Below are 115,343 nucleotides of genomic sequence, written 5' to 3'. Positions count from 1 at the left end.
GGACTGCTGATAACAGTTATTGATATAGTCGGGCTCATTCATGTATGGGCCGACGGTAATCGGATTGTCCCGATCCAGCGTATGCGGAAATCCTGCCGGCGGCTGCTCGCCGACGAACTTCAATACATCCTCGCGGTTCGCGAACGTATGCACCCGGCGCTTCTGGTGCGAAGTAAAATAACCGTCTGAAGCAACGAGTACAGGCAGCCGTACTTCTGGATCCTCCGCCAGCTTGATCGCCATAATGTTCATGTCGTAAACCGCCTGCGGATCACGGCACATAAGTATCGGCCAACCCGTATTCAGGGCAAAATACAGATCGGAATGGTCGCCGTGAATATCCAGCGGACCGGATACCGATCGGCATACCAAGTTCATGACCATCGGAAAACGAGTTCCCGACTGAACCGGCATCTGCTCCAGCATATACATGTATCCGTTCGCACTCGTAGCATTAAATACCCTGCCTCCGGCCGTCGAGGCCCCGTAGCAAATTCCGGCGGAGCTATGCTCTCCGTCGGAAGGAATCAATTTAATGTCATGCTGGCCGTTGGCCTTCATCAAATCGAGGAATTGAGCGACCTCCGTTGAAGGAGATATCGGAAAATAACCCATGATATGATAGTTGATTTGGTGGGCAGCATATGCTGCCATTTCATTGCCTGACTCATATACTACCCGCTGCTGCACTTTGGCTGTGCCTTGCTCTTTTGCAATATCCATCGCCATGACGCTTCCGCCTTTCTAATTTATATTAGACTTCAACCATAGCCTCTTTGCCGACATTCCCCGCTTATTGCAGCGCCAGATCAAATATGTGCGGAACACGATTAGCCTCCGCGTATCCGTCTTCCTCACGTTCCCCTGACAACGCATCCGTCGGGCAAGCGTGAATGCATTTCAAACAGCCCTTGCAATACTGATAATCAATTCCCTGCAAGAACATCTGTAAACGGCCCTTCTTATCCGGCAATTCCTCCCACACGAAGCAGTTGTCCGGACAGACGTTATCGCATTGGGCGCAGTGAATGCAAGCATCCGGTTTGAAATGCGGCATCATTCCGGAGCGTGAAATGCTTAAATCCTTCAAAATACTGTTGCCGGGATTCGTCACGAGCCCGCCAATCGGTTGTGTTTCGTACCCCAGAACCGGTGTATCCGCACGGGTAAAAGCGGGCATGCTCATTCCCGCCGGCAGTGGAAAAGACTCGATGGTTACCTCTTGATAGCCCCGCTCAAACGTGGCCAGCGCAGGAGCAACCGACTGGGGATATTTTTTTTCCAGAGATTTTCGGATCACGTCCTTCATCGTCTGCGGATCCAAAAATGGACATAGCCGGAACATCGCCCCAAGCATAGCCATATTGACCCGGTTCTTCTCTTCCAGAGCGATACGGGTAGCATCGACAACGGCAATCGTTCCGCCGAGCAGCTTCATTTGCTCCTTCAGCTCAGCCGGAGATTTGCGAGAGTTCACAAGCACCGTGCTGTCTTCATAAATACCGCTGACCACATTTACGGTCTTAGCAAGCGCTTCCTGAAAAATACCGACGATATGCGGCCGCTCCACGGGCGACGTGTCCCGGATCGGCGTCTTCAGATCACAGAAACGGATATGAGCCTTCACGGGCGAACCCTTCTTCTCCGATCCATACGAAGAGAAGCTGACGCCGTTCAGTCCGGCTCCCTCAACCCCTGCTTCAGCCAGCATCTTTCCGGCTAAGTTCGCGCCAAGTCCGCCAATCGATTCCAGCCGAATTTCAAAAAATCCTAACTCGTTCAATTTTGGTAATTGGATCATGCGTCTGGACTCCCTTCTTTCGCCAATGTGAGTTCATCGAAACGATTTTTAATCAAACAAAAAAACTATAAAAATGCCCTTCAACTGCGTCTCGTTGTACCGAGTCAAAAAACCCTCGATTAATTTTTCAATTTATCATATATGGGGTGTGACGGATGTAACAAATGTCATATGGACAGTTTTGGAGCCGATGTCGAATGAAGCAAGCAACGACGCTAAATATAGCGGTTTTTGCGCTTTCCCGAGAAATAAAAAAAGACCGTTTCTTCAGCCTTAGCTTAGAAACAGTCTTAAAATGTACAAATTCCATTAATCATCTTGATGGCTCATGTATTCCTCAATCAGCTTTTGCTTCAATTCCCATGCCTCTTGGCTTAAGTTAATGCGATATATTTCCGGATTAAGCTTCCGCAAATATTCCGGCCAGAACATATGCAGCTGCTCTTTATGATATTGCCGAATATCATCCAGGGAAGGAAGCTCGTAAACAAGCTCTCCATCCGCATAAATTTGCTGCAGCATCGAGATGGCTTTATAGTTTTTCACGGATTTTTTTAAGTAGGGGTGAACCGGATCAAATAAACGCAATTTACCTCCGGATCTGGCTTGCTGTTCATGAGGAAAGCAAATATAGTCGGCAATGGCCTTGCCGCTCTCCGCATCGACGATCCGCAAAATATCCTTCTTGCCCGGTGTCGTCACTTTTTCCGGATTGCCGGATATTTTGATCGTCGGCTCCATCACTCCGTTCCGTTCCCGTTCAACCAGCTTGTACACTCCGCCTAAGGCCGGCTGATCCGCTGCCGTAATTAACTGTGTTCCGACTCCCCAAATATCGATCCTCGCTCCCTGTGCCTTCAGATTAAAGATCGTATTCTCGTCAAGATCATTCGACGCCACGATTTTGACATAAGAAAGACCGGCATCATCGAGCATCTTACGGGCCTGGACGGACAGGTAGGCAAGGTCGCCGCTGTCAAGGCGAATGCTGCTCAGCTTCTTGCCCTTGCTTTCCAGCAGTTTGGCTGTTTTAATCGCATTCGGCACACCGCTGCTAAGTGTATCGAACGTATCGACGAGCAGGGAAACCTGATCGGGAAGAGCTACAGCAAAGCGTTCGAACGCCTCCAGCTCCGAGTCGAAGCTCTGAACCCAGGAGTGTGCATGCGTTCCTTTCGTCGGGATCCCGAAGATTTCCCCGGCAAGCAAATTTGATGTCGCATCAAAGCCCGACAAGTAGGCGGCACGCGCCCCCCAAATCGCCGCATCCGCCTCCTGCGCACGGCGTGAGCCGAACTCGAGCAGCACTTCTTTCTCGGCAACTCTTTTGATGCGGGATGCCTTGGTGGCAATCAAGGTCTGAAAATTCATGAAGTTCAGCAGCGCCGTTTCAATGAGCTGAGCCTCCATGATTGTCCCGTCAACACGAACTAAGGGCTCATTGGGAAATACCAATGCCCCTTCCGGTATGGCGTGAAGATTGCCCCTAAATCTGAAATTACGGAGCAGCTCCAAAAAAGCAGGGTCATAGTTTTCTTCCTGCTTCGCCAGAAACTCGATATCACTGTCCGAAAACTGCAGATGGGATATGTATTGCACTATTCGCTCGAGGCCTGCAAACACAGCATAGCCATTGCCGAAGGGCAGCTTGCGAAAATAAGCCTCGAATACAGCCTTGCGTTCATGTGTACCGTTCACCCAATGGGCATAAATCATATTGATCTGATATTTATCCGTATGTAACGCCAAACTTGCGCTTTGCATGTGTCTTTCATCCTCTCTGGTGTCGCAACTGCACAAATGCACAGGCACTGAAGTTTATCGGCTGATTGTCACATTTGCACCCAAAGTAGCACGGAAATGTCCGAGTGCCCATGCATGGCCTTCCGGATTGAAGCTGGCTACGCCATCCTCATAAATGATCATGCTGTACCCTTTATTATAGGCATCCACAGCCGTATGCAATACACAAATATCCGTACAAACGCCGATGATCGCTATTTCGGTAACTCCCCGTTCACGCAATTTTTGATCGAGATCCGTCCCGCAAAAAGCGCTGTATCTCGTCTTGTCCATCCAATAAATTTGATCCTGGTAACGCTCATAGACCTCCGCTAATTTACCGTATCCGTATCGCGGATGTTATGCGGAGGGAACAGCTTGGATTCCGGATGCAGCGTATCCCCCTCTTCATGCAAATCCACCGCCATGACAACGAAATCGCCGCGCTGCGCATATTGCTCCGTGATTTGGCAAATGGCCGATTCCAGCTTGATCGCCGGCTCGCCTACAGGCAGCTTTCCATCTACAAAATCCTTCGTATAATCCACAACAAGCAGTGCTTTCATCCAGCTTCACCCAGCCCTTCTTTTTTAATCTTTAAGCCACTATGAACATGGAATCAACAATGAAACGAATTCAGTCAGACTAATAGTTAACCGTGTTAACAAAAAACTGAAAGCGGCAGTTTAGAAATAATTGAAGTTTAAGTATAAATGGACAATCTCGGGGTGTAATCCGTGAAACGATACAGTTGAGCAGGACGCTGCGAATATTGATTGGACAGCATAGGTATGCCGTTCTCATCATGTACTTCTTCCAGAATTCCTTGCCTGCTGCGAGTAGACGTTATTTTTCGGATGAAATTCAACTCGGCAAAATCCGGTACAACCGTCTGAATGACCTGATACAGCTCGCCGAGGGTAAAATGAGGCGGCAAAAACTGCTTCGCAATCGTAGTATGAAGCATCTGCTGCTGAATTCTTTTGTATGCATCCTCTAAAATTTCACGATGGTCAAACGCCAAATGCAATTCCTCCAGCGCCTCCTTCACCGTAAACAATCCAACCTCCTGAGCGTCATCAGCGGATTGGCGTTTCTCGAGCACCCATTCCTCGACAAGCGCAAAGAAAGCGTGTGATATGATCCAGCCGCGCGGATCGCGTCCCGGTTTACTGTACACGCCAAGATACTCTAAATGGTGACCGTCTACTCCGGTCTCTTCCTTCAGCTCTCTGCGCGCCGTCTCATATAAGGATTCATCCTCTTGCGAGAACCCCCCCGGGAGTGCCCAAGCCCCGGCGAACGGCCAGCTTCTACGGCGAATGAGCATCACTTTCAAATCAAACCTCGGAAGCGACTTCGTTGCTGCCTTTCGCTCCTGCTTGGCTAGTGTAAACATGACTATATCTGCAGGAATTCCGTCCGGTGTTCGGTATTTCTTAGCATTGTATTGATGCTGTCCCTGATCCTGTTCTTGTTCCATACTCATCATGAATCACCACATTAATCATATGATAACGTTACGCAGCGGATCACTGTGCAACATTCCCTTGTATTCCATTATAGCGTTCTAGCCTTCATGCGCATCGCCATTCCTCTTATCCTTCGGCAGACGAAATGTGGCTGTCGAGATACATCCCAGTATTCCATCACTATTGCGCACTTCGGATCGTAAAGTCATTGTACGGTATGTTTCATGCAGCGGATAAGCTGTCGCGATCAATTCGCCCATGGACATCGGACTAAGAAAGTTGATGTTCAAATGGGTGGTTACCCCTTCCCGGCCGCCCTTCGCAGCCGTTACGAGCGTTCCCATCGCCTGATCCATCATCGAGGACAGTACGCCTCCGTGGACAATGCCCATCGAGTTGAGATGCGACTCTATTGCGGTGAGGCCGATTTCCACACGCTGGCTGTCGGCCGATAACAGCCGGAGACCAAGCAGTCCCCAAAAAGAATTCTCGCTGCGGGACATGATATCCGCCCAATCCATTATCGTTCCCCCCTCTTCCGTACGGGTTATATCATGCCGACCCTTCTAGAAGTATTATTCCTAAGATGTCCTCATTCAAACAAATGGTTAAAGCAGATATTTCATATTATTAATCAAAATGATTACCTTTTACTTCTCTCATATTATCGTCAAAAAAAGTGCGAAGGGGAAGCCTCCGCACAGATTTACAACAATCTTACTCGCCGTACCCCGAGGTCGGAGCGGGCTCGCTTCCGGACTCGACGTTTACCTTCTCCGAAACCGTATCCCGAATAACCGAGATAACGAGCTGCAGCAAATAATTGATGTCGCTTTGGCTTTGCTGAAACTCGGTTACGACCGGAATTTCATCCAGCTCATCCTGAAGCTCCTCAATCTCCTGCTCAATCTTGTCCACCATCGCTTGATTCTGGAAGCTCTGGAAGGCAACGATCTCCTTCTGCTTCTTCTTAATGGCGCTGATTAGCGTCTGCACTCTCTCATGCTTTTGAATCAGACGCTCAGCCTTCTGGAAATGCTGAACCTCATCGCTTGTACCAATCAACTCTGCGAGCTCTTTTGCTTTTGACATAATATCTTCTCGAATGACGAGATCACGGGAATCGAATTTCGGAATTCCGCAATCAGTCATATGGTTATGCTCTTGTCCCAAGGCTCTATCCTCCCCACCATAATCAAACCATGTACGCCTAATCCTATAGTTAATCCTATGAATTAAGCGGAAGTAATCGCTTCTGGCACGATATTTCCTTTAATATACCATGTCATCGGATCGGTAATTTCCACTTGAACGAAGCTGCCGATCAAATCCTTGCTGCCATCAAAATGCACCAGCTTGTTGCTGCGCGTCCGTCCGGACAGCACCTCGGTATTATTCTTGCTCTCGCCTTCTACGAGGACTTCGACGATCTTGCCCTCCATCAGGTCATTACTCATCCGGCAATGCTCATTAACAACGTCGTTCAAACGCTGCAGGCGCTCCTTCTTAACCTCCATCGGAACGTTGTCCTCCATGACTGCAGCCGGTGTTCCTTCACGAGGTGAATAAATGAACGTATAAGCAAAGTCATAGCCCACTTCACGAACCAAAGACAGCGTATCTTGGAATTGCTCCTCTGTCTCGCCGGGAAAACCTACGATAATATCCGTAGTCAATACGACATTTGGAATGGCCGTCTTGATCTTCTTCACGAGCTCCAGGTAGTGCTCTCTGGAATATTTACGGCTCATCCGCTTCAGCACTTCGGTATTGCCGGATTGAACGGGAAGATGAATATGCTCAACCAAGTTGCCGCCTTTAGCCAGCACTTCAATCAAAGCATCATCAAAATCGCGTGGATGCGAGGTCGTAAAGCGAACGCGCGGAATATCGATCTGCCGGATGTCATCCATCAAGTTGGCAAACGTATAATCGATATCGGTGAAATCTTTGCCGTAGGCGTTAACGTTTTGCCCGAGCAGTGTAATTTCCTTGAATCCCTTGCGCGCTAAATCGCGAACCTCCGCGATGACATCCTCCGGACGGCGGCTGCGCTCCTTGCCCCGTGTGAACGGAACGATGCAATATGTGCAAAATTTATCGCAGCCGTACATAATGTTAACCCAGGCACGCATGCCTTCCCGCTTCTTCGGCAAATTCTCGATGATGTCGCCTTCTTTGGACCACACCTCAACGACCATCTCTTTGCTGAATAATGCTTCCTGAATCAAATAAGGCAAACGGTGAATGTTATGTGTTCCAAAAATCATGTCGACAAACCCGTGCTTCTGTAAAATACGGTTTACGACACCTTCCTCCTGTGACATACAGCCGCAAACGCCAAGCAGCAAATCCGGATTTTCCGTCTTTAGCCCCTTGAGGTGACCAAGCTCCCCGAATACTTTATCCTCGGCATTCTCCCGAATGGCACAGGTATTCAGTAATATAATATTTGCTTCCTTGCGCTCCTCCGTAGGAGTATACCCCATTTCCTCCAGCAGGCCCTTCATCGTCTCGGTATCATGCTCATTCATCTGGCAGCCGTACGTATAAATAATGTATTTCTTACCGGTTCCGAGACCTCTCAGCTCCTCAGGCACGGCGGTATCGTACAGCACTTGAATATCCTCTTTCCCGCGCTGCTTCTCTTTGCGGTGATCCGGTTCCGAAAGAATTTGAATATCCCGTCCGCGAATTCTGATCTTCTTCCCGCGCTCGTCCTCGGAAATGACCTTGGCGTCCGAAAAATCAAAATACTTGGAGTAATCCTTCGTTTCCTTAGCCATGATGTCGGCCCACTCCTTTAATCAATCTATCGCTAAAAATTAAACGTCCTCATGAAAACTTGAAAAAAGCATTACACTAAATTATAACATGCTTCTAAAGTGATATCTAGACGATAGTACCTTATGCGACATTCGGCAGGGTGAAAAAATGCAAATTAAAAAGCCCGTTCTGATGAACGGGCTTTTCTGACCTCATTTTCCAAAAAATAAGGTGCAATTAGAAGCCTTTGTACTGCGGCTCTTCATTTTCCAACTGTTGAACTCTCGTTTGCACCTGATCCACGATTTGCTGAGTTTGCTGAGCTGCGGTAGTAAACAAGTTTTTAGCATCCTGGTTTTGCGTGTTCAAGGCGAATTGCTCCAGGTTAGCTTGAGCGCTTTTTAAAGATGCCAGTGTTGTTTTCACTTGAGCTGCTACGGTCATTTTCCACTCACCACCTTAGTCAATAGCTTTACTTTTCGCCATCATAATTTCACCAATTCCCCACAAAAGATTCTCCTGCAGCCGTACCAAATTTTGTGTTAGTAAAAAAACTGGTTCTGCGCATAATTTGGTTATTGAGTTTGTTCATGAGCAGTGAAAGGAGCAGCGATAATGCCGTTATGGTTAGAGGTTATTGTACGTACTTTGGTATCCGTTGTCGTGCTGTTTTTTCTGACCCGGATGCTTGGCAAAAGGCAGGTTTCCCAATTATCCCTATTTGAGTATATTACCGGGATCACGATCGGGAGCATCACCGCCTATATTTCTCTAGATGTCGATACGGACTGGTATTTAGGGATTGTTGCACTAGTCGTATGGGTACTAGTTTCCTTCGGGATTGAAGTACTGCAAGTAAAAAGCAAGCGCTCGAGAAACTGGATTGAAGGCAAGTCTACCGTACTCATTAAAGATGGAAAAATAATGGAAGACAATCTGAAGAAAGAGAAGCTGACGAATGAAGAACTACTGGAGCAGCTTCGTAAAAAAAATGTATTCAAGGCGGCCGAAGTCGAATTTGCCACCATTGAACCGAGCGGAGAGGTTAATGTACTGCTCAAGAGCGAATATCAGCCCATTACCCCCTCCCATCTTGGAATCAAAGTAGCTCCCGAGCCCGAGTCTCAAGCCGTCATCCTCGATGGCCGAGTAATGGACGAACCGCTTTCAACGCTCGGATTAAACCGGGCATGGCTGGATACCGAGCTGGAAAAGCTGGGGGTATCGATTGATAACGTATTTTTAGGGCAAGTCGATGGTTATGGTCAGTTATACGTCGACCTTTACGATGATCAGCTGCAGGTACCTGAGCCACAGGAAAAGGCATCTCTGCTCGCCCAACTGAAAAAGTGTGAAGCGGATTTGGAAATGTTCGCGCTCTCTACGGATAATGCCGAGGCTAAGCAAATGTATACCGACTGCTCAAGTCAACTAATTCAGGTCATTCAAGACGTAAAGCCGATATTGTCTCAATAGGGAGGAGATCAGAAGATGAGCAGTCAAAATAAAAAAATGACCCCGGTGCAGCAAAAATATCAGAAGCTGGCCCAAACGAAAGAGCCCAAGCGGCCTGTATGGAGCAACTGCCTGCGAGCCTTTGTGATCGGCGGGGGAATCTGTCTGCTCGGCGAAAGCATAAGGCAGGCTTTTATGAAATATGGAGGCTTCGATGAAAAGTCGGCCTCTAACCCGACGGTAGCCGTTCTGATTTTGATCGCCGTCATTCTCACCTCATTCGGCGTATATGACAAAATCGCCCAATGGGCCGGAGCCGGCACCGCGGTTCCCGTTACCGGATTTGCCAATTCGATGGCCTCCTCGGCGATAGAGCATCGAAGCGAAGGTCTCGTGCTCGGGGTAGGCGCTGGAATGTTCCAATTGGCGGGCTCCGTTGTCGTGTTTGGAACCGTAGCTGCATTTATCATCGGTATCATTTATGCCCTGTTTGTACCAGGCTATGTAGGAGGAGGAGGTTCGTGAGATGCTCAAAGGCCACCAAAGCTGGATATTCGAGAATCAACCGAAAATTATTAGCAAGGCGACCATCGTCGGTCCGTTTGAAGGTCAAGGGCCATTGGCCAAAGACTTTGATATTGTTCATGCAGACCTCTATTTGGGACAGGAAACCTGGGAGAAGGCCGAGAAAACGCTCATTGAGGAATCAGCCAGTTTAGCAATCGAAAAGGCTGGCCTTACGAAGGATCAGGTGCAATTTTATTTCGGCGGAGATCTGATGAATCAAATTATTAGCAGCAGCTTTGCCGCCAGAACGCTTAGCATTCCGTATTTGGGGTTGTTCGGGGCTTGCTCCACATCCATGGAGAGCCTCGCTCTCGCCGCATTCATCGTCAATCACGGCGGCGCTAAGTACGCGCTTGCTGGTACCTGCAGCCATAATGCCACCGTAGAGAAGCAGTTCAGGTACCCAACGGAGTACGGCTCGCAGAAGCCGCCAACCGCCCAGTACACCGTAACCGGCTCGGGTTCGGTCATTATATCCCCGGAGGGCGACGGCCCAGCCGTTACTTCCGCCACGATAGGCCGTGTCATTGATATGGGCATCAGCGATCCGTTCAATATGGGGGCGGCCATGGCTCCGGCGGCCGTCGATACGATGCAGGCTCATTTTCGCGACATGGGCATCGAGCCTTCGTATTACGACCTGATCGTTACAGGCGATCTCTCTAAAGTAGGCTATGAAATCGCCAAAGAACTGCTCAGAGAGCACCGCATCCCGATGGAGGGCACAATCTATAAGGACTGCGGGATGATGATTTATGATTACAGCAAGCAGCAGGTTCAAGCCGGAGCCAGCGGCTGTGGCTGCTCGGCCGTCGTAACCTATGGACATTTGCTCAATCAGATGCAGCGTCGCGAGTTAAACAAAATTCTGGTCGTAGCGACCGGAGCCCTTCTCTCCCCATTATCCTATCAGCAGGGAGAGACAATTCCTTGTATCGCTCATGCGGTATCGATTGAAAATATTTAAGCACCGTTAAAGCGAACCTGCGCCAAATTAAAACGAGCGATCCTGAGAATAATATCTTCAAGGGATCGCCCGTTATTTGTCATTTTACGAAATTAGTCAATGATCTCAGCTGTATCGCCGTTATTTGCTCCGGCTGCGTTTGCTTCGTCCGTATCAATATGCATGTCCAGTGCAAAAGTATCAGATACGCGCGCAATGACGTTCTCCAGCACTAAACCGCGCTCGCCGCCTAAACGAACCTTCAGCATTTGCTTGTCTTGAATGCCCCATTTCTCGGCATCCGAGGTATGGAAGTGAATATGACGGGCAGCAACGATAACCCCTTCATTCAGTTCCACTTCGCCGGCTGGTCCCTTAATTTTAATGCCTGGTGTACCTTCGATATGTCCAGATTCTCTAACCGGCGCCTTTACGCCGATCGCAAACGAATCAGTACGGGAAATTTCAAGCTGTGAAGCAGGACGTGCAGGTCCAAGTATACGCACTTTGTCGAATTGACCTTTCGAACCGATGACAGCAACGGTTTCATTCGCTGCGAATTGTCCTGGCTGGGACAGCGGCTTGAACTCGGTAAGCTGATAGCCTTGTCCAAACAAAGCCTCGATATGCTCTTGGGTCAAATGAATATGACGCGCTGATACGCCGACTGGCACTGTTTTGCTCATTTTGCAAACACTCCTCAGTTTTTTCTCTATGTCGATGATGTCTAACATCGTTACCCATTATACACCTATTTCAAACAAAAAGAAAAAGATGTCCTCCCAAAAAGGACATCTTTCACTGTATTATCTAAATTCTGCAACAAGATTGTCAAAGTCCGCCTGGGATAGAGCCAGCGATTGATGCGCCAGCGGCTCCTCGGAGAAACCATGTACGAGATTCTCATAGCTCTTCTTCTGCTTGTTCTGATAGATCAAGCCGGTAATCATGCTTCCCGTTTCCATCAGCTTCGTCATTGCAGCCAGACGATTCGTATGATCATAGCCTTCAACCGTATCCAGATTGATGATGTTCTCCTTGAACCAGTCGTACGTGTTCACTTTGTTGAATGTCACGCACGGGCTGAATACGTTGATCAATGAGAAGCCTTCGTGCTGAATGCCTTGTTCAATCAAGGAGGTCAGCTGCTTCAGATCGCTGGAGAAGGATTGCGCTACGAAAGTAGCTCCCGCTGCAATCGCCACCTCAAGTGGAGACAATGTCGATTCGATGGAGCCTTCAGGCGTACTCTTGGTCTTGAAGCCTTCGCCGCTTCGCGGAGAAGTTTGGCCTTTGGTCAGTCCATAAATCTGATTATCCATAACGATATAAGTGATATTGATGTTCCGGCGAATCGCATGAACGGTATGACCCATTCCAATTGCGAAGCCGTCGCCGTCCCCACCGGAAGCGATGACGGTCAAATCACGGTTCGCCAGCTTCACGCCTTGGGCAATCGGCAGCGCACGGCCATGGATGCCATGCAGTCCGTAAGCGTTTATATATCCGGAAATCCGGCCGGAACAACCGATTCCGGAAATAACAGCCAGACCCTCAGGCTCCAGTCCTACATTCGCCGCAGCGCGTTGAATGGCAGCTTGTACGGAGAAGTCTCCGCAGCCTGGACACCAGTTCGGTTTGATTTTATTGCGAAACTCTTTGAAAGTTGCCATTTTACACCAACTCCTCCTGCGGTTTATTCCCGGCTACATTTTTGCATTCGTTGTAAACTTCCGAAGGAAGGAACGGATTACCGTCATATTTGAGCACATTGACTATTTTATCGTGGTAACCGATGTTTTGCTTGATCAGGTTGGCCAGCTGGCCTGTTGCGTTATTTTCCAGTACGAGTACTTTCTTCGCTTTTTTAATTTGCGGAAGCACTTCTTCGACCGGGAACGGATGCAGCAAGCGAACGGTCATATGGTTCGTCTTGATGCCTTCGCCATCCAGACGAGTGCGAGCCTGGTCGATGGTACCGCCCGTTGAACCCATGCCGATGACTAGAATATCCGGTTCAGCATGTGGAGCCTGCAAACGGATCGGATTCGTCACTTGCAGTTTGTTCAGCTTGCGCAGACGCTTATCCATCATTTTCTTCCGATTGATCGGGCTCTCCGATGGACGGCCAGCCTCATCATGCTCTACGCCGGTCACGTGGTGGATGCCGTTCTTCTCGCCCGGCAGAACCCGAGGCGATATGCCATTCTCCGTAAACGCGTAGCGGTTGAACATGCTTCCGTCCTCGCGATCAGGAATATCCTTCACCACGTATCCGCGGTCAATGACGATTTTGTTGTAATCGAGCATCTCGCAAGACTGCTTCCCTAGCGAAAGCTGTAAGTCCGTCGCTAAAATAACGGGCACTTGGTATTTATCAGCAAGGTTGAACGCTTCAATCGTATCGTAGAAGCACTCCTCGATCGAGCTCGGTGCAATAACGATCTTCGGAATCTCACCGTGCGTACCGTAGATCAGAGCGTTTATATCACTTTGCTCCTGCTTCGTCGGAAGACCTGTACTCGGGCCTCCGCGCTGCGTATCTACAATAACGACAGGCGTCTCCGTCATACCGGCTAGTCCGATCGCTTCCATCATCAGGGCCAAGCCAGGGCCCGCTGATGCGGTCATCGTCCGGACGCCTGCGTAGTTCGAGCCGATTGCCATCGTAATCGCCGCAATCTCATCCTCGGTTTGAATCACTGTTCCGCCAAATTTCGGCAGCTTCTTAATTAAATATTCCATAATTTCGGAAGCCGGCGTAATCGGGTACGCGCTCATAATGCGGCATCCTGCAGCAACCGCCCCTAAGCCGATTGCATCGTTACCGATCATGAACAGCTTTTCCTTGCCGTCTGCCGGGCCTAATTTGAAGCTGTCAATCGGGCCTCCGGCAAGCTCCAGCACGAAATCCGCACCGCGTTTCACCGCTTCGATATTCTTCTCAACAATCGCCGACCCTTTACGGCCGAACTCTTCTTCCACGGCTTTGTTAAACACTTCTAACGGTAGACCAAGCAACGCCCAAGAAGCTCCGGACGCCACCATATTCTTCATCAGTGAAGTACCCAGCTCTTCCGCAATCGCCGTAATTGGAACTGCAAACAGAGTCGCGTCAACACCATCAGGAACAGTAGGATCGAATTTAGCATCCGCTACGATGACGCCACCGCTGCGAAGCTCATGTGCATTCAAATCGATACTTTCTTGGTCAAAAGCGACTAAAATGTCCAAATCGTCGGAAATCGCACGAATCGGCATTGTACTGATCCGAATTTTATTATTCGTATGGCCGCCTTTAATACGGGAAGAGAAATGCCGATACCCGTATAAATAATATCCAAGTCTGTTTAAGGCCGTCGAAAAAATTCGATCTGTACTTTCAACGCCTTCACCCTGCTGTCCACCGATCTTCCAAGACAATTGACTAATCAAGATCGCCCACCCCTTTAATCGTATCGCTATAGCACTATTAGTATATTTATAGTGCAGCTAGAATGTTGACTTGGAAACAGTATTCATTGTCTCCAGAATTGTGAACATTCTGTTTCAGAGTCATGTCAATTTTATGTCGCAAACAAATAAAAAGCAAGCGTTTTCGAGCCTTTTATTATATAGTTGTTTTCGATCATATCAATCTCACGATTGGATTAATTAAAGCGCTTACGGGCTTTTTGGTAGCCACGTGCGCAAAAAAGAGACTGCATTATCGTACAACCACCCTCGTACAAGCCGCTCTGGGTAATGCTTCAGCAGCGTTTCTACCCATTCGGAATACCGTCCGCAATGATCTAAATCACTAAGATGATCATCGATTCCATCAAAGTCTGAGCCGAACATAATGCTGTTTTCACCGCCCAAAGCACATATATGCTCAAGATGAGGAAGCAGTTGTTTACTGGACGGTGCGCCGCCCTTATGAACAAACCATGGGACAAATGTCACACCTATTCGGCCATTCATTCGTATAATAGCTTGAATTTGATCATCGTGCAAATTTCTTACATGGTCGCAAATCTCGTAAGCATTGGAATGGGAGGCTATGAAGGGACGCTCCGCCTCCTCAGCGAGCTCTACAAGCTCCCAGAAGCCTTTCTGCGACAAATGAGAGACATCCAGCATCATTCCCAGCTGATGGCATAAATGAACGAGCTGGACACCTTTAACTGTAAATCCCCCGTCACGCGGCTCCAGTATGCCGTCCGCTGCCCAGTTGGCATGATTCCAGGTTATCCCGAGAAATCGTACGCCTAAATCGAAGCAGATTTGCAAATAATGCAAATTGCCCTCCAGACCGTCAGCCCCTTCCAACGAAAGCAAGCCGCCCAAACCGCCATTTGACTCCCACTGCTCTACCTCCTCCGCGAAGCGAATGGGATATATTCCACTTGGAACGACTCGGGCATTGTAAATATCTATTTGATCCAGAATATGCGCCATATTCGGAGAGCCAAACTGCTTGGATAAAAAGATAGCAAAGCATTGCAGCATCACATTCCCTTGTTTCATGCGTTCTGCCGTTACATCCAGCCGGTCGTCTGTATTGAAGTCCATCCCCGGATAGAGCCGCATTTTGCTCAGCGCATCACAATGGAAATCGACGACTTTGAAGTTCAACCTCGTCACCCCGCTTTTCATTAGCTGATTACACCTTTCTACCGTAAAATGAAACGACGATTCTACAATCCGTTCCCTCAAATGCAAAAAACCTGTCTACGGCAGCATACTCGTAAACAGGTATCTAATTATTCAGACGATGTATTATTTTATCTAGGCTCAACGATCAGTTTAATCGCTGTGCGATCTTCACCATCAATCACAATGTCAGTAAACGCCGGAATACAAATCAAGTCGACGCCGCTTGGCGCGACGAATCCCCGGGCAATCGCTACCGCTTTAATGGCTTGGTTCAGAGCACCGGCTCCTATAGCCTGAAGTTCAGCAGCGCCACGCTCTCTAAGAACTCCAGCAAGCGCACCGGCAACGGAGTTGGGATTGGATTTTGCTGAAACTTTTAATACTTCCATGGTAAGTACCTCCCTGGGAATAATGGTTTGATTCCACTATTAGAAGATATTCGTTAGAAGTGAAAAAATTCCTGCTTTTTACCAATCACTCGTCCTCCGTAGACCGTATCCTGACGATGTCAGCGAGTTACTCCATCACCCATTCATCTTCCAATAAACGAATTTTCTGAATTTGTTTGGCGCGGCCTGTAGATTCATCAATATCCACGACTACGGCGTGAAAATGCCATTTTCCTTCACATACTTGAAAACGCACAGGGAGCTGTGTCGTGAATTTCCGCAATACCGCTTCCCTCTCCATGCCCAGAATGCCTTCCCGCGAGCCTACCATGCCTACGTCGGTCAAATATGCGGTTCCTTGGGGCAATATAATATCATCGTTGCTTTGCACATGCGTATGCGTGCCTACGACGAGGGACGCCCGGCCATCCAAATGCCAGCCCATCGCAATTTTCTCCGAAGTCGCCTCGGCATGAAAATCCACGAGGATGCATTTGTGCTTCTTTGCCAATTTTCCAATAATTTCGTCGGCCGCTCTAAATGGGTCATCAATCGCCGGCAGAAAGGTTCGCCCCATTAAATTGACGATCGCCAGCTCCTTGCCATTCGCTTTAATGACGGTATGGCCAAGTCCAGGCGTACCTGGCGGAAAATTGGCAGGACGAACCATTCGCGGCTCGTCATCGATGAAATCGAAAATCTCTTTATTATCCCACGTGTGATTACCCATCGTAAGGCCGTGCACGCCGAGTTCGAAAAAATCCTTGGCGATCGCTGCCGTGATCCCTCGCCCCCCGGCAGCATTTTCACCATTGGCAATGATGATATGCGGATTGTATTTGGATTTCAAATGCGGAAGCGTTCCTTTCAACGCTTTACGGCCCGTACTCCCAACGATATCTCCGATAAATAAGACCTTAATGACAGGTTCCTCCCTAAAATCAATGATTTTATTTCATAAGCAATGAGAAAAAGCGGCCCCGGAGGGCCACTTTCTCAGCATTGGCTTTACTTTGCGTATTCAACCGCCCGCGTCTCGCGAATGACAGTAACCTTGATATGTCCCGGATAATCCAGTTCATTCTCAATCGTCTTCGTGATATCTCTAGCCAGACGGAATGCTTCTGCGTCGTCGATTTTATCAGGCTGTACCATGACACGAACTTCACGGCCAGCTTGAATGGCATAGGATTTCTCCACGCCCTCGAACGATTCCGAAATTTCTTCGAGCTTCTCGAGGCGGCGGATATACGTCTCCAGCGTTTCTCGACGAGCGCCTGGTCTTGCTGCTGACAAGGCATCAGCCGCACCTACCAGCATCGCAATCACCGATGTGGCCTCACAGTCGCCATGGTGAGATGCAATACTATTGATAACCACCGGATGCTCTTTGTACTTCTTAGCCAGTTCCACGCCGATCTCGACATGAGATCCTTCCACTTCATGATCCAGCGCTTTACCGATATCATGCAGCAGCCCTGCTCGCTTCGCCAGTACGATGTCTTCGCCTAATTCGCCAGCCATAAGGCCAGCCAAATAAGCAACTTCCATCGAATGCTTCAGCACGTTCTGACCGTAGCTTGTCCGGAATTTTAGACGTCCCAAAATTTTGATCAGATCCGGATGCAGCGCATGAACCCCGACCTCGAAGGTCGCTTGCTCACCATACTCACGAATCCGTTCATCCACCTCGCGACGAGATTTCTCAACCATTTCCTCGATCCGCGCCGGGTGAATCCGTCCATCTGCCACAAGCTTCTCTAGCGCAGTACGGGCAATTTCGCGACGAATCGGATCAAAGCCTGACAAGATGACCGCTTCCGGCGTATCGTCAATAATGAGATCGATTCCGGTCAGTGTCTCAAGCGCACGGATATTTCGGCCTTCCCGGCCAATAATCCGTCCCTTCATCTCTTCATTAGGCAATGCTACGACGGAAACCGTCGTTTCCGCAACATGATCGGCCGCACACCGTTGAATAGCCAGCGTAATGATTTCGCGCGATTTCTTATCGGCTTCCTCTTTCGCCTGCTGTTCGATGTCTTTAATCAGCTGCGCCGTTTCATGGCGTACTTCCTGCTCAACATTGTTCAGGATAATGACTCTTGCGTCCTCCATCGTTAAGTTGGAGATACGCTCCAATTCCTGAACTTGATTTTTATAAATCTGATCAATTTGCTGCTGAGTTTCTTCAATTCGCTTCTCTTTGCCTGCCACCTGCTCTTCTTTTCGTTCGAGCGATTCTAATTTTTTATCCAGCGACTCTTCCTTTTGCAACAATCGTCTTTCTTGCCGTTGAACTTCATTCCGACGTTCACGAATGTCTTTATCAGCTTCAGTCCGGATTTTATGGACTTCGTCCTTAGCTTCCAGAACTGTTTCTTTCTTCAGTGCTTCTGCGTCTTTCTTAGCGCTTTCCAAGATTTGACTTGCAGCGTGTTCCGCACTGGAAATTTTAGCTTCTGCAAGAGATTTGCGAATAAAATATCCGATCACGAACCCAAAGAATAAAGCGGCTGCAACGAGAGCGACCCAGATTCCAGCGTTCATCTGTTCACCTCCCCGTTGATTCCTCCAAGGCATTCCTTGGGATACTTGCAGTTGTAGTTAACTTTCTCAATTCATCATCATTACTAAGAATCGAATACAGGCCGATTCAGGTAGGCTGCTCATCGTAACCTTGAGCTGAAAAGTTATAAGCCTTCATGATTGGCGAATAGAATGTGTACAGAGTCATGATTTTGGAAGGAAAAAAGGACTCTGTGCATATAGACATTTTATTATTTGACGAAAGATATTGTCAAGCAAATGACAGCATCCCCTCCAACGGGCCTATTCCTCTTCCCAATCCTCGGCATTTTCCTGACCTTCCTGCCGCCCCAGCTCACGGACAACTTTCGAGACGAGTCCCCCCGAGTAGCCTCTACGCATAAGAAAAGCTCCAGTTTTTCGTTTTCTTTCCATAAATTCACCTTTTGTGGAGTTCCATTTCTTTAACCCCAGCTGGAAGGCACTGTCATATTCATCCTCTTCGCTGACTTCTCCCAGCGCCTCTTCAATTAAAGGCTTAGCAATGCCTTTCTGACGCAGTTCATGGCGAACCCATAGTTTCCCCTTCCCGCGACTTCCTACACGCTGTCTGGCCCATTCCTGAGCGTATGCGGCATCATCCACAAGACCCTCTTGCGTAAGCCTGCGAATCACATCGCCTATCGTATCCTCGCTCCAGCCCTTCTCTCCAAGGCGCAGAGCGATTTCATAAGTCGTGCGCGGCTTGCGGCTTAAGTACAAAAGAGCATCCCCGTAACTTCTCTGCCGCTCATCTGCAGCAATAATTTCCTCCAAGTCCGACTTGGCGAATGCAGCTCCTTTGATCATCCGATATTTAATCATGACATCTTCATGAACTTCAATGGGGTAGGAACCGAAATGAATCCGATAACGGAACTTAGGCCGCTTTAGAGCTTCTACCATCGTAATGATTAATTCCCCATCCTCTGGGAAATCCGCAAATCTTGGCTTTTCGTCAAGGGATTCCTCTTTAGTATTTCCCCAAAAGCGCTCTTCAGAAATATCAACTATTCCCTGTGCTTCCTTCAAACGCCTCTCGGCCTTTCCAGAAGGCCCCTGATTCTCTCGATTGCCGAATCGACCATTCATCGACTAGTCCTCCTTGCCGCAGTTCTCCTTTTCGTTCCAGAAGTTTAACAGTGCACCTTTGCAAAATAAAAGCGCTCTGTCCTGGCTTTCGCCAGGCCACAGAGCGCATATCATTCCTAGATTATTATTCGTCGAAAAGCGCCTGCTCTTCTTTCGCTTCTTCCTCCAACTCATTTGCCGAAGTCTGAGGAACGACCGTTGTCAAATTGCTAGCTTCACGAATTTTCTGTTCAATCCCATCTGCGATTTGTGGATTTTCCTTCAAAAACTGCTTAGCATTCTCGCGTCCTTGGCCTAGACGCTCGCCAGAATAAGAATACCAGGCTCCGCTCTTATCCACGATGTCATGCTCTACGCCGATATCAATAATGCTGCCTTCTCTGGAAATACCTTCTCCATACATGATATCAATCTCCGCCTGCTTGAAGGGAGGGGCTACCTTATTCTTGACAACCTTGACTCGCGTACGGTTACCCACCATGTCATTACCCATCTTGATCGTTTCTATGCGACGCACATCAAGCCGAATTGTAGAGTAGAATTTCAGGGCCCGTCCACCAGGCGTAGTCTCCGGGTTACCAAACATAACGCCGACCTTCTCGCGCAATTGGTTAATAAAGATCGCAATCGTCTTCGATTTGCTGATTGCTCCCGAAAGTTTACGTAGCGCTTGCGACATCAATCTTGCCTGCAAGCCCACGTGCGAATCTCCCATCTCGCCTTCAATTTCCGCTTTCGGAACCAATGCTGCAACAGAGTCGATAACAATAATATCTACAGCACCGCTTCTTACAAGTGCTTCTGCAATTTCAAGAGCCTGCTCCCCAGTATCCGGCTGGGAAAGCAGCAATTCGTCGATATTCACGCCGAGCTTGCTGGCATAAGAAGGATCAAGCGCATGCTCCGCATCGATGAATGCAGCTTGTCCGCCAATTTTCTGAACTTCTGCAATGGCATGCAATGCCACTGTCGTCTTACCTGAGGATTCCGGTCCATATACTTCAATAATCCGGCCACGCGGCAACCCGCCTGTGCCAAGAGCTATATCTAATGCTATTGAACCACTGGGTACAATTTCCACCTGCATATGAGTGGACTCACCCAGCTTCATAATCGAACCTTTACCGAATTGCTTTTCTATTTGACGAAGCGCCATATCCAGCGCTGCACGACGATCTGACAATTAGCTCACATCCTTATCAAATTGATTAATCGTAGGACTTCACATTAGTAATTGTACCTTGTTTTGGAACGTTTGCCAAGCATTTTTTCGAACATACATTCGGGGGTCTCAACCCTCCCAAACCCTCCCTTACTGTAAGGGAGGGCCCCCGCAGGGCTTGCAGCCCTCGGGACTCCCGCAAATTAAGGGAACGTGGGAGGCACAGAGGCGCTCCTGCCCGCTGTCCCCTTCGGGGAGGCGCTCTGCTTTGGGTGCATGGAACGCTTTTCCCCCTTCGGGTACGTCTACTTGAGGTTCACCCGAGCTACCTAAAAACACGCTGCTCAAGGAGTAAAGGTAGAGCACCCGAGGCACTTAGCTGCAAAGAACCGCTTGTCGCCTCGGGCACGCTCTTGGTTGGCGCTCCTGCTTGGTAGTGATGGGAGATACGCTGGTGCGCCTTGCTTCGACTTCCTGCTTGGAGGGCGCTCTCCCTGTGGGATTCGCTTGCATACGGTGCAGGGATTAAATCTTTGGATGGTGAACTCTTGGGTGTCTAGGCTAAGGAGTTACGCTCCTGCGTCTTGCTTCGATTTCCTGCTTAGAGAGCGCTCTCCCTACGGGATTCGCTTCCGTCTGTTCAGATCTAAACACAGTGTTAGATAAATAAGAGCTGCTGCAGTACTCCAAAGTACAATTGGGTCGTCACCCTATCAACAAAAAAAGAACCGCAGCGCAACGAATCAGTTAGGCTACGGTTCTTCCGTGAATTCATTATACCTCGAAGCATGGATACTTGCAAATGCAGCTACGCACCATTAGCTATCTCTTTAAGCTGTTTCCAAAGATGATAGAGAATCGTCTTGGTGGAGCGAATCCGGATCGTCTCGCGGTTCCCCTTCAGGTTCAATTCTAGAACAAGGGTATCCTGTCCGCGACGCGAGATAGCGATATATACGAGTCCGACGGGCTTGCGCTCGGAATAGCCGGGACCAGCCACACCGGTAATCGACAAGCCGAAATCCGTATCCACAATCATGCGTACCTGCTCGGCAAGCACCTTTGCTGTCTCGGCGCTGACGGCGCCGGGGGCATTCTCACCCTCAAGCATATCATGGGGAACATGAAGCAGCTTTTCCTTCATCTCGTTGGAATAGCAGACGATTCCGCCATGAAACACCGCGGCGCTGCCGGGAATGGAGGTGATGGTCTCCATAAGCAATCCGCCGGTACAGCTTTCGGCGCAGCTAATCGTCAGATTCAGCTCAGTCAGCATATCGACAATCGTTTTCTCAATCGGCACATCCCCGTTAGCGTATAAATGATCTCCGAGCCGAGAGCTGATTTCCTTCTCCAGCGTTTCCAGCTTGGCCATCGCTTCGCTTTCGCTATCGGCCTTCGTCGTAATGCGGAGGGCAACCTCGCTTTCCTTGGCGTAAGGGGCTACGGTCGGATCGCTTTGCTTCTCAATCAAATCAAGGACACGGGTCTCCAGAGCCGATTCCCCGATGCCCGCGAATTTCAGCATCTTCGAGTAGATCGGCTGCTCATGGGTGAGCACATGCTGCAATATCCAGGTTTTCGCCTGATTTTGGAACATAGGAATCAATTCTTTAGGGGGCCCGGGCAAAACGATATAATACTTCCCATTATGGGCAATGGCGTTCCCTACAGCGAGGCCCGTCTCATTCGGCAGCGGCGTGCATCCATCAATAGCATGCGCCTGACGGCGATTATTCTCGGTCATAGGAATGCTTCGGCCTTGAAAGAACCGATCGATGCTATCCATCGCCATCCGGTCATAATGGAGGTTTCTTCCCAGAACCGAGGCCAAGGCCTCTTTAGTCAGATCATCCTGCGTCGGGCCGATTCCACCCGAGAAAATAAGAACATCCGCTCTTGCTTCGGCGGTTTGAATCGCTTGCCGCAAGCGATCCATATTGTCACCAACAACGGTTTGAAAATACACATCGATTCCGAGAGACGCCAATTCCTGAGATAAAAACTGCGCATTCGTGTTCACGATTTGTCCGAGCAAAAGCTCGGTACCTACGGCGATAATTTCGGCTTTCATATCTCTCCCACGTCTCCTTCCAGCAGCAAAATCCAGCCGTGCCATTTATGTCATAGCACATATCATCTAAACCAAGGGTTAATCTTTGAATCTAATTCCAGTGAATTAACCTTTAGAGAAAGAAAGCAATTTTTTGTTCTTTACAAAATAATCAATGCCGGAATAAATCGTAATTATCGTAGCGATCCAAATCGCGATATCATCAAAAGGAATGCTAAGCCATTCAAACGGAAAATTGTTCAGAAGCAGCACGGAGATCGCAATAATCTGAGCAATGGTTTTGGCCTTCCCCCATTTGCTGGCCGCGATCACCGACCCCTCCAGCAATGCGATCTCTCTGAGACCCGTTACAGCAAACTCACGGCTAATGATAATAATCGCTATGATCGCTTCGATCTCACCCATGGAAACCAGGGCAACCAGCACCGCGGCAACCAGCAATTTGTCTGCGAGCGGATCGAGCAGCTTGCCGAGATTGGTAACTAAATTATGCTTGCGGGCGATATATCCATCGATGCCGTCCGTACTGGCAGCCACAATAAACAATATAGCCCCGATCAACTGGTTTACCGGCAGCGTATATCCACCCAGCAACAATTCATAAGACCACCACTTGAAATCTACCAGCAAAAAAATAAGTATTACCGGGATCATGAAAATTCTGGCAATGGTTATGCGATTGGGTAAGTTCAAAGGACACCCTCCCCAGACATATCATATTCGTAAGCATGTGTAATCCTTACCTTCGCTATCTCGCCAATGCCTACGGGACAATTGGTGACATACACTTCCCCGTCGATTTCCGGAGCATCAAACTGCGAACGCCCAATATAGACGTCACTGCGCCCGTCATAACGTTCCACCAGTACGTCCAGCACTTGTCCGACGAATTTACCGGCATTCTGGTTAGAAACCTCCCGTTGGATCTCCATCAGCGTGTTGGCACGCCATTCCTTTACCTCATCCGCCACTTGATCCGGCAGCCTTGAGGCCGGCGTATCTTCTTCCTTCGAATATGTAAATACGCCCAATCGGTCAAATTTAATCTCTTTTACGAAATCGCATAGTCTCTCGAAATCCTCTTCCGTTTCACCCGGAAATCCAACGATCAGCGAAGTACGCAATGAAACATTCGGAATACGGGAACGTATTTTGGCGACCAGCTCGCGGATATCGCGATTACGGCCGGGACGGCGCATCCGTTTGAGCACGGCATCCTCGCTGTGCTGCAGCGGCATGTCGATATATTTGCATATTTTAGGATTCGTTGCGATCATCTCAATCAATTCATCGGTGAAAAAGCCCGGGTAAGCATAGTGCAGCCGTACCCATTCGATTCCTTCTACCTCCGTTACCTTGTCCATTAGCTCTGCCAGCTTGTATTCACCATAAAGATCTGTTCCGTAATTGGTAGAATCCTGGGCGATCAGACTGATCTCCTTCACTCCTTGTGAAGCCATCAGCTTTACTTCAGCAACGATCGATTCCATCGAGCGGCTGCGGAAGTTCCCGCGCATAATCGGAATGCTGCAGAAGGTACAATTGTTATCGCAGCCCTCCGCTATTTTCACATATGTAGTGTACTTGGCCGTCGATACTTTGCGAGGCAGTACCTCCTCATAATTAAACACCGGATTCCCGACTTGAATCGGCTTCTTGCCCTTCAATGCCTCATCAACAATCTGATTGATGTTATAGAAATCTCCGGTTCCGACGATACCGTCGATCTCCGGCATTTCTTCCATTAAAGCCTGCTTGTAGCGCTGAGTCAGGCAGCCCGACACAATAAGCGCCTTCAGATTCGCTGTTTCCTTCAGATCAGCCAAATCCAAAATCGTGTTCACCGATTCTTCCTTGGCTGCATCAATAAATCCGCAGGTGTTCACGATTATAACCGTCGCCTCTTCACGGTCTTCTACGAGACGATAGCCTCTTTGATCGATTAGGCCTGACATAATTTCCGAGTCCACCAGGTTTTTCTCGCAACCGAGCGTTACGATTTTCACTTTTTCCGTCATATGCAGTATCCCCCATTGAAATTAACCGATATACCCATTTTTCCTTACAAGTATAAGCTTTAAGAACATAGCATGTCAAAAACGTGTAAAGGTCCCTCACCACGTAAAGTACGCAGCGAAAGACCAACATTTTGCATCGTTTATTTGAAGTTGGTAAATTGCAAATCCAGCGATAAATCGCCTTTGCGGAGAAGCTGCATCACCTGCTGCAAATCATCCTTGCTCTTGCCGGTAACCCGAATTTGATCGCCTTGAATTTGGCTCTTCACCTTCAGCTTGGAATCCCGGATCATGACATTGATTTTCTTGGCATTCTCCGCATCAATGCCCTGCTTCAATTTAATGCGCTGTCTTACAGTTCCAAGCGACGCCGGCTCAACCTTGCCGTAATCGAGGTTCTTGATCGGCAGTCCCCTCTTGATCATTTTCGATTGCAAAATGTCAATGACAGCGCCGAGCTTATATTCGTCGTCAGACACGATAACCAGTTCGTCTTTCTCGACTTTAAGATCACTCTTACTCCCTTTAAAGTCAAATCGATTGGCAATTTCCCGTTCCGTCTGGTCGATCGCGTTCGTAAGTTCCTGCATGTCCATTTTGGACACGATATCAAATGAGCTTTCAGAAGCCATATTTCTCCGCCCTTTCCTCTTTGCTTATATCTACTAATTATATGTAATCCTATGATCAATGTCCAACCTCACAGTAATTCATTGAGGCCAAGAACTTCAAAATCGACCAGGCACATGCAAAAAAGGCGTTCTTCGGACTTCCCGCCCGAAAAACACCCCGATCTTTCTCATCCGCAACGAATGAACTCCTCTGTGATCCAATATGCCATAACCCCACGCATCCGGGATCTAATAATAGCCATTCGTGAAACGATAACGCAGTTATTCTATGCTGGTATCGGAGTCGGCATCGTTTCCTGCTTCTGTTCCGGTTCCTGCGTTAGAGCCGTCCGTATCCATATTAAGCTGGATTTTGGAAGTGTTCTTCCCGTCTTCAACGACCTGACCCGCTACGGTGATTTGTGTATACGAGGAAGCCCCTGATTTAATATACATTCCTTCCGGCCCAAGCTCATAAGTCAGCACATCGCCCTCGGATGTATTGTCAAAGTAGAGCTTCTCCCCGTTTTTGCCGCCCTTGTACACCTCGACCCAGCTCTTGCCGGTTGCGTTGATTACAACCTGTACCGGCTGACCGCTAGGATTGGATACTTTAAAATTTGTCGTGCTTCCGCTCTTGCCATCCGGTAGAACAACGACCTCTCCGCCGAGCCCTGCACCCGTACCGTTATCCGCACCATCCGGCGTGTTAGGCTCTCCTTGGTTTCCATCGGTACCGGAAGGAGTGTTGTTCCCGGCATCCGGCTGCTGATCAGCGCCCTTCCCTTCCCCGTTAGAAGCTCCGTTCTGGCCTTTATCGCCTTGCTTCGTAGGATTCTCCGATTGCGTCAATTTCGTCGGATCCGTCTCATTGTTCTTGTCCGCAGCCGGATCTTTACCCCAAACTGCAAAATACATATAAATGACGATCAAAATTAATATGGCAAAAGACCACATCAGCGCCGTGGACATCCATTTCGAATTGCGTTCCGACGTTTGTCTGCTGCGACGCTTTTGCAGCACCGGTTCCATTGTCTGCTCTACCTGCGGGGCAGGCACATCCTGGCGATGCTCGTTGAGCAGCTCATCCGCGTTCACTCCGACCGTTTCAGCGTATGTCTTTATAAAGGCCCGCACATAAAAACTACCTGGCAACACTTTATAATCTCCCGCTTCGATGGCTTCTAAGTATCTTTTGCGAATTTTTGTCATATCTTGTACATCATCCAGTGACAAGCCTCTGGCAAGGCGGGCTTCCTTTAATTGCTGGCCCAAATCCGACACGTCCATCACCTCCTGCAAATGATTGAAATATAATTAATTATTTTAAATTGAAAATACGATTTTCAAGAATGATCACTTTCGATACATAAACGTATATATCGCATAAATTGTTACGCTTTGAACTTATTAGTATTTCACCAAAAAAAGACGACCATTAACGCCATCCTTTATCGACATACTAAAAAAGACCTACGAATTTATGTATTGGATCGCCAAATCCCTTTAAAAACACTCATTCGACAATATAGGTCATTATTCCTGCATAGATTTACAGAACAGTGAAAAGTATGCGGAATTAGAGCGAACAATTACAATACGTGTTTTATGATATATAAAATATTTTCGAAAGGCAAGCGGCTGTATAAAATGGTAGAAAAGCTCCCCATTACAGGGAGCTTTTTCTCCGCAAACTATGCGTTTTGCTTAGCTAATTTTACCATCAGCCGGGCAATCGTCTTGCGCTCCTCTTCATTGCCGACATCCCAAAGCTCTTTCAGGGCGCGATTTGAAGCGTTCTGAGGGTCGACCTTCTCATCAAGAAAGCCTCCGATCTCATAAGCAAGGCGAGAGATGGCCTCTTCGCTAAGACCTGATCTTTCCGCATGTTTGACGCGTTCACCCAAGAATTTCTTCCAGGTATCAAAATTTTTGAGAACTGTTGACATGTTTAAATCCTCCTTCGCTTGGACGCGAGATTTAAAATCAACAGTCGTAATATGCGATTTATTCGCTTTCTTTATTCGTCGAACCGCTCAAACCCGCCCGCCATTCCTTGCCTTTGCAGTCTAAAATCAACTTTGCTTACGATTTTACGTAAGCCAGCCGCCATTCGGACTTATGATTTGTCCCGTAATATAGCCCGATTCCGGAAGCGCTAGAAAATACACCAAAGAAGCGATTTCTTCTGGCGAGGCTAGCCGTCCTGCGGGAATTTCATCCTCCAGCATGCGAATTTCCTCGGCGGCAAAGCGCTCCATCATATCCGTCTTTACGGCTCCAGGAGCGACTGCGTTGACTGTTACGCATGAAGGGGCCAGCTCTTTAGCCAACGCCTTCGTAAAGGCGTTGACGCCCCCTTTGGCGGCCGAGTAGACCGCTTCGCATGCCCCTCCGGAAATCCCCCAGACCGAGGAGACATTGATAATCCGTCCAAAACGCTGGTGAATCATAGTAGGCATAAATGCCTGACTGCATAAAAACACGCTTTTCAAATTGACATCCATCACTTCATCCCACTGCTCTTCCTGGACATCCGACAGCAGACTATAGTGGGAAATCCCTGCATTATTCACTAAAATATCCGGCTTGAGGCCGCGGCTCTCCAGCTTTTCCTTCATTCGGTAAATTTCTTCCCGGCTTCTCAGATCAGCGTTAACCGTATGTACGTTAGCTCCCAGCTCAAGACATTTTCTCGCCACTTCATTGGCGGCTTCGTGCGATTTCATGTAATGAATGACGATATTCATGCCGACCGCGGCAAAACGGAGCGCGATTTGCGCCCCGATGCCCCGGCTAGCTCCCGTGATCAGCACGGTCATTTCCCCAATGCTTTTATCTGTCCCATGATTGCTGTTCATTTATTACGGACTAACGACGAGCGATACGGCTAGCTGTTCCCAGTCAATATGCTCGCGCAGCCGGCTGTTCACCTCTTCCAAGGTCAGGGATTCGTAGATCGGTAATACAGAAAATAGATCTCCGCCCCGGAACCGATATCGTGTAAATTCGTGGGCGATATTTTCAGGCGAGTTCAGCATGCGTAAATAGCCGCCGATTTTTTTCTTGCGTGCTCGTTCGAAATCGTCGCTGTGAAACCCTGCAGCAACAACCGCCTTGATTTCTTCCGTAACGACCTCCAACAGGCGCTCAGGATCCTTCGTGTCTCCACCAATCGCCGAGAAGGCATAATTCGGATTACTGTTATATTCATGGCCGAAGCCGTCTGAAATGAGATCCATGTCATAAAGCTTCTGGTACAGCTTTGTGCTGGTACCGATCAGCAGTTCCAAGGCCAGCTTAATGGTCAAGTCCCGTCTGAGCAAGGCCTCGCCTGTGATGCCGATATTCGTCTCCTTAAAGCCAAACAAGCATTTTGGCAAAGAAACCGGAAGCTTGATGACCTTGCGCTTCTCATGAACCTCAGCGGGCTCCTTTTCAAATAATCGTTTAATTTCGCCTTGAGGCGGATAGCTCTTCTTGGCCTGATTGCTCCGTACGAGCGTGAAAACTTCTTCCGGGTCAACGCCGCCTACCACGAACAAGAGCATATTGCTTGGATGGTAAAATGCATCGTAACACGTATATAACGTCTCTTTCGTGATCGTTCCAATGGATTCCACCGTACCTGCAATATCGATATGGACGGGATGAACGGCATACATAGCCTCGATCAAGCCGAAATACACGCGCCAATCCGGATTATCCTGATACATGCCGATTTCCTGGCCGATGATCCCTTTCTCCTTCTCCACATTCTGATCCGTGAAATAAGGATTTTGGACGAAATTGACGAGCGTCTCTAAGTTTTCCATGACATTCTCGGTGGCAGAGAACAAATAAACGGTTTGCTCAAAGCTGGTAAAAGCATTGGCGGAGGCGCCTAAAGAAGCAAATTTGGCAAAAATATCGCCCTCCGGCTCCTCAAACATCTTATGCTCCAAAAAGTGAGCGATTCCATCAGGCACCTTTGTCTGCGCTTCGCCTTCTACCCGAAAATGATTATCAATCGATCCATACTTGGTGGAGAAGGTGGCATATGTTTTCTGAAAACCGGGCTTCGGAAGCACATACACCTGCAATCCGTTCTCCATTGTTTCCAGGTATACTGTCTCTTTTAGTCGTTCATGCGTGATGACTTCCATCAGCTACACCTCCTTCTTCCCAGTCAAAAAGTAAATCGTATCCAGTTCCACCGTATTGGCCACGTCAACTACATCCTCCGGCGTTATTGCTTCTACCTGCTGCAAAAGCTCCTCAACCGGCCGTTCACGATCCGATAATACACGATTGAAATCGTACGCAACCATATCAAACGCGGAATCCTGCATTTCAAGCAAGCTGTTGCGAATCATCGCCTTGGTCTGCGACATCTCCAGCTCACTGATCTGGCCTTCACGAAGACTGGCAAGCTGAGCCTTAATAATTTCAAGCGCTTTATGATAGTTCGCGATTTCAATCCCCGACTGAATCGAAACAATACCTTTATGTCCATCGAATCTTGAAGCTGCATAGTAAGCGAGGCTTTCCTTCTCCCTCACGTTAATAAACAGCTTGGAATGCGGATAGCTGCCGAGAATACCGTTATAGAGCAATGCGGCTGCATAACGATCTTCGCCATATGTGACCGGAATGCGCAGGCCCATATTCAGCTTGCCTTGATTTACGTCGAGCACCTCTTCGACGATGCGAACATCTTCGCCCGACAAATGGCTCTGTGCAGGCACATACCTCGGCGAAGCCAACCGGCCTAAATGAAAGTGCTGCTCAACGAGCTCCTGCACCTCGGCAAGCGTCGTATCGCCGACGACATATAAATCAAGGTTCGCTTGCTGCAGCCACTGCTGAAACGCCTCATACAGCGACTGCGGGGTGATCATGCCCAAATCCTTGCGTTGCCCAAGAGGATGAAGCCGATAAGGATCGCCCCGGAACATTTCCTCCATGCAGCGCTCCGCGGCATAGCGGATTTTATCGTTGATGATCGCCTCGAGCTTTTTGCGTACCGTCTCCCGTTCCGAGTTCACGTAAGCTTCCCGAAAAACGCTGTTTTCCGTCACGGGTTTAGTTACGACTTCCCCAAGAAAAGAGAAGGTTTTGCGTAAAAGAGAATCGTCGCTGGACACGAACTCATCGTTAATCGTATCCATACGAAATTGCACAATTTGGTAATTCCCACGCTTATATACGTCAAAGCCGAAGCCTGCGCCATATAAATGCTCAAGCTGCTCGCGAAATTGAATCGTCTCCGGGTACGAGGCGGTGCCTCGCCGCAGAACAAACGGAGTTAAGGCCGTAGTGGTCACCGTGTTCTCGTTCAGCGGGATTCCCGCATAGAGCGATACTGCGAAGGTTTTGAATCTAGCCGTTGGCAGGACATGAATCCGTATATGTCCGGCACTTCCCCGCTCAAATACAGTTTTATTCAACATGAAAACTCCTTTACAAGAGACTGTATAGACATTCTACCTCAGTAATTTTAGTTCCATTCTATACCATGGCAAAGTAAAGAAGCAACCCGATGGAATAAGCGGCTGCTTCCCTGCCAAACGTTATCTACATGCAAAAAATATGCTTTCCAATCGTTTTAACCTGCGGGCGAGACCAGATCCATTTCGAGGTCGCCGTCTCCGGATTAAAGTAATACAGGCATCCGCCGGATGGATCCCAGCCGTTTAATGCTTGCTGCACCGCTTTTTTTGCACTCTCATTCGGCTCAAGCCAAATTTGGCCATCATCGACAGCTGTAAATGCACGGGGCTGGAAAATGACGCCTGACACCGTATTCGGAAAGCTCGGCGATTTTACACGGTTAAGAATTACCGCGGCTACGGCCACCTGTCCTTCGAATGGCTCGCCTCGCGATTCTCCATAAACCGCATTTGCCATAATTTTAAGGTCATTGGCCGATAAGCCCATCGCGTTAGAAGAGGACAAATCCGCTGTGTTGGCCTTCTCCTGCCCGGGTTTGTTGGCACCTTGATTTGTTCCCGTTTGACCGGCAGCCGTCTCGGTGCCCGGCTTCCAGTCTTTCGTAGCATTGTACAGCTTGAGCTTTGTTTTCGGCCCAGCCAGTCCATCGACCTTCATGCCGAATTCGGATTGAAACCATTTTAGAGAATCTTGGGTTTTTGAGCCGAAGTGACTGTCAAGCTTGCCATGATAAAATCCTAGAAAGGCCAAGCGGCCCTGCAGTTCATATACGTCTGTGCCGAATGCGCCATACTGGATAACCTGTTCGCTGAATACGGGAAGGGAAGATTTCGGCTTCTCGCTTCTTTCCGTCATCGTCGGCGTATTATTCCAAAGCCGATACGCTCCGAACAATGCCCCGCACAAAAGCAGCACTAAACCGGTAGCAAACCAAATTTTCGATTTTTTCATACGTTTAGCTCTACCTTTCTTTTGTGGATTAACATAGATGGATGACATTATTATGACTACTGCCGCACCTTCCTATGCACCCAAAAAAGATTCCCTTCAGCAAGGCCAAAAAAATAAAACGGCAGACCCCCTATTAATCAGGGATCCGCCGTAACTACGACTGTATCAAATTACGAAGATATTTTGCCGAGCTTGAACTGCTCCATGGAGATGAGCACCTCCCGGGGCTTGCTGCCCTCATAAGGACCGACGATGCCCCGCGCTTCCATGGAATCAATCAATCTGGCTGCACGAGTATAGCCGATGCGCATCCGCCTTTGCAGCAGCGATACCGAGGCCTGCTTCGCTTCCAGGATGATCTGTACAGCCTGATCGAACAGCTCGTCTACGATTTCTTCCGTCTCCTGCACCTCTTCATCCACTTCTGGAACCAGGCTGTCATCATATTCGGCTTGCCCTTGGCCGCGGACATAGTTAACAATCGCCTCGACCTCTTGATCGCTCATAAAGGCACCCTGAACTCGGATCGGCTTCGATGCCCCCATCGGCATAAAGAGCATATCGCCGCGACCGAGAAGCTTCTCCGCTCCAGCCATGTCCAGAATCGTACGGGAGTCTACCTGAGATGATACGCCAAAGGCGATGCGTGATGGAATATTCGCTTTGATGACGCCCGTAATTACATCGACGGAAGGGCGCTGCGTGGCAATAATAAGATGAATGCCGGCCGCTCGAGCCATCTGCGCCAAACGAGCAATAGCATCCTCGACATCATTCGCTGCAACCATCATCAAATCGGCAAGCTCATCCACGATGACCACAATGTAGGGGAGAATGGCTTCCGGATTGTCCTTCATCATCAGATTATATCCTTCTACATTTCGGGCACCGGATTTTGAAAACAGCTCATAGCGCTTTTCCATTTCTACGACAATCTTCTTCAGCGCCAGCGAAGCTCGTTTCGGATCGGTAACAACGGGAGCAAGCAAATGAGGAATCCCATTATACACATTAAGCTCAACCATTTTGGGATCGACCATCATAAATTTAACTTCGTCCGGCTTTGCTTTGTATAAAATGCTGGTAATGATGCCGTTGATGCATACCGATTTCCCTGAACCGGTTGCCCCGGCGACAAGCAAATGGGGCATCTTGGCCAGGTTTCCGACAATCGTCTGCCCTGAAATATCTCGTCCGAAGGCGATGGACAGCTTCGATTCGGCATCCTGGAACACCGGCGTTTCCATGACCTCCCGCATCGTCACCAGCGAAACCTCATTGTTCGGCACCTCAATGCCGATAGCGGATTTGCCGGGGATCGGCGCTTCCATGCGAATATCCTTAGCAGCGAGTGCCAGGGCAATATCATCCGTCAAATTAACGATTCGGCTCACCTTGACGCCAATATCGGGTTGAATTTCATACCTGGTTACCGCAGGCCCGCGGACAACCTCCAGTACACGCGCCCTTACTCCAAAGCTCTCCAGCGTCGCTTCCAGCTTGCGGGCGGTCTGCTTGTAATCCGCCTGATCTCCGGACTTGCCGCTTCCCGCCGGCTTCGAGAGCAGGCGGAATGGAGGTAATTTATACGGTTTAGGAGCCGGCTTGGGCGGGAGGACTGCTTCCTCGGGCTTGTCCGCAGCTTCCGTAATTCCTTCTGCCATTCCCCCAAGAGCCTCCGCAGAGGATGCATCATCTGCCGGCCCATCGGCCACGATACCGTCCTCCCCCAGCGCATTTCCATCTATTGCCGACTCAGCGGCTTCCGGCCATGGTGCCTGTCCATCCGCTTGCTCCTCAACTTCGGGCTCAAATTCATTGTAGCCGCCTTCTCGTTGAATATTATCGAAGAAATCACGGATAATCGGGCCTACATCCCCTTGTTCTTCTTGCTGTACCAGAGGTTCGCCGGTTAAAGGATCAAATCTGGCTGCCATAGGCTCCGAGTGATTGCCGGCATATTCGAGTGCATTCCAATTTACATCGGAATGATGTGCCTGCGCATGATTCGTTGGATCCACATTCAGCTCTTCATGAATTTCCCCGTTCGTATCCGCAGGCTTTGGACGAGGCTTAAAATTAAACAACTGGAAGAATACCGGTTTGTTTCTCTGCTGAGGAGGTGCGTGCAGTTCTTCTTCCTCTTCTTCCTTCTCCATATCCTCAGACCGGATATCCTGCACTGGCACAGCAGAAGGCCGCTTTGATTTACTTTTGACAGGGACAGGTCGCAGCAATTTCAGCTTTCGGCTGAAGTTTGTTCCCACCCCGCTTAAATGTTTACGAATCAAACGAAATAAATCGACATAAGACAGTCCCGTAATCAACATGAAGCTGATCGCCATCATCACGATCATAATCAGCTTCGCACCGGCAATGCCAAAAAGAGAATAGAGCAGAGCAAATTCCAAGCCGCCTATGTATCCCCCGCTTATGTCTAAGCCAAGAAGACTAAAGCCGGAGTCACCCAGCGTCGGCCCGAACAAGGCTGTCTGGAGATCATGATGGATTTGCGACATGATGTTGCCTGCTGACAGCGATACCGACGGAGCCAGCTTCTTCTCCATGGCAAATATCGTGCTCATAAGAACCAGTGACAACACGGCAAGCAGTGCTCCGCTGCGTCGCGTATTCCAGCGTGATGGCCATTTCCGGCTGATCATGACACTGAGTCCAATGAAAACCCCGATCAATGGAATGACAAAATAAAACTTGCCGAGAACAAGAGCGGACATCTTCGATAACGTCCTGCCTACTGCGGCTTCCCCCGACAAGGCGATGATCGATAAAGTAATCAGGATGATCCCATATATCTCATACTTGAGCATGCTGCCAAGTGCTGCCTTTTTTTTCTTCTTTTTTCGTGCCAAACGAAGATCACCCCCTAGATGAATATTATACCATAATCACTGGGGGCAACCTATAGGACTCTTATTGATTATTTAATATAGGTACGAACGTAACTTGCTGACCAGGCGCAATTGCCGGATTTAAATAATCATCCAATGAGCAGCGCAGCAATCGGATAATGGTCGCCCTATTGTCCTGCTCCATTCTAACCTGCATCAAAATTCCGCCGAGCTCAATCTCTGTGTAGCTATCCGATACTTCCTTGTCGTCCCAGTATGCTTCTTCCGGCAAAATCGTATAATGAGTCATTGCGTAATTCCTCCCCCAGCCGATGTAACGCGCCGTGAATCGATCAATGCGTTTAGTTTGGACAGCCCTTGACCGATTCCACCGATGCCGTCAATCAGTCCATATTTAACCGCGTCCGTCCCGCCCACAGCAGTGCCGATATCCCGGTTCAGCTCTCCGGTCTTGAACATCAGCTCCTTGAATATGTTTTCGGAAATTTTAGAATGGGTCGTTACAAATCGTACAACCCTTTCCTGCATTTTCTCAATATACTCAAAGGTTTGCGGCACGCCGATAACCATACCCGTCATCCGGATCGGATGGATGGTCATCGTGGCGCTTTCAGCTATAAACGAATAATCGGAAGCTACCGCGATCGGAACGCCGATGCTGTGCCCCCCGCCAATGACGACCGTTACGGTCGGCTTGGTGAGCGAGGAGATCATTTCGGCAATCGCCAGCCCGGCCTCGACATCCCCGCCAACGGTATTCAGTATGATTAATATTCCTTCGATGCGAGGGTTCTGCTCGGCGGCGACCAATTGAGGAATCAAATGCTCGTATTTGGTCGTTTTGTTCTGGGGGGGCAGCACAAGATGGCCCTCAATTTGTCCGATAATCGTCATGCAATAGACATTGGATTCCCCGGGCGCAGGCACCGCTGTTTGTCCAAGCTGTTGGATCGCTTCCACTGCTGCTGCTGCTTTCTCCCCATCGGGGACTTGCGGTGCAGGCCCTGTTTCGTCGTTAGTCATTCCGTTCGGTTCCCGCTGTTGCTCTCTCATCCTTGACACTTCCTTTCGGCCGCTGGCCAGTAATTGTCCATCGTGAGGTTAGTATGCCTTGGCCTGCAGCCTTCATGCAGGAGTTCAAGAAAAAGAAAGCCCCCTCTCCTACAAGAAACCGTCCAATATTACCGGCAGGAGAAGGGGCGACTGCGTGCCCAACCTTAAAAGGCTAGAATATTAAATTATCCATATTTATTAATTATTGTACTTACACTTCCATAATGATTGGAAGAATCATTGGTCTGCGCCGTGTTTGCTCATAGAGGAAACGTCCTAGCGCATCCTTCACGTTCGTCTTTAATGAAGCCCATTCATTCACGTTCTCACTCATTAATTTCTCAAGCGTACTGGAGACGATCCGATTCGCTTCCTCAAGAAGTCCTTCGGATTCTCTTACGTATACAAAGCCTCTGGAAATAATATCTGGTCCAGAAACGATCGTTCCATCCTGCTTGCTCAGCGTAACGACGACGACCAGGATGCCATCCTGAGATAGCAGCTTACGGTCGCGAAGTACGATATTTCCTACGTCGCCAACGCCAAGTCCATCAATAAGCACATTGCCTGCCGGTACTTTACCCGCTTTGCGGGCTGCGCCGTTCTGAATTTCCACCATTTCACCGATATCGACCAGGAAGATATTCTCTGGATCGATTCCGACGGATTCGCCGAGCAGCGCGTGCTTCCGCAGCATGCGATACTCCCCGTGAACTGGAATGAAATATTTAGGACGCATCAGATTCAGCATCAACTTCAATTCTTCCTGACTGCCGTGGCCGGATACGTGAACACCGGAATTAGATCCGCTATAAATAACCTCGGCGCCGAGACGGAACAATTCATCGATCGTACGTCCCACGTATTTTTCGTTGCCAGGCACCGGAGTCGCGGCAATGATTACCGTATCTCCAGGTAAAATGTCCACCTTCCGATGAGTCGAACGAGCCATGCGCGTCAATGCCGACATCGGCTCGCCTTGGCTGCCTGTGCATAGTATTACTACGCGATCTGCAGCCATTTTGTTCACTTCCTCCGGCTCGATCAAGATACCATCCGGAACGTTCAAATATCCTAGCTCCGAAGCAATCGTCACGACGTTAACCATACTGCGACCGATAATCGTGAGCTTGCGATCCGTCGAATAAGCCGCGTCGATAACTTGTTGAATCCGGTGCACATTGGAAGCAAACGTTGCGACGACAACCCGCTGCTGAGCTTTGCGGAATATATCATCCAGCACGATGCCGACATTTTTCTCAGAAGGCGTAAACCCAGGCTTCTCCGCGTTCGTGCTGTCTGATAAAAGTGCAAGTACCCCTTTCTTGCCGATTTCTCCCATGCGGTGCAAATCAGCAAATTGATCATTGACTGGAGTATGATCAAATTTGAAGTCACCTGTGTGGACTACGTTGCCTTCCGGCGTCTCGATGCACACCCCAACTGAATCAGGAATACTGTGATTTGTTTTGAAGAACGTCGCTTTAAGCGTCGAACCTAACTGAACTTCCGAATCTGCATGAATGAGCACACGTTTCGTATCCCCAAGCAAACCGGCTTCTTTCAGCTTGTTCTCCACTAGACCTAGCGTCAATTTCGTTCCGTATACGGGAACGTTCAAATTTTTGAGCACATAAGGCAATCCGCCGATATGGTCTTCATGGCCGTGCGTAAGCACGATGCCCCTTACTTTGTCACGGTTCTCCGTTAAGTAAGTGATATCGGGAATGACGATGTCAATGCCAAGCATGTCCTCTTCTGGAAATTTAAGGCCAGCATCAATCACAACGATGTCATTGGCATACTGAACGACGTACATGTTCTTTCCGATTTCCGCTACGCCGCCCAATGCAAAGATCGTCAATTTATCATTATTCATTTTTTTGGACAAGTGAATCTAACCCTCCTAGTTATTTGGACGTTATATATTTCGTAAACATTAAATTTTTAAATCACCGCACCCAGTCACTTGAAATCATTATACATGATTAAAATGGCAAAAAACAAGTCAACGCTTTTACACCTAGTTAACGTTACCTTATGCAATCGTGAAAAAACCGATGCCTCAACACGGGCATCGGTTTTTGGAAGAAGAGCACATTTTTAACTTTTTCCTTTAGGAAAGCAGATTTCGGATAAACGCAGCCTCTTCCTCCGTAGGCGGCACAAGCGGCAAGCGTACAGAGCCTACGGCAAGACCAGATTCGTTTAAAGCGTATTTTACGGCAACCGGATTCGGAACCGGATGCGGGCATTCAAACAACCCTTTAAATACCGGAAGCAACCGCTGATGCAGTTTCGCAGATTCTGCAACCTGGCCGTTCAGGAATGCCTCGATCATATCTTTCATCTGCAGACCTACGATATGGCTAGCTACGCTAACAATTCCATACGCGCCGACGGACATGGCCGGAAGCGTCGCAGAGTCATCTCCAGAATAAACTTTAAATCCTTCAGGGGCTCCAGATACGATCTGGGCAACCTGCTCCAGCGAAGCGCATTCCTTCGTTGCTACGACATTCGGCAGCTGGGCCAAACGAAGAGTCGTCTCAGCGTTCAGGCTGATAACTGTACGGCTTGGCACATTGTACAGCATGACCGGAAGCTTCGTCGAGCGAGCAATTGCTTCGAAATGACGGTAAAGACCTTCCTGGTTCGGCTTATTGTAATACGGAGCGACGAGCAGCACTCCGTCAACGCCGCATTTCTCTGCTTTCTCTGTCAATTGAATTGATTCTGAAGTGTTGTTGCTGCCGGTTCCGGCAATAATTTTGCAGCGTCCCTTGGCCTGCTTAACAGCAAATTCGAAAAGCGAAATTTTCTCTTCCTCACTTAATGTGGGAGACTCTCCTGTCGTACCGCAAATGACGAGAGAATCGGACTTCTGTTCTTCGATCAAATAATCCATGAGTCGAGCCGTCTGATCCCAATCGATAAGCCCTTGGGCATCGAAAGGAGTTACCATGGCTGTAATCAATCTTCCGAAATCCACGTTGTGTCCTCCTCCAAAATAATTCGCTAATGGGCAAGCTCGAATTTGGCATGCAGCGCTCTTAGCGCCTGCACCATATCTTCTTTATTGACGAGCACCCATATCGTCGTGTTTGAGTCCGCAGACTGCAAAATTTGTATTCCTTGCTCCGTTAACGCTTCAACGATTTTAGCCATAATTCCGGGAACTCCGTTAATCCCGCCCCCGATAACAGAAACTTTAGCGCATCCGCTTAATATGCGAGGGCGAAAGCCCATCGATTCCAAAATCGTGGATGCTTTGTCAGCATCGCTATCAAATACCGTATAAACGACACCCGTTGGGGTAACATTAATAAAATCGACGCTGATCGCATTCTCTGCCATCGCTTTGAATACCTGAAGCTGCAAATTAGCTTCGGATTGAACAGTTGATTGCACCGTAATCTGAGTTACATTTCCGACGTACGCGATCCCTGTGACATATCTGTCGACTACTCCGGTTTGCACGTCCCTGAAGCCTTCCGGGTTGGCAACTAGCGTTCCTTCGCCCTGTGAGAATGTGGAGCGCACCCGAATCGGAATTCCGGATTGCATAGCAATTTCCACAGCACGGGGATGAATGACCTTAGCCCCCTGATGGGCCATATTGCAAATCTCAGCGTAACTGACATGCGGAAGGGCCCGGGCATCCTCAACAATTCTCGGATCGGCTGTCAATATACCGTTAACATCCGTATATATATCGACCATTTCCGCGTGCAGCGCCGCACCCAGCGCCGTTGCCGAAGTATCGCTGCCGCCACGTCCTAATGTCGTAAATTCGCCGTTCAGGTTCTGTCCTTGGAATCCGGTTACGATAACGACGTCCCTTTTCTCTAATTCTTCAAGCACGCGGGAAGGGACGACATCGAGTATTCGGGCATTGCCAAATTGACTGTCCGTTCTGAACCCGGCTTGCGCTCCCGTCAGTACGGTAGATGAGATGCCTTCACGCTGGAGCAGGCTGCTTAGCATGCTTGCGGATATGATTTCACCGCAGCACAGCAGTAAATCCTGCTCACGCGAGGAAAGAGATCCCCCCGTCTGCTCCATTAGATCAAGCAGCGTATCCGTTGCATAGGGATCTCCCTTCCGACCCATGGCTGATACTACAACGACAAGCCGGTAGCCGTTATCCAGTTCCCGGCGAATGTGTGAAATGACATGCCCTCTCGCTTCAGAGGTAGAGAGGGATGTACCGCCGAACTTCTGCACCATAATGTGCATGTGTATTCCTCCAGTATGATGGCGGAGTAAAGATTACTTCATTCCGTCTTACTTAAAATGGACTGACTTCTGCAGGCGAATTACGCCCGAGCTGCAACGATTTCGGCAATTTGAACGGCATTCCATGCGGCACCCTTGATCAGGTTGTCAGATACGATCCACATGTTTAAACCGCGTTCATGTCCAAGATCGCGACGCAAGCGACCTACAAATACCTCTTTCCGGCCAGCTGCTTCTGTAGCCAATGGATATGCCTGAGCTGCCGGATCATCCACGAGCTTTACGCCTGGAGCATTAGCCAGCAGAGCCTTTACTTCTTCGAGGTCATAATCATTTTTCAGCTCAACATATACCGACTCAGAGTGACCGTATACGACAGGAATCCGGACGCAGGTTGCTGTCACATCAATAGATTCGTCTCCGAAGATTTTCTTCGTTTCACGAACCATTTTCATTTCTTCCAGCGTATATCCGTTATCCTGGAATTTATCGATTTGCGGAATCGCATTAAAGGCAATTTGGTGCTTCACTGGCAACGATCCAACCGGCAAAATATCCGGCGTAACTTCATTGCCTGCCAACACTTCCTTGCTTTGGCGAAGCATCTCGTCAATTGCGCTGGCGCCGGCACCCGATACGGCTTGATATGTGGACACGATAATACGTGAAATGCCATAGCGATCATACAGCGGCTTCAATGCAGCTACCATTTGCGTCGTGGAGCAGTTGGGATTGGCGATGATGCCTTGGTGCTCCGAAATCTTGTTCTCATTCACTTCAGGCACGACTAACGGCGCTGTTGGATCCATCCGGAAGGCATTCGTATTATCAATACATACAGCGCCATGACGTACAGCGTGCGGAGCAAGAGCTTTGCTGACATCGCCGCCTGCACTGAACAAGGCGATGTCGATTTCTTCAAAGCTGTCCGGGCCAGCTTCCTCAACGGCAATTTCCTGTCCCTTGAAAGTAAGAACGGTTCCTGCGGAACGAGCCGAAGATAATAGCTTTAGCTTATCAACTGGGAAGTCTCTTTCTTCCAACAATTTGATAATCTGCTCTCCTACGGCTCCCGTCGCTCCTACTACGGCGACATTAAATTTCGTTTTACTCATCCGGCACGTCTCCCCTTCTATAAAAAAACTATTTATGTGAATAAAATGAATCTATTGCCTGAATCGCTCAATAATGAGTGGCTGGTACTGCTTGCCTTCCAGCGCCGCATATGCGGCCTCGGGGATGAGTTCCATTCTGGCTACAAGCGAGTTCGGCTTGCCGGTCGGATTATCCTGACCGAACGGAACGAAATAAATATTCTTAGCCACAATCAGCTTGGCGATATTCGCAAGGTTAAAGCCTAAGCCGTCATTCGTCGAAACAGCTAGCACAACCGGGCGGCCATTGCGCAGTTGAGCCTTTGCCGCCATTAATACCGGGCTGTCCGTCATGGCATTTGCCAGCTTGCTTGTCGTAGTTCCCGTGCAGGGCGCAATAACTAATACGTCCAGCAGCTTGCTGGGCCCTAACGGCTCTGCTTCGACAATTGAAGAAATGATATCATTCCCCGTTATTTCTTTCAACTGTTTGCGCCAATCTTCCGACTTGCCGAATCGAGTATCCGTCATCAGCACCGTTTGGGAAATAATCGGAATCACTTTGGCGCCTCCATCGACGAACCGCTGTATTTGCGGCATGACTTCAGCAAATGTGCAATGCGAACCCGTTATCGCATAACCTACCGTTTTTCCCTGCCAATTCACATTTCATCCCCCCGTAAATGGAACTCTTCCGATATCGACTGACAAATCGTGTTCGCCATGATGATTCCAGCCGTCTTGGGAGCGACGATTCCAGGTAAACCGGGGGCAAGAAGCGCTTTGATTCCCCGCTTCTCCGCATAACGGAAATCCGTCCCGCCTGGAGCCGATGCAAGGTCAATAATGACCACATTCCGGGGTAATTTCGATATGATTTGCGCTGTGACTATCATAGTCGGAATTGTGTTAAAAATCAAGTCGATTTCCCCAGTATAAGCGGCCAAATCCGTTGATACGAAAGGCTTCCACCCCATCTGAACCGCCCTGGCAGCTTGATCCCCCCGCCGGATCCCCACCTTCACTATTGCTCCCAATCCCTGTAGGGTTTGCGCCAGGGTAAACCCCGTTCTACCCAAACCAAGCACGATGCAGGTAGAGCCATGAATCGTAATGTCGGTATGCTGAATAGCCATCATTAAGGCGCCTTCAGCCGTCGGAATCGAGTTGTATATGGCAACATCATCGCGTTCAAGCAGCTCAATTAATTTGAAACTGAATTCGGCGGCCATGCGTTTGAGCAAGCTTTTGGCCATCCCTGTATAGACCGCCGTCCCTTCCCGGATTGCCGCAAACATTTCTTTATTCATCACGATTTTTTCCTTGGCGAACGGCGCATCAATTATACCTTGGTCATCGCAGCCGACCACCGGAAGCACTATGGCGTCGGCATTCATTAACAGGCCGGGCGACAGCTTCTCAAGCGAAACTCCGGAGAGAGGAGGCTCCAGTTGATCGAAGCCGACTACTTTGACTGCAGCATCAAGCTCTGTACACTTATTGATGATTTCGATCTGCCGCGCATCCCCGCCGATAAACACTATAGTTAGTCCGGTAAGCATCGTGGACGTCCTCCTTCCAAGCTAACACAGTATAGACTATCTTATGCCGCCGCCTAGCAAGTGGTGAAACCGACTTCCCCGGCACTAGATCATAAAAAAAAAGCTTGCCAGTCTCCGTACATCATGTACAGAGCCTGCAAGCTTGTTCTACTATCCTTCCAGTAGGCTATGACATATTTAATTTCTGCCTGTATGGCCGAATCCGCCAGCACCGCGTACGGTAGCGGACAATTCATCCACCTGAATCAAATTCACCTCGGGAACGATCTGGAATACCATTTGGGCAATGCGCTCTCCACGCCGGAATATAAACGGTTCATCCCCGTGGTTGATCAGCAGCACTTTAATTTCTCCACGGTAGTCCGCATCGATTGTACCGGGAGTATTCAGGCAGGTAATGCCATGCTTGAACGCCAATCCGCTGCGCGGGCGAATTTGCGCTTCCAGGCCTGCCGGCATAGCAAGGGCGAAGCCGGTCGGTATTAAGGTACGATGCCCTGGATGGAGCACGACTTCATCCGTAATCGCGGCATAGAGATCAAATCCGGAAGCCAGCTCAGACATCTTACGCGGTAGCTCAATATCTTCATTTCCTGCTAATCGGTTTATTTGGACTTCATACAACAAGTTCATCTCTCCTTATTCCTGACAGTACGCGATCAGAAGAACCGACCATAGCTAAAGCGTAGGGCTGCTTGAACATCCCCCGCAGCACATCATCGATATCCTCCATCGTCACAGCTTCGATTCGTGAAATAATTTCATCCAGCGTAAAATGGCGTCCAAGCATAAGCTCGTTTTTCCCAAGCCGATTCATTCGGCTGCTCGTGCTCTCCAAACTGAGGATCAGACTGCCCTTCAGCTGCTCCTTCCCTTTGCTTAATTCACTGTCTGTAAGCCCGTTAAGGGATACGTCATGCAATATTTCCTTGGTCAGCTCCAGGACATCCTTTGTTTGCTTCGGTGCCGTACCCGCATATACCGTGAACAGGCCGCTATCCGCATGGGAGCTATGGTAAGAAAACACGGAGTAAGCCAGTCCCCTCTTCTCGCGGATTTCCTGGAACAGCCGAGAGCTCATTCCGCCGCCAAGAGCATTGTTCAGCAGCACCATGGCATACTGGTTTTTATCGCCGATTTTCAGCCCGGGAAAAGAGAGGCAAATGTGGTTTTGCTCGGTTTTTTTGCGATGGAATTTCATGCCGCCGAGAAACTCGGGGACGGTCAATACGCTTTCCGTTCCCCTAGCGCTAAACCCGCCAAAATGCTCCTCCAGCAGCTCAATAATGCTATCATCATAATTTCCGGCGATGCTGATAACCGTATTATCGATCGTATATTTTTCGCGCATATAGGCCTTAAGATGAGAAGAATCCATAGCTTGCAGCTGCTTCTCCGTTCCAAGAATAGGCAAAGCTAAGGGGTGGCTGCCATACGCTGCCTCGGATATAAGATCATGCACCATATCATCCGGTGTATCTTCATACATAGCAATCTCTTCCAGAATGACATTTTTCTCTTTGCGCAGCTCTTCCGCATCGAATAACGATCTAAAGAACATATCGGACAATACATCGACCGCAATGGGTAAATGCTCATCCAAAACTTTGGCGTAGTAGCAAGTATACTCCTTCGACGTGAAGGCATTTACGTTACCGCCTATAGCATCAAACTGTTCGGCGATCTCTTTTGCATCGTACCGTTCTGTTCCTTTAAAAAGCATGTGTTCAATGAAATGGGAAATGCCGCCTAAATCGGGACTTTCGTTCCGTGATCCAGTCTTGACCCATATGCCGAACGACACCGAGCGGAAGGTTGGAATTTTCTCCATGACTACCCTCAGGCCGTTTTTAAGTTGCGTTTTGTGCACGAAAGGCCCTCCTAAAAAGTTTTACGAAGTAAAGCTTACTTCGAAAGCATACGCTTTGTTTTGCGAAGCTTTGTCTCTGTGTACTACTTCGCAGCAGAACTCGCTTCGAAAGCATATGCTTCATTTTTCAAACTCCGTGAAATCATCATTATCCTATCAAAAAAAGCAAGATTGCTCAACTCCCCGGCCTGATGACGCGATCGCTCGACAGCGTTTCCTCAACCGTCCCAAGCACAAGCCCCTTTTCGCGAATGACAGCGATCATTTCCTTCAATGCCCGGCTGGACGAATCTGTCGGATGCATCAAAATCAGTGTACCCGGGGCAATCTTATTCGCTATTTTCTGGACGATGCTGGACGGCAACGGCTTTCTCCAGTCGACCGTATCCAGCGTCCAAAGCACGGTTTTTAATCCATGGTCAGCGGCCTGCCGGACAGTACGCTCATTAAAATCGCCGGAAGGCGGCGCAAACCAGCGATTGTCCACGCCAAGCTCGCTTTTTAACAAATCCTTCGTTTTGGATATTTCCATTCTGGCCCGATAATCCTCCAGTTGACTCATATTGGGATGAGAGTAGGCATGATTCTCCAACTGATGCCCTCGCTTCTGGATTTCCTTCGCCAGCTCCACGTTTTTCTTCAGCCAGCTGCCATCTAGAAAAAAAGTAGCCTTGACTTTAGCCTCATCCAGCGTATCCAGCATCGGCACAATATACTCATTGCCCCAGGCGACATTGATCATCAAAGCAACCATCGGCTTATTCGGATTCCCACGGTATATCGGCTCGGCCGCTAAATCCTCCAAATTAACGCGCGGCTTCGTTTCCCGGTACTGATAAGGAATTTCCGAACCCTGCGGGAGTGCTTTCGCTTTCTCGTATGTCTTATCGATATCGACTTCAAGTCCGTTATAACCCGGGATTGCCTTCCAAACACGGTCTATCACCGCATCTACAGGCTCCTCCCGGCGTTTAGCCGCTTCCTCCCGAATGATTGCCATCAGTTCATCGTCAGTGCCGGCATCTGAAAATAATCGGAATGCGTAATCACCGCTCTGCCTGATCAAGCTACCTTCCAAAAATGTGCGAACTCCACCCCATTGCCAAAATGCAAATACGACAACGATCCCGAACGCTATCGCGATGAATTTATTCCGATTCATGGCAGGCCCATCCCTTCACCCCGGTTTTGTCCTCATCATATGAAGACAAGTTCTGTAATATGCAACTAACCAGGTTGCCCATGAGCAAAAGAGATAAAAACAGGCAAATTAAAAAAGAGCCAGAATATGGCATTCTGTCTCTTTTCCCGCACATTTTGTCATAAATATGGGGTTTGCTTAGGATGTTGGTTTGGCGGCCTCTGCAGTTAATACTGCTTTGCGGGAAAGATTCACGCGACCTTGCTGGTCGATTTCCGTAACCTTAACAGTTACCGTATCACCGATTGCGACAACATCTTCCACCTTAGCAACACGTTCCGTAGAGAGCTGTGAAATATGAACCAGACCGTCCTTGCCCGGCAAAATTTCTACAAAAGCACCGAACTTTTCGATCCGTTTGACCGTACCTACATAAATTTCTCCAACGACAACTTCCTTCACGATGCCTTCGATGATCGAACGAGCTTTATTGTTCATCTCTTCATTCGTGGAAGCGATAAACACACGGCCATCCTGCTCAATGTCGATTTTTACGCCGGTTTCTTCAATGATTTTATTGATGATCTTACCGCCGGCACCGATCACATCGCGAATTTTATCCGGATTGATGTTCATGATGAGAATTTTAGGCGCATAAGGCGACAAGCTTTCCTTTGGCTTCTGGATGCGTTCCATCATTTTGGACAGGATATGCATCCGTCCTTCTCTTGCCTGGGATAATGCGTCAGTTAAAATTTGGCGGTCGATACCGTCGATTTTGATATCCATTTGAATGGCAGTAACTCCATCCGGTGTACCGGCGACCTTAAAGTCCATGTCTCCCAAATGGTCTTCCATACCTTGAATATCGCTGAGGATCGACACCTGATCTCCATCCTTGATCAGACCCATCGCTACCCCGGCTACCGGAGCTTTAATCGGAACGCCGGCATCCATCATCGCGAGCGTGCTTGCACAAATACTTGCCTGAGAAGTGGAGCCGTTGGATTCCAGCACCTCGGAGACAAGACGAATTGTGTAAGGGAACTCGGTTTCTGGCGGAATGACTTTGGACAACGCTCTTTCGCCAAGAGCACCATGTCCTACTTCACGACGTCCTGGCGCACGCAGCGGACGAGCTTCGCCCACGCTGAATGGCGGGAAGTTGTAGTGATGCATAAAGCGTTTGGATTCTTCCAGATCGATCCCGTCTAGAATTTGCACATCGCCTAGAGCTCCTAACGTACAAACGCTGAGCGCCTGGGTTTGACCGCGTGTGAACAGGCCTGAGCCATGCGTACGCGGCAGCAGGTTGATGTCGCATTCAATCGGACGGATTTCATCCAATTTACGGCCATCCGGGCGAACTTTATCATGAGTAATCAGTCGGCGCACTTCTTCCTTCACGATATCATGGAGTACCTCCATAACATCCTTTAGAAGCTCTGGAGATTCTATGTACTTCTCCTCAAAATGAGCCATGGTCTCATCATTAATCGCATCGATCGCATCCTGGCGGGCATGTTTCTCGGCGACTTTTACCGCTTCGACAAGGCGAGCCGCTGCAAATTCGCGAACCTCACGATTGACTTCAGCATCTACGGCATGGAGCTTCACTTCCATCTTCTCTTTGCCGGCTAGATTGACGAGCTCTTCGATGACGGCCACGATATTCTTAATTTCGTCATGACCGAACATGATTGCCTCAAGCATAACTTCCTCAGGCACTTCGTTCGCTTCCGCTTCCACCATCATAATGGCATCCTTCGTACCGGCGACCACGACATAAATATCGCTTGCCTCCTGCTGGGCAATATCGGGGTTAATCACAAACTGCCCGTCCACGCGTCCAACAGCTACGCCGCCAATCGGGCCGTTAAACGGGACATCCGAAATGCTGAGCGCCGCTGAAGTACCGATCATTGCAGCAATTTCCGGCTCGCAATCCTGATCAACACTCATAACCAGATTTACGATTTGCACATCATTGCGGAAGCCCTCCGGAAACAGCGGACGAATCGGACGGTCGGTTAGACGGCTCGCCAAAATCGCTTTCTCGCTTGGACGGCCCTCCCGCTTAATGAAGCCTCCCGGAATTTTACCTACGGCATACAATTTCTCCTCATAGTTTACGGTAAGCGGAAAGAAATCAAGATCTTTCGGCTCGGACGATGCAGTTACCGTACACAGAACGGCTGTATCGCCGTAGCGTACCATAACGGCTGCATTAGCCTGTTTAGCCAAACGGCCGGTCTCCAGTATAAGAGGTCTTCCTCCCAACTGCATTTTCACATGATTCTCCATGAAATCCCTCCTTATTACAAATAGAAATTCGTTATAGACTTCATTATTTCCTCCTTTTGCCCAAATCATAAACGAAGTTGAATAAGATTGGAGGAGGAGCGTAGAAATCTGTCCCTATTCACAACAAAAGCTCCTGAAGGAGCTATATATACGTGAAAAGCAAAGCGTATACATTCTATAACTGTTAAAAAGCAACCCGACTGCCACCGTTCGCTGAAAATAGCGCATCCGGCGGCAACCAGGCTGCTTTAGTTAACCACGAGAAATTAACGACGCAATCCGAGCTTCTCGATCAAAGCGGAGTAACGTCTTACGTCTTTGTTCTTCAGGTATGCCAACAGCTTACGACGTTGGCCGACCATTTTCAGAAGACCGCGACGGGAATGATGATCCTTCTTGTGCGAGCGCAAGTGTTCGGTCAAATTTACAATGTTCTCCGTAAGGATAGCAATTTGCACCTCTGGTGATCCTGTATCGGATTCATGAGTTTTGTGCTCTTCAATCAGTTGTTGTTTGCGTTCTTGAGTCAATGCCATCCTGTTCACCTCCTTTATCTAATCGCCATTAGCCTCGTCGTCGGGCGGTGAGGTCCGGTCAACCAAGCTAAGGTTATGGCTGCTATGATGAAAATACCAATCTCCACCATGAACAACGTAGATCAGTATACCATAAATAATGAACGATTGTAAATGCTACTTGCACTTATCCGCCCAAAAATCGGCATATTAGCCTATTCAACAGCAAGCAGCAGGCTTTTTGCCGTATTCGCATCCTTACTAATTTGGGCGACAAGCTCTTCGATAGAGCCGAACTTTCGCTCCTCGCGAATGAATTCTACCAATTCTACAGATAGAGATTTGCCGTATAAATCCCCGCTAAAATCCAATAAATGAATTTCCAAAGACGGCATTGTTTTATCGTTATGGAAGGTTGGCTTGACTCCTACATTCATTACGCCTGGAAGCCACTGTCCTTCATGGTTTACCCGTACAGCGTAAACACCCTTTGTAGGCAATACAAAATGTTCATTCGGCTTCAGGTTAGCGGTAGGGAATCCAATTTTGCGGCCCCGCTTCTCACCATGCATCACCGTTCCTTCAATCGCATATCTACGGCCCAGCCAGCGTGCGGCAAGCTGCACATTTCCCTCCATAAGCGCTCTGCGTATTCCAGAGCTGCTCACCTTTTCTCCATCGATCAGAAAGGGAGGAACCGTGCTTACTTCCAAAGTGTTGCCGCTAAGCTCCCGCAGCATCCCCGCATCCCCTTCCCCACGATAACCGTAGCGGAAATCAAAACCGACCACAGCGGTATGAACCTGGAGCGGAACGAGTACGCCGGATACAAAGTTTTGAGGGCTTACTTGCGAGAATGCATCATTAAATTCCACAATATATACGTAATCTACGCCCAGGCTCTTCAGAATTCGCTCTTTTTCACGAGGGGGCGTCAAGTATCCATCGTAATCGCCTTTTTTCATGACTTCTTTCGGATGAGGATGAAAGGTCATCACCGCTGCCGGCAAGTTCACGGATGCTGCAAGCCGGACAGCCGATTCGATCACGCTCACATGCCCCAGATGCAAGCCGTCAAACTGGCCGATCGCCAGTACTTGCGGCTGGGCGCTGTTGTCAATAATCTCTTTGGTAAGAGGGTAGGTTAGATTCATCGTTTCCACTATCATTTCACCTGCAATTTCACTCGGATTAGCACGCTATTCATTCTGGCGGGAATACTTTGACAGGGGTAATCGCCCCCGTAGACTCCTCACCGCGAAAAATGCCCAAAAATTGTCCAGCTGCACCATACAGCCGGATATTCTCCCCCCACCGCACCGGAGGCTCCAGCAGCCTGGAGGAAAGCCTTTGTCCCTGTAAAGCCTGCTTTACCTTCTCCTCTGGAATGCGATGTGCCGGCAGATGGCTTACCGCCTCATCAACCGGGATGAGCCGCCCATTCAGGGTACCCTCTGCTGCAAGAGCCGCAATTTCCTCAAGCGTCAGGCACTGCTCCTCCGTTATGCCCGCTGAGATCGTTCTTTTCAGCTCAGCCATGGCGGCAGGCACCCCCAGCGCACGACCGATATCGACGCAAAGCGTACGGATATATGTCCCTTTAGAGCACAGCACGCGAAAAGAAATCGACGGGTAGTCACCGTTAGGCTCATAGGAGATCAGCTCCAGCTCTTCGATCGTGACTTCCCTGGCCTTACGCTCCACCGTTTTGCCTTCACGGGCTAATTCATAGAGTCTTTTCCCGTCCTGCTTTAATGCAGAATACATCGGCGGCACCTGGGAAATCGTTCCGATAAATTGATGAAGAACCGCTCTCACTTCTTCCTCGGTAACGCGCAAGCCTTGCTTCCGCTCGATGACAGTGCCTGACATATCCTCCGTATCGGTGGAGACACCGAGCAGCAGCCTCGCCTCGTACTCTTTGGGAAGCTCCTGCAGGTACTCGACCATTCTGGTCGCGCGCCCGAGACAGAGCGGAAGCACACCCGTCACAGCCGGATCCAGGGTGCCGGTATGTCCGATCCGTTTCATTTTTAAAATGCCGCGGGTTTTGGCGACTACGTCGTGTGAGGTAAACCCTGCTGGTTTATGGACAGCAAGTATTCCTTCAAAGGACTTCGGCTTCATAATCGAGACTTCACCTGCTCTACAATCTGCGAGACAATCTCATCCAGGCTGCCTTGCATACGTACTCCTGCCGCCCGTACATGTCCGCCGCCGCCAAAGCTTTGAGCCACAGCAGCTACGTCGACCTTACCAGCAGATCTCATGCTGACCTTCACGGCATTTTCGTCAATAACCTTAAATAATAAGCCAACCTCTACCCCTTGAATGTTGCGGGGATAATTTACGATGCCTTCCAAGTCCTCATGAATGGCGCCGGATTGCTTCATGTCCTCGTCGTCTATCGTTACCCAGCTTATTTTGCCATCCTCACTCATTTGCAGCCCGTTCAAGGCTCTCGTCAACAAGCGAATTTGGGGGAGTGTCATCTCTTCCAGCAGCAATTGAGACAATCCAGGTCCATCTACCCCGTATTCCAACAAATCGGAAGCGATAGCCATTACTCTTGGAGATGTGCTGGAATAACGAAAACCACCCGTATCTGTAAGGAGGCCCGTATAGATTGCAGTAGCTGCATCATGGTTCAGCTCGATATCCAGCCATTTTACAAGATCATACAACACCTGCACTGTAGCAGCAGCATCGGGTACGATGAAGTTAATGCTCCCGAATCCATCATTCGTAGGATGATGGTCGATGTTCAAGATTTGCGCATCCGACGCGAAATACTCATCCGTCTTTCCAACTCTGCGGAAATCTGCGCAATCCACACATATGATGTATTTATAGGACTTGCCCAGAGGGCTTACTGACAGATCCATGATGCGATCCGAATGCAGCAAGTAAGACATACGCTGAGGAATCGGTCCTTCATTGACCATAACGTAATTCTTACCCAGACATGAGAGAAGCCAGCCCACCACAAGGGTGGAACTGACTGCATCTCCGTCCGGCTGTACATGCGACACTACCAGGAAATCATCATGATCCTTCAGAAACTGCTCTACCTGTCGGAGCTCCTGTTCATTGGTCTGCATTGCCGTCTCCTTTAAATTCATTTTTCCTCGTCTTGCGTAATCTCGCCAAGCAGCTTCTCTATACGGCTGCCGTATTCAATCGATTCATCAACTTTAAAAATCAACTCTGGTGTGTGGCGCAAACGCATCCGCTTGCCAAGCTCAGTCCGGAGAAATCCGATCGCTTTCTCCAGCCCTTTCAGCGAATCCGATTTCTTCTCCTCATCGCCAAAAACGCTAATGTACACTTTTGCCTGCGATAAATCGCTTGTAACGTCTACGCCGGTTACCGTGACAAATCCGATCCGGGGATCCTTGACTTCATTCTGAATGAGCAGGCTGAGTTCTTTCTTAATCTGTTCGCCTACACGGCCACTACGATTTTTAGCCATTGTTGTCACCTCACCTTACTTCCGTTCGACGGCCTCCATAATAAATGCTTCAATGACGTCGCCCTCTTTGATGTCATTAAAGTTATCGAGTGTAATACCGCACTCGTAACCTTGGGCGACTTCCTTCGCATCGTCTTTGAATCGTTTGAGTGAATCAATTTTACCTTCATATACGACGATACCGTCGCGAATGAGGCGGGTTTCGGCATTGCGCGTAATCTTGCCGGAGGTCACCATACAGCCGGCGATCGTTCCCACTCTGCTAAGCTTAAACGTATCGCGGATCTCGGCATGACCGATGACAACCTCTTTATATTCGGGATCGAGCATCCCTTTCATGGCCTGTTCAATTTCTTCAATCGCTTTATAGATAACGCGATGGAGACGAATATCTACCTTCTCTTGCTCGGCAGTGGCCTTCGTCTGGTTGTCCGGACGAACGTTAAAGCCGATCACGATCGCATTAGATGCTGCAGCAAGAATGATATCTGATTCGGTGATGGCACCAGCGCCGCTGTGAATGATTTTCACCCGTACGCCTTCCACTTCGATTTTCTCCAATGAGCCTTTAAGCGCCTCAACCGAGCCTTGCACGTCCGCTTTAATGATGACATTCAGATCTTTAATTTCGCCATCCTTAATATGACGGAACAAATCGTCGAGCGTAACGCGCGTATTGCCGCCAAGCTCGGATTGACGATGAGTAATCGCACGCTTCTCGGCAATGGATCTAGCTTTGCGCTCGTCCTCGAATACCATGAACGGATCGCCGGCCAGCGGCACTTCTGTTAATCCCGTAATTTCTACCGGCGTAGAAGGCCCTGCTTCTTTCAGACGGCGGCCTTTATCATTGACCATGGCCCGAATGCGTCCAAAGCAGTTCCCGGCAACAAAAGCGTCACCAACCTTCAGCGTACCGTGCTGCACAAGCACGCGAGCAACCGGGCCGCGGCTCTTGTCCAGCTCGGCTTCGATCACCGCTCCGCGAGCGCGTTTGTCTGGATTCGCTTTGTACTCATTGACCTCTGCTACAAGCAGAATCATTTCCAGCAGGTCTTCCAGTCCCATTCTTTGCTTCGCAGACACGTTAACGAAGATGGTATCGCCGCCCCATTCCTCGGGAACAAGACCGTACTCGGTCAGCTCCTGCTTAACCTTATCCGGGTTAGCCGTCGGTTTATCAATTTTGTTGACGGCTACGATAATCGGAAGGCCAGCGGCTTTGGCATGATTCACCGCTTCTACCGTTTGCGGCATGACACCGTCATCCGCGGCTACCACGATAATCGTAATATCCGTTAATTGCGCACCGCGGGCACGCATCGCCGTAAACGCTTCGTGACCCGGAGTGTCCAGGAATGTAATCTTCTTGTTGTTAATCTCAACCTGGTAAGCACCGATATGCTGGGTAATGCCTCCAGCTTCGCCGCTGCTGACATTCGTTGAGCGGATCGCATCGAGAAGCGTTGTTTTACCGTGGTCTACGTGGCCCATAATCGTAACGACCGGAGGACGCTCCAGCAAATCCGCTTCATCATCGTTCTCTTCAACCGTCTCGAAGCGATCTTCCTCTACCGGAATTTTCACTTCAACCTCAACGCCGAACTCTCCAGCTAGCAGCAGGATCGTGTCGATGTCCAGTTCCTGGTTGATCGTCGCCATGACGCCGAGCATAATCAGCTTCTTGATGACTTCTGAAGCGTCTTTATGCAGCAGCTTCGCTGCTTCGCCAACCGTCATATTGCCGCGAACGATGATTTTCTTCGGCGTATTATCGATTTTCTCGCGTGGCGGCTGCTGCGGCCCCTTGCCGCGGCCGCCTTTTCCACCGCGATTGTTCTTATAGTTCCCCGGTCTATTATCATCAAAGCGTCTTTGACCTGGTCTGTTATTATTATTTCCCTTGCGTTGGCCTTGACCTTGACCTTGGCTTCTGCCAGAGGAGTAATTGTCATTATTCGACTGAGCCGGACGTGCCGGAGCTCCTTGGCTGCGATTGCCTGATGTCTGGGCTGGCCGGGAAGCGCCCGAATTTGCATTTGCACGTTGTCCGCCGGTCTGCTGCGAACCACGGTTTCCTTGGGAATTGTTCCGATTGCCCTGCTGATTCCCTCCGCTAGGACGATTGCTTCTCTCTTGTGTGGCTTGAGCTCCCCCCGCCTGGGAGGATGTATTTGCATTACTCGTTCTATTATTCATACTTACCTGCTTTTCTTGTTGATTTTTGGTGTTGCCTGGCGCACTGCTGCCCGTTCTAAGGTTCTGACCTTGATCTTCACGCTGGCCGGCACCTGCACCGGCCCCAGTTTTCGGCGTTTGGCTTCCTCCTGCGGAAGCTGGTGCCGACGATTTAGCTGGAGATTTAGTAGGTTCAGAACCTTCCCTTTTGGCCGCGGCATTGCTTTTAATATCTTTGAAAAACTGCTCTACCCGCGAAACGGCATCATTCTCCATCACGCTCATGTGATTGTTAACCGGAATATTAAGCCGCTTAAGAATCGTTATAATTTCCTTACTGCTCATATTGAGCGATTTCGCATATTCATATACCCTGAGCTTATCTTTGTTTTCTTGTTTACTCAATATACTCCACCTCCGACGTTTTCACGATCGTTTTCCGAATCATATCGGCAAATCCCTGATCCATCAGAGCCAGAACAACCCGTTCCGGCTTCCCCACACTTGAGCCGAGCTGTTCCCGGTCATATCCGATGATCAATGGAACTTTGTAGGTTGCGCACTTGTCACGAAATTTCTTGTGAGCATTTCCAGACGCATCCCCTGCAACGATGACGAGCTTAGCCTCTCCGGAGCGAACAGCCTTAAGGACACTCTCATCTCCGGTGACTACTTTGCCTGCTCGCATCGCTAGACCAAGCCCGGACAGCACTTTACTCATCGGCATCCTCTTCCCGATCGCGTTCAGCGATAAAGTCATCCTCTACCGCCAGGAAGTCTCGTGCCAATTGCTCATAAACCTCTGCGCCCACCGGCGACTTCAGCGCTCTGTCTAGGGCCCGATTTTTATGGGCCAGCTTGAAACAGGACGCCTGGCCGCATAAATAAGCGCCGCGGCCCGATTTTTTGCCCGTTAAATCGATCGAAACGTCTCCTTCGGGAGAACGCACAATGCGAATCAGCGATTTTTTGGGCTTCATTTCATTGCAAGCCACGCATTTGCGCAGCGGGATCTTTCTAGGTTTCATTTCCTTCGCCCCCGTCCATACGTCCAATAGAGGTTATAATTCAATCGACGGAAACAGAATCCTGCGGCAATTCTCCTGAATCTGTCTTTTCTCTTCCGAATTCCTCTTCCGCTTGACTCTCGCTCTTGATGTCAATTTTCCATCCTGTCAGCTTGGCAGCAAGACGGGCATTTTGCCCTTTAATACCGATAGCAAGCGACAGCTGATAGTCAGGAACGATCACGCGAGCCATCTTCTCAGCTTCGAACACCTGAACTTCAAGCACTTTCGAAGGGCTGAGCGCGTTAGCTACATATTCCTCAACGCTCTCGGAATAACGAACAATATCGATCTTCTCGCCGCGAAGCTCACCCACGATCGTTTGAACACGAGTGCCTTTAGGGCCGACGCAAGAGCCGACCGGATCCACTTCACTGTTGCGAGAATATACCGCAATTTTGGAACGGAATCCGGCTTCCCTCGCCACGGATCGAATCTCTACGACGCCGTCAAAAATTTCCGGCACCTCAAGCTCGAACAAACGCTTAAGCAGCCCCGGATGCGTACGAGAAAGTAAAATTTGCGGTCCCTTAGTCGTATTCTCTACCTTTGTAATGTAAGCCTTAATCCGGTCGCCATGTTTAAACTTCTCATTAGGCATCAGTTCATTCAGCGGAAGATGAGCCTCGATTTTGCCAAGATCCACATATACGTTGCGCTGATCCTGACGCTGGACAATCCCGGTAACGATATCCTCTTCCTTCTCAACGAAGGCATTGTAAATCAATCCCCGTTCAGCTTCGCGGATACGCTGGGTTACCACTTGCTTAGCCGTCTGCGCAGCGATACGTCCGAAATCACGAGGCGTTACTTCAATCTCTGAGATATCATCCAGTTGAAAGCTTGGATTGATCTCGCGAGCAGCTGGCAGAGAAATTTCTGTCCGCGGATCAAGCACTTCTTCCACGACAAGCTTGCGGGCAAAAACCTTAATCGCCCCGGTGTGGCGATTCATGTCGACACGAACGTTCTGTGCCGTATTAAAATTGCGTTTATAGCTGGAAATCAGCGCGGCTTCAATCGCCTCGAACAAAATATCTTTGCTGATTCCCTTTTCCCTTTCCAACTCATTCAAGGCTTCAATAAAATCCATACTCATCTGCCTCGAGTTCCCCCTTTCATATTCCCGTATAGGTCATTTAAAAAATGATGGCCAACCTCGCGCTGGCAACTTTGTTATATGGAATGGCGTAATCCTTCTTCCCGACCGTAATGACAAGCTCATCATTGTCAAAAGAAAGAAGCCGGCCCTCAAATTCCTTCAGACCATCTACCGGTTCATATGTAGTTACAAATACATCCTTGCCTACGGCTTTAATTACATCCTCTGCCTTTTTGAGCGGACGTTCCGCTCCGGGTGAAGAGACTTCCAGAAAATAAGCGGACGGAATCGGATCGTTAGCGTCCAGCTTCTCGCTCAAATATTCGCTGATTCGGCCGCAATCATCGATATCGATGCCTCCATCCTTATCAACGAAGACGCGCAGAAACCAATTGCTTCCTTCCTTCACGTATTCCACGTCTACCAGTTCAAAGCCGTTCTCCTGCAAAAAGGGCAGAACCATCTCTTCTACGGTCGCTTTGATCTTCGGTGTGCTCAAGCGTACATACCTCCATAAAATTCATTCCTATATACCAAAGAGTAAAGAGTGGGTTTCCCCACTCTTTAAACAACGGTTCTATCTCCATGATTACCAAAAAAATTATAACATAGTCCGGCATTAGTGACAAGTAAAACACCTTTACTTAGCAGCCATGAGACTATCCTAACGAGCCCGCGTGCTGCCACTGCCCTCGGAAAAGCTGCTGACTGGTCAAAAATGGAAGGCGGCAGCTTAAAAGAGCGAAAGCTGATTGCTCTCCGGGAGTCCTCGGAAACAACCCAACGTATTCAGCAGCTCTACAACCGTCTTTGTTGCCTTCGATTTCTGCTGGAAATCCTCGATCGACAGAAACTCTCCCTGCTCCTTCGCGGCAGCGATATTTTTCGCTGCATTATCGCCGATCCCGGCCAGCGCCGAAAACGGAGGGATCAGAGCATCGCCGTCCACGATAAAGCGCGTGGCATCCGAACGGTAGAGATCGATGCTCTTGAAGCGGAAACCGCGAGCCGTCATTTCAAGCGCCATCTCTAAAATCGGCAGCATGTTTCGTTCCTTCGGCAACGCCTGGAAGCCCTTTTGCTCGATTTCTTCAATCTTTCGGTAGATCGCCTCATAGCCTTGGCAGAACAGCTCGATGTCAAAGTCTTCTCCGCGCACCGAGAAATATGTCGCATAATATTCAATCGGATGATAAAGCTTGAAATAAGCGGTACGCACTGCGGATATAACATAAGCCGCCGCGTGCGCCTTCGGGAACATGTACTGGATCTTGAGGCAGGAATCGATGTACCATTGCGGAACCTTGCATCTCTTCATCTCATCGATCCATTCCTGGGACAAGCCCTTCCCTTTACGCACGCTTTCGGTGATTTTAAACGCCAGACCGGCATCCATGCCGGCCTTATAGATCAGGTACAGCATAATATCGTCCCGGCAACCGATAACTGTCTTAATGTTGCACGTCCCGTTTTTAATCAGTTCCTGGGCATTGCCGAGCCATACTCCCGTCCCATGGGACAACCCCGATATTTGCAGCAGGTCAGCAAACGATGACGGCTGTGATTCGACCAGCATCTGGCGGACGAACTTCGTGCCCATCTCCGGCACGCCGTATGTCGCTACCGGGGTACGAATTTGCTCCGGCGAAACGCCGAGCGATTCCGTGGAGTTAAACATGCTCATGACCTTCGGATCGTTCATCGGGATCGTCGTCGGATCGACGCCGGTCAGATCCTGCAGCATCCGCATCATCGTCGGATCATCGTGTCCCAGAATATCGAGCTTGAGCAGGTTCGCATCAAAGGCATGGTAGTCGAAATGCGTCGTTTTCCACTCGGCATGGATATCGTCCGCAGGGAATTGAACCGGCGTAATGTCCTCCACCTCGATATAATCAGGGACGACGACGATCCCGCCGGGATGCTGTCCGGTGCTTCGCTTAACGCCGGTACATCCTGCCGCAAGCCGGTTCAGCTCAGCGCCGCGCCAATGCTTGTGATGCTCTTCCTCGTATTTCTTCGCAAAGCCAAACGCGGTTTTCTCGGCCACGGTACCGATGGTACCGGCCCGAAACACGCTTTTCTCGCCAAACAGCTCTTTCGTATAGTTATGGGCATGCGGCTGATATTCCCCGGAAAAGTTCAAATCGATATCTGGCACCTTGTCTCCTTTAAATCCCAGAAATGTCTCAAAGGGAATATCCTGTCCCTCACCCTTCAATCTCCCGCCGCACTTCGGACAAGTCTTATCGGGAAGGTCAAATCCGCTCGGTACGCTTCCGTCAAGGAACCATTCGCTATGCTTGCATTCTGGATTCAGACAAATATAGTGCGCCGGCAGCGGGTTAACCTCCGATATTCCCAAGAACGTCGCCACGACGGAGGAACCGACCGAGCCCCGGGAGCCGACCAGATAGCCGTCCCTATTCGACTTCTTGACGAGCCGCTCCGAAATCAAGTAGTTGGCGGAGAAGCCGTATTTTATAATCGGCTCAAGCTCCTTCTCCAGTCGCTGGACGACAACCTCCGGCAAGTCTTCGCCATAAATCGATTTGGCTGTATCATAGCAGGTGTTGCGAATTTCTTCATCGGCACCATCAAGAATCGGGGTAAACAGCTTGTCCGGGAACAGCTCCAGCTCCTCAAAAGAGTCAGCGAGCTCGGACGTATTTTTAACCACTACTTCATAAGCCTTCTCTTCCCCGAGAAATTGAAATTCCTCCAGCATTTCCTCAGTCGTTCTGAAATGGGCATCTGGCTTGCGGATATCCTTAAGCGGACTGAAGCCGGTAATCCCGTGGATCGTAATGTCCCGGTAAATTTTGTCGCGGGGCTCCAAATAGTGCACATTGCCGGTAGCTACGACCGGCTTACCGAGCTTAAAGCCGATTTCGCATACTTTGCGCAGCGCCGTCTCCAGCTCCTGCACGCTTCCGACGAGTCCCTTCTCGACAAGATGCATGTACATTGTCAGCGGCTGAATCTCCAGCACATCGTAAAATTCCGCCACTTCCTCCGCTTCCTCCACCGATTTATTCAGGACTGTTTCAAAGAACTCGCCCTTTTCACAGCCGGATATAATCAGCAGACCTTCTCTGAATTCAGCAAGCTTGGATTTCGGGATGCAGGCAACCCGTTTAAAATATTCCGTATGAGACATCGATACTAATTTGTACAGATTTTTCTTTCCGGTCGCATTAAGCGCATAAATGCAGCAGTGGAATGGCCGAGCGTTCGATAAATCCTTGCCTACCTTGGCATTTAGCTGATCCAGCGTCTTATACCCTTCGGTCTTAACCGCATCCTCCAGTAAACCGTTAAGTATTTCACCGAGTGCCAACGTATCATCGATCGCCCGGTGGTGATTTTCCAGCGACACCTTATATTTGGCAGCCAATGTATTTAGGCGGTGATTCTTCATCGTTGGAAACAGCATTCTTGCGAGCTCAAGCGTATCCAGTACCGGATTGTCCATCGGCGGCTGTCCCAGCTCCTTCAGCTTGGCATTCACGAAGCCGATATCGAATCTGGCGTTGTGAGCCACTAATACAGCATCGCCAGCAAATTCGACAAATTCCTTAAGGACGGGCTCTACATCAGGAGCATCCCTGACCATATCATCATTAATGTTCGTCAATTGCTGAATGTTATAAGGAATGCGAACATGCGGATTCACAAACGTGGCATAGCGGTCAACTTCTTTTCCCTCTACCATTTTGACTGCCGCAATCTCGATAATTTTATTCTGAGTCACCGACAAGCCCGTCGTCTCAATATCGAATACGATATATGTAGCACCCTTTAAATCGTCCGGACGCGGATTTAATACGACGGCAACATCATCATTTACGACATTGGCCTCCAACCCATAGATCATTTTGATACCATGCTTACCCGCCGCTTTGACCGCTTCCGGGTAACACTGAATGCCGCCATGATCCGTTACAGCAATCGCCTTATGTCCCCATTTTGCCGCTGTTTTGATATACTCGCCGATTGGGGTGACAGCATCCATCGTGCTCATGGTCGAGTGCAGATGGAATTCGACGCGCTTCTCAGGAGCATTATCCTTTCGGCTTGGCGGTGATGATACTTCGTTGACATCAGAAGGTATCATGACGAGCTCCGGCATCGGCATAAACCGATCCATTTCCACCCGGCCGCGCGCTCTGATCCATTTGCCGTTCGCCAGCTGATTCATCACCTTCAAGTCTTCCTTGTTCTTAGCAAACAGCTTCATTTGGAGCGAGTCCGTATAATCCGTCAAATTGAATATGAATAAAGTATTCCCGTTGCGAAGCTCTTTGCGATCCAGTCCAAAGATCATGCCCTGAATCGTGATCTTCTTCTCTTCATCCTGAATTTCCTGAAGCGGAACGGGCTGCTCCTTAATATCGTATCCGATCTGCAGCTTGATGACTTCGCCATCGTCCTCTTCCGGTGGGGCTTCCACCGCCATGCTCTCCATCATCTGCTGAATGAAATCCCGTTCTTCCTCGACAATACGCTGTTGAAATTCCTCAAAAGCCTCGGCGCTGCTTTCGCCGGTCTGGAGCTTGACGCGAAGAGTTATAGCAAAATACGTTTCGTAGAACGACATGATATAACGATCGATATTCTTCTTCTTGGACAGCTCGAGAGCCATAGCATCACCAAGGGTAATTGTGATCAAATCCCCCTCGGTTTCATAAATAGCCCGGGCCATCCAGCCATTTACCGAAGGCACTTCACGCTGCACCCACTCGAGGAACAGCTTCCAATATTCCGACACAATATCGGCGACGGCTACGTTCTTGCCATAACGAAATTCAAACGAAATTTGAGCAATATGCTCTAGCCGTTCCTTAACACGCAAACAAAAAGTACGATAAGCCTGAGCCGGTACAAGGGTGTCTTTGCAAATCGCAATCTTCCATTCCCGGTTGCTGCGGCTCACCTCCACCTGCTCGATCCACCCGTCCAGAAAATATGGATCCAGCAAACCAGCAGGTATTTCCGCTTGCTGCATCAATAATTCCAGCCTTTGTCTCTTTTCCCCAACTGCGGTCATGATATCCTCCCCCTGATACATTCCTCAATATGAGGTTAAGGTACGCGCTGCACATAAGAAAAACCTATAATTTCAAAAAAAGAGCTTCCGTTACGAGGTCCGAGCGGGTACCATGCCCACCCGGCAGCTCACTGCCGGAAGCCCTCCTATGTTCATTTGCCTTACAAACCAGCTATCCTATTCGGACGGCAGGCGCAACCATTATTAATACGCTCTCGCAAAAATAACCGTATGCTGTGCCTCTTCGCCGCATACGAGACATGTCGACTTCTTCGTTGCCGGTTCAAAAGGAATATTCCGGCTCGTCGCACCTGTCTCATCTTTAACATGCTTTTCACAAGCTTCTGAACCGCACCAGCCAGCCAGCGTAAAGCCCCGCTTCTCTTCAATGCTTGCTTTCATTTCATCGAGCGTATCGACACTATAGAAATGGTCTTCGCGGAAAGCTTTCGCTCGATCGTACATTTCGTTGTGAACCTGCTCCAGCATAGCCTGAACCTCTTCAACGAGATTGTCCTGCTGAACGACCTTTTTCTCGCCGGAAATCCGGGAGACGAGTACGCAAACGCCATTCTCCATATCACGAGGGCCGAGCTCCAGACGAACAGGCACACCGCGCATTTCATATTCATTGAATTTCCAGCCTGGCCGTACATCAGCCCGATCATCCATGCCGACGCGGATGCCCGCCTTCTTTAATTGAGCGAACAGCTCATCCGCACGGCCTATAACCGCATCCCGTGTCTTCGGCGGGCCGATCGGAATAATCATGACCTGCTTCGGAGCCACCTTTGGCGGCAGAGCGAGGCCGCGGTCATCGCCATGAACCATAATGAGGGATCCGATCAGGCGCGTGCTGACCCCCCAAGAAGTCGTATGAACATATTCCTGCACGTTCTCCCGGTTCAAATATTGAATGTTGAAGGCGACGGCAAAATTCGTTCCTAAATAATGAGAGGTTCCCGCCTGAACAGCTCGGCCATCCTTCATCATTGCTTCAATCGAATACGTATCCACCGCCCCGGCGAATTTCTCCGAAGGCGTCTTCTGGCCCACGATCACCGGAATGGCCAAGTAATTTTCAACAAAGTCACGGTAGATCTCCAACATTTGCATCGTTTCTTCACGAGCCTCCTGCTCATTCTCATGAGCGGTATGGCCTTCCTGCCATAGAAATTCACTTGTTCTCAAAAACGGCAATGTCCGCTTCTCCCAGCGCACAACGTTTGCCCATTGGTTAATCAAAACCGGCAAATCCCGGTAGGATTGAATCCATTTCTCGTACATATGGCCGATCATCGTTTCCGAGGTAGGGCGAATGGCCAGACGCTCCTCTAATTTCTCGCCCGCCGCTTCCGTAACCCATGGAAGCTCGGGATTAAATCCCTCGACATGCTCCTTCTCCTTCTGGAAGAAGCTCTCTGGAATAAAGAGAGGAAAATAAGCATTGCGATGACCCGTCTCTTTGAAGCGCCGATCCAACTCTTCCTGGATGTGCTCCCAGATTTCGTAACCGTCCGGTTTAAATACGATACAACCGCGCACCGGCGAATAATCCATCAAATCTGCTTTTTTGATGACGTCGATATACCAGCGTGAGAAGTCCTCACTTTGCGGGGTAATTTCAGTTACGAATTGTTTCTCCTCATTAGCCATATCCAACCTAATCCTCCCGTTATAAACACAATATTATCCGTTAATCAATCGTAAAATGTCGTTATAGGTTACAGCGATCATCAGCAGGAACAGCATGGCGAAGCCGATAAAATGCACCATTCCTTCACGGTTCGGATCCACCGGTTTCCCGCGAATCGCTTCAACACCGAGAAATATGAGACGGCTTCCATCCAGAGCCGGGATCGGCAGCAAATTAAAGATGCCGAGGTACAAGCTCAAAATCGCAGCCCAATAAGTCAGCTTCACGATTCCCTGCTTTGCGATTTGTCCGGTAACCTCAAAGGTGCGTACCGGGCCTCCCAAGTCATCCATCGAAAACTTCTGGATCAATTGCTGAAAGCCGATGAATATCATTTTCGTCGTATTCACCATATCTTTACCAGCTACCGTAAATGTCTCGCCGAACGAAGCGCTTCGCGTCTCAAAATAGGTCACGATCGTCGTGCCTACCTTGCCGCCTTCCTGGTTCTCCATTGTTCGCGGGGTTACTGTAATCGGAATGATTTCGTCCCCGCGGCGAACCGTCCACTTCATCGGGACATCCTTGGAAGCCGCGATCGTCTCGATCAATTTCTCGGCGTCTGTACCTACAGGCACTCCGTTAATCGACTCGATAATGTCGCCTCGCTGCAGCCCTGCCTCCGAAGCAGGCATTTTCTCCATGACGTCGCCGATTTCCAAATGCTCCGGCTGATCCAAGGGAATTCCCGCCATTTGCGTATGAAGGGCGAATAACACGAAGGCCAAAATAAAGTTCATCAAAGGCCCCGCGAAAATAGATAATGCGCGCTGACCTACCGTCTTGCTCGCAAATTGCCGATCTCTCGGCGCGATTTGCGTCTCCTTGCCTTTAGCCACCATCATCGCCTGTGGATGTACCTTGTAGTTGAGAATTTCTCCATCCACATCCAGCACGATAGCTAGTTTATCTTCCAAATCAACCTCTACAATCTCGCCGCGAATAACGTTTTTCCGGTTATCCAATCGATCAAGATAAATTTTACGCACCTCTTGACCTTCCAAGCGAAGAGCCACGGTTTGTCCGGTCTGAATTTGAATCAGCTCTGGATCATCGCCAGCCATTCTCGCATAACCGCCAAAAGGCAGCAGACGAAGTGTGAACTGGGTTTCGTCCCTTCGATAGGAGAACAATTTCGGCCCGAAACCAATCGCGAATTCTCGTACCAATATACCAGCCCGTTTGGCAAAATAGTAATGTCCCCACTCATGTACCGTAACGATGACAAAGAACATGAGCACTGTCAAAAATATGATTCTCAGTAATTCCAATCGAAAGCATCCTCCTTTTGGCCACAGATCGTCCAGTTCATTTAGATTATCATTATTCTCCGATCAGGCACAAGAGAATACCCATATGGAAACTTTTTTACACAGCGGTCGGGGTAATTACAATGATGCGGCCATCTCTCTAGCCCACCGATCCGCAGCTTGAATCGTTTCTAGATCGGCTTGTAGTTGAGGTGTATGCCTGGAGAGTACTGTTTCAATAATCGTTTCAATCTGCAGAAATGGAATTTCTCTTTTCATAAAACGGGCGACCGCCGCTTCATTAGCTGCATTGAACACCGTTGTCGCCGTCCCACCTATTTTACCACATTCAAAGGCAAGTCTTAAACAAGGGAATCGCTCGTAATCCATTTCTTGAAAATGAAGCTTGCCGACCTCTGCCAGCGATAATCGCTTCGAAGCGGAGGAGAATCTTGCCGGGTAAGTCATGGCATACTGAATCGGGATGCGCATATCCGGGGTGCCGAGCTGGGCAATCACGCTTCCATCACGATATTCAACGAAAGAGTGGATAATGCTCTCCGGATGAAGAAGCACATTTATTCTGTCGTAAGGAAGGCCGAAGAGCCAATGCGCCTCAATGACTTCCAATCCTTTGTTGACCATCGTGGCCGAATCGATGGTAAGCTTGGCCCCCATCGACCAATTCGGATGCTTCAAGGCATCCTCAAGCGTTACATTCAGAAGCTGTTCCCTGCTCAAATGCCGGAAGGAACCACCCGAGGCCGTCAAAGTAATTTGCTCCACATCGTCCATGCTCTCTCCATTGAGGCATTGGAAGATGGCAGAGTGCTCGCTGTCTACGGGAAGCAAAGCAACGCCTTTCTGTTTTGCCAATTCTGTAACGATATGTCCAGCTGTGACAAGCGTTTCTTTATTGGCCAGTCCGATCGTTTTTCCTTCAGAAATAGCGGCCAGTGTCGGCGGCAATCCAGCGCTGCCTACTATAGCACTAAGCACGAAATCCGCATCGGTGCCTGCTGCCACTTCAATTAAGCCTTGCTCTCCGTAGTACAGCTCGACTCCTGCTGGAAGCAAAGGAGCCACCTGCTCCGCGAGCTGCTTGCTTCCTATTGAAGCCTTCTTCGGGCGAAACGCATTGACCTGCTCAATGAACAGATCGATATTCGTGCCGGCAGCTAACCCTTCAACGACAAATTGATCGGGATGCTGCCTAACGACATCTAAAGTTTGCGTTCCAATCGATCCAGTGGAACCAATGACAGTAATTTTTCTCATAACATACCTCACATGATTAAAATGACTATTCTGACCGCTTTATTCAATGAACCAGGACAGAATCCTCAGTAGTAAGGAAGCAGCATTAGAATATGTACAAACGGAAACACTACGATCCAACTGTCACAGCGATCAAGAATGCCGCCATGACCCGGCAGAAGCTTGCCTGAATCTTTAATTCCGTAGACGCGTTTATAAGCCGATTGGATTAAATCCCCCAGCTGTCCCACTACAGCCGCTGACACTCCAAGCAGCAGGGCCCGTCCAAGCGGAAGGAGCCCGCCCGAGAACAGGGAGAACAAAACAGCAGCAATAACGGCTAATGCAATACCGCCGATCGCTCCTTCCACGGTTTTGTTCGGGCTGATCGCCGGCCAAAGCTTATTTTTGCCGAATCTTCTTCCCGTAAAGTAAGCTCCCGCATCGCTGCTCCAGATTGCAGCCAGCATTAAAAACGTCCAGAATACGCCATGTCCGTCCGGTGTAGTCCGCGTAATCGCAATGGCTGAAAACCCGATGCCAATATAGGCCGTCCCAAGAAACAATATAGCAGCTTGGCTGATCGGAAAGTCATTTTTAGTAAATACTGTAGCCGCCAGGAATAGGAACATCATTAACCACAGGGCAGGCAATACCTCAAGCGGCATGTTCAGGCCCAGCAGACTCCAGGGGAAAGTCATATAGAGTATACATATATAACCGAGAATTGCAGCGCCTCTGAACGCCGGCAATTTAATCATTCGCACGAACTCATAATAACCAACCATGGCCATCGCCATGATTAGTATTTGATATCCCAATCCACCGATCAGGCACATGCCCAGAAAAAAAATGCCAGCAATCAGTCCTGTAATCAACCGTGTCTTCAACCTTCTACACCTTCTATCCTGCTATGATAATCCACCATAGCGACGCGTACGCCGCTGATATTCGGCGACCGCTTCTACCAGCTGCTCGCGGCCGAACTCAGGCCAATATAAGTCCGTAAACCATAATTCGCTATAAGCCACCTGCCAGAGCATGAAATTGCTAAGCCGGAGCTCACCACCCGTACGAATGAGCAAGTCGGGATCGCTCATTCCACGAGATAACAAGTTGGAATTGACCATTTCTTCCGTAATGTCATCCGGGGACAATTGTCCATCCTGAACCTTACGTGCGATCACCTTCATACTCTCCGTCATTTCGCGGCGACTGCCATAATTCAAAGCAAAATTCAAAATAAGGCCAGTATTATCCTTCGTGCGGGAGATCGCTTCCTCCATGGCTTCAATCGTATGCCCGGGAAGATTATCCGTATGTCCCATCATCCGAACCTGAACGTTCTTCTCAATAAGCTCCTCTAACTCTAACGCCAGGAACTCTTGAGGCAGCGACATCAGGAAATCGACCTCATCCTTTGGCCGCTTCCAATTTTCTGTGGAGAACGCATATAAGGTCAAGATCCGAATACCGAGTTCATCAGCAGCAATCGTGGCTCGTTTTACGGCCTTCATTCCGTTGCGGTGCCCTACAATTCGCGGCAGCCCTAATCTTCGGGCCCAGCGCCCATTCCCGTCCATAATGATTGCAACATGTTCCGGAATGTTATCACTCGGCAACACTTCGGTAGAACGCTTCCCCCTATTTTTCCACCAGGATTGAAATAACTTGATCATTCCTCTTCCTCCAGCCGGTGACGAAAAAGAGACAAACCCCACCGTAAAAGGAGGGGCCGCTTTTCGTCTCTTAAACTTCCATAATCTCTTTTTCTTTCGCAGCGAGCACTTTATCGACTTCCGCGATAAATTTATCCGTGGACTTCTGGATATCATCTTGATGGCGGCGAGACTCGTCCTCCGAGATCTCCGTTTTTTCAAGCTTCTTGATATCATCATTAGCATCACGACGGATGTTGCGAATGGCAACCTTCGCTTCTTCACCGAATTTCTTCGTCATTTTGACCAGATCAACTCGACGTTCTTCCGTTAACGGTGGAATCGATAAACGGATCAACGAGCCGTCATTGGCTGGCGACAGTCCCAGATCGGATTTCTGGATCGCACGTTCAATTTCAGCCAGTGATGATTTATCCCACGGCTGAATCATCAGAGTCCGGGAATCCGGCGTATTGATGTTCGCCAACTGATTAATCGGCGTCGGCGTTCCGTAATAATCCACTTGAATACGATCCAGCAGCGAAGGAGCCGCTCTTCCGGCACGCAGTGTTGCCAAATCTCTCTTTAGTGACTGAATCGCTTTATCCATACGTTCTTCAGCATTGCTCTTAATCGATTGTGGCATTAATCTACACTTCCTTTCACAGTCGTTCCGATTTTCTCACCGAGGACCACTCGTTTAATATTGCCTTGCTCCGTAATCGCAAACACGATGAGCGGGATGTCATTGTCCATGCATAGCGATGATGCCGTAGAATCCATAACGCCCAGGTTTTTACTTAGCACTTCCATATAAGTAAGCATTTCATACTTTTCCGCACTCGGGTCAACAAACGGATCCGCTGAATATACGCCATCCACTTTATTTTTAGCCATCAAGATCACTTCGGCTTCAATTTCAGCGGCACGCAGTGCTGCAGTCGTATCCGTAGAGAAGAATGGGTTGCCTGTTCCGGCGGCAAAAATAACGACCCGCCCTTTCTCCAGATGCCGGATCGCACGGCGCCGTATGTATGGCTCGGCGATTTGCTGCATAGCGATCGAGGTCTGAACCCGCGTAGGCACATCGATTTGTTCCAGCGCATCCTGCAAAGCGAGCGAGTTCATGACGGTAGCCAGCATCCCCATATAGTCCGCCGTAGCACGGTCAATGCCCTTCGCACTGCCCGCAATACCGCGCCATATGTTGCCGCCGCCGCACACGATAGCGACCTGCACACCCAGCTCAACCACTTCTTTCACCTGCTCGGCAATCGACGAGATGGTCTCCGCATCGATCCCATACCCGTTTTGACCGGCTAGTGATTCCCCACTTACCTTCAAGACAACACGTTTAAAAACTGGCTGCTCCAATTGTATACCCTCCACTTTAGATGAACCCTCTTAGAGGTTGCCCAAGAAGTACGGCATACTGAAGGCCGCGCTTCCTGAGCTCACACAATTAAGGGCGTTTGGTTAAAAAAGAAGGAACACGCCGTGTTCCATCTCTCTATAACATTCAATTCAATAATCGTTCTTAGCCATTAACTTGTGACATAACTTCTTCTACGAAGTTATCCACTTTTTTCTCCAGACCTTCGCCCAGCTCGTAACGAACGAAACGACGGATCGAGATGTTCTCACCGATTGTAGCGATTTTCTCGTTAAGCAGCTCAGCGATCGTTTTGTCTGGATCTTTAACGAAGGATTGCTCCATCAAGCAATATTCTTCGTAGTATTTGGAAATACGTCCTTCAACCATTTTCTCAACGATTTTCTCTGGCTTGCCTTCGTTGAGCGCTTGAGCTTTCAGGATTTCCTTCTCTTTTTCGATTTCTTCTTGAGGAACCTCTTCGCGACGAACGTAGCGAGGGCTTGACGCAGCGATATGAATTGCAATGTCACGTACGAATTCTTTAAACTGATCCGTCAAAGCAACGAAGTCAGTCTCGCAGTTAACTTCTACAAGAACGCCGATTTTACCGCCAGCGTGGATATAGGATTCTACAATACCTTCAGTAGCAATACGTCCAGCTTTTTTCGCGGATGCAGCCAATCCCTTCTCACGAAGAAATTCAATTGCCTTTTCGATATCACCGTTCACTTCTTCAAGCGCTTTTTTACAATCGAGCATACCTGCACCCGTTTTTTCGCGTAGTTCTTTTACCGCTTTTGCATCAACAGCCATTTTAAATTCCCTCCATATCGTTTATAGGACGTAATCTGTGAAATTAACCAAAGATTTATCCTTTAAAAAAAGGGTAGTGAGAGGTTTGACACCTACCAACCACCCTTTTCATTTAATTCATTCTTTATATGAGAAGCCCAGCTATTAAGCCGTCGTTTGCTCCCCTTGGTTAGCTTCGATTACAGCGTCTGCCATTTTGCCAGTCAACAATTTAACCGCGCGAATCGCGTCATCGTTACCTGGAATGACATAGTCGATTTCATCCGGATCGCAGTTCGTATCAACGATACCTACGATTGGGATACCCAATTTGCGAGCTTCTGCAACAGCGATGCGCTCTTTACGAGGATCGATGATGAACAGTGCGCTCGGGAGACCCTTCATGTTCTTGATTCCGCCCAGGAATTTCTCCAGACGATCTTTCTCCTTGCGAAGAATGATAACTTCTTTCTTTGGAAGCACTTCAAAAGTGCCGTCCTCTTCCCAGTTCTCCAATTGCTTCAAACGGTCGATCCGTTTTTGAATCGTTTGGAAGTTGGTCAGAGTTCCTCCAAGCCAGCGTTGGTTAATGTAGAATTGACCAGCGCGCTCAGCTTCTTCTTTCACGGAATCTTGAGCTTGCTTCTTGGTACCTACGAACAAAATTGTACCATTGTCTTCGGCAATACTCTTTACGAAGTTGTAAGCTTCTTCAACTTTCTTGACCGTTTTTTGCAGGTCGATAATGTAAATCCCGTTTCTTTCAGTGAAGATATAACGATCCATTTTCGGGTTCCAGCGACGTGTCTGGTGTCCGAAGTGTACACCTGCTTCAAGCAGTTGCTTCATGGAAATGACTGCCATCTCCACGCACCTCCTAAGTTTTGGTTTTGTTTGATGCTTCCTCCGCGGGTTTCATCCCTCACCAAGACTTCTCACATTTGTGAAAAGCACCCTTGGCAAAATCAACCCCCGTGCGTTATAACACCGTCAATTAATATACCATAAGTGGCAAATGGATGCAACCGAAGTTCATCCCTTTGCCACGAATCAACACTTTCTGTCTAGACAAGGAAAACCATCTTACTTCCCGGATGGTTTGGCGGTAATCTTCGTAATGATCGAACTGTACTTTTCCCCCATTTGAAAGGAATACGTCCCCGTCCTGATTTTTGTGTTAATACCGCGCTTTGATGCTTCCTTAATAAATGCTTCACTGCTTGAGATGACCCCCGCCTGCTTGAGACCATCGGCGACTGCGGTCAAGCTGTCGCCATAGGCGATTTTATACTTAACCGTTACAGGCTCAGGTTCATTAATCACGGTTGATTCAGCTGTTTTAGGCACCGTAGTTGCGGGCTGCTCCGGGGCGGTCGGAGCAGGAGCTTCTGACTTGCTTGTTGAAGGCAGATCAGAAGCTTTGCCGCTGTCCGATTGCGGCTCCTTCGGTACCGCAGGCGACTCAGGTGCTTCAGGCTGAACCGGCTGGGCAGGCTCGTCAGACGCTGACGCATCTTCTGCCTTCTCCTCCATCTTAGCCTTCCATTCCGCTTCTGTAAGCAGCTGCTCATCCTCACCTACGACTTTTAAATTAAGCTTCTCTGCAGCTTGCTGAACCTGCTCCACCGTAACGGGTTTATTCTGCTGTCCTTGTCCGATGTTCATAATTTGTAATAAAAACGCACCGATAATGAGGCCTATACCGAGCCCTAACATGAAGTAGCGATTTTTAAACATTACGCATCCTCCCTGTTAGCCAATTGCAAAATAAGCTGAACCTCGCCGCGCTGAATACCGACGGCCTTGGCGATCATATCAATGGACTTTCCTTTAGCGTACAAATCAAACAGCTCAGGATACCTGCTTCGTAATGAGTCCGTTGCTTCGGATTCCTCCGGTTCATTCGCAGCCGTCACTTCAAGGGACTCTGGCGCTCGCAAGCCTTCAGCTGCTCCTGAATGAGCTGACGAAGTGCCAGTATCGCCTAGATGGGATACGGTCAGTTGAGGGAGTGATTCGCCTAGCGATAGAGACGATACAGTCACCGGAGTCGATGGACTCGATAGGCTGGACAAAGTCGCGGAAGCCGCTGAAGTCACCAGAGCGCCAAAACGGGACTCCAGCTGACGATTCAACTGCTCGACCTCAAGAAGACGTTGACGCAGCTCTGCAATCGATTCCTGCTGCGACATTTGCCTGGAGGTCAGCTCTTGCTTCATCCCCGCGACCAAATCGACCAGTTCCGCATTCTCTTTCTCAATGTCTGCCATATACTGTTCAAGTATGACTTCCATATCACCGGCGGCCTCATTCATTGCTCCGCTGGAGGATTTCCGTCCTGGTAAAATGAAAGCATAGAGTATGGAGGCAGCCCCCAATATTACAATATAAAACCATGGTTCTCCAATCGACAATGTTATCCTCACCTTTTGCTGTTTGTAATCATTTATGGGTCTTGTAGCTAAAGTGACAGGTCGATGTGCCGCCCTTTAAAAGGATGCTCTGCCGCCTGCTCCTTCTCTCGTTCTTCCTGCTTCTCTTCGGCTTCAGCTTGTCCCTTCTCCTGATCCGCAGCGGTGTTTCCTTCCCTCTTAACAGCCTTATTATGAGCACTTTGCTCCATGCCTTGGCTTTTCTTACGCTCAAGCTCGCTCGCCTTTATGTTTTGTCCTGCAAGTATGGTCTGGTCATTAAGCGGTCTTTGCTGCTGATCCTGCTGAATCCGTCCCGCTTCACTAGTACGAGGAACCGCGATTTGCATTTCTACGGATTTCATATTCATGAAAATCACCTCATGACAATATCGGATAATAGCATGTCTTTAAGTGATGTTCTAGACGTAAGCCGACATGGAAATGTCTCCTTCTGTATAGTAGAAAGACATTCTAGAGATAGGCTCTTTGATATATTTCGTGTATCTGCCGATGACGATTTTAGAGCCGCCGTAGATCATTTTTAGAACATCTACCCGCGCGCTGCCCGTTTCCTCCAAAGCCTTCTCAATATGCAGCATGCGCTCTTTAATTTCGTCGAGCTCCTGTAGGTTTGATTTCTTGGTTAGGTTAAGCTTGGACCGCATCGCCACTTTATCCGGTGTAAGCTTGCCCATGGAAGCTAATTGATCCAAGAGGGTAAGCGCTTTCTCCGTCTTGTCAAGATTCGCCATTTGATCCTTGAGGTGCTGACGCAATTCCAGCAGCTCATTACGCAGCTCCGGAAGAACACCAACCTCGATCGATGTGGCCGTAGACATCGGATTGCCGATGATTCTAGCCGTAACCCGTTCGCCGGCCTGGATGTTGCCCCCGACAATAAGGCCTTTGGAGCCGCTGCAAACGACGTCCCTGCCAGCACGCACATTGGAGTGCATAATGCTCTGTGTGACGATAACGTCCTCGCCGGCCGTGACATTGCCGTCCTGAATGAAGGAGCTTTTTACTTGTTGTCCTGCTTTAATGAGCCCTTTATTGTATCCGATAATACCGCCGGAAATTTCGATAGAGCCTTCAGCGATCAACTCTGCACCTTCAACTCCGCCAATGACGCGAATATCCCCGGAAGCACAGACTCGAAAACCAGTCAGAACATTACCGCGGATGACAACAGTTCCCACAAAGTCAATATTGCCGATGCTGTAATCGACATCCCCATTGACCTCGTAAACTGGAAATACATTCAGCTTCCCTTTATCAGTTCGTGTTACAAGACCGTCGATAGCGGCATACATTGCGGTTTGCTCCGAATTTAGAACGACGTTTTTTCCTACTTTAAACCTAGCTGCCTTCCCCTCTTTGCACAGGATCGGCTCTCCAGTGACCGCCGTACCGGGACGACCCGGTACCGGAGGAATGAGTTCAGCGATAATTTGCCCTTTCCGAACGTTATTCAAGCGAGTGACGTCCTTGAAATCTACCGTACCGTCATCGCTTTCCGAAGGCCGACGATGCTGATCCTCATCATCCAGCGGCACGGCATAGCGGATGGAGCCGTCTTGGCCTTGAACCGGTTCGATCCCGATGGCAATCGGTGTTTTACTGAACAAGTATTCTTTTGCATTGAGCGCAAACCTGGCCACAATATCCTCTTGAATACCGTATTTCACACCTTCTCCCCGCAAAAAATGATGCAAGACATCCGGAGCACAGGAAAACTCCTCATCTTTTTTCAGAAATTGCAGGTAAGCTACCGTCTTATCATCATTCATCGTCACACTCAGAATTTGACCAAGATCATTCATGTATTCCATAAGTCGTTCCTCCTTCCATCAATTACTACTATAAGCCAATTGTACTCATTAATCCTCCAACATCAACAAATCTTTCTGCTTCTCCAAGCTACCGCGAAGTCTAAGAATGGCTTTGGAATGGAGTTGAGAAATACGTGACGGAGAAAGAGACATCACCTCCGCAATTTCGCTTAAGGATAGATCTTCATAGTATAGGAGGGAAACTACAGTTCGTTCTTTCTCTGTCAGCTTTTCAATTCCTTTGGCCAGAGAATCTTTAAGGAAAAATTCCCTTACTTTATAATCAGGATTTTTGGCCTTCTCATCAATTAACAGAGTTAACCGCGTCTCGGATTCTTCCTCTCGGATCGGATCCTCCAATGAACACAGCGTCATGACAGCAACCTCTTGCAGCATATTTTGAAATTCCCTTTCACTTACATTCAAATATTCGCTCATTTCTAAATCTGTCACGGAACGAAGATACTGCTGCTCCAGCTGCTGGTATCCCTCTTCGATTTTTTTGGCTTTCTCCCGAACGGATCGTGGTACCCAGTCCCCTTGCCTTAGACCGTCCAAAATAGCGCCTCTTACTCTCCAAGAGGCATAGGTCTCGAATTGCAAGCCTCTTTTATAATCAAATTTCTCGACAGCATCAATTAAGCCCATCACGCCATTGCTGGCTAAGTCATCTTTAGAGACATTTTTGGGAAGGCCTACAGCCAGACGTCCCGAAACATAATCGACAATGTGCAAATGCTTCTCAATAAGCTGTTTCTTGGCCTCAATATCTCCGTGTTCTTTCCATTGCTCCCACACATCGGCGTAGTTCAAAGTGGATGTCTTCCGCTCGTCCAATTGCCTTCACCCTCCTTAGTTTTCTGTCAGGTGACGAACAACTTTAGCCAGCTCTTCAGGATCTTTGTCGTCAGGCGTCTTAACCAATCTTGGTGGGTTTAACGGTGTAAAATCGTCATTACCTGTCTGACTTCCCGGTGGCTGCTTTAGCAATTCGTTCAATTCATCCGTTTCGTCCGGTGTCGTCAAATCAAGCTGTCCACCCTTACCCTCGTCATCATGAGGCGCGATCAGATCCTCGTTCGTTGGCACAGGAGACATCTCTTTCATTAAACCGATCATCCAATTAGCCGCATAAGCCAGAACAAACCAGGCTACAAAGGCGATGAGCCCCCGAATGAGGCTTGTCATAAACAAGTTGCTGCTAGATGAAAGTGCAAAAGTAATCAAAAATCCAAAGAGTCCAAACAACGTGTAATATTTCATTTTTCCTGCCATGGCTACAATTCCTTTACACCCTTTTGTACGCTACGTATAAATAATATACCCGTCTCGCAGTCAAGTTCGATAGTTCTCCCGTAATTTCCTCCCGTATCTTCAGCTAACAGCGGGATGCCCAGCTCCGATAGCTTATCTTTACAGGATTCCACATTTCTCGGGCCAATTCGCAGCGAATCTCCAGTTCCCGCGAAGGAGAACATTTGCGATCCGCCAGCCATTTTGGCTACAATCCGTCTTTGATCCGCTCCGATGGTCAACAACTGCTCTAGCAAAGCTGGGACAGCAGTATCCGCATACTTCGCAATATTTAATGCACCTTCACGGGCAATTGAGGATGCTGGAAGCATGACATGCGCGAGACCAGCCACTCTAACGACGGGATCATACAAAGTCAGTCCTACACAAGAGCCAAGTCCAGTCGTCCGAATCAGTCCTGATTGCTGGATAGTATTGAGATCCGCCATGCCGACTTTTACGATTCGCTGCTCCTCAATCATCATTCATCGGTACTCCTAAGGCAGTAAATATTTTGTCGAAAGATTCGGGATCCGGGATGAGGAAAAATTGTCCCTCCACTTCTTGCTGGCCTTCGATGAAAGTCGTATCAATCAGCAAGGCAGAGTCGCCCATCTCGCCAAATTGCAAAAATCCATATCCAAGTATCGCTCCCGCCATATCCATCGCAAGCGCAGGTACGGTCGGCGTCATAGTGAGCGAGGTGAAATCGGCCAGCGAGGACAGATATGACCCAGCTAATATATTGCCGATTTCCGATAGAGCAGACCATTCCATCTCTGAAAACTCTTCCTCGCTCTCAATATGGATTCCAGCAAGACGGTGAAGCAGCTTCTTGGCTCCTTCCGGACTAAGGATAAAAAATAAATTCCCTGGGGCCTCCCCTTCAACTCTCAAAAAAACGGCCAAAACAACGCTCTCCGCTCCTCCAACCTTATCAGCAACCGCCTCGAAGGGCAGCATTTGAACCTTTGGCACGGCCATATCTATCGGTTTATCAAGAAGCCTGGATAACGCGGTGGCGGCATTGCCCGCACCGATGTTCCCGACTTCTTTTAACACATCCATTTTAAAGTCTTCAAAGCCTTTAAATAGATCCACCTTTTAACCCTCTAAACTTTCCAGTTGAATGATTTCGGAACGGTTCAGCACCTCAGACAAGTTCAGCATGACCAGAAGACGCTCTTCAGAAATTCGAGCCACGCCATGAAGATATTTCGCTTTAATTCCGCCAACGACATCCGGCGGAGAGTCGATTACATCGCTGTTCAGATCCATAACGTCGTTGGCTGAATCCACAATAAATCCTACTTCCATTTCGTTGGCTGCCACGATAATGATCCGGGTCTGATCGGTATATTCTGATTCCGGAAGTCCGAAGCGACCGCGCAAATCGATAACAGGAATGACCACGCCGCGCAAGTTTATGACCCCTTTAACGAAGGCGTATGTCTTTGGCACGCGGGTAATCGGCATCATGCGCTCAATCGTCTGAACCTTGTCTACCTCTATGCCGTATTCTTCCTCACCCAGTTTAAATACGATGACTTTCATTTCCTCTCCCATGGAAACATCCTCCTTAATGGTAGTGACAAAGCCTTGTCTGCCTTGCCTGCCGTGTGTAAATGCTCTACTTAATGAATGCGTTAGGATCTATAATAAGTGCTACTTGTCCATCACCCAGAATCGTCGCTCCGGCAACGCCTTGAACAGGAGGCAAATATTTACCCAAATTTTTAATGACGATTTCACTTTGGCCAATAAAATCTTCTACCGTCAGGGCTGCCAAACGATCGCCCTTGCGAATGACGACAATTTCCGTTTCTTCTTCAGCATCCTCATCAAAGTCGGCAACCTCGAACAGATTGGCTAAGGATAGCAGTGGGATATGCGCATCGCGATAAGGCACCATCGTATAGCCATGTACGTTGCGAATCTGCTTCCGTTGGATAATTCCCGTTTCAACAATAGATGAGAGAGGGATTGCGTATTTCTCAGAGCCGACCTTGATCAGCATCGCGGAAATAATAGAAAGGGTCAATGGAAGCTGTACCGAGAACTTCGTTCCTTTACCCAGGGTTGAGGTTACGGACACGACGCCGCTAAGCGATTCGATTTTGGAGCGAACGACATCAAGGCCGACCCCTCTTCCGGAAATGTCTGAGATGACATCAGCCGTACTGAAGCCTGCAGCGAACAGCAGCATATACACCTGCTCATCCGTCATTCCGGCGGCATCGCTCTGCGTGACGATCCCGTTCTTCAGCGCTTTGCTGAGGATTTTGTCGCGGTCGATTCCGCCGCCGTCATCCTCGATTTCAATGAATACATGGTTACCGCTGTGGAAGGCACGAAGCTGTACGGTTCCTGTCTCCGGTTTGCCTGCTGCAATACGTTTAGCAGTCGGCTCTACTCCATGATCCACCGCGTTTCTAAGCAAATGTACGAGCGGATCTCCTATCTCGTCGATAACGGTGCGATCCAGCTCGGTTTCTGCACCAAGGATAACAAGACCGATTTTCTTGTCCAACGACTTGGCCACATCCCGAACCATCCGCGGGAAACGGCTGAACACAGTATCGATCGGAACCATGCGCAGCTTAAGGACGATATTCTGCAGGTCACTGCCCACGCGGCTCATATGCTCTACCGTCTCGGTCAAGTCGGAGCGCTTGATTTCATAGGCAAGCTGTTCCAGTCTTGAGCGGTCGATCAGCAATTCGCTGAGCAAATTCATGAGCACATCCAGCCGTTCGATATCCACACGAATCGTTCTGGACGGTGCAGCACCTCCATTAGCACGAGCGCCTCCCTTTGTTTCCGAAGCTGCGGTCTTGGAAGCCGCTGGCTCAGCAGCAGGCTTATCCTCCGCTGAAGACGGCACGGCAGCTGCCGGCGCTTCTGCGGTAGCAGCAGCTGCTTCCTGCACTCCAGAGGAGAGCTGGCTTAACGTCTCATGATCGAGCGTCATGACTTGAGCAGATTCGATTTCGGAAAGATTCACGATCATGCTCTGCAGTTCTGAAGCTTCCTTCTGCGTTATGTAATACAGCGAGAAGCTGCGATCAAATTTCTCTTGCTCGATCTCTTGTACAGAAGGGTGAGATTTCACGATTTCACCATATCGCTCAAGCAGATCAAATACGAGATAAGCACGCGCCGCTTTTAATTGACAGTCTTCGCGGATAGCAACCTCAATGTACAGTACCTTGTGGCCTTCGGAGATCGACTGCTCCAGAACGGAGTACTGGAATTCGTCCAGCTGGATGCCTGTGTTGGGAGCTGCCGAAGCACCCGTTGCCTGCGCAGATGCGTTGTTATCCGTACCTCCAGGAGCCTCACCGCGAACGATCGCTTGAAGTGAAGCTACAATAGATTGAACGTCAGCTTTGCCATCGCCGCCTTGCGTAATATCCTGAACCATCATTTGCAAGGCATCGAGACTTTTAAACAGCGTATCAAAAATATGATCCTGCATTTTCAACTTTTCATTGCGTACCAGATCAAGAACATTCTCCATTTGATGCGTCAGCGAGGATAGATCCTCGAACCCCATCGTCGCAGCCATCCCTTTCAGGGTATGTGCCGAGCGGAAAATGATTTGCACAATACCGATGTCGTCTGGAGCTTTTTCTAGTTCTAGCATATTCTCGTTTAATGATTGCAAATGATCGTTGGACTCATCGATAAACATGGATAAATACTGATTCATGTCCATGGTGAGGCACCTCCTCTAAGAGATTCCTTATTTCACTACTTGTACAAGCTTAGGACCTATTTCTTGTAACGGTAAAACATGGCTTACACAATGGAGTTCAATGGCCGAGCGCGGCATTCCGTAAACGACACAAGTCTCCTCGCTCTCGGCAATGGTAGAGGCTGCGCCGGCTTCGTACAGCTTCTTCATGGCTTTTGCGCCATCGCTGCCCATACCTGTTAATAGCACTAAATGCCTCTTCAGGGTTTTAAACGGCAGGAGCGATTCGTATAGCACCTCGACCGATGGTCGATGACCATTGCGCGGTTCTTGGCTGCTCAGGGTAAGCTTGTAGCCATCTAAGCCGGAAACTACATTCATATGAAATCCGCCAGGCGCGATATAAGCGGTACCCGGCAGCAGCTTCATTCCTTCTTCTGCCTCAACGACATGCAATGCGCTTAAGCTATTCAAACGCTGTGCTAGCGATTTGGTAAAGTTGGGCGGCATGTGCTGCACGATAACGATAGGCGCCGGAAAGTTTCGAGGTATTTTCTCCAGCACAGCCTTTAATGCCTTTGGTCCGCCGGTTGACGTACCGATGGCGACAATATCCGTAAAATCAGTTTTTGCGGGATCATTGCCGGGCCTTCCCTCGTTCATTTTCCCCTGCTGTTGTTGGGCCGCTGCATGAGTGCCTAGCTCATCTATTGACGGCTTATTTGATGCAGCTGCGCTTTTCTTCTGGCTTGGAAGCTTTATGGCTCCTTTATCCTGCTGAATGGAGCTGCTTCTTCGTTGATCCGCCCCACCGGTTTTTGCCCGTTCGATCTTTGGCGTTGCGCTTGGCGGCTCCATATTTGCAAAATCAATACTTTTTCGATTTAAAGAATCCTGCTTGGCACGTCCCAATTTAGCAGCCTGATCCCGGGTTGGCGCGACCTCCCCTTGATTCGTTCCTTGACTGGCTGTTCTGCGTTCCTGCTTAGGCTTGCTTGGCGTTTTCCTTAAATCGGTTCCCGCCAACTTCGATTGATCATTTGTAACGGGCCGCGCAGGCTGCTCAACTTTGTTTTGCAATGCGGATTCTCTTGCGGCTTTACGTTCTTTCATCAGCATGGCTGTGCGGATCTGTTCGTGGAGCTCCCGTCTCACCTGCACAATATCATGCGTACTTGTGGATGCAGATGGCTTACGAATGAAATCGAAGGCTCCCAGTTCCAAAGCCATGATCGTTTCCCGCATGCCCTGCTCGTTAATGCCCGAGAGCATAATAACGGGAAGCGGCTGACGCTCCATAATGATTCTAAGGGCATCCAGTCCGTTCATCTCCGGCATTTCCACATCCATCGTGACCAGATCCGGCGATAATAATGCTATTTGTTCAATGGCCTCGCGTCCATTCCGAGCAGTGCCGATCACCTGAAAAGCAGGATCCTGCTCAATTAAATCCGACACGATTTTCCTCATAAAAGCCGAATCATCAACCACCATAATCCGGTAAGGCATCGTCCCACCCCTGTTCCTTAATACAGAATCATTTTGTGCGTTTGAGCCATCTGTGCATAAATCCTTTGATTCCTGTCAAGGTATCCTTCTGCCCCATCTGTGGAACTTCTAAATATTTCATAGCCAAACGTTGAATGTCACGTGCAGCTGCACAGCTAGGAAATGCGGTTGAAAATGGGATTTGTTTCTTGACCGCTTGCATGACATGAGGGTCATCATGGATATGTCCAAGCATCGGGATCTCCATATCGAGAAAGCGTTTAGCTACCAGGGACAGCTTGTCGGTAACCTGCTGTGCCTCATGCTGACTCGCGACCCGGTTAATGACGAGTCGAAACGGTACCTCCTGCTCCATGCCGTGAACGACTTTGATTAAAGCGTAAGCGTCTGTGATGGATGTCGGTTCTGGCGTTGTTACGACGATGCATTCATCGGCCGCGGTAATAAATTTGACGGTTTCTTTGGACAGGCCTGCACCCGTATCGAAAATGATATAATCCATTTTTTCAGAAATCTCTTCAATTTGAGATGTAAAGTAGTTCAAATCGGATTCCGATAAAGTAAACAAGTCCGCCATTCCCGAGCCGCCTGCAATGAAAGGCAAACCGTTTGATCCAAGCTCGATGATCTCTTCCAGATTTCTCTCGCCCTTTAGTAAATGATATAAGCTGTATCTGGCTCGAACGCCCATAAGCACATCGATATTCGCCATACCGATATCCGCATCAAAGATAAGCACCTTGCGGCCAAGCGTTTTAAGAGCAAGAGCAAAATTCAATGTGAAGTTGGATTTTCCAACCCCGCCCTTGCCGCTGCTTACAGTCAAAATTCGGGCTGAATGGGGTCTGGAAGCCAGCCTATCGGCCGAGCCATCCAGCTTAGATACAAGACGTCTAAGAGATTGAGCCTGGTCGTTCATGTTCGTTTTGCTCCAAGAAGCATATCTGTAAACAGATCATTATGCGCAGGCAGCAAATCATCGGGTACATTTTGACCGTTTGTTACATACGAGACCTGCATGGGGTACTCATGCAGCAAATTGTAAATGGGACCTACGCTTTGCGTTTCATCTAGCTTCGTAAATATCACCTTCTGGATGCCATATTTGCTAAAATGCTCGGTAATTTTCTTCATATCCTGACTTTTGGAGGTCAGGCTAAGCACCAAATAGGTTTCGCTTTGCTCGGTTGGGCTTAAGAGGCTGTGCAGTTCTGCTACATACAGCTCGTTTAGGTAGTTCCTTCCCGCCGTATCCATCAAGACCAAATCGCAATGCTGCAGTCGCTGCATAGCTCTTTGCACATCGCCGGGCGACTGGACAACCTCCAGTGGAACGTTAAGGATTGAAGCGTATGTGCGCAGCTGCTCGATCGCTGAAATCCGGTACGTATCCGCCGTGATAAACCCGACTTTTTTGCGAACTCGGAAAATTTGATCCGCTGCCAGCTTGGCGATGGTCGTTGTCTTCCCGACTCCCGTTGGGCCGACGATATACACCACTTTCGTTCCATCCTGAATACCTTCTCCGATGCGATCCTCCATGAAGGACTCCGCCCTTGATCTTACCGAGGATGTCAGCTCCTCATCGCTCATCGTCTTTTCGCCGTTCTCCCACGCTTTATAAGTATCGTCAATCCATAAATCAACAAGTTCGGCGTTTACCTCTTGCTCTTGGAGCCGTTCTTTCATTGCATTCAGGGGCTCGGGCAGCTCCGGCAGGCCCTCTTGAAAGCGAGCCAGCTTCGACATCAGCATTTTCATCTGTTCGATTTCTATGAACAGCCGATCTTCTCTAGCTGTACTGGATTGGGTTGCCTGGGCATTTACCTGTCCAGACTCGCTTCTTGCATCGGCAGGAGCTGCGTTTGTATTTTGCGACAACAAACGCTTGCGCTCATCTTCTGTAAGAGGAGCTTCTTCTGTAGCGGCTGCAAGTACAGCCGCTGATAATCGATTATTCCTTAGGTCAACCGTTTCCTCTTCCTCCCTTGTATCAGAAGGTTGCGAACTGCCTGCAGCCTGTGCCATCATCACCGCGGACTTGCGATAGGCCTGCGGTACGGCCTGGGGTGCAATAGACGGAAAAGAAGGAGCGGAAATATCGGGCCGAGAAGGCTGCTTCACTTTTGGCACAGTTGATTCCTTACTCTCTGATGCGGCAATAACCTCGATCTTTCTTTGCTGGAACATTCCGAGAAATCCGCCGATCTTCAGCTCCTTTGTGCTTAATATAACGGCATCCTTCCCAAGTTCATCGCGAATTTTCTGCATCGCATCAGGCATTGTGTCGACGATATACCTTTTTACTCTCATAAGTTCACCACTCCGACACTCTGAATTTCCACATTCGGCTCAAGCTCACTGTAAGACAGTACGGGTATGTCCTGCATCGTCCGCTCGATCACCTGCCGCAAGTACATACGAATCGTCGGCGATGTCAGGACAATCGGCTGCTGCCCGGATTGAACTAGCCGGTTGATTTGCTCCGTCAGTTTCTGGTAGACCGTTTGAGTAGAGGCTGGATCAAGAGCCAAATAACTGCCCTGTTCGGTCTGCTGCACACTCTCGGCGATTTTTTTCTCGAGTGTAGGGCCTACTGTGATCACTCTCATCGTCTCGCCTTGCTGCGTATATTGCTGGGTAATTTGTCTCGATAACGCCTGCCGTACATACTCGGTCAATACGTCAGGATCCTTCGTGTAGGTACCGTAGTCGGCCAGCGTTTCAAAAATCGTTACCATATCGCGAATGGATATTTTCTCTCGCAGCAGTTTGGCCAACACTTTCTGCACATCTCCAATGGAGAGCACGGACGGAATAAGCTCATCGACAAGAACCGCGTAATTATCTCGAAGATTATCGACAAGCGTCTTCGTCTCTTGTCTGCCAAGAAGTTCATGTGCATGCTTCTTGATCATTTCTGTCAAATGAGTAGCAACAACCGACGGCGGATCTACGACGGTATAGCCCGATAACTCAGCCCGGTCTTTGGTTGATTCATCAATCCAAAGGGCTGGTAATCCAAAGGCCGGTTCCTGGGTCTCTATACCTGATATCGAATCATCATCCATCCCAGGACTCATAGCCAAATAGTGATTAAGTAATAATTCACCACTGCCAACGACATTTCCTTTAATTTTGATCACATATTCATTCGGTTTTAGTTGAATATTGTCGCGGATGCGAATAACGGGCACTACCAATCCCATTTCCAGGGCACATTGTCTCCGAATCATGATGATTCTATCTAGTAAATCTCCGCCTTGTCCGGTATCCGCAAGCGGAATCAGACCATATCCAAATTCGAATTCTATCGGATCGACCTGCAGCAGATTAATAACACTTTCCGGACTGCGCACCTCTTCGATTTGCTGCTCCTCCTCTTCCTGCTCCTGTTCGATTTGACGGCGATCCAGATTTTTCTGCATCCTGTAGGCCGCAAAGCTTAGCATTGCAGCAAAAGGCAACGTCGTAATTGGTCCGATAGGGGTGAATAGTCCTAATAGGGCTATGGTTCCAGCAACAATATATACCAGCTTCGGATAAGAGAATAGCTGGCCTGTAATATCCTCGGCCAAATTCCCTTCCGACGAAGCCCGGGTAACGATAAGACCCGCTGCCGTCGAAATCAAAAGGGCTGGAATCTGGCTGACAAGCCCATCCCCGATCGTAAGCAATGAATAAGTAGAAAGCGCCTCTCCGAATGGCATCCCATGAATCGACATCCCGATGATGAAGCCGCCGATTAAGTTGATGAGGAGAATAATAATACTGGCAATGGCATCACCTTTGACGAACTTGCTCGCCCCGTCCATAGCTCCGTAGAAATCCGACTCTCTCTCGATCTTGCGTCTGCGATCCCTGGCCTGCTGTTCGTTAATCAAACCGGCATTCAAATCAGCATCGATACTCATTTGCTTGCCCGGCATCGCATCCAAGGTGAAGCGTGCCGCCACTTCCGCTACGCGCTCTGAACCCTTCGTAATAACGATAAATTGAACGACAACGAGAATAAGGAATACGATGAATCCGACAACTGGCTGGCCCTGAGATACCCAAGTTCCAAATGTCGCAACGACGTCCCCTGCCTTCGCTTGTCCGAGAATCAGCTTCGTTGTTGATACGTTCAACGCTAGCCGGAACAAGGTGGTGATGAGGAGCATCGCCGGAAAGATGGAGAACTGCAATGCTTCCTTCGTATTCATTGCAACAAGCAGGATCATAAGCGCGATCGATATGTTGATAATGAGAAGAATATCCAGCAGCCAAGTCGGGATCGGAAGAATCATTAATAGAACGATGCCGATAATACCTACAAGTACAAATAAATCTTTAGCCTTCTTCATGGCTCCGCCTCCGATCCCGTCCATTATTTACTCTTACCTTTTATTCTATATACGTAAGCCAGCACCTCGGCTACGGCTTGAAACAAATCTGCAGGAATCGAATCCCCGATTTCCGCTCTTTGGAACAATGCACGCGCCAGCGGCTTGTTTTCCATAATAATAACGCCGTGTTCCTTAGCGATTTCTCGAATACGGAGAGCGACGTAATCCTGACCCTTGGCAACAACTTGTGGTGCATCCATCTCCGAGCCCTCGTATTTCAGGGCAACGGCAAAGTGGGTCGGGTTCGTAATGATAACATCCGCTTTAGGAACTTCCTGCATCATACGCTGCAGCGCCATGCGGCGCTGTCTTTCACGTATTTTTCCTTTTATCAGCGGATCGCCTTCCATTTTCTTGTACTCGTCCTTGATGTCCTGCTTGGACATTCTCAGGTTTTTCTCGTGATCATACTTCTGATACATATAATCAAGAACTGAGAGTACAAATAAAGCGGCGCCAATCTTTAATCCTAAGTTCATCGTCAGCTTCGAAGTGAAGTAAAATGCATCATCAATCGTAACATGGCCTAAGGAGGCTATGTTGCCCCGTTCTCCCCAAATCGTCGAGTAGACCAAGTAGCCGATGATCGTTAATTTGAGAAGGGATTTCAAAAATTCAACTAACGAACGCATGGAGAAAATTCTTTTGAATCCCTGAATCGGATCCAGTTTTTTCAATTGCATCTTTAACGGTTCTCCCGTCAGGAGAAATCCGACCTGCGCGTAGTTCGCTACAGCAGCCATAACGACTATAACGAGAAATAAAGGAGCCAGTAACAGCAAAATTTGAACAGCAAAATCTCCAAACATCGTCATCACATTTTCTTGCGTAACGTCCATGTTCAACCGGTGAAAATACACGTCAGAAAACAGAGCAATCAGTCGTTCCTTCATATATCCCCCGAACATTAACAGACACAAAAACGCGGACAACAATACGACTGATCCTGATAAGTCCTGACTTTTAGCAACCTGGCCTTTTTTCCGGGCGTCCTGCCGTTTCTTGGGCGTGGCCTTCTCTGTTTTCTCACCGGCAAACAACTGCAGATCCAGCGCATACCGGAACGACATAACGATCCCCCTATCCTATTTCGGCCTTTCCCCGATCGTACCGAACAAATTGTGCAGCGATTTGAACAACACCTGAAACAGATTCTCAAACGCGTAAATGAAGCTGGGAATTAGCAGAAGAAGCATAGCTAGTCCAACCAAAATTTTAAGCGGTATCCCGATCACAAAGACGTTGAATTGGGGAGCCGTCCGAGCCAAGAACCCAAGCGCGACATCGGTTATGAAGAGAGCAACAACCAGCGGTGCCGCCAATTGGAATGATAGTAAAAATGCTTGACTGAAGGTTCTGGCCAGAAATTCAGCAACGTTTCCATTGGATATTTTCTGGAACAATTCATTGGACAAGGGCATCCAGTTATAGCTGCGAATGACCGCATCCAATAAGTAGTGGTGACCATTCATCGACAAGAATAACAAGGTAGCAATAATATACTTGAAATTACCGAGTATCGGGGCCGATGCACCGGTCATCGGGTCAATCACGTTAACGATACCAAAACCCATTTGAATATCGATAAAGGATCCCGCCATCTGAATGACCGTAAATAGTAGTTGAGCCACGTATCCCATCAACAAACCGATCAGCAGCTCGCGGATAATAAACAAAATATAGCTTAAATCCGTCGGAACAGCCTGATTGATCCCTTGAATCATGACAATTAAGAAAGCGATCACGGCCGACAAGCCGATTTTGAATGAATTAGGAACACCACGCGATGAAAAAATCGGCGCTACGACAAAAAAAGCTGTCATTCGACAAAAAATAAGCAAAAAAACCGAAATTCCTTGCAATAAAGTCTCCATAATCCCTTATGCCTAACCGATATAATTAGATAGATTGTTTAAGATGCCGTAGGTGAAATCCACCATGGTCGTCAAAATCCAGGGCCCAAACAACAGCAGGGCGAGTAAGACGGCGATAATTTTTGGAACAAAGGCAAGCGTCTGTTCCTGGATTTGAGTCGTCGCCTGGAATATACTCACTATTAGCCCGACTGCCAATCCAATGACTAGCATCGGCGCACTCACCTTCAGAACGGTATAAACCGCCTGTCCGGCCAACCCGACTATAAAATCCGTATTCATCCGTCTTCCCCCTATGTTTGATTTAAACCGAGTAGGCTTTTCGCCGGAATTCGGACGGTAGATTAGCCCGCATTCCGGCTAAGGACTAAAGCTTACTAGTAACGATTTTACGATTAGATACCAACCGTCGACTAATACGAATAGCAAGATTTTGAACGGAAGTGATATCATTACCGGCGGCAGCATCATCATCCCCATCGCCATCAGCACGCTGGCCACGACGATGTCAATAATGAGAAACGGGATAAATATCATAAAGCCCATTTGAAATGCCGTTTTGAGCTCACTAATCGCAAATGCAGGCACTAAGACGGAAATCGGCAAATCCTCGTAACTGGCAGGCTTCTCAGTTTTGGTATAACTCATAAATAACTGCAGATCCTTGGGACGGGTATGCGAGTACATAAATTTCTTCATGGGTACAGCTGCTTTGTCCAGAGCTTCTGTTTGCGTCAGTTCGCCTTTGATATAAGGCTGCAACGCTACTTCATTAATCGTTGACAATGTCGGGCTCATGACGAACAGGGTGAGAAACAGCGCCAATCCTACCAAAACCTGATTGGGAGGCATTTGCTGCGTCCCCAAGGAGTTCCTCACAAATCCCAGTACAATGACAATTCTCGTAAAGCTCGTCATCAAGACAAGGATCGCTGGTGCGATGCTTAGTACTGTAATGAGCAAAATCAGTGATAATGAACTCGTACCTGGCTGCCCATCGGAATTCCCGATTTGTATTCCGATATCCGGTATCGGATTCACTGGCGCGGCCGAAGCGGCCGACACCGTCAGCACACTCCATAACGCAAGCAATAATCCTACAATAAAGACCTTTTTCTTCATGAATTCCTCAACCGATCTGTAGATTGTTCTTCCTTGTCCTGAAGGAGTTCCTCCACTTGCTGTTTCCGTGTAGGCAACTTTCTTAGCTGCGATTGAAACACTTCATGGAACTTTGCCTCGTCTAATTCCTCCTCCTCTGGGGAGTTTTTGCGAAAACGAGAGACAAAGCTGCCTATGACGGAAGCCAGGCCCGGAAATTCCGCCCCTTCTTCCGCAAATGCCTGAAGCAATAATGCTACTTGTTCCGGATCACTTATTTTATCAACCAAGGAAATGTCCTCGCCTACTCCGACAAGGTAAACATTTCCCCCGACTTCAATCACCTGCAAGGATTTATTTGGTCCCAGACCGACGGCCCCCAGAGTACGGATCGATCGGCTTTGGGACAAATAACGGTTCCTTTTACCAAGGAAACGAATTAATAAAACGATTAAAATAATGATGATAACCAGCACGACGATAACCGTGATCAGGTTACTCCAAATATTAATATCGCTGCCAATCTGCTGGTAATCCGGCTGATTCGAGCTCATCACTGTAGTCCTACAAGCCTAGCGTCTTATTGATTGCTTCAATAACCCGGTCGGATTGAAACGGCTTAACGATGAAGTCCTTGGCACCGGCTTGAATCGCATCGATGACCATAGCCTGTTGACCCATAGCCGAGCACATAATGACCTTCGCATTTGGATCTAGTTGTTTAATTTCCTTGAGCGCGGCAATGCCGTCCATTTCAGGCATCGTGATGTCCATAGTAACGAGGTCTGGATGGAGCTCCTTGAATTTCTCCACAGCTTGTGCGCCGTCCTGTGCTTCTCCTACAACCTCGAATCCGTTTTTCGTCAAAATGTCGCGGATCATCATTCTCATAAAAGCAGCATCGTCTACGATTAGAATTCGGTTTGCCATTGATATAAAATCCTCCCTAAACTTCTACTATTGTAATTTTTGAATCCGGTCCCATTGGCTGACAATATCTGTCACGCGAACGCCAAAGTTCTCATCAATGACGACAACTTCTCCCTTGGCGATCAATTTGTTGTTCACTAGAATATCTACTGGCTCACCGGCAAGCTTGTCCAGTTCGATAATCGAGCCCTGGGACAATTCCAGGATATCCTTAATTTGCTTCTGGGTCCTTCCTAATTCTACGGTGACTTTAAGGGGAATGTCCATCAGTAAATTTAGATTATTCTCATCCGCTTGGCCGTAGGCAGGAGCCCCCAAATTCGCGAATTGCACCGGCTGAACATTTAAGTTTCGACCCGGCATTCCTCCATAGTGCTGCGGCTCAGTGTACGGCCGACCCTGTGGGGGCGGATAGTACCCTTGATCCTGCATTGGAGGCATCATCGGCGGCTGCTGGGCTGCTGGCATCGGCGGCTGTGCATACGCTGGCGTCTCGTCAAAGGCTGGAGGCATGGTCGCTGGTGCCGGGGCAGGCGCCGGCGCTGGAACTGAAGCCGCTGCGCTCTCCATAGAGGACGTCTCTGTAACTGCTCCGTTAATCAGGCTGTCCACCATCTCTTTCGAGAATTTTACCGTAAGAAGCTGCATGATCGTCGAATCAATCAAATCTCCGATAGTAAGTCTAAATGAAATTTTTATAAGTGTCTCATCGGGAGGCAGACTCCCTACCCCGGTTCCATTCGACATATTCAGAATATCGATTCCCGGCGGCGAAATATTTACGAACCGGTTAAATATCGTCGACATCGATGTCGCGGAGGAACCCATCATTTGATTCATCGCTTCTTGTACGGCACTAATATGAATGTCATTCAATTCTTCCTCTGCCGGATTACCTTCTCCGCCAAGCATAAGATCAGCGATGACTTGGGCATCTCTGGTCTTAATGATCAGCGAATTGATACCTTCAAATCCGTCCACATATTGTACATGGATTGCCACATGCGGTTTAGGGAACTCCGTTTCGAACTGGGTTCTTGTAATAATAGAAACCTTTGGGGTCGTAATATCTACTTTTTTGCTGAGCAAAGTAGATAACGCTGTAGCGGCACTCCCAAACGTAATGTTGCCGATTTCCCCCAAAGCATCTTGCTCCAGCGGTGTCAAGTAATCATCTACCGTTGGTTCAGACGGTGTATCGCTATTCGCCTGCTTTAACAGAGCGTCAATTTCCTCTTGGGATAAATAATCTTTACTCGTCAAGTTCCTCAACTCCTTCGCTGACAATTTCATCAATCTGAACGGCGACTCGGTCTTTGAGCGTACCCGGACTGCCGATATACTTCAATCTATTGCCGATTCTAATGGCGAGCCCATCATGAACAGGTTTGTTCAAGGAGATGACATCCCCAACGGATAATCCTAAGAACTCCTGAATAGTAATCTGCGACTCACCTAGCTCGGCAACGATCGGCAGTTTAGCTTTATTCACACGATTACGAAGGGCATCTACCTCTTCGGGAGCTCGTGATTTCTTCTGGGATACGAACCAGTGATGAACCGAGAGCTTCGGCATGATCGGCTCGATGACAACATGCGGAATACATAGGTTGATCATCCCCGTAGTATCACCGATTTTAGTACTCAGCGAGATCAGCGCAATCGTCTCATTGGGTGACACGATCTGCATAAACTGAGGATTCGTCTCCAAAGCTTCCATTCGCGGGCTAATGTCCATGACAGTTTTCCAAGCTTCCTGCAAACTTTCGAAAGCCCGACTAAAAATGCGTTCCATGATGATCGTCTCAATTTCGGTAAGAGATCCGATTTTCGACGGAGCCATCCCGATCCCGCCAAGCAGCCTGTCCAGCATGGCGAATGCGACGTTTGGGTGAACTTCGAGCACCATTCTTCCTTCCAATGGCTCTGCTTCAAAAATGTTAAGTATCGTCATTTTCGGTATTGATCGTATAAATTCGTCGTAGGGCAGCTGCTCAACTTGAACCACATTGATCTGAACAAATGTCCGAAGCTGCGCCGAGAAATAAGTCGTAAGATACCTTGCGAAATTCTCATGAATTCGAGTTAAGCTGCGGATATGATCTTTGGAAAATCTCACCGCTCTTTTGAAATCATAAGCCCGGATCTTCTTCTGCGTTTCTTCCTTTTTTAATTCCTCTGCATCCATTTCACCGGAAGACAACGCGGCGAGCAGAGCGTCGATTTCGTTTTGCGATAACACATCTACCAAACATCTCACCCCCTTCAAGGATTTAATCTATCGATATCGTCCTAGATTGTTGTCATAATAAATTCCGTAATATCGATTTGAATCAATTTCCCTTCCGGTAGCGATGTATTGATCAAATTCAACAATTTCGTGCTTAAGTTATCCTTACCCTTCGCACCGACCAAATCCTCTGGTTTCGTATCGGCAAGCGTCTTGATGATAAGCGGCTTGATTTTGAAATCTTTGATTTTGTCAAAAGATTCCTTCGATGTTTCCCGATCCAGTTGGAATGCGAAATTCATGACTACTACATAATTCGGATCCGACAAATTTGTTTTGATTCCATCGATTGCCGAGGTTACTTTCACTAGTTCATCCGCTGTTAAATGTGCAGGCTGGCCTACATTTTGTACGGCTTGGTTAATCCCGTTACCTGGGGCAGGTTTAGTAAATTGATTCACCAGCAGGAAAGCTGCCATTACGATTAGAGTAATTGCTAGCAGCATCGTAATGAGCCAAGGCGCCATTTTCTTCATGACTATTCCTCCGTTTGTTGCACTTTAATGGTTGCTGCATGGATTCCGATCTCACTGTAGTACTCATTCACCTTCGCGATGATGTCGGTTGCCTTCTCCAGCACGATCATACGCTTGCCCGTAACGAGGGTTACATATGTATCAGGAGTTTCTTCTACCGTCTCAATCATCATGGCATTCAGCCATGCCTGTGTTCCATTCAAACGCGTTACAGATATCATGCTAACCCTCCATTCGAACACGGGAATCCGTATTTGAAAAAATGAGGCGGAGGAAGGAGCATATCCTCCCCCGCTAATCAATCACTTAACGCTTCAGATTTACGACTTCCTGCAGCACTTCATCGGATGTGGTAATGATGCGGGAGTTAGCTTGGAATCCGCGTTGCGCTACGATCATTTCCGTAAATTCACCGGTAAGGTCGACGTTGGACATTTCGAGCTGACCCGAAATGATCGCGCCAGTTCCAGCCTCAGGGTCGTTACCTGTCGTCGGCTCCAGATCATCCATGCTGGCATTCGGAGTCAAGCGATACAGGTTGCCGCCAATTTTCTCCAAGCCTTCTGGGTTAACTACACGAGCAACCCCGATGGATTCGCCCGCAACAATTTCGCCGTCCTCCATCTTCTGCATGATCGTGCCATCTTGAGCAATCGTAAAGGCAACTACTCCTTCATCCAATGCCTCAAGCGGTGCTCCGTCTGCGCTGCAAACACGCAAGCCATCGGAGGTAACCAGTTGACGGGCCGCATCCAGATGGAAATCCCCTGCTCGGGTCAAGAATGGAACCTCCTGATCCTCGGAGAGGGTCACCATAAAGAAACCATCCCCATCAATCCGTAAATCAAGCGGATTATTCGTTGTCATTGCGCTCCCTGCTGTATGCAGAGTGTCAATGGAACCGATCGATACGCCAAGCCCGATTTGTTTGGCATTGATACCGCCAGCTCCATCATCTGTAGGAGCAGTGACACCGGAAATCGTCTGGCTCATAATATCCTTAAACATCACTCGTCCTGCTTTGAACCCTACAGTATTGACGTTCGCGATGTTGTTGCCGATAACGTCCAGCTTCGTTTGAAATCCGCGCATTCCAGATACGCCCGAATACATCGATCTTAACATTTACTCTATTCCTCCTTGGAAAGATGTTTGCTAAAGCCACTTCAGTCGATCCGTGACTTGTCGGCTCTCCGTTTCCGGGCCAGCCAATTAAGAGATAATAATGGCACTATCGATTTGTGTGAACACATTGTCTTTCATGCTGTTACCGTCCATCGCAGTGACTACCGTCCGATTATGCACATTCACGATAAGAGCCATATCCTTCATTAAAATGAGCGAATCCTTGGCTCCTTTGGCTGCAGCGTTATCGATAGCAGATTCAATCTGATGAAGCTGCTCAGGCCGCAATTGAATACCGCGTTGTTCAAGACGCTTCACGGCATGATTGCTGAAGTGAAGCAGCCGATTCTGCAGCATTTCTTCAAACGATGCATCCTGCGATTTAAGCACTCCCGAATTTTTAACCTGGTGTAATGCATTGGGCTGAATTCGTCCGGGATACAGGCTGCCTATGCGGATTGGATCATTCATGGCGTATCAGCTCCATTTGAAGAGCCGTTCTGGGTTTCAGACTGCTCCGAGCCAGATTCGGATGAGTTATCTGCAGGAGTACCTGGTGCCTCCGTACCGGGAGTCTCATTTCCCGTTTCTGGTGCTGGATCTGCCGGGTCTCCAGGTAATTCGGGATTCCCAGGTGACGTCTCCTCTGGTACATCTTCAATTTCCAGAATATCCGACAACTTAATCTCTTTGGCGCCCACTTTGGCATATTGAACATTATCACGGATAACAATTCCTTCAACGATACCGCTGCCTGTTGAGGTAACAGTTGACTCGCCCGTCTTAATATCGTATTCGCCGGTTTTTTCCGTTGAAATCCACGATACCCGTTTGCCAATCAGTCCCGATACCGTTCCTAAGGACTGGTTCATGACATCCAGCTGTTTGGAAATATTCATCAGCTGCTCCACGGACGTGAACGTAGCCATTTGAGCAATAAATTCTTTGTCCTGAAGCGGCTGCATTGGATCCTGATTTTGCAGCTGGGTGATCAATATTTTTAGAAACTGGTCTTTGCCCAGAGTTTGGTTGTCTTCTTTGCTCTTGGCGGTTGTAACATTCTGTGCTGAATATCCCGGCCAAGCTACAGTTGTAAAATTGGACACGGCCTTTCCTCCTTTCCGTTAAACTCTGGCGACAAAGGAGCTGCCATAGTTCTCTTCCCGAGCTCTTACCTCGGAAATCCATTCATTCCATTCGTCGTTCAAGTCACCCAAAGCCAGTACATCTTCTTCGCGCACTTCGCGCCGTTTGTTATTTTGCTGCTGGTTCGTGTCGCCGCTCTGCTGCCTTCCATCCTGGTACATATGTGAGGACAGGGAAGAATTCTGCGTCACCTCTAGCTTGCTGACTTGCAGGCCTTGGGCCTGGAGTGCTGATCTCAGCTGCGCCATTTGGCCTTCCAAGGATTCACGAGCAAAAGCGTGCTCCGTCACGAATTGAGCGATTAATTGGCCGTTTTGCATCGTAATTTTCACATCGACTTGACCTAGGTGCTCTGGATAAAGGGAAATTCTAGCTTGCGACATGCCTTGAAGCTTAACGATTTCAAACTTATTTACTAGAAACCCGCTTATTTCCTTGCCGAATTGCTCTACAGGCACTGCAGGCGCTGCAGCTGCTGCCGGCTTCAATGGAGAGGTTACCGTTTCACGCATCGCAAGTTGACCTGCTGTTACAATACTGCCGGTATGCAATCCATTGCTTGTATCATCTGCACCCTCAACTCCCGCTGTATAATCCGTGGCAATTACCGTGCTCACCAAAGGGGATGCTTGGATACTCTGGCCAGCATTTTTCGCCAAGGCCGCTTGAAATGCTGATGATTGAGTGTTCTGCTGCTGCGTTCCATTCCCAGTCGCCTGGTTAGATACCCCATTCATGATCGCCTGGATGCTTCTTTCCAGAGAAGAAATCCAATTATTATTCGCTGTATTTCCTCCGGAAGCCTGGTCAACCGCTTGGCTGCTGGTTTGTTGTTGCGCCCCAAGCACTAGCTGCAGCACTTCAAGCAGCTGCCGAGACTGCAGCGTTGAAGGTACCGACGTATTCTGCTGTTCAGTTGTCTGCATGAGCTGTACCAATGCATCTTGAATTGCAAAGCGCATCGTCTCCGGATGTCGAGCAAGAATTGGAATTTCAACAGCTTCTGTTCCTTCCCCCAAAGCAGCTTCGCTGCCTCGAGGCTGCGTGACCGTTTGAACTCCTTGCAGCCATGCTTGAAGGACGAGCAGCAAAGAAGGGTTATCCACCATCGCCTGATCAAGCTCGTTCAATTGCCCTAGCAAGTTTTCGATCATCGCATTCAGGTTTTCAAGCTCAGCATCGCTCATTTCCTGCTCGCCTGAGTTCGTTAACCCTAGCAATGCCAATGAAGGTAAAGATGTTCCTTCTTCAGCTGACGCTGTCCCTAACAGCATTGCCACTAAAGTCTGATCAAAAGTTTTGCCGTTCACTTGAGCTGCATCCGCTTTGCCGTTTGCCGTAACCAAAATTCCATTTGCAGCATTTCCTGCAGATAAATTAGATATGAGTTGGCTCATTTTTTGTTCACCTCCTTTCCCAAAAAGTAGAGATGATCCGTTACTTGCTCACGAGCTTGTTTAGAATTTTGGCAGTAAGCTCTTCGTCTTCTTTCGTCATCGCAGCCAATATTTTGGAACGTGTTCCATCGTCAACGGAGTTCAATATTTTCAAAGCTTTATCCGGACTAATTTTATGCGTCTGGATAATCAGCTTGGAAGCTGCGTCCGCAGACATCCCCGCAAATGTCTGACCTAACTGCTTTTCATCCAAGCCTGCCGGAGTGGCAGCAGCTTGAGCCGCAGACTCCGCATCCTTCTTCAGCCTGGACTGCAAAGCGGCTATTGCCATATCCTCAGCAGGCTTTGCGTCCTTGAGAAGAATGGAGATGTCGGCCGCTTTTTGAGGATCCATTTTTTCGAGAATCGCGACTTTGCTCTCATTGTTCATTAGACTGAGCATTTGCAGCGTTTCATCCACCGTTAATTTCTCTAAAATGGCCGCTGCTTTGCTCGGACTCATCTGCGCGTACAGCTGGGACAGCTTCTTGACCTCTTTCTGGTAAGCCTCATCCTTGGCTGCTTCTTCCTTCTCGATCGTTTCCGTCAAAGCGGCATCCAATTGTGCTTGAAGCTGCTTTACTTTATCCTCCTGCTCCGTAGCCTGACGATTCGCCGCTTCTAATTCTGCATCTTTTTGAGCTACCTGCTCCTTCAATTCCTTCAAAGTGGCCTCTGTACTTTCGGCCTGCTTCTTCGCTTTTTCTTCCTTGGTCTCCTCTTCAGCTGCCACACCTTCCGGGTCAGGCACAAAGTTTCTAACGATCGGTATCTTGTTGCCAAAATCAATCATTGTCGCCCGAAAGTTCATATTGAACAGCGTCAATAGGACAGCCAGTAGGACAACCGTAAACAGGATCGGGGTGACAAAAAACAAAAACCTTGCAAACCCGCCACCCGATTCCAAATCTTCTTCTAAATCAGCCTGCGCCATTCCTATTCCCTCCTTCGCAAACCCATCACTGATGCCCGTGTTACTCCTTACCGGGCTCTCATGGCAAACCGGACTGTTGCAATCTCATCCAGTTCGTTTTGTTCCCGAAGAAGCATTTCGTGCTGATATTTGGCCTTCGCCTTTTCCTTAGCCTTGAGCCATACTTTCTCATCAAGCATTTTGCCGTTCAAAACGGCCTTTTTCTTCTCGACATTTACTTCTGCTCGCTGGATATCTCCGATCTTGATCGAGATGCAGTTCTCCAAATAATCCATATACCGCTGCAATTCCTGGAGCTTGATCATCGATGCTTTATTCTCCATCTCCGACTGAATTGCCGAGAAAGTTTTCACTTTGTCTTCCTCCAGCAATTCCAGAGAGCGCTGCTCCGCCTGCAGTTGACCAACGGCAGCGGATAATAGCCATTCCGCTTGCGTCTTCTGATTGGATTTCAAATCGACAACTTTCTGATAGACGTAATGGAACCTCATCCTCTACTCGTCATCTCCTCGCAAATTCAGCAATTAAACGTTCCTGTACTTCAGATAATGTCGCTTTCTCATTCACTTTTTGCCTCGTAAAGCTCCAAATGCTGTCGATGTAATCCAAAGCCTCATCAATATCGCTGTTCGAGCCCCTTTGATAAGCTCCGATATTAATCAGATCCTCGGAATCTCTATATACCGACAGCAGCCTCTTTAAATTATCAGCCGCTTCGCTCTGCTCCTCCGGCACGATATCCTTCATAACCCGGCTGATGCTGGCCAAAATGTCGATAGCCGGGAAATGACCTTTGTTCGCAATATTCCTGTTCAGCACAATATGTCCGTCCAAAATCCCCCTCACCGCATCGGCAATAGGTTCATTCATGTCATCTCCATCGACAAGCACGGTGTAAAAAGCTGTAATAGAGCCGGTCGGTCCCGTTCCCGCCCGTTCCATAAGCTTCGGCAGAGCCGCAAAGACAGAGGGCGTATATCCTCTCATTGCAGGCGGCTCCCCTATAGCCAGTCCAACCTCGCGCAGCGCCATGGCATAGCGTGTTACGGAATCCATCATCAGCATGACGTTCAGTCCGCGGTCGCGGAAGTATTCCGCAATCGTCGTTGCGATCAGAGCACCCTTCATCCGAATCAATGCAGGCTGATCCGAGGTAGCAACGATAACGACGGAGCGTTCAAGACCTTCCGGGCCAAGATCGCGTTCGATAAAATCGAGCACCTCGCGCCCGCGTTCGCCGACCAGCGCAATCACGTTGACATCGGCGGAAGTATTGCGGGCAATCATGCCCATAAGCGTACTTTTACCAACACCGGATCCGGCAAAGATCCCAACCCGCTGCCCTTTACCAATTGTAAGCAATCCATCAATGGCTCTGACCCCGATATCGATCGGTTGTGCGACGCGCGGTCGATTCAGCGGATTCATCGGCTTGTTATACGTTGAATAATGTCCCATCCGGGCCGGGATGACCGAACCATCCAGCGGCTGGCCAAGCCCATCGAGCACTTTGCCGAGCAGTTCCGAGCCGACCTGTACCGTTAAGGGCTTGCCTGTTCCAACCACATCGCAGCCCGGCCCGATCGATTGCAGATCTCCGAGGGGCATGAGCAGCACCTTGTTATCCCGAAATCCTACCACTTCGGCTCTGAGAGGCTCCGAAGATTTACTCGGGTAAATGTAGCAAAGGTCTCCAATGCTCGCATCCGGCCCCTCCGATTCAACCATAAGCCCGATAACCTGAGTAACCTTCCCGTTGATCCGGACTGGATCCATTTGCCGAAGATGATCCATATATTTCGCCGTATCAAATTTCGTCATGAGCTCGTCCCCGAATAGTCTTCATTGTCGAGTGAGATTCGCAGCAGTTCCTTCTTGATTTCGGCAAGCTGCGTATCAATTCTGGCATCTACACTACCGAACGCGGATCGGATCACGCAGCCGCGATCCTGAACTGTCGCATCCGGCAGAATTTGCAGATCGGCTTGCGAATCGATGACCAGACTAAGCTCTTCTCTTGCGGCTTGGACGAAAGGAAATTGCGCTGGAGCTACACAAAGCGTAATCACGCCTTGCTCCCTCTTTCTGGACAAGCTTCTCTTTACAAGCTCCAGTACATAATCGGGCTCAAGACCCAATTGCTTATCAATCACTTTCTCGGCGATGGAGCAGCTTAATTCCACAACGAAAGGCTCAGCTTCCTGGATGATTCGTTCTCTCTCCGCATAAGCTTGCTGCAGTACGGCACTTGCCTCGCTCATCATTTGTTCGATTTTTTCTTGAAGCGATTGCTCGGCTTGGAGCTTGCCCTCTTCATAGCCCTGACTGTACCCCTCCGATTTGAGAGCCTCAATCAAATGCTCATCCTGCTCTCTTTGCTCCTGCCACCATGACTCTATTTGGAGCTTGGCTTCCGCAAGCATATTTTCCGCTTGCTCCGAAGCCTCCCTGATTTGTCGCTCGGCAAATTCTTTAGCATCGCTTAGCATTTGCCGCCTTGTCTCTTCGGCCGCTAAATCCTCAGCGGAAACCGTCTGGACTGGAGCATCTGAAATCTCATCATCTAATTGTTGATCCTGGGGCGATTCGTAGGTTTTCCCCAGATTCAATTGCTTGAGAATGTCGACCGGAACATATTGGGACACCTTAATCAAATTAGACAATGATGTCATCTCCTCCGCCGCGGGCTATAATAATCTCTCCAGCTTCTTCCAGTCTGCGGATCGTGGCTACAATTCGAGTTTGAGCTTCCTCCACATCACGAAGCCGAACAGGCCCCATAAATTCCATTTCTTCTTTGAAAGTATCCGACATACGTTTGGACATATTGCGGAACACCGCTTCCCTAACTTCCTCGCTGGCCACTTTAAGCGCAAGCTGCAAATCCGCATTTTCGATGTCACGGATAATTCTTTGAATAGAACGGTTATCAATATTAACAATGTCTTCAAATACGAACATCCGCTTCTTGATCTCTTCAGCCAGCTCAGGATCTTGAATTTCAAGCGAATCCAAGATCGTTCGCTCCGTGCCGCGGTCGACCCCATTCAAAATTTGAACGATGGACTCGATCCCGCCTGCGCTTGTATAATCCTGCGTCACGGTTGCGGACAGCTTCTGCTCCAGCACGCGTTCCACTTGGGAAATGACCTCCGGAGAGGTGCTGTCCATCATCGCAATTCTTCGTGCGACCTCCGCCTGCTTTTCTTGCGGAAGGGATGAAAGGATTGCCGCCGCTTGCTCAAATTGCAAATAAGACAATACAAGAGCAATCGTCTGGGCGTTCTCATTCTGGATAAAGTTCAAAATTTGATTAGGATCCGCCTTGCGGGCAAAATCGAACGGTCTGACCTGCAGCGTTGCAGTCAAACGGTTAATGATTTCGAACGCTTTGGTCGAACCAAGAGCTTTCTCCAGAATCTCTTTAGCGTAATTAATACCCCCTTGCGTAATATATTCTTGAGCAAGGCAAATCTGGTGGAATTCCGCCATAATCATATCTTTTTCGCTGCTGTCCACTTTGCGGACGTTAGCGATTTCTAGTGTAAGCTGTTCAATTTCCTCATCACGTAAATGCTTGAATATTTGTGCTGACACCTCAGGTCCGAGCGTAATCAGCAAAATAGCCGCCTTTTGTTTTCCGGTAAGACCAGAAGCCATCGTTTTTGACAATACGTTCACCTCTACTCGTCTGCCAGCCAGGTGCGCAGCAGGTTAACAAATTCATCCGGCTTCTTCTTCGCCAGCGTCTCCAGCTGTTTACGCACTTGACTTTCGTTCGTAATAGTATCCAAGTTGATTGACGGGAATTCTGGAGGCAAAGGCAGCGGCAGCTCTTCTTCCTCTTCATTCACATTTTTACGGCGACGGAACACAAGCGCTCCGATGCCTGCTCCGACTAACAGGACAGCGACTGCTCCTCCCCATACCCAAGGGTTGGAGAAGGTCAAGCTTGAAGCTTTTTCTTCCGAACCGTGAAAAGTTTGCGAGAAAACAGAAACTTTTCGCTGTAAATCAGCGTCTGTATAAGTAGTGCCTGAATCCGCCAGATAAGACCCGACGATATTCGTCAAAATATTCTCGATCGCATCCCGGGTAGTTTGATCTAAAGCTTCTTGTCCGGCAGGTGGTTCAACAGCTACATTAATGGTTAAATCTTTGATGACGTACGGACTAGCTACGATATCCTTAGTAATTCGGTTAACCTCATAGTTAATCGTTGAAGAGGATTCCTCCGAGCTTGCCCCGGTATTGCTGCCTGCGGCAGGATAACCCGGTACGTCCTCAGTTCCCGTGCCTGGAATTCCACTATCCGGATTTCCTTCGCCTGTATAGCTTTTTTGAATTCTTTGGGCACTGATCTCAATGCCCCTCATATTCTCGGTATCGACTGGGGTAACGAGATTGTTTTTCTCGATAATTTGATCAAAATTAAGCGTTGATGCTACAAGCACTTCAATTTTGTCAGGCCCGGTCAATTTCGAGAGAAATTGTTTTACACTGCGACTAACGTCACTTTCGAACTTTTTCTGCAGTGCCATATTTTCCTGGACGGCAGTTGTCAGGGAACCGATATTTCCACCTTGACCTGTAGGCAAGAGAACCGTGTCGTCACTGGAAGAAATCGATATATTTTCAATCGGCAGGTTCGGTATGGATGTCTTCACGAGGTTGAAATAACCATCCACCGCTTCCTGATTCGGGCGGTATCCCGGTTTAAAACCAATAACAATGGAGGCAGATGCCTTCTGCTGCTCTTCCGGACTAGCAAATACATTTTCTTCGGGCAGATTAATCAGAACTTTCGCATCCTGCACACCCTTCATGCGCTTGAGCAGCTGTTCGACCTCACCATTGAGAGCGCTTCTATACTTCACGCTGAATTCATTGTCCGTCATCCCGATAAGGGAAGAGCTTTCATTAAATGCTTCCCAGCCGATGGAACCATTCTTAACGATCCCCTGTGAGCCAACATCCACCTTAACGCGCGATGCTTCCTTGCTTGGCACAGAAATGCTCGTTCCATTCGGGCTTAGCTTATAAGGAATGCCACTGGAATCAAGATGACTCATAATGCCGGCAGCGTCCGTGTTATCTAGATTCGTGAAGGCCACTTCATATTCCGTCTTAGAAAATTGAATCGTTAGTAATATGATCGCTAGTAATATAATTGCAATCGTCGATATTAAAAGCGTTTTTTGCTTATTGCTGAAATTATTCCAATATCCGGTCAACCGATCCCGATACTGGGCGATTCTCTCATTCACAATGTCACCTCATCCACAGCTTGCTAGTTTCATTAAATTTGCGTACGCATAATCTCTTGATAAGCTTCTATCACTTTATTTCGAACTTGCGTAGTGAGCTGCAAACTTAACAGCGCCTGTTCTGAGGCGATCATGACCTGATCCACATTAGCTTGACCTAGGAGAAACTGCTCATTGAGTCGTTGTACGTTATTTTCCTGCGCGGCTACTCCGTTCAGCGCGTCAGTCAAATATGAACTGAAATTTTTAATGGCTTCTGACGGAGAAGTTATAACGGGTTTATTTGGCTCTGCTATTCCCTCTAATCTTTGAATTGTATTCAGATTAAAATTGTTGTTTATCAAATTTTCCCAACTCCTGACTGCTTCAATTTGACTGTTTATTTACCGATTTGCAATGCCTTTGAAATCATGGCTTTACTTGCGTTCAAGGCAGTAATATTAGCCTCGTAGGAACGTGTTGCCGAAATCATGTCCACCATTTCTTTCATCAAATCTACGTTGGGCATATAGACATATCCTTCGCCGTCAGCGTCGGGATGCGTCGGGTCGTATACCGGCTTGAATGGCGTCGGGTCTTCCGTGATTTGGGTAATCTTCACGCCCTGGCTGGCAGGCTTACGACCCATCACCGAGTCCAGCGTACTTCCAAAATCGACTTTATTCGGAGCCATAACAACCGTCTTGCGCCGGTACGGAACGGCTTGACCGTTCTCCATACTAGCCCGGGTTGTCCTTGCGTTGGCAATGTTGGAGGAGATCACATCCATCCGAAGACGTTGTGCAGTTAGTGCTGAAGAACTAATATTGAAACTGTTACTAATTTTCAACGCTCATTATCTCCCTTCTGTCGCCACACGCTTCATTTTAATTTGGTAATTCAACTGCTCTATGTACGCATCGTACCGGAGTTTATTTTCCGCGAGCAAGCTCATCTCACTATCGATATCCACGTTGTTCAAGTTGTTGTTCATCGCTGTTCTGTCATCGACCGTGATTTTCGGCTCCGGCACATTTCCGGAAGAACCTATGACAAAGTGCCTAGAATCGGTTCGATATCCCCGGAGATTAGGCATTCCGCCATTCAATTCATTCTGCAATAAGGTCTCGAAGGATACGTTCGAACGCTTGAAATAAGGGGTGTCTCCGTTCGCTATGTTATCTACTATAACCTGCTGCCTAGTGCTGGCAGCCTGAATTGCGTTTTCGAGCCTGTTAAACCCTACGCCATTAAGAAGCTGCATCATCCTGTCCCCCTTAGTAATTAAATTTCTTCATTTTGATTCTCAACTCACAACTTATTCAACATTCACTCGCAAATTCCTCTTTTTTTCGACAATAAACCATTTCGATAGTCTTTCTATTGTCCTATTAGGCCAAAATATAGCTTAATGTCATATATCCTAAGTTTCAAGCAGATTCGACATTATTACAATAAGAAAAAAGCCCTATCTTTACAGATTTTAACGATTAAATATACACTTTTTGAATATTTTTCAATATTTTTATGAAAAATCGACATAATTAGGTAAGACTATATGCCGATTAAACTTGTCGGAAAAAAGAGAAAAGCCGTCGCCCCATTTTCATGGGACTAACGGCCTTAAATGACTTTTTTATTCCATTCGGAGAGATGTCCAGAGCTATAGAATAAATTGGCTAAGATCGCGATCCTGGGCAATATCGCCCAGTTTCTCCCGCACATATTCCGGTGTAATCGTCATTTTATCGAGTGTAAGCTCTGGTGCTTCAAAAGAGAGATCCTCCAGAAGTTTTTCAAGGATAGTATGCAGTCGTCTGGCTCCGATATTCTCGGTATTGGCATTTACGGATGCGGCAATTTTTGCGATTTCTGTAATGGCCTCGGCCGAGAACTCGATTTCAATATCCTCCGTGCGCAGCAATTCCGTATACTGCTTCGTCAACGCATTTTGCGGCTCCGTCAGGATCGAGACGAAGTCCTCCTGGGACAAACTATTCAGCTCCACGCGAATCGGGAACCTGCCCTGAAGCTCAGGGATCAAATCCGAAGGCTTAGCGACATGGAACGCACCGGCAGCAATAAACAAAATATAGTCGGTTTTCACCGGCCCATACTTCGTCATGACTGTCGAGCCCTCCACGATCGGCAGAATATCCCTTTGTACCCCTTCACGAGACACGTCCGGCCCGGAGCCCCCGCCGCCGCGGCTGGCTACCTTGTCAATTTCATCGATAAAAATAATCCCTGATTGCTCGGCGCGAGTCACCGCTTCCTGTACAAGCTCGTCATGATCGATCAGCTTGCTGGCCTCTTCCTGCGTTAGTACTTTACGCGCTTCCTTCACCGTCAATTTCCGCTTCTTCGTGCGCTTGGGAAGAAGATTGCCGAACATTTCCTGCATGTTCATTCCCATTTGGTCGTTGCCTTGGCCTGCAAACATATCCAGCATCGTCGGAGCCGTATCTTCTACCTCGATCTCGACTGTATCGTCTTCCATTTGACCTGCAGCCAATTTAGCCCGAACTTGACGCCGCTGCTCGGTGATAGAATGATCCTCCTGGGCCTCCTCCGCCGCAGGCGTCTCACTCGCATTTTGGTTTCCGAACAGCATTTCGAACGGATTGCGACCGCTCTTGGATTTATGCTTTGAAGGAACAATAATCTGTACCAGCCGCTCATTCGCTAGTTCTTCTGCCCTATCTTTTACTTTCTCCGTACGCTCCAGCTTGACGGTTCGAATCGCGGTCTCGATCAAATCGCGAACCATCGATTCTACATCCCGGCCAACATAACCCACCTCGGTGAATTTCGTAGCCTCCACTTTGATAAAAGGCGCGCCCACAAGCTTCGCAAGACGGCGTGCAATCTCGGTTTTACCGACGCCGGTCGGCCCGATCATCAAAATGTTTTTCGGCACGATTTCATCCTGCACCTCCTCGCTAAGGAGACTGCGGCGATAGCGGTTGCGCAGAGCTACTGCCACCGATTTTTTCGCTTGCTTTTGTCCGACAATATACTTATCCAGCTCAGCAACAATTTGTCTTGGCGTAAAATGACGATTCGTCATGGTATGTCCCCCTTTGAAGGTTAAATTTTAAGGCCTCTGCCCACGAAAAAAAGTCCGGTTCGCCGGACATTTAATCCGATGGACAGCCACTCCCAGCATGATTTATGCCTGAGCAACGGCGCCGCATCAAAGTTCTTCGACAATTATGTTATTGTTCGTGTAGACGCAAATTTCAGAAGCGACCAGGAGCGATTCGCGCGCAATATCCTTCGCTTCCAATTGCACGGCATGACGCTTAAGCGCGCGGGCGGCAGACAAAGCAAAATTGCCCCCTGACCCGATGGCTAGCACATCATCATCAGGCTCAATGATTTCTCCTCCGCCGGAAATAAGAAGCATTCCGGTTTTGTCCATCACGATCATGAGCGCCTCCAGCTTGCGCAGCACCCGATCCTGGCGCCAATCCTTGGCAAGCTCCACCGCGGCACGCTGCAGATTGCCATGATGCTCCTCCAGCTTTCCCTCGAACTTCTCAAAGAGAGTAATGGCATCGGCCACAGAACCGGCAAAGCCTGCCAAGACCTGTCCCCGGTATAAACGGCGAACCTTCTTAGCCGTCTGCTTCATGACGACACTTTCCCCAAACGTGACCTGTCCATCGCCGGCAATGGCTCCATTGCCGTTGTGGCGGACAGCACAAATGGTGGTAGCATGAAAAGTAGGAATCATTACAATCCATCTCCTCTGTTTATGGGGTCCCGTATATCATTGTATGAAACTTGCATAGACGATACTACCGCGATTTAATCTTGAATGCGGGCATCGCTAATAAATGCCTTCAAGCTGTCCAATGCACGATGAGCTAGCGCCTCGTTCTTCTCCGCCTTTTTGCGGTAGCGGGTATCGAGCTTAGGAAATAGACCGAAGTTCGCATTCATTGGCTGGAAATGCTTGAAATCAGCCGTCGTAATGTACCTGGCCATGCTGCCGAGCGTCGTATCCTCAGGGAAAACGATGCCTTCTTGTTCGTTTGCAGCGAGAGCCGCATTAATTCCTGCAATTAGTCCTGAGGCGGCAGACTCAACATACCCCTCTACACCGGTCATTTGTCCGGCAAAAAACAACGTAGGCCGCTGCTTCAACTGGTAAGTTGGTTCAAGTAGCTTAGGGGAATTGATGAATGTATTCCGGTGCATAACACCATACCGGACAAACTCGGCATTTTCCAATCCGGGAATCATCGAAAATACTCTTTTTTGTTCTCCCCATTTCAGATGGGTCTGAAAGCCTACCAGATTGTAGAGCGTTCCTGCCGCATTGTCCTGACGCAATTGAACGACTGCATGAGGAAGCTTGCCGTCGTGAGGATTAACGAGTCCTACCGGCTTCATCGGGCCGAAGAGAGCCGTCTGCTTGCCCCGACGCATCATAATTTCTATCGGCATGCAGCCATCGAAATAGATTTCCTTCTCGAACTCTTTCAATTCAGCAACTTCAGCATGAATAAGAGCTTCGTAAAACGCGTCGAATTCCTCTTCCGTCATCGGACAATTCAGATAGGCCGCTTCGCCTTTATCATATCGGGAAGCGAGATAAACTTTGTTCATATCGATGGAATCCTTTTCGACGATCGGAGCAGCCGCATCGTAGAAATAAAAATAATCCTCGCTGGTCAAGCGCTTGATTTGCTCCGATAAGGCTGGCGAAGTCAGCGGTCCCGTAGCGATAATCACGATTCCATCCTGCGGAATTTCTTGGATCTCTTCATTCACGACCTCAATAAGCGGATGCTCCCGCAGCGTACGAGTAATCTCGCCCGAGAAGCCGTCGCGGTCAACCGCTAGGGCGCCGCCTGCCGGAACGGCATTGCGGTCTGCAGCGCCTATCACTAAGGAGTCCAGCATGCGCATCTCTTCTTTAAGCACGCCCACGGCATTTGTCAGGCTGTTGGCCCGCAGTGAGTTGCTGCAGACCAGCTCGGCGAATTTATCGGTGTGGTGTGCCGGCGTCTGCTGAACAGGACGCATTTCATATAATTTTACAGGGATGCCGCGCTTAGCGAGCTGCCACGCAGCCTCGCTTCCGGCAAGGCCTGCGCCGACAACCGTAACTCTCTTTGATTGTTCCACTCTCTTTACCCCCTAATGCATGTTTCATTACGTGAGCTCTGGATGTTGTTTAATCATCGGAGGTATCCTCATTCTCCTCGATCTGCTCGACATGGTCGCAAGCTGTGCACTGCAGCTTGCCGCCTTGCTTGTTGCGCTTCTCGACGAGCAGCGATCCGCATTTCGGACAAGGCTTCGGCGATGGTCTATCCCATGACACGAAGTCGCACTCCGGATAGCGGTCACACCCGAAGAACACTCTGCCTTTCTTGCTGCGCCGTTCAACGACATGGCCCTCTTTGCATTTCGGGCAGGTCACGCCGATGTCCTTGACAATCGGCTTTGTGTTGCGGCAGTCCGGGAAACCGGAGCATGCGAGGAACTTTCCAAAGCGTCCTAATTTATAAACGAGCGGCTTACCGCATTTCTCGCAAATTTCATCGGAAACCTCATCCTCGATTTCGATTTCCTTCATCTCTTCTTCAGCGACTTCCAGGCGCTTCTCGAAGGATTCATAAAAATCACTCAGCACTCGTACCCAATCCTCAGAGCCTTCCTCTACGTTATCAAGGTCATCTTCCATATGAGCGGTAAATTCTACGTCCAGAATTTCCGGGAAAAATTGCTCCATCTGCTCGATGACAAGCTCTCCGAGCTCGGTCGGCATGAACTTCTTGTCTTCAATCGCTACATAGCCGCGCTTCTGAATCGTCTCGAGTGTAGGAGCATACGTACTAGGACGGCCAATGCCTAGCTCCTCGAGTGTCTTGACTAGACGCGCTTCCGTATATCTTGGCGGCGGCTGGGTGAAATGCTGCTTCGGCTCGATGTCCTCCGTCTGCAGCTCATCGCCGGCTTTGAGCGGCGGCAAATATTTGTCATCATCCGTCGTTCCATCGTCGTTCCCCTCTACATATACCTTCATAAAACCGTGAAACCGTATTTTAGAGCCTACAGCGCGGAACGTAGCGTCTCCGGCAGCGATATCGACCGATAGGGTATCAAGCACGGCCGAGGCCATCTGGCTGGCCATAAAGCGTTCCCAAATCAGTTTGTATAAGCGATACTGATCGCGGCTCGTAAAGGATTTTACGGATTCCGGGTCGCGGAGAGCCGAGGTAGGACGGATCGCCTCATGCGCATCCTGTGAGCCAGCGGCTTTCTTCGAATACTGGCGCGGCGTTTCCGGTGCATATTTATCGCCGTATTTAGATACGATATATTCCTTCGCTTCGACTTGTGCAGATTCGGCAATTCGCGTAGAGTCCGTACGCATATAAGTAATCAGACCTACTGTTCCCTCTTTGCCTAAATCTACGCCTTCGTACAGCTGCTGAGCAACCGACATTGTCTTCGCCGCACGGAAATTCAACTTGCGAGCCGCTTCCTGCTGCAGCGAACTCGTCGTGAACGGAGCCGCTGGATGACGGAGACGTTCTCTCTCCTTTACATCCGCCACCGTGAATTTTGCACCATCGATGGATTTTAAAATGCCGTTTACCTGTTCCTCATTCGTCAATTCCAGCTTCTCGCCGTTTAATTGATGAAACTTCGCTTCAAATGAAGAATCTCCCGTCTTCAGCTTGGCTGTAATGCTCCAATACTCTTCCGGGACAAAAGCGGAAATTTCGTTCTCCCGATCCATAATAATTTTCACGGCAACCGACTGAACTCTTCCCGCCGACAAACCTTTTTTAACCTTTTTCCATAGCAAGGGACTAATTTTGTAACCAACAAGCCGATCGAGAATCCGTCGGGCTTGCTGGGCATTCACCAGATCCATATTGATTTTGCGCGGTGTCTTGAACGCATCCTTGACCGCTTGCTTCGTGATCTCATTGAATACAACGCGACAAGTTTCCGTCTCATCCATATCAAGCGCATGAGCCAAATGCCAGGCTATTGCTTCCCCCTCACGATCGGGGTCAGCCGCGAGATAAATTTTCTTTACCTTTTTACTGGCATCCTTCAATTCCTTCAATACAGAACCCTTACCACGGATTGTTATATACTTCGGACTGAAGTCATTCTCCACTTCAACCCCAATCTGGCTCTTGGGCAAATCGCGAACATGTCCCATTGAAGCTTTCACGATGTATTTGCTGCCTAAGTATTTGCCGATCGTTTTCGCCTTGGCAGGCGATTCCACGATGACGAGTGAATCCGCCACAGGGTCATCCTCCTCTCAAACATCTCAAAACTAATTACCATTTCAGAAGTCATATAGTCATATTTATGAACCACTCGCAGTTAGGAATGGACTATATTACCTTATATACAGAACCGGGTAGTTGGACTACCGCTTTTTTCATGATTAAAGATAACAGAACTGAATGTAAATGTCCAAATTCCCATTTCGTCTTTATCAGCAGTTCATCAAATGTACAAATACTCTGCTCCAACATATGGTATATGCGGCGCTCCTCATCTGTCAACTCGTCGCTTGATCTGTTTTCTTCCTCTTTCTTCATTAGAGCAGGCAGCACACCTTCATACTCCTCTAAAATATCTTCGGCATGAATAACCATTTTTGCCCCCTGTTTAATGAGATCAAGCGTCCCTCTGCTTTTGGGTGAAGTGATCGGCCCAGGAACGGCAAATACGTCGCGCCCGGCCTCCAGCGCTGCGTCTGCCGTAATTAATGACCCGCTACGGGTATCCGCTTCTACGACGACCGTCCCATGTGTTAAACCAGCGATAATCCGATTGCGCTGCGGGAATAAACCGGGATGTCCGGGAGTGCCTATCGGATATTCCGACAAAATCAAACCCTGCTTCGCGATCATCCGGTATAAGGAAGCATTTTGCGGCGGATAAACGACATTTATTGCCGTTCCAAGCACGGCCACCGTTTTTCCCCCGCACCGAAGGGCTGCTTCGTGACATTGGCCGTCGATCCCTTTAGCCAGCCCGCTAACGATGGCGAGCCCCCGGTTGCAGAGCGACTCCGTCAGCTCCGTGCATACTTTGCGTCCATAAGCTGTTGGAAGCCGGGTGCCGACCATGGCGATTGAAGGTGCATCAAGGAGATTTATATCTCCTATTCCATACATCACCCAGGGAGGCCGAACGGTTTCCTTCATTAATACAGGATACTCCGGATCGAAAATCGTTATGGCAAATATCCCCTTACGCTCCATTTGCCACAGCCTCTCCTCGATCCAACTGCTTGTAAATGTCTTTGACAGCTTTAAGGCAAGCTCCGCTCCAAGTCCACGCTCCATCCAATCTGCGGGACTAAAATCAAAAGCGTGTACCCAATTATCGTCCCAGTTTAACAGCTGCTCTATTCGCTTCCAGCCGACTCCCTGGCTCTCGTGCAAGCCAATGATTAACGATCGCTTGTCCAATCCCTGCGCCTCCCATAATATAAAATGGATGAACTCAATAGACAAAAAAAGCAACCCTCCCGCCATTTTGGCCAAGAAGGTTGCTTACCTTTACCTCTATTATATCAAAGTCCTCTTAATGTGTCGTGCAAAGATTAAGAATGCCGCGTTCCTCAAGCACGCTCACAAGCGTAGAGCCCATTTCGGAAGGAGTTGGAGCGACCTTAATGCCGCACTCTTCCAGCTTGGCGATCTTCTCCTTCGCCGTGCCCTTGCCGCCGGAAATAATCGCTCCAGCGTGACCCATGCGCTTGCCCGGAGGCGCCGTAACGCCGCCGATAAATCCAACGACAGGCTTCGTCATATTGTCGCGAATCCATTCGGCTGCCTCTTCCTCGGCTGTACCGCCGATCTCCCCGATCATGATAACGGCATGCGTGTTATCATCTTCGTTGAAGCGGCGCAAAATATCGATAAACTCCGAACCTTTAACAGGGTCGCCTCCGATACCTACCGCCGAAGACTGGCCAATGCCGCGGGTAGTCAGCTGATGAACCGCCTCATACGTGAGCGTTCCGCTTCGCGATACTACGCCGACGTGGCCCGGCATATGGATGTAGCCCGGCATGATTCCGATTTTGCACTCTCCCGGCGTAATCACGCCAGGACAGTTCGGCCCGATCAATACCGTCTTCTTCCCTTCCATATAACGGGAAACCTTGACCATATCGAGCACGGGAATGCCTTCTGTAATACAAATTACAAGCTCCATCTCCGCTTCTACCGCTTCGAGAATGGAATCCGCTGCAAATGCAGGCGGTACATAGATAACGCTTGCCGTCGCTCCGGTAGCTTCCTTCGCTTCCCTCACGGTATTGAATACCGGAAGACTAACCGTTTCTCCATTTTCCAGGGCGATATCCACCTTGGTTCCGCCTTTGCCCGGCGAAGTTCCGCCAACCATTTGCGTACCGTAATCCAGGGCGCCTTTAGCATGGAACAGGGCGGTTTTTCCCGTTATCCCCTGTGTAATTACTTTCGTATTTTTATCGACCAAAATACTCATCGTTCGAGCCTCCTCTGATATGGATTAGAAGATTAGATTATGATACAAGTTCGACGATCTTCTGAGCACCATCTGCCATAGAATCCGCAGAGACGATCGCAAGGCCCGAACTCGCCAGAATATTCTTCCCGAGCTCGACGTTCGTTCCTTCCAGCCGTACGACAAGCGGACGATCCAGACCTACCTGCTTCGCCGCCTCAACAATACCCGATGCGATGACATCGCATTTCATGATACCGCCAAAAATATTGACGAAAATCCCCTTTACCTTAGCATCGGACAAAATGATCTTGAAAGCTTCCGTTACTTTCTCAGCTGTAGCGCCGCCCCCAACGTCGAGGAAGTTCGCAGGGTCGCCGCCGTAATATTTAATAATATCCATCGTGGCCATCGCCAGACCCGCGCCATTGACCATGCAGCCGATATTGCCGTCAAGGGCAATGTAGCTCAGATCGTATTTCGAGGCCTCGATTTCCTTCTCGTCTTCTTCCTCCAAATCGCGAAGCGCCAAAATGTCCTTCTGGCGGAATAACGCATTGGAATCAAAGTTCAGTTTGGCATCCAAAGCCATAACCTGACCGTCTCCCGTTACGACAAGCGGGTTAATTTCAGCGATAGAGCAATCCTTATCCACAAATGCTTCATACAGCGCCAGCATAAACTGAGCCGCTTTGTTCACCAGCTCATTCGGAATATTGATGGCATACGCCAATCTGCGAGCCTGGAACGGCTGCAAGCCGATCGCTGGATCCACGATTTCCTTGAAAATTTTCTCCGGCGTAGCTGCAGCTACCTCTTCAATTTCCGTGCCGCCTTCTTCCGAAGCCATCAGTACGACACGTCCGGTTGCCCGGTCTACGACGACACCGACATAATATTCCTTCTTAATGTCACAGCCTTGTTCGATCAGCAGCCGCTTTACTTCCTTGCCCTCCGGGCCCGTCTGGTGAGTAACAAGCACTTTGCCAAGAATTTCCCCGGCGTATGCCCGCACTTCATCCAAATTTTTAGCTACTTTGACGCCGCCGGCTTTTCCCCGGCCTCCTGCGTGGATTTGGGCTTTAACCACAACCACTTGACTGCCCAATTCCTCGGCTGCTTTCACGGCTTCATCCACCGTAAAGGCAACTTGTCCCTTCGGCACGGCTACCCCGTATTGCTTCAGGACTTCTTTTCCTTGATATTCATGGATATTCATTTCGTAGAATCCTCCTATCAACAGGCGGTTATTAAGGTGAACATATGAAACCCAGATCATTGTACCATGTTTTTAAAACGCTTTCCTTAAAAATTCATTCTTTATACACAACTTTTTTATATCGATTCAATCTAATTTTGATATAGGTTGTAAATTGGACTTCACCAATTTCAGGAAATCCCTTTGAACAACCGACTCTCCCCATCCCCCATTAATCATGAACTTTCGGCAAATTAAGACATTTACCCCTCTTTGCTTTATTCTAATAAAATATATCATATTGAGATAGATTGCTCTGGAGTCCATCAAACTAAAGCGGTAGCATATAATGTAACATTTTTAATAGATATCTAAGAAAAATATTCTAAAGCAACCTGCAATTCTTGACTTTTCATGGGTTTACTTCTAAAATACGGACAAGTCATTTGTGGAAAATTGAGGAAGCACCCTTTTTCCAGCCTGTTTTGGCCTGCATGCCAACTGGCGCAAAGAGAAGAAAGGGTGTTTTTGTATGTATGGAAAATTGTTCAGCGCCTGTCTGTACGGGATAGACGGGAGATTAATCGAGGTCGAGGTGGATCTGTCCAACGGCATTCCGCAAACCATGGTTGTCGGCTTGCCGGATTCGGCGGTGCGGGAGGCTGTAGAGCGGGTAAGATCAGCGATCAAAAACTGCGGCTATACCTTTCCGCTGCAGCGAGTGACGATTAATTTGGCTCCAGCCGATTTGCGAAAGGAAGGCTCGGCTTTCGATCTGGCGATAGCGCTCGGGATACTAGCGGCCAGCAAACAGATTGTACTGCCGGAAAATGAACGTATTCTCATGATCGGGGAGCTGTCTCTCGACGGTTTGCTTCGTCCTGTGCATGGGGTCATTTCCATGGTTGATCTCGCCAAGCGGCAAGGCTTTGATGGGGTTCTTCTGCCGACGGACAATGCTGAGGAAGCGCTGCTGATCAGCGGCATATCCGTTTACGGATTAAGGCATTTAAACGACCTATCCTCCATGAAGGAGATGCGCCTTTCCGAGGAAGGAGTCCTTCCCTCAAGGAACTCTCTCTCAAAGGAGCAGGCTGGCTTAAGAGAGGCAGCCGCCCCCCGTAAGGAAGGACCGCTCATCATCACGTCTCTGGATCATTTGCAATGCTCGAGAAGAGGGCCGTCCCGTTTACCCGCCTCGACGCTTTCCTCTGCGGAAGACTACAGCGATGTCCTTGGGCAGCGGCATGCGAAACGAGCCTTGACGATAGCCGCCGCTGGCAGGCACAATATTATGCTTATCGGGCCCCCGGGCACCGGCAAAACGATGCTTATCCGCCGTCTCCCGTCTATCCTTCCTGCTCTGACCGAGGAAGAAGCGCTAGAGGTAACGAAAATCTACAGCTCCGCCGGAAAATTCAAAGAGGCGGAATCCGGCTTAATCCGTAACAGACCTTTTCGTTCTCCCCATCATACGATATCTGCTGCCGGCCTTGTCGGCGGGGGAAGCATTCCGAGAGCCGGCGAGATCAGCTTGGCTCATCAGGGCGTACTTTTTCTCGACGAGCTGCCCGAGTTTGCCCGCAGTACCCTGGAGGTGCTGCGCCAGCCGCTGGAGGAACGGAAAGTGACGATTAGCCGTACACGGGCGTCATTTACTTTTCCAGCGAATTTTCTGCTCGCGGTTTCTTTGAATCCGTGTCCGTGCGGATACCTTGGAGCTCAACCGCCGCTGCCGCGCTGCACCTGCAGCCCGTACCGGGTAGCCCAATACCGGGAGCGCATTTCCGGCCCGCTGCTGGATCGCATCGATATGCATGTCGAGGTTCCTCTGCCAGCCGAATGGCTGAATGACAAGCAGCCGCTGAGCTCGGAGGAAATGAGGGCCGCTGTGCTTCGTGCACGACAGCTTCAGCGGCAGCGTTACACTGGGCTGGAAATATCGCACAACAGCGAGCTAAATGGGAAGACTCTGCGAAAATATGCTGGCATGAACCGAGAAGCGGAGCAGCTTCTTGAAGCTACGTTGCAATCGATCGGCCTCAGCATGCGCGCCTATGACCGGATCGTCAAGCTGTCCAGAACGATAGCGGATCTGGAAGGCTCAGATACCATTGCTGCCGGTCATGTCGCCGAGGCGATCCAATATCGCCAGCTTGATCGCCGGATTACGGATACAATCGAGTAGCTGCGCTTTCGCAGCGAAACAGCATAGCCTTGCAGTCCTCTAGCAGCGGAAAGGAGACTCTATCGCTTCTGGGGACAGCAAGGCTATTGGATTTCTTTAAAATGCATTAACGATGTGCTCTATGGTGGCTACCTCGTTCTGTTCCATTCTTACGGCCAGGACATCGAACCGGATGGGCTCGTCCAATTGGCGCGACCATTGTAAATACACGGCTGCTGTCTCTCTGACTTGCTTGATTTTGCGGGGAGTAATCGATTCTGCAGGCGTCCCGTACCGTTCGCTATGCAAGCTTCGGCTTCTCACTTCCACAATAACGATGACGCCTTCTTTCTTGGCGATGATATCGATTTCCCCTGAACGACAGCGCCAGTTGCGCTCAAGCAGCACGTAGCCCTGCCCCAGCAAAAAGCGGGCTCCCGCTTCCTCGGCAAGCCGCCCCCTTGCTTTCCGTCCGTCCAATGGGCGAAGCCGCTTATCCTTCGGATCAGTATTCATGAGACATCCCCTTTTCCGCCAGCTTATCTGTACGGTATATAAAGCTGAGTATCTCGGCAACAAGCGTATACAGCTCCGGCGGAATTTGCTGATCCAGATCCAACTTTGAGAGCACCTCGACCAATGCGGCATCCTCCTGTACAGGAACCCCGTGCTCTTTGGCCTTTTCAAGTATTTTTTCTGCCAAATAGCCGCTGCCCTTGGCAGCGACGACCGGGGCGTCGCTTTGCGCTGGATCGTATTTGAGGGCGACGGCTTTTTTGATTTGAAAGGGGCGAAGCTCTTCGTTGTTGTCACTCATACCCTGTAATCCACCCCTTTATAGGCCGTCGGTGTGTAAGAGAACGGCGAGCCCGGTTCGTTTCCTCCCATGGTCTCGGGCTCTACGGACGGCAAAAGATCACTCTTCAGGGATACCAACTGATATCCAGCCGTGTGGAGCGCCTCCTGAACCTCCTCCTGCCTCGCTTCCAGGAACAGCCCGGTTTCCTCTGCTTCGGTGTAGATTTTCAGCATAACCTTTTTATCTAAAACCTGGACGTCAAGCATAATCAAGCCGAGCGATTTCATTTGCAGATCAAACCAGAGCCGGCAATTGGATGCGTCCAGTTCCCCTTTGCGGCCGCGCCTCGATTCTATATGGACAGCTGCCGTTTGCTCGCCGTCCGCCCCAATGAAGGGCAGAAACAGAGTTACCTGCGCGAAGGGGGCGGTTCGGTCCGTGTTGAGCAGCAGCTGCTGTCCCGTAAGCTGCAGGACGAGCTGGCGGGCGGCCTCCTGCAGCGGTGCGGGCACGTCATCCGCAGCCAGCAATTGCAGGAGCACACCTTTCAGCGTCTCGTGAGCCGCTGCGGCCTCTGGCGTGGCAGCAGCTTGCTGGGCGGCAGCTTGCTGGGCGGCTACCGAGGCTGCGGCTGCGCTCTGCGATGGCGGGGCCCCAGTGGCCGCAGCCGCTCCAGCGCCAGCGTTTGCCGGCTGCGGCCCGCTCGCCGCGGCCTCGCCGCGCTGA

110 protein-coding genes and 2 pseudogenes (1 of these 112 running past the window's edge) are annotated in these 115,343 nt (G+C 49.0%); 4 read left to right on the top strand and 108 right to left on the bottom strand.

Annotated features, from left to right (window positions below; translation table 11 throughout):
* The 9 genes and pseudogenes from ACE3MQ_RS20545 to ACE3MQ_RS20505 form a co-directional block, all read right to left on the bottom strand.
* A protein-coding gene (locus tag ACE3MQ_RS20545) for a thiamine pyrophosphate-dependent enzyme (protein WP_379396136.1) crosses the window boundary here: on the bottom strand, window positions 1-729 show its start. Its footprint begins 1,578 nt before the window's first position; 729 of the gene's 2,307 nt are visible here — the first part of the coding sequence; the start codon lies at window positions 727-729; its stop codon lies off the left edge, out of view.
* Window positions 730-793: 64 nt separating this feature from the next.
* On the bottom strand, window positions 794-1,801 hold the full coding sequence (locus tag ACE3MQ_RS20540; protein ID WP_379396134.1) for a 2-oxoacid:acceptor oxidoreductase family protein: 1,008 nt from the start codon (window positions 1,799-1,801) through the stop codon (window positions 794-796).
* Between the two features lie 309 nt (window positions 1,802-2,110).
* Window positions 2,111-3,565: a nicotinate phosphoribosyltransferase gene (locus tag ACE3MQ_RS20535; protein ID WP_379396132.1), complete on the bottom strand. Its 1,455-nt coding sequence runs from the start codon at window positions 3,563-3,565 to the stop codon at window positions 2,111-2,113.
* A gap of 54 nt (window positions 3,566-3,619) precedes the next feature.
* Window positions 3,620-4,149: pseudogene (locus tag ACE3MQ_RS20530) on the bottom strand (cysteine hydrolase family protein).
* Window positions 4,150-4,286: 137 nt separating this feature from the next.
* On the bottom strand, window positions 4,287-5,072 hold the full coding sequence (locus ACE3MQ_RS20525; RefSeq protein WP_379396130.1) for an NUDIX domain-containing protein: 786 nt from the start codon (window positions 5,070-5,072) through the stop codon (window positions 4,287-4,289).
* An 81-nt stretch (window positions 5,073-5,153) separates the two neighbouring features.
* The gene (locus ACE3MQ_RS20520; protein WP_379396128.1) at window positions 5,154-5,576 is read right to left on the bottom strand and encodes a PaaI family thioesterase; all 423 of its coding nucleotides are present in this window, start codon (window positions 5,574-5,576) and stop codon (window positions 5,154-5,156) included.
* Between the two features lie 196 nt (window positions 5,577-5,772).
* A complete protein-coding gene (locus ACE3MQ_RS20515) occupies window positions 5,773-6,207 on the bottom strand; it encodes a YlbF/YmcA family competence regulator (RefSeq protein WP_379396283.1) in 435 nt (144 codons plus the stop codon).
* A gap of 83 nt (window positions 6,208-6,290) precedes the next feature.
* A complete protein-coding gene (gene miaB, locus ACE3MQ_RS20510) occupies window positions 6,291-7,841 on the bottom strand; it encodes a tRNA (N6-isopentenyl adenosine(37)-C2)-methylthiotransferase MiaB (RefSeq protein ID WP_379396126.1) in 1,551 nt (516 codons plus the stop codon).
* Window positions 7,842-8,058: 217 nt separating this feature from the next.
* Window positions 8,059-8,265 (bottom strand): DUF1657 domain-containing protein, encoded by a 207-nt coding sequence (locus ACE3MQ_RS20505; RefSeq protein WP_379396124.1) that lies wholly within the window; start codon window positions 8,263-8,265, stop codon window positions 8,059-8,061.
* 171 nt (window positions 8,266-8,436) lie between these two features.
* Between ACE3MQ_RS20505 and ACE3MQ_RS20500 the strand changes: the two genes are divergently transcribed.
* Genes ACE3MQ_RS20500 through spoVAD form a run of 3 tightly spaced genes read left to right on the top strand, consistent with a single transcriptional unit; the run spans window position 8,437 to window position 10,810 of the window.
* A complete protein-coding gene (locus ACE3MQ_RS20500) occupies window positions 8,437-9,297 on the top strand; it encodes a DUF421 domain-containing protein (protein ID WP_379396122.1) in 861 nt (286 codons plus the stop codon).
* Between the two features lie 15 nt (window positions 9,298-9,312).
* Window positions 9,313-9,801, top strand: coding sequence for a stage V sporulation protein AC (gene spoVAC, locus ACE3MQ_RS20495; protein ID WP_379396120.1), 489 nt, complete (start codon window positions 9,313-9,315; stop codon window positions 9,799-9,801).
* Window position 9,802: 1 nt separating this feature from the next.
* Entirely contained in the window at window positions 9,803-10,810 is a 1,008-nt protein-coding gene (gene spoVAD / locus ACE3MQ_RS20490) for a stage V sporulation protein AD (RefSeq protein ID WP_379396118.1), read from the top strand.
* 92 nt (window positions 10,811-10,902) lie between these two features.
* Here spoVAD and pduL read toward each other — a convergent pair whose 3' ends face one another.
* The 96 genes from pduL to sucC form a co-directional block, all read right to left on the bottom strand.
* Entirely contained in the window at window positions 10,903-11,475 is a 573-nt protein-coding gene (gene pduL / locus ACE3MQ_RS20485) for a phosphate propanoyltransferase (protein WP_379396116.1), read from the bottom strand.
* Between the two features lie 120 nt (window positions 11,476-11,595).
* Window positions 11,596-12,462: a 2-oxoacid:ferredoxin oxidoreductase subunit beta gene (locus tag ACE3MQ_RS20480; protein ID WP_379396114.1), complete on the bottom strand. Its 867-nt coding sequence runs from the start codon at window positions 12,460-12,462 to the stop codon at window positions 11,596-11,598.
* Between the two features lies 1 nt (window position 12,463).
* On the bottom strand, window positions 12,464-14,224 hold the full coding sequence (locus tag ACE3MQ_RS20475; protein WP_379396112.1) for a 2-oxoacid:acceptor oxidoreductase subunit alpha: 1,761 nt from the start codon (window positions 14,222-14,224) through the stop codon (window positions 12,464-12,466).
* 228 nt (window positions 14,225-14,452) lie between these two features.
* Entirely contained in the window at window positions 14,453-15,427 is a 975-nt protein-coding gene (locus ACE3MQ_RS20470) for a dipeptidase (protein ID WP_379396110.1), read from the bottom strand.
* A 128-nt stretch (window positions 15,428-15,555) separates the two neighbouring features.
* Complete coding sequence (locus ACE3MQ_RS20465; protein ID WP_006286829.1) at window positions 15,556-15,816, bottom strand: stage V sporulation protein S; 261 nt, start codon at window positions 15,814-15,816, stop codon at window positions 15,556-15,558.
* 127 nt (window positions 15,817-15,943) lie between these two features.
* Window positions 15,944-16,738: a TIGR00282 family metallophosphoesterase gene (locus ACE3MQ_RS20460; RefSeq protein ID WP_379396281.1), complete on the bottom strand. Its 795-nt coding sequence runs from the start codon at window positions 16,736-16,738 to the stop codon at window positions 15,944-15,946.
* Window positions 16,739-16,824: 86 nt separating this feature from the next.
* Window positions 16,825-18,366 carry a ribonuclease Y gene (rny, locus tag ACE3MQ_RS20455; protein WP_379396108.1) on the bottom strand — a complete coding sequence of 514 codons (1,542 nt, stop codon included), beginning with the start codon at window positions 18,364-18,366 and terminating at the stop codon, window positions 16,825-16,827.
* Between the two features lie 282 nt (window positions 18,367-18,648).
* Window positions 18,649-19,476, bottom strand: a complete 828-nt coding sequence (locus ACE3MQ_RS20450) for a regulatory protein RecX (RefSeq protein ID WP_379396106.1) — start codon at window positions 19,474-19,476, stop codon at window positions 18,649-18,651.
* Window positions 19,477-19,600: 124 nt separating this feature from the next.
* Window positions 19,601-20,659 (bottom strand): recombinase RecA, encoded by a 1,059-nt coding sequence (gene recA / locus ACE3MQ_RS20445; RefSeq protein WP_379396104.1) that lies wholly within the window; start codon window positions 20,657-20,659, stop codon window positions 19,601-19,603.
* A 787-nt stretch (window positions 20,660-21,446) separates the two neighbouring features.
* Window positions 21,447-22,712 carry a competence/damage-inducible protein A gene (locus ACE3MQ_RS20440; protein ID WP_379396101.1) on the bottom strand — a complete coding sequence of 422 codons (1,266 nt, stop codon included), beginning with the start codon at window positions 22,710-22,712 and terminating at the stop codon, window positions 21,447-21,449.
* A 105-nt stretch (window positions 22,713-22,817) separates the two neighbouring features.
* A complete protein-coding gene (gene pgsA / locus ACE3MQ_RS20435; RefSeq protein ID WP_379396099.1) occupies window positions 22,818-23,405 on the bottom strand; it encodes a CDP-diacylglycerol--glycerol-3-phosphate 3-phosphatidyltransferase in 588 nt (195 codons plus the stop codon).
* Window positions 23,402-24,730 (bottom strand): 30S ribosomal protein S12 methylthiotransferase RimO, encoded by a 1,329-nt coding sequence (rimO, locus tag ACE3MQ_RS20430; protein WP_379396097.1) that lies wholly within the window; start codon window positions 24,728-24,730, stop codon window positions 23,402-23,404. Before rimO ends, pgsA begins: the two co-directional genes overlap by 4 nt.
* Before the next feature lie 140 nt (window positions 24,731-24,870).
* The gene (locus ACE3MQ_RS20425) at window positions 24,871-25,362 is read right to left on the bottom strand and encodes a YajQ family cyclic di-GMP-binding protein (RefSeq protein ID WP_379396095.1); all 492 of its coding nucleotides are present in this window, start codon (window positions 25,360-25,362) and stop codon (window positions 24,871-24,873) included.
* Between the two features lie 261 nt (window positions 25,363-25,623).
* The gene (locus tag ACE3MQ_RS20420) at window positions 25,624-26,625 is read right to left on the bottom strand and encodes a RodZ domain-containing protein (RefSeq protein ID WP_463140358.1); all 1,002 of its coding nucleotides are present in this window, start codon (window positions 26,623-26,625) and stop codon (window positions 25,624-25,626) included.
* Window positions 26,626-27,035: 410 nt separating this feature from the next.
* Entirely contained in the window at window positions 27,036-27,290 is a 255-nt protein-coding gene (locus tag ACE3MQ_RS20415) for a DUF3243 domain-containing protein (RefSeq protein WP_379396091.1), read from the bottom strand.
* A 144-nt stretch (window positions 27,291-27,434) separates the two neighbouring features.
* A complete protein-coding gene (gene ymfI / locus ACE3MQ_RS20410) occupies window positions 27,435-28,202 on the bottom strand; it encodes an elongation factor P 5-aminopentanone reductase (protein ID WP_379396089.1) in 768 nt (255 codons plus the stop codon).
* Window positions 28,203-28,205: 3 nt separating this feature from the next.
* Window positions 28,206-29,486: an EF-P 5-aminopentanol modification-associated protein YfmH gene (yfmH, locus tag ACE3MQ_RS20405; RefSeq protein ID WP_379396086.1), complete on the bottom strand. Its 1,281-nt coding sequence runs from the start codon at window positions 29,484-29,486 to the stop codon at window positions 28,206-28,208.
* Between the two features lie 3 nt (window positions 29,487-29,489).
* The gene (gene yfmF, locus ACE3MQ_RS20400; RefSeq protein ID WP_379396279.1) at window positions 29,490-30,770 is read right to left on the bottom strand and encodes an EF-P 5-aminopentanol modification-associated protein YfmF; all 1,281 of its coding nucleotides are present in this window, start codon (window positions 30,768-30,770) and stop codon (window positions 29,490-29,492) included.
* Between the two features lie 127 nt (window positions 30,771-30,897).
* Window positions 30,898-31,725, bottom strand: coding sequence for a spore cortex-lytic enzyme (gene sleB / locus ACE3MQ_RS20395; protein WP_379396084.1), 828 nt, complete (start codon window positions 31,723-31,725; stop codon window positions 30,898-30,900).
* A gap of 170 nt (window positions 31,726-31,895) precedes the next feature.
* The gene (locus ACE3MQ_RS20390) at window positions 31,896-34,595 is read right to left on the bottom strand and encodes an FtsK/SpoIIIE family DNA translocase (protein WP_379396082.1); all 2,700 of its coding nucleotides are present in this window, start codon (window positions 34,593-34,595) and stop codon (window positions 31,896-31,898) included.
* Between the two features lie 61 nt (window positions 34,596-34,656).
* A complete protein-coding gene (locus ACE3MQ_RS20385) occupies window positions 34,657-34,884 on the bottom strand; it encodes a YlzJ-like family protein (protein WP_379396080.1) in 228 nt (75 codons plus the stop codon).
* A complete protein-coding gene (locus tag ACE3MQ_RS20380) occupies window positions 34,881-35,648 on the bottom strand; it encodes a ClpP family protease (RefSeq protein ID WP_379396078.1) in 768 nt (255 codons plus the stop codon). Before ACE3MQ_RS20380 ends, ACE3MQ_RS20385 begins: the two co-directional genes overlap by 4 nt.
* 211 nt (window positions 35,649-35,859) lie before the next feature.
* The gene (locus ACE3MQ_RS20375; protein ID WP_379396076.1) at window positions 35,860-37,539 is read right to left on the bottom strand and encodes a ribonuclease J; all 1,680 of its coding nucleotides are present in this window, start codon (window positions 37,537-37,539) and stop codon (window positions 35,860-35,862) included.
* Window positions 37,540-37,764: 225 nt separating this feature from the next.
* On the bottom strand, window positions 37,765-38,640 hold the full coding sequence (gene dapA, locus ACE3MQ_RS20370; protein WP_379396073.1) for a 4-hydroxy-tetrahydrodipicolinate synthase: 876 nt from the start codon (window positions 38,638-38,640) through the stop codon (window positions 37,765-37,767).
* 26 nt (window positions 38,641-38,666) lie between these two features.
* Window positions 38,667-39,887, bottom strand: a complete 1,221-nt coding sequence (gene dapG / locus ACE3MQ_RS20365) for an aspartate kinase (protein WP_379396071.1) — start codon at window positions 39,885-39,887, stop codon at window positions 38,667-38,669.
* An 80-nt stretch (window positions 39,888-39,967) separates the two neighbouring features.
* A complete protein-coding gene (locus ACE3MQ_RS20360; protein WP_379396069.1) occupies window positions 39,968-41,002 on the bottom strand; it encodes an aspartate-semialdehyde dehydrogenase in 1,035 nt (344 codons plus the stop codon).
* Between the two features lie 51 nt (window positions 41,003-41,053).
* Entirely contained in the window at window positions 41,054-41,647 is a 594-nt protein-coding gene (locus ACE3MQ_RS20355) for a dipicolinate synthase subunit B (RefSeq protein WP_379396067.1), read from the bottom strand.
* The gene (gene dpsA / locus ACE3MQ_RS20350; RefSeq protein WP_379396065.1) at window positions 41,644-42,543 is read right to left on the bottom strand and encodes a dipicolinate synthase subunit DpsA; all 900 of its coding nucleotides are present in this window, start codon (window positions 42,541-42,543) and stop codon (window positions 41,644-41,646) included. The genes ACE3MQ_RS20355 and dpsA overlap by 4 nt, the downstream gene beginning before the upstream one ends.
* A 177-nt stretch (window positions 42,544-42,720) precedes the next feature.
* Complete coding sequence (dut, locus tag ACE3MQ_RS20345) at window positions 42,721-43,170, bottom strand: dUTP diphosphatase (protein ID WP_379396063.1); 450 nt, start codon at window positions 43,168-43,170, stop codon at window positions 42,721-42,723.
* Window positions 43,160-44,413, bottom strand: coding sequence for a M16 family metallopeptidase (locus ACE3MQ_RS20340; protein WP_379396061.1), 1,254 nt, complete (start codon window positions 44,411-44,413; stop codon window positions 43,160-43,162). Before ACE3MQ_RS20340 ends, dut begins: the two co-directional genes overlap by 11 nt.
* Before the next feature lie 175 nt (window positions 44,414-44,588).
* Window positions 44,589-45,575 carry a polysaccharide deacetylase family protein gene (locus ACE3MQ_RS20335; protein ID WP_379396059.1) on the bottom strand — a complete coding sequence of 329 codons (987 nt, stop codon included), beginning with the start codon at window positions 45,573-45,575 and terminating at the stop codon, window positions 44,589-44,591.
* A 177-nt stretch (window positions 45,576-45,752) separates the two neighbouring features.
* Window positions 45,753-47,858, bottom strand: coding sequence for a polyribonucleotide nucleotidyltransferase (gene pnp, locus ACE3MQ_RS20330; protein ID WP_379396057.1), 2,106 nt, complete (start codon window positions 47,856-47,858; stop codon window positions 45,753-45,755).
* Between the two features lie 266 nt (window positions 47,859-48,124).
* Window positions 48,125-48,394: a 30S ribosomal protein S15 gene (gene rpsO, locus ACE3MQ_RS20325; protein ID WP_110933072.1), complete on the bottom strand. Its 270-nt coding sequence runs from the start codon at window positions 48,392-48,394 to the stop codon at window positions 48,125-48,127.
* 194 nt (window positions 48,395-48,588) lie between these two features.
* Window positions 48,589-49,542 carry a bifunctional riboflavin kinase/FAD synthetase gene (locus ACE3MQ_RS20320; RefSeq protein WP_379396054.1) on the bottom strand — a complete coding sequence of 318 codons (954 nt, stop codon included), beginning with the start codon at window positions 49,540-49,542 and terminating at the stop codon, window positions 48,589-48,591.
* A gap of 34 nt (window positions 49,543-49,576) precedes the next feature.
* Window positions 49,577-50,500 (bottom strand): tRNA pseudouridine(55) synthase TruB, encoded by a 924-nt coding sequence (truB, locus tag ACE3MQ_RS20315; RefSeq protein WP_379396052.1) that lies wholly within the window; start codon window positions 50,498-50,500, stop codon window positions 49,577-49,579.
* Window positions 50,497-51,474 carry a DHH family phosphoesterase gene (locus ACE3MQ_RS20310; RefSeq protein ID WP_379396050.1) on the bottom strand — a complete coding sequence of 326 codons (978 nt, stop codon included), beginning with the start codon at window positions 51,472-51,474 and terminating at the stop codon, window positions 50,497-50,499. The genes truB and ACE3MQ_RS20310 overlap by 4 nt, the downstream gene beginning before the upstream one ends.
* 17 nt (window positions 51,475-51,491) lie before the next feature.
* Window positions 51,492-51,845, bottom strand: a complete 354-nt coding sequence (gene rbfA, locus ACE3MQ_RS20305; RefSeq protein ID WP_379396048.1) for a 30S ribosome-binding factor RbfA — start codon at window positions 51,843-51,845, stop codon at window positions 51,492-51,494.
* Window positions 51,846-51,860: 15 nt separating this feature from the next.
* A complete protein-coding gene (gene infB / locus ACE3MQ_RS20300) occupies window positions 51,861-54,428 on the bottom strand; it encodes a translation initiation factor IF-2 (RefSeq protein WP_379396046.1) in 2,568 nt (855 codons plus the stop codon).
* Window positions 54,421-54,744 (bottom strand): L7Ae/L30e/S12e/Gadd45 family ribosomal protein, encoded by a 324-nt coding sequence (locus ACE3MQ_RS20295; protein ID WP_379396044.1) that lies wholly within the window; start codon window positions 54,742-54,744, stop codon window positions 54,421-54,423. Before ACE3MQ_RS20295 ends, infB begins: the two co-directional genes overlap by 8 nt.
* On the bottom strand, window positions 54,737-55,051 hold the full coding sequence (rnpM, locus tag ACE3MQ_RS20290) for an RNase P modulator RnpM (RefSeq protein ID WP_379396041.1): 315 nt from the start codon (window positions 55,049-55,051) through the stop codon (window positions 54,737-54,739). Before rnpM ends, ACE3MQ_RS20295 begins: the two co-directional genes overlap by 8 nt.
* A gap of 40 nt (window positions 55,052-55,091) precedes the next feature.
* Complete coding sequence (gene nusA, locus ACE3MQ_RS20285) at window positions 55,092-56,189, bottom strand: transcription termination factor NusA (protein WP_379396039.1); 1,098 nt, start codon at window positions 56,187-56,189, stop codon at window positions 55,092-55,094.
* A 40-nt stretch (window positions 56,190-56,229) separates the two neighbouring features.
* Window positions 56,230-56,691 carry a ribosome maturation factor RimP gene (rimP, locus tag ACE3MQ_RS20280; protein ID WP_379396037.1) on the bottom strand — a complete coding sequence of 154 codons (462 nt, stop codon included), beginning with the start codon at window positions 56,689-56,691 and terminating at the stop codon, window positions 56,230-56,232.
* 234 nt (window positions 56,692-56,925) lie between these two features.
* Window positions 56,926-61,242: a PolC-type DNA polymerase III gene (locus ACE3MQ_RS20275; RefSeq protein WP_379396035.1), complete on the bottom strand. Its 4,317-nt coding sequence runs from the start codon at window positions 61,240-61,242 to the stop codon at window positions 56,926-56,928.
* Window positions 61,243-61,446: 204 nt separating this feature from the next.
* Complete coding sequence (proS, locus tag ACE3MQ_RS20270; protein ID WP_379396277.1) at window positions 61,447-62,898, bottom strand: proline--tRNA ligase; 1,452 nt, start codon at window positions 62,896-62,898, stop codon at window positions 61,447-61,449.
* A 33-nt stretch (window positions 62,899-62,931) separates the two neighbouring features.
* Complete coding sequence (gene rseP / locus ACE3MQ_RS20265; RefSeq protein WP_379396033.1) at window positions 62,932-64,209, bottom strand: RIP metalloprotease RseP; 1,278 nt, start codon at window positions 64,207-64,209, stop codon at window positions 62,932-62,934.
* A gap of 117 nt (window positions 64,210-64,326) precedes the next feature.
* Window positions 64,327-65,466 carry a 1-deoxy-D-xylulose-5-phosphate reductoisomerase gene (locus ACE3MQ_RS20260; protein ID WP_379396031.1) on the bottom strand — a complete coding sequence of 380 codons (1,140 nt, stop codon included), beginning with the start codon at window positions 65,464-65,466 and terminating at the stop codon, window positions 64,327-64,329.
* A 65-nt stretch (window positions 65,467-65,531) separates the two neighbouring features.
* Complete coding sequence (locus tag ACE3MQ_RS20255; protein WP_379396029.1) at window positions 65,532-66,335, bottom strand: phosphatidate cytidylyltransferase; 804 nt, start codon at window positions 66,333-66,335, stop codon at window positions 65,532-65,534.
* A 21-nt stretch (window positions 66,336-66,356) separates the two neighbouring features.
* Window positions 66,357-67,124, bottom strand: coding sequence for an isoprenyl transferase (locus ACE3MQ_RS20250; protein WP_379396027.1), 768 nt, complete (start codon window positions 67,122-67,124; stop codon window positions 66,357-66,359).
* Window positions 67,125-67,194: 70 nt separating this feature from the next.
* Entirely contained in the window at window positions 67,195-67,749 is a 555-nt protein-coding gene (gene frr, locus ACE3MQ_RS20245; protein WP_379396025.1) for a ribosome recycling factor, read from the bottom strand.
* Window positions 67,749-68,477, bottom strand: a complete 729-nt coding sequence (gene pyrH / locus ACE3MQ_RS20240; protein ID WP_379396023.1) for a UMP kinase — start codon at window positions 68,475-68,477, stop codon at window positions 67,749-67,751. Before pyrH ends, frr begins: the two co-directional genes overlap by 1 nt.
* A 163-nt stretch (window positions 68,478-68,640) precedes the next feature.
* Complete coding sequence (gene tsf / locus ACE3MQ_RS20235; RefSeq protein ID WP_379396021.1) at window positions 68,641-69,291, bottom strand: translation elongation factor Ts; 651 nt, start codon at window positions 69,289-69,291, stop codon at window positions 68,641-68,643.
* A gap of 144 nt (window positions 69,292-69,435) precedes the next feature.
* Window positions 69,436-70,134, bottom strand: coding sequence for a 30S ribosomal protein S2 (rpsB, locus tag ACE3MQ_RS20230; RefSeq protein ID WP_379396018.1), 699 nt, complete (start codon window positions 70,132-70,134; stop codon window positions 69,436-69,438).
* 219 nt (window positions 70,135-70,353) lie between these two features.
* Entirely contained in the window at window positions 70,354-71,007 is a 654-nt protein-coding gene (locus ACE3MQ_RS20225) for a hypothetical protein (RefSeq protein WP_379396016.1), read from the bottom strand.
* Window positions 71,007-71,684, bottom strand: coding sequence for a hypothetical protein (locus ACE3MQ_RS20220; protein WP_379396014.1), 678 nt, complete (start codon window positions 71,682-71,684; stop codon window positions 71,007-71,009). Before ACE3MQ_RS20220 ends, ACE3MQ_RS20225 begins: the two co-directional genes overlap by 1 nt.
* A 47-nt stretch (window positions 71,685-71,731) precedes the next feature.
* Window positions 71,732-72,052: a hypothetical protein gene (locus tag ACE3MQ_RS20215; protein ID WP_379396012.1), complete on the bottom strand. Its 321-nt coding sequence runs from the start codon at window positions 72,050-72,052 to the stop codon at window positions 71,732-71,734.
* A gap of 51 nt (window positions 72,053-72,103) precedes the next feature.
* On the bottom strand, window positions 72,104-73,516 hold the full coding sequence (locus ACE3MQ_RS20210) for a DUF342 domain-containing protein (RefSeq protein WP_379396010.1): 1,413 nt from the start codon (window positions 73,514-73,516) through the stop codon (window positions 72,104-72,106).
* A gap of 48 nt (window positions 73,517-73,564) precedes the next feature.
* Window positions 73,565-74,353, bottom strand: coding sequence for a FliA/WhiG family RNA polymerase sigma factor (locus ACE3MQ_RS20205; protein ID WP_379396008.1), 789 nt, complete (start codon window positions 74,351-74,353; stop codon window positions 73,565-73,567).
* 15 nt (window positions 74,354-74,368) lie between these two features.
* Entirely contained in the window at window positions 74,369-74,791 is a 423-nt protein-coding gene (locus ACE3MQ_RS20200) for a hypothetical protein (RefSeq protein WP_379396006.1), read from the bottom strand.
* 2 nt (window positions 74,792-74,793) lie between these two features.
* A complete protein-coding gene (locus tag ACE3MQ_RS20195) occupies window positions 74,794-75,291 on the bottom strand; it encodes a chemotaxis protein CheD (protein WP_379396275.1) in 498 nt (165 codons plus the stop codon).
* Window positions 75,284-75,877 carry a chemotaxis protein CheC gene (locus ACE3MQ_RS20190; RefSeq protein ID WP_379396273.1) on the bottom strand — a complete coding sequence of 198 codons (594 nt, stop codon included), beginning with the start codon at window positions 75,875-75,877 and terminating at the stop codon, window positions 75,284-75,286. The genes ACE3MQ_RS20195 and ACE3MQ_RS20190 overlap by 8 nt, the downstream gene beginning before the upstream one ends.
* Before the next feature lie 36 nt (window positions 75,878-75,913).
* Window positions 75,914-76,375 carry a chemotaxis protein CheW gene (locus ACE3MQ_RS20185; protein ID WP_379396004.1) on the bottom strand — a complete coding sequence of 154 codons (462 nt, stop codon included), beginning with the start codon at window positions 76,373-76,375 and terminating at the stop codon, window positions 75,914-75,916.
* Between the two features lie 64 nt (window positions 76,376-76,439).
* Entirely contained in the window at window positions 76,440-78,527 is a 2,088-nt protein-coding gene (locus ACE3MQ_RS20180) for a chemotaxis protein CheW (RefSeq protein ID WP_379396002.1), read from the bottom strand.
* 27 nt (window positions 78,528-78,554) lie between these two features.
* Window positions 78,555-80,015 (bottom strand): protein-glutamate methylesterase/protein-glutamine glutaminase, encoded by a 1,461-nt coding sequence (locus ACE3MQ_RS20175; protein ID WP_379395999.1) that lies wholly within the window; start codon window positions 80,013-80,015, stop codon window positions 78,555-78,557.
* Between the two features lie 28 nt (window positions 80,016-80,043).
* Entirely contained in the window at window positions 80,044-80,934 is an 891-nt protein-coding gene (locus ACE3MQ_RS20170; RefSeq protein ID WP_379395997.1) for a MinD/ParA family protein, read from the bottom strand.
* On the bottom strand, window positions 80,931-82,328 hold the full coding sequence (flhF, locus tag ACE3MQ_RS20165) for a flagellar biosynthesis protein FlhF (RefSeq protein ID WP_379395995.1): 1,398 nt from the start codon (window positions 82,326-82,328) through the stop codon (window positions 80,931-80,933). The genes ACE3MQ_RS20170 and flhF overlap by 4 nt, the downstream gene beginning before the upstream one ends.
* Window positions 82,325-84,361 (bottom strand): flagellar biosynthesis protein FlhA, encoded by a 2,037-nt coding sequence (flhA, locus tag ACE3MQ_RS20160; RefSeq protein ID WP_379395993.1) that lies wholly within the window; start codon window positions 84,359-84,361, stop codon window positions 82,325-82,327. The genes flhF and flhA overlap by 4 nt, the downstream gene beginning before the upstream one ends.
* A gap of 23 nt (window positions 84,362-84,384) precedes the next feature.
* Window positions 84,385-85,473, bottom strand: coding sequence for a flagellar biosynthesis protein FlhB (gene flhB / locus ACE3MQ_RS20155; RefSeq protein ID WP_379395991.1), 1,089 nt, complete (start codon window positions 85,471-85,473; stop codon window positions 84,385-84,387).
* 15 nt (window positions 85,474-85,488) lie between these two features.
* Window positions 85,489-86,277 (bottom strand): flagellar biosynthetic protein FliR, encoded by a 789-nt coding sequence (gene fliR / locus ACE3MQ_RS20150; RefSeq protein WP_379395989.1) that lies wholly within the window; start codon window positions 86,275-86,277, stop codon window positions 85,489-85,491.
* Between the two features lie 12 nt (window positions 86,278-86,289).
* Window positions 86,290-86,559, bottom strand: a complete 270-nt coding sequence (gene fliQ, locus ACE3MQ_RS20145) for a flagellar biosynthesis protein FliQ (RefSeq protein ID WP_155610981.1) — start codon at window positions 86,557-86,559, stop codon at window positions 86,290-86,292.
* 78 nt (window positions 86,560-86,637) lie between these two features.
* Complete coding sequence (gene fliP / locus ACE3MQ_RS20140; RefSeq protein ID WP_379395986.1) at window positions 86,638-87,399, bottom strand: flagellar type III secretion system pore protein FliP; 762 nt, start codon at window positions 87,397-87,399, stop codon at window positions 86,638-86,640.
* A complete protein-coding gene (locus tag ACE3MQ_RS20135) occupies window positions 87,396-87,932 on the bottom strand; it encodes a flagellar biosynthetic protein FliO (RefSeq protein ID WP_379395984.1) in 537 nt (178 codons plus the stop codon). The genes fliP and ACE3MQ_RS20135 overlap by 4 nt, the downstream gene beginning before the upstream one ends.
* A 10-nt stretch (window positions 87,933-87,942) precedes the next feature.
* Window positions 87,943-88,308 (bottom strand): response regulator, encoded by a 366-nt coding sequence (locus tag ACE3MQ_RS20130; RefSeq protein ID WP_110933108.1) that lies wholly within the window; start codon window positions 88,306-88,308, stop codon window positions 87,943-87,945.
* Between the two features lie 27 nt (window positions 88,309-88,335).
* Complete coding sequence (gene fliY / locus ACE3MQ_RS20125; RefSeq protein WP_379395982.1) at window positions 88,336-89,571, bottom strand: flagellar motor switch phosphatase FliY; 1,236 nt, start codon at window positions 89,569-89,571, stop codon at window positions 88,336-88,338.
* Window positions 89,561-90,559, bottom strand: a complete 999-nt coding sequence (gene fliM / locus ACE3MQ_RS20120) for a flagellar motor switch protein FliM (protein ID WP_379395980.1) — start codon at window positions 90,557-90,559, stop codon at window positions 89,561-89,563. Before fliM ends, fliY begins: the two co-directional genes overlap by 11 nt.
* A 41-nt stretch (window positions 90,560-90,600) precedes the next feature.
* The gene (locus tag ACE3MQ_RS20115) at window positions 90,601-91,074 is read right to left on the bottom strand and encodes a flagellar basal body-associated FliL family protein (RefSeq protein WP_379395978.1); all 474 of its coding nucleotides are present in this window, start codon (window positions 91,072-91,074) and stop codon (window positions 90,601-90,603) included.
* A 2-nt stretch (window positions 91,075-91,076) separates the two neighbouring features.
* Window positions 91,077-91,295 (bottom strand): flagellar FlbD family protein, encoded by a 219-nt coding sequence (locus ACE3MQ_RS20110; RefSeq protein WP_379395975.1) that lies wholly within the window; start codon window positions 91,293-91,295, stop codon window positions 91,077-91,079.
* Window positions 91,296-91,380: 85 nt separating this feature from the next.
* Window positions 91,381-92,199, bottom strand: coding sequence for a flagellar basal body rod protein FlgG (flgG, locus tag ACE3MQ_RS20105; RefSeq protein WP_379395973.1), 819 nt, complete (start codon window positions 92,197-92,199; stop codon window positions 91,381-91,383).
* An 87-nt stretch (window positions 92,200-92,286) separates the two neighbouring features.
* Entirely contained in the window at window positions 92,287-92,670 is a 384-nt protein-coding gene (locus ACE3MQ_RS20100; protein WP_379395971.1) for a TIGR02530 family flagellar biosynthesis protein, read from the bottom strand.
* Complete coding sequence (locus tag ACE3MQ_RS20095; RefSeq protein ID WP_379395969.1) at window positions 92,667-93,305, bottom strand: flagellar hook capping FlgD N-terminal domain-containing protein; 639 nt, start codon at window positions 93,303-93,305, stop codon at window positions 92,667-92,669. Before ACE3MQ_RS20095 ends, ACE3MQ_RS20100 begins: the two co-directional genes overlap by 4 nt.
* Window positions 93,306-93,323: 18 nt before the next feature.
* Window positions 93,324-94,742, bottom strand: a complete 1,419-nt coding sequence (locus tag ACE3MQ_RS20090; RefSeq protein ID WP_379395967.1) for a flagellar hook-length control protein FliK — start codon at window positions 94,740-94,742, stop codon at window positions 93,324-93,326.
* Between the two features lie 40 nt (window positions 94,743-94,782).
* Complete coding sequence (locus tag ACE3MQ_RS20085) at window positions 94,783-95,715, bottom strand: MotE family protein (protein ID WP_379395965.1); 933 nt, start codon at window positions 95,713-95,715, stop codon at window positions 94,783-94,785.
* Window positions 95,716-95,762: 47 nt separating this feature from the next.
* On the bottom strand, window positions 95,763-96,206 hold the full coding sequence (gene fliJ / locus ACE3MQ_RS20080; protein ID WP_379395963.1) for a flagellar export protein FliJ: 444 nt from the start codon (window positions 96,204-96,206) through the stop codon (window positions 95,763-95,765).
* Between the two features lie 10 nt (window positions 96,207-96,216).
* On the bottom strand, window positions 96,217-97,536 hold the full coding sequence (gene fliI / locus ACE3MQ_RS20075) for a flagellar protein export ATPase FliI (RefSeq protein WP_379395960.1): 1,320 nt from the start codon (window positions 97,534-97,536) through the stop codon (window positions 96,217-96,219).
* Complete coding sequence (locus tag ACE3MQ_RS20070) at window positions 97,533-98,378, bottom strand: FliH/SctL family protein (RefSeq protein WP_379395958.1); 846 nt, start codon at window positions 98,376-98,378, stop codon at window positions 97,533-97,535. Before ACE3MQ_RS20070 ends, fliI begins: the two co-directional genes overlap by 4 nt.
* Entirely contained in the window at window positions 98,371-99,375 is a 1,005-nt protein-coding gene (fliG, locus tag ACE3MQ_RS20065) for a flagellar motor switch protein FliG (protein ID WP_379396271.1), read from the bottom strand. The genes ACE3MQ_RS20070 and fliG overlap by 8 nt, the downstream gene beginning before the upstream one ends.
* Window positions 99,376-99,398: 23 nt before the next feature.
* Window positions 99,399-100,982: a flagellar basal-body MS-ring/collar protein FliF gene (fliF, locus tag ACE3MQ_RS20060; RefSeq protein WP_379395955.1), complete on the bottom strand. Its 1,584-nt coding sequence runs from the start codon at window positions 100,980-100,982 to the stop codon at window positions 99,399-99,401.
* A 32-nt stretch (window positions 100,983-101,014) separates the two neighbouring features.
* A complete protein-coding gene (fliE, locus tag ACE3MQ_RS20055; protein ID WP_379396269.1) occupies window positions 101,015-101,353 on the bottom strand; it encodes a flagellar hook-basal body complex protein FliE in 339 nt (112 codons plus the stop codon).
* Between the two features lie 8 nt (window positions 101,354-101,361).
* A complete protein-coding gene (gene flgC, locus ACE3MQ_RS20050) occupies window positions 101,362-101,811 on the bottom strand; it encodes a flagellar basal body rod protein FlgC (RefSeq protein WP_379395953.1) in 450 nt (149 codons plus the stop codon).
* A gap of 6 nt (window positions 101,812-101,817) precedes the next feature.
* Window positions 101,818-102,225 carry a flagellar basal body rod protein FlgB gene (flgB, locus tag ACE3MQ_RS20045; protein WP_379396267.1) on the bottom strand — a complete coding sequence of 136 codons (408 nt, stop codon included), beginning with the start codon at window positions 102,223-102,225 and terminating at the stop codon, window positions 101,818-101,820.
* Between the two features lie 399 nt (window positions 102,226-102,624).
* On the bottom strand, window positions 102,625-104,031 hold the full coding sequence (hslU, locus tag ACE3MQ_RS20040) for an ATP-dependent protease ATPase subunit HslU (protein ID WP_379395951.1): 1,407 nt from the start codon (window positions 104,029-104,031) through the stop codon (window positions 102,625-102,627).
* Window positions 104,032-104,157: 126 nt separating this feature from the next.
* Window positions 104,158-104,700: an ATP-dependent protease subunit HslV gene (gene hslV / locus ACE3MQ_RS20035; RefSeq protein ID WP_379395949.1), complete on the bottom strand. Its 543-nt coding sequence runs from the start codon at window positions 104,698-104,700 to the stop codon at window positions 104,158-104,160.
* 74 nt (window positions 104,701-104,774) lie between these two features.
* The gene (trmFO, locus tag ACE3MQ_RS20030; protein ID WP_379395947.1) at window positions 104,775-106,100 is read right to left on the bottom strand and encodes a methylenetetrahydrofolate--tRNA-(uracil(54)-C(5))-methyltransferase (FADH(2)-oxidizing) TrmFO; all 1,326 of its coding nucleotides are present in this window, start codon (window positions 106,098-106,100) and stop codon (window positions 104,775-104,777) included.
* Between the two features lie 49 nt (window positions 106,101-106,149).
* Window positions 106,150-108,249, bottom strand: coding sequence for a type I DNA topoisomerase (topA, locus tag ACE3MQ_RS20025; protein WP_379395945.1), 2,100 nt, complete (start codon window positions 108,247-108,249; stop codon window positions 106,150-106,152).
* Between the two features lie 91 nt (window positions 108,250-108,340).
* Window positions 108,341-109,429, bottom strand: coding sequence for a DNA-processing protein DprA (dprA, locus tag ACE3MQ_RS20020; RefSeq protein ID WP_379396265.1), 1,089 nt, complete (start codon window positions 109,427-109,429; stop codon window positions 108,341-108,343).
* A gap of 115 nt (window positions 109,430-109,544) precedes the next feature.
* Window positions 109,545-110,474 (bottom strand): succinate--CoA ligase subunit alpha, encoded by a 930-nt coding sequence (sucD, locus tag ACE3MQ_RS20015; protein WP_379395943.1) that lies wholly within the window; start codon window positions 110,472-110,474, stop codon window positions 109,545-109,547.
* A gap of 37 nt (window positions 110,475-110,511) precedes the next feature.
* On the bottom strand, window positions 110,512-111,672 hold the full coding sequence (gene sucC, locus ACE3MQ_RS20010; protein ID WP_379395941.1) for an ADP-forming succinate--CoA ligase subunit beta: 1,161 nt from the start codon (window positions 111,670-111,672) through the stop codon (window positions 110,512-110,514).
* A 511-nt stretch (window positions 111,673-112,183) separates the two neighbouring features.
* Between sucC and ACE3MQ_RS20005 the strand changes: the two genes are divergently transcribed.
* Window positions 112,184-113,839, top strand: a complete 1,656-nt coding sequence (locus ACE3MQ_RS20005) for a YifB family Mg chelatase-like AAA ATPase (RefSeq protein ID WP_379395939.1) — start codon at window positions 112,184-112,186, stop codon at window positions 113,837-113,839.
* A 96-nt stretch (window positions 113,840-113,935) separates the two neighbouring features.
* Here ACE3MQ_RS20005 and ACE3MQ_RS20000 read toward each other — a convergent pair whose 3' ends face one another.
* The 3 genes and pseudogenes from ACE3MQ_RS20000 to ACE3MQ_RS19990 form a co-directional block, all read right to left on the bottom strand.
* A complete protein-coding gene (locus ACE3MQ_RS20000; protein ID WP_379395937.1) occupies window positions 113,936-114,334 on the bottom strand; it encodes a YraN family protein in 399 nt (132 codons plus the stop codon).
* Window positions 114,324-114,635: an EscU/YscU/HrcU family type III secretion system export apparatus switch protein gene (locus ACE3MQ_RS19995; protein WP_379395935.1), complete on the bottom strand. Its 312-nt coding sequence runs from the start codon at window positions 114,633-114,635 to the stop codon at window positions 114,324-114,326. Before ACE3MQ_RS19995 ends, ACE3MQ_RS20000 begins: the two co-directional genes overlap by 11 nt.
* Window positions 114,632-115,343: pseudogene (locus ACE3MQ_RS19990) on the bottom strand (flagellar hook-length control protein FliK); the annotation flags it as partial. The gene ACE3MQ_RS19995 and the pseudogene ACE3MQ_RS19990, both read right to left, overlap by 4 nt.

The sequence above is a fragment of the Paenibacillus lentus genome (assembly GCF_042714055.1).
Lineage (GTDB): Bacteria > Bacillota > Bacilli > Paenibacillales > Paenibacillaceae > Fontibacillus > Fontibacillus lentus_A.
This window is presented reverse-complemented; position numbering and strand designations above follow the sequence as displayed.

Excerpts from the sequence above, each read along its gene's own strand:
- rny (WP_379396108.1), bottom strand. The coding sequence starts at position 18,366 with ATGAACGCTGGAATCTGGGTCGCTCTCGTTGCAGCCGCTTTATTCTTT.
- ACE3MQ_RS20195 (WP_379396275.1), bottom strand. The coding sequence starts at position 75,291 with ATGATTGAGGAGCAGCGAATCGTAAAAGTCGGCATGGCGGATCTCAAT.
- ACE3MQ_RS20190 (WP_379396273.1), bottom strand. The coding sequence starts at position 75,877 with ATGGATGTGTTAAAAGAAGTCGGGAACATCGGTGCGGGCAATGCCGCC.
- flhA (WP_379395993.1), bottom strand. The coding sequence starts at position 84,361 with ATGAAGAAGGCTAAAGATTTATTTGTACTTGTAGGTATTATCGGCATC.
- ACE3MQ_RS20525 (WP_379396130.1), bottom strand. The coding sequence starts at position 5,072 with ATGAGTATGGAACAAGAACAGGATCAGGGACAGCATCAATACAATGCT.
- ACE3MQ_RS20260 (WP_379396031.1), bottom strand. The coding sequence starts at position 65,466 with ATGAGAAAAATTACTGTCATTGGTTCCACTGGATCGATTGGAACGCAA.
- sleB (WP_379396084.1), bottom strand. The coding sequence starts at position 31,725 with ATGAAAAAATCGAAAATTTGGTTTGCTACCGGTTTAGTGCTGCTTTTG.
- rbfA (WP_379396048.1), bottom strand. The coding sequence starts at position 51,845 with ATGGCTAAAAATCGTAGTGGCCGTGTAGGCGAACAGATTAAGAAAGAA.
- ACE3MQ_RS20470 (WP_379396110.1), bottom strand. The coding sequence starts at position 15,427 with ATGAAAAGCGGGGTGACGAGGTTGAACTTCAAAGTCGTCGATTTCCAT.
- hslV (WP_379395949.1), bottom strand. The coding sequence starts at position 104,700 with ATGATTCCTACTTTTCATGCTACCACCATTTGTGCTGTCCGCCACAAC.
- ACE3MQ_RS20335 (WP_379396059.1), bottom strand. The coding sequence starts at position 45,575 with ATGAATCGGAATAAATTCATCGCGATAGCGTTCGGGATCGTTGTCGTA.
- ACE3MQ_RS20130 (WP_110933108.1), bottom strand. The coding sequence starts at position 88,308 with ATGGCAAACCGAATTCTAATCGTAGACGATGCTGCTTTTATGAGAATG.
- ACE3MQ_RS20480 (WP_379396114.1), bottom strand. The coding sequence starts at position 12,462 with ATGGCAACTTTCAAAGAGTTTCGCAATAAAATCAAACCGAACTGGTGT.
- tsf (WP_379396021.1), bottom strand. The coding sequence starts at position 69,291 with ATGGCTGTTGATGCAAAAGCGGTAAAAGAACTACGCGAAAAAACGGGT.
- ACE3MQ_RS20500 (WP_379396122.1), top strand. The coding sequence starts at position 8,437 with ATGCCGTTATGGTTAGAGGTTATTGTACGTACTTTGGTATCCGTTGTC.
- pnp (WP_379396057.1), bottom strand. The coding sequence starts at position 47,858 with ATGGAGAATCATGTGAAAATGCAGTTGGGAGGAAGACCTCTTATACTG.
- ACE3MQ_RS20225 (WP_379396016.1), bottom strand. The coding sequence starts at position 71,007 with ATGTTTAAAAATCGCTACTTCATGTTAGGGCTCGGTATAGGCCTCATT.
- ACE3MQ_RS20385 (WP_379396080.1), bottom strand. The coding sequence starts at position 34,884 with ATGACTCATTATACGATTTTGCCGGAAGAAGCATACTGGGACGACAAG.
- fliP (WP_379395986.1), bottom strand. The coding sequence starts at position 87,399 with ATGAAGAAAAAGGTCTTTATTGTAGGATTATTGCTTGCGTTATGGAGT.
- ACE3MQ_RS20295 (WP_379396044.1), bottom strand. The coding sequence starts at position 54,744 with ATGAGTAAAGTGCTGTCCGGGCTTGGTCTAGCGATGCGAGCAGGCAAA.
- fliR (WP_379395989.1), bottom strand. The coding sequence starts at position 86,277 with ATGGAGACTTTATTGCAAGGAATTTCGGTTTTTTTGCTTATTTTTTGT.
- ACE3MQ_RS20170 (WP_379395997.1), bottom strand. The coding sequence starts at position 80,934 with ATGAACGACCAGGCTCAATCTCTTAGACGTCTTGTATCTAAGCTGGAT.
- ACE3MQ_RS20520 (WP_379396128.1), bottom strand. The coding sequence starts at position 5,576 with ATGGATTGGGCGGATATCATGTCCCGCAGCGAGAATTCTTTTTGGGGA.
- flhB (WP_379395991.1), bottom strand. The coding sequence starts at position 85,473 with ATGTCGTTCCGGTATGCGCTGGATCTGCAGTTGTTTGCCGGTGAGAAA.
- ACE3MQ_RS20200 (WP_379396006.1), bottom strand. The coding sequence starts at position 74,791 with ATGGCAGGAAAAATGAAATATTACACGTTGTTTGGACTCTTTGGATTT.
- ACE3MQ_RS20135 (WP_379395984.1), bottom strand. The coding sequence starts at position 87,932 with ATGAGCTCGAATCAGCCGGATTACCAGCAGATTGGCAGCGATATTAAT.
- ACE3MQ_RS20175 (WP_379395999.1), bottom strand. The coding sequence starts at position 80,015 with ATGCCTTACCGGATTATGGTGGTTGATGATTCGGCTTTTATGAGGAAA.
- ACE3MQ_RS20085 (WP_379395965.1), bottom strand. The coding sequence starts at position 95,715 with ATGGCGCAGGCTGATTTAGAAGAAGATTTGGAATCGGGTGGCGGGTTT.
- ACE3MQ_RS20100 (WP_379395971.1), bottom strand. The coding sequence starts at position 92,670 with ATGAATGATCCAATCCGCATAGGCAGCCTGTATCCCGGACGAATTCAG.
- ACE3MQ_RS20180 (WP_379396002.1), bottom strand. The coding sequence starts at position 78,527 with ATGGACATGAATCAGTATTTATCCATGTTTATCGATGAGTCCAACGAT.
- fliJ (WP_379395963.1), bottom strand. The coding sequence starts at position 96,206 with ATGAGGTTCCATTACGTCTATCAGAAAGTTGTCGATTTGAAATCCAAT.
- rpsB (WP_379396018.1), bottom strand. The coding sequence starts at position 70,134 with ATGGCAGTCATTTCCATGAAGCAACTGCTTGAAGCAGGTGTACACTTC.
- dpsA (WP_379396065.1), bottom strand. The coding sequence starts at position 42,543 with ATGCTTACCGGACTAACTATAGTGTTTATCGGCGGGGATGCGCGGCAG.
- ACE3MQ_RS20215 (WP_379396012.1), bottom strand. The coding sequence starts at position 72,052 with ATGAATATGAAATCCGTAGAAATGCAAATCGCGGTTCCTCGTACTAGT.
- rpsO (WP_110933072.1), bottom strand. The coding sequence starts at position 48,394 with ATGGCATTGACTCAAGAACGCAAACAACAACTGATTGAAGAGCACAAA.
- fliI (WP_379395960.1), bottom strand. The coding sequence starts at position 97,536 with ATGACGAAATTTGATACGGCGAAATATATGGATCATCTTCGGCAAATG.
- proS (WP_379396277.1), bottom strand. The coding sequence starts at position 62,898 with ATGGCTAATGAGGAGAAACAATTCGTAACTGAAATTACCCCGCAAAGT.
- spoVAD (WP_379396118.1), top strand. The coding sequence starts at position 9,803 with ATGCTCAAAGGCCACCAAAGCTGGATATTCGAGAATCAACCGAAAATT.
- ymfI (WP_379396089.1), bottom strand. The coding sequence starts at position 28,202 with ATGAACAGCAATCATGGGACAGATAAAAGCATTGGGGAAATGACCGTG.
- ACE3MQ_RS20185 (WP_379396004.1), bottom strand. The coding sequence starts at position 76,375 with ATGGGAGAGGAAATGAAAGTCATCGTATTTAAACTGGGTGAGGAAGAA.
- ACE3MQ_RS20005 (WP_379395939.1), top strand. The coding sequence starts at position 112,184 with ATGTATGGAAAATTGTTCAGCGCCTGTCTGTACGGGATAGACGGGAGA.
- rnpM (WP_379396041.1), bottom strand. The coding sequence starts at position 55,051 with ATGAAACCTAGAAAGATCCCGCTGCGCAAATGCGTGGCTTGCAATGAA.
- ACE3MQ_RS20360 (WP_379396069.1), bottom strand. The coding sequence starts at position 41,002 with ATGAGTAAAACGAAATTTAATGTCGCCGTAGTAGGAGCGACGGGAGCC.
- flgB (WP_379396267.1), bottom strand. The coding sequence starts at position 102,225 with ATGCAGCTTCTTAATGGCGTAGGGTTTAACAGGCTCGAAAACGCAATT.
- ACE3MQ_RS20540 (WP_379396134.1), bottom strand. The coding sequence starts at position 1,801 with ATGATCCAATTACCAAAATTGAACGAGTTAGGATTTTTTGAAATTCGG.
- pduL (WP_379396116.1), bottom strand. The coding sequence starts at position 11,475 with ATGAGCAAAACAGTGCCAGTCGGCGTATCAGCGCGTCATATTCATTTG.
- ACE3MQ_RS19995 (WP_379395935.1), bottom strand. The coding sequence starts at position 114,635 with ATGAGTGACAACAACGAAGAGCTTCGCCCCTTTCAAATCAAAAAAGCC.
- ACE3MQ_RS20380 (WP_379396078.1), bottom strand. The coding sequence starts at position 35,648 with ATGAGAGAGCAACAGCGGGAACCGAACGGAATGACTAACGACGAAACA.
- ACE3MQ_RS20465 (WP_006286829.1), bottom strand. The coding sequence starts at position 15,816 with ATGGAAGTATTAAAAGTTTCAGCAAAATCCAATCCCAACTCCGTTGCC.
- rimO (WP_379396097.1), bottom strand. The coding sequence starts at position 24,730 with ATGACGGAAAAAGTGAAAATCGTAACGCTCGGTTGCGAGAAAAACCTG.
- fliG (WP_379396271.1), bottom strand. The coding sequence starts at position 99,375 with ATGGCTTCTGGTCTTACCGGAAAACAAAAGGCGGCTATTTTGCTGATT.
- ACE3MQ_RS20110 (WP_379395975.1), bottom strand. The coding sequence starts at position 91,295 with ATGATATCTGTAACGCGTTTGAATGGAACACAGGCATGGCTGAATGCC.
- ACE3MQ_RS20250 (WP_379396027.1), bottom strand. The coding sequence starts at position 67,124 with ATGATCAAGTTATTTCAATCCTGGTGGAAAAATAGGGGGAAGCGTTCT.
- spoVAC (WP_379396120.1), top strand. The coding sequence starts at position 9,313 with ATGAGCAGTCAAAATAAAAAAATGACCCCGGTGCAGCAAAAATATCAG.
- ACE3MQ_RS20535 (WP_379396132.1), bottom strand. The coding sequence starts at position 3,565 with ATGCAAAGCGCAAGTTTGGCGTTACATACGGATAAATATCAGATCAAT.
- fliQ (WP_155610981.1), bottom strand. The coding sequence starts at position 86,559 with ATGAATACGGATTTTATAGTCGGGTTGGCCGGACAGGCGGTTTATACC.
- ACE3MQ_RS20210 (WP_379396010.1), bottom strand. The coding sequence starts at position 73,516 with ATGGAATACATGAATGATCTTGGTCAAATTCTGAGTGTGACGATGAAT.
- ACE3MQ_RS20440 (WP_379396101.1), bottom strand. The coding sequence starts at position 22,712 with ATGAAAGCCGAAATTATCGCCGTAGGTACCGAGCTTTTGCTCGGACAA.
- flhF (WP_379395995.1), bottom strand. The coding sequence starts at position 82,328 with ATGAGAGTAAAAAGGTATATCGTCGACACAATGCCTGATGCGATGCAG.
- ACE3MQ_RS20320 (WP_379396054.1), bottom strand. The coding sequence starts at position 49,542 with ATGATAGTGGAAACGATGAATCTAACCTACCCTCTTACCAAAGAGATT.
- ACE3MQ_RS20450 (WP_379396106.1), bottom strand. The coding sequence starts at position 19,476 with ATGAATGGTCGATTCGGCAATCGAGAGAATCAGGGGCCTTCTGGAAAG.
- miaB (WP_379396126.1), bottom strand. The coding sequence starts at position 7,841 with ATGGCTAAGGAAACGAAGGATTACTCCAAGTATTTTGATTTTTCGGAC.
- sucC (WP_379395941.1), bottom strand. The coding sequence starts at position 111,672 with ATGAATATCCATGAATATCAAGGAAAAGAAGTCCTGAAGCAATACGGG.
- ACE3MQ_RS20310 (WP_379396050.1), bottom strand. The coding sequence starts at position 51,474 with ATGCAGACCAATGAACAGGAGCTCCGACAGGTAGAGCAGTTTCTGAAG.
- truB (WP_379396052.1), bottom strand. The coding sequence starts at position 50,500 with ATGAAGCCGAAGTCCTTTGAAGGAATACTTGCTGTCCATAAACCAGCA.
- ACE3MQ_RS20425 (WP_379396095.1), bottom strand. The coding sequence starts at position 25,362 with ATGGCTTCTGAAAGCTCATTTGATATCGTGTCCAAAATGGACATGCAG.
- ACE3MQ_RS20000 (WP_379395937.1), bottom strand. The coding sequence starts at position 114,334 with ATGAATACTGATCCGAAGGATAAGCGGCTTCGCCCATTGGACGGACGG.
- ACE3MQ_RS20275 (WP_379396035.1), bottom strand. The coding sequence starts at position 61,242 with ATGACCGCAGTTGGGGAAAAGAGACAAAGGCTGGAATTATTGATGCAG.
- frr (WP_379396025.1), bottom strand. The coding sequence starts at position 67,749 with ATGCCACAATCGATTAAGAGCAATGCTGAAGAACGTATGGATAAAGCG.
- ACE3MQ_RS20515 (WP_379396283.1), bottom strand. The coding sequence starts at position 6,207 with ATGACTGATTGCGGAATTCCGAAATTCGATTCCCGTGATCTCGTCATT.
- sucD (WP_379395943.1), bottom strand. The coding sequence starts at position 110,474 with ATGAGTATTTTGGTCGATAAAAATACGAAAGTAATTACACAGGGGATA.
- yfmH (WP_379396086.1), bottom strand. The coding sequence starts at position 29,486 with ATGGAAGTCATCACGCATGAACGACTAAAAGAGACAGTATACCTGGAA.
- flgG (WP_379395973.1), bottom strand. The coding sequence starts at position 92,199 with ATGTTAAGATCGATGTATTCGGGCGTATCTGGAATGCGCGGATTTCAA.
- ACE3MQ_RS20505 (WP_379396124.1), bottom strand. The coding sequence starts at position 8,265 with ATGACCGTAGCAGCTCAAGTGAAAACAACACTGGCATCTTTAAAAAGC.
- ACE3MQ_RS20115 (WP_379395978.1), bottom strand. The coding sequence starts at position 91,074 with ATGAAGAAAATGGCGCCTTGGCTCATTACGATGCTGCTAGCAATTACT.
- nusA (WP_379396039.1), bottom strand. The coding sequence starts at position 56,189 with ATGAGTATGGATTTTATTGAAGCCTTGAATGAGTTGGAAAGGGAAAAG.
- ACE3MQ_RS20090 (WP_379395967.1), bottom strand. The coding sequence starts at position 94,742 with ATGAGCCAACTCATATCTAATTTATCTGCAGGAAATGCTGCAAATGGA.
- hslU (WP_379395951.1), bottom strand. The coding sequence starts at position 104,031 with ATGACGAATCGTCATTTTACGCCAAGACAAATTGTTGCTGAGCTGGAT.
- dapG (WP_379396071.1), bottom strand. The coding sequence starts at position 39,887 with ATGCACATTATGGTGCAGAAGTTCGGCGGTACATCCCTCTCTACCTCT.
- ACE3MQ_RS20415 (WP_379396091.1), bottom strand. The coding sequence starts at position 27,290 with ATGTCAACAGTTCTCAAAAATTTTGATACCTGGAAGAAATTCTTGGGT.